At 44.9% G+C, this 91,448-nt stretch carries 89 protein-coding genes (1 of these 89 cut by a window edge); 46 read left to right on the top strand and 43 right to left on the bottom strand.

Features of this window, described 5'->3' with window-relative positions; all coding sequences use genetic code 11:
- Positions 1 to 66 precede the first annotated feature (66 nt).
- The 9 genes from ACQP6D_RS05205 to hrpA all read left to right on the top strand — a co-directional run bounded on the left by ACQP6D_RS05205 (position 67) and on the right by hrpA (position 12,176).
- Positions 67 to 1,677, top strand: a complete 1,611-nt coding sequence (locus ACQP6D_RS05205) for a FepA family TonB-dependent siderophore receptor (RefSeq protein WP_427857632.1) — start codon at positions 67 to 69, stop codon at positions 1,675 to 1,677.
- A 315-nt stretch (positions 1,678 to 1,992) separates the two neighbouring features.
- Positions 1,993 to 2,937 carry an alpha/beta hydrolase gene (locus tag ACQP6D_RS05200; RefSeq protein WP_370389249.1) on the top strand — a complete coding sequence of 315 codons (945 nt, stop codon included), beginning with the start codon at positions 1,993 to 1,995 and terminating at the stop codon, positions 2,935 to 2,937.
- On the top strand, positions 2,937 to 3,743 hold the full coding sequence (locus ACQP6D_RS05195; RefSeq protein ID WP_267390522.1) for a siderophore-interacting protein: 807 nt from the start codon (positions 2,937 to 2,939) through the stop codon (positions 3,741 to 3,743). The genes ACQP6D_RS05200 and ACQP6D_RS05195 overlap by 1 nt, the downstream gene beginning before the upstream one ends.
- Positions 3,744 to 3,822: 79 nt before the next feature.
- The gene (locus tag ACQP6D_RS05190) at positions 3,823 to 4,788 is read left to right on the top strand and encodes a siderophore ABC transporter substrate-binding protein (RefSeq protein WP_427857612.1); all 966 of its coding nucleotides are present in this window, start codon (positions 3,823 to 3,825) and stop codon (positions 4,786 to 4,788) included.
- Between the two features lie 96 nt (positions 4,789 to 4,884).
- Positions 4,885 to 5,853: an ABC transporter permease gene (locus ACQP6D_RS05185; RefSeq protein ID WP_427857611.1), complete on the top strand. Its 969-nt coding sequence runs from the start codon at positions 4,885 to 4,887 to the stop codon at positions 5,851 to 5,853.
- Between the two features lie 7 nt (positions 5,854 to 5,860).
- A complete protein-coding gene (locus ACQP6D_RS05180; RefSeq protein ID WP_370389345.1) occupies positions 5,861 to 6,817 on the top strand; it encodes an iron chelate uptake ABC transporter family permease subunit in 957 nt (318 codons plus the stop codon).
- 50 nt (positions 6,818 to 6,867) lie between these two features.
- Positions 6,868 to 7,626, top strand: a complete 759-nt coding sequence (locus tag ACQP6D_RS05175; RefSeq protein ID WP_367487299.1) for an ABC transporter ATP-binding protein — start codon at positions 6,868 to 6,870, stop codon at positions 7,624 to 7,626.
- A gap of 11 nt (positions 7,627 to 7,637) precedes the next feature.
- Entirely contained in the window at positions 7,638 to 7,877 is a 240-nt protein-coding gene (locus ACQP6D_RS05170; RefSeq protein WP_267390527.1) for a hypothetical protein, read from the top strand.
- Between the two features lie 276 nt (positions 7,878 to 8,153).
- Complete coding sequence (gene hrpA, locus ACQP6D_RS05165; RefSeq protein ID WP_427857610.1) at positions 8,154 to 12,176, top strand: ATP-dependent RNA helicase HrpA; 4,023 nt, start codon at positions 8,154 to 8,156, stop codon at positions 12,174 to 12,176.
- A 70-nt stretch (positions 12,177 to 12,246) separates the two neighbouring features.
- Here the strand turns inward: hrpA and ACQP6D_RS05160 are convergent, their stop codons facing one another.
- The 3 genes from ACQP6D_RS05160 to ACQP6D_RS05150 all read right to left on the bottom strand — a co-directional run bounded on the left by ACQP6D_RS05160 (position 12,247) and on the right by ACQP6D_RS05150 (position 17,946).
- Complete coding sequence (locus ACQP6D_RS05160) at positions 12,247 to 12,669, bottom strand: hypothetical protein (protein WP_427857609.1); 423 nt, start codon at positions 12,667 to 12,669, stop codon at positions 12,247 to 12,249.
- A complete protein-coding gene (locus ACQP6D_RS05155; protein WP_427857608.1) occupies positions 12,656 to 13,357 on the bottom strand; it encodes a phosphoadenosine phosphosulfate reductase in 702 nt (233 codons plus the stop codon). The genes ACQP6D_RS05160 and ACQP6D_RS05155 overlap by 14 nt, the downstream gene beginning before the upstream one ends.
- Positions 13,358 to 14,904: 1,547 nt before the next feature.
- Positions 14,905 to 17,946, bottom strand: coding sequence for a S8 family serine peptidase (locus ACQP6D_RS05150; RefSeq protein WP_427857607.1), 3,042 nt, complete (start codon positions 17,944 to 17,946; stop codon positions 14,905 to 14,907).
- A gap of 621 nt (positions 17,947 to 18,567) precedes the next feature.
- Between ACQP6D_RS05150 and ACQP6D_RS05145 the strand changes: the two genes are divergently transcribed.
- Positions 18,568 to 19,149, top strand: a complete 582-nt coding sequence (locus tag ACQP6D_RS05145) for a ferritin-like domain-containing protein (RefSeq protein ID WP_100140297.1) — start codon at positions 18,568 to 18,570, stop codon at positions 19,147 to 19,149.
- A 294-nt stretch (positions 19,150 to 19,443) separates the two neighbouring features.
- Positions 19,444 to 20,514, top strand: coding sequence for a zinc-dependent alcohol dehydrogenase family protein (locus ACQP6D_RS05140; protein ID WP_427857606.1), 1,071 nt, complete (start codon positions 19,444 to 19,446; stop codon positions 20,512 to 20,514).
- Positions 20,515 to 20,739: 225 nt separating this feature from the next.
- Here ACQP6D_RS05140 and purF read toward each other — a convergent pair whose 3' ends face one another.
- The 6 genes from purF to ACQP6D_RS05110 all read right to left on the bottom strand — a co-directional run bounded on the left by purF (position 20,740) and on the right by ACQP6D_RS05110 (position 26,265).
- Positions 20,740 to 22,275, bottom strand: coding sequence for an amidophosphoribosyltransferase (gene purF, locus ACQP6D_RS05135; RefSeq protein ID WP_100140299.1), 1,536 nt, complete (start codon positions 22,273 to 22,275; stop codon positions 20,740 to 20,742).
- Positions 22,276 to 22,358: 83 nt separating this feature from the next.
- The gene (locus ACQP6D_RS05130; RefSeq protein ID WP_427857605.1) at positions 22,359 to 22,856 is read right to left on the bottom strand and encodes a CvpA family protein; all 498 of its coding nucleotides are present in this window, start codon (positions 22,854 to 22,856) and stop codon (positions 22,359 to 22,361) included.
- Positions 22,857 to 22,871: 15 nt separating this feature from the next.
- Positions 22,872 to 24,065, bottom strand: a complete 1,194-nt coding sequence (locus tag ACQP6D_RS05125; protein ID WP_427857604.1) for an SPOR domain-containing protein — start codon at positions 24,063 to 24,065, stop codon at positions 22,872 to 22,874.
- 42 nt (positions 24,066 to 24,107) lie between these two features.
- A complete protein-coding gene (folC, locus tag ACQP6D_RS05120) occupies positions 24,108 to 25,412 on the bottom strand; it encodes a bifunctional tetrahydrofolate synthase/dihydrofolate synthase (protein ID WP_427857603.1) in 1,305 nt (434 codons plus the stop codon).
- A gap of 4 nt (positions 25,413 to 25,416) precedes the next feature.
- On the bottom strand, positions 25,417 to 25,899 hold the full coding sequence (locus ACQP6D_RS05115) for a protein YgfX (protein WP_370386916.1): 483 nt from the start codon (positions 25,897 to 25,899) through the stop codon (positions 25,417 to 25,419).
- 12 nt (positions 25,900 to 25,911) lie between these two features.
- The gene (locus ACQP6D_RS05110) at positions 25,912 to 26,265 is read right to left on the bottom strand and encodes a hypothetical protein (protein ID WP_100140304.1); all 354 of its coding nucleotides are present in this window, start codon (positions 26,263 to 26,265) and stop codon (positions 25,912 to 25,914) included.
- 123 nt (positions 26,266 to 26,388) lie between these two features.
- On the opposite strand from ACQP6D_RS05110, the gene ACQP6D_RS05105 reads away from it, so the two are divergent.
- A complete protein-coding gene (locus tag ACQP6D_RS05105; protein ID WP_427857602.1) occupies positions 26,389 to 27,795 on the top strand; it encodes an FAD-binding oxidoreductase in 1,407 nt (468 codons plus the stop codon).
- Positions 27,796 to 27,828: 33 nt separating this feature from the next.
- On the top strand, positions 27,829 to 28,263 hold the full coding sequence (gene rnhA / locus ACQP6D_RS05100) for a ribonuclease HI (protein ID WP_427857601.1): 435 nt from the start codon (positions 27,829 to 27,831) through the stop codon (positions 28,261 to 28,263).
- A 595-nt stretch (positions 28,264 to 28,858) separates the two neighbouring features.
- On the opposite strand, the gene groL is transcribed toward rnhA, so the two are convergent.
- The 5 genes from groL to ACQP6D_RS05075 all read right to left on the bottom strand — a co-directional run bounded on the left by groL (position 28,859) and on the right by ACQP6D_RS05075 (position 34,296).
- The gene (gene groL / locus ACQP6D_RS05095; protein WP_100140308.1) at positions 28,859 to 30,505 is read right to left on the bottom strand and encodes a chaperonin GroEL; all 1,647 of its coding nucleotides are present in this window, start codon (positions 30,503 to 30,505) and stop codon (positions 28,859 to 28,861) included.
- A gap of 67 nt (positions 30,506 to 30,572) precedes the next feature.
- Entirely contained in the window at positions 30,573 to 30,860 is a 288-nt protein-coding gene (gene groES, locus ACQP6D_RS05090) for a co-chaperone GroES (RefSeq protein ID WP_100140309.1), read from the bottom strand.
- Positions 30,861 to 31,359: 499 nt separating this feature from the next.
- Entirely contained in the window at positions 31,360 to 31,956 is a 597-nt protein-coding gene (locus ACQP6D_RS05085; protein ID WP_100140310.1) for a sigma-70 family RNA polymerase sigma factor, read from the bottom strand.
- A 77-nt stretch (positions 31,957 to 32,033) separates the two neighbouring features.
- Entirely contained in the window at positions 32,034 to 33,359 is a 1,326-nt protein-coding gene (tilS, locus tag ACQP6D_RS05080; RefSeq protein WP_427857600.1) for a tRNA lysidine(34) synthetase TilS, read from the bottom strand.
- Complete coding sequence (locus tag ACQP6D_RS05075; RefSeq protein ID WP_267408433.1) at positions 33,337 to 34,296, bottom strand: acetyl-CoA carboxylase carboxyltransferase subunit alpha; 960 nt, start codon at positions 34,294 to 34,296, stop codon at positions 33,337 to 33,339. The genes tilS and ACQP6D_RS05075 overlap by 23 nt, the downstream gene beginning before the upstream one ends.
- A 406-nt stretch (positions 34,297 to 34,702) precedes the next feature.
- Here ACQP6D_RS05075 and rpsP point away from each other — a divergent pair, with 406 nt between their 5' ends.
- The 7 genes from rpsP to ACQP6D_RS05040 all read left to right on the top strand — a co-directional run bounded on the left by rpsP (position 34,703) and on the right by ACQP6D_RS05040 (position 39,898).
- Positions 34,703 to 34,951 (top strand): 30S ribosomal protein S16, encoded by a 249-nt coding sequence (rpsP, locus tag ACQP6D_RS05070; protein WP_100140313.1) that lies wholly within the window; start codon positions 34,703 to 34,705, stop codon positions 34,949 to 34,951.
- A gap of 16 nt (positions 34,952 to 34,967) precedes the next feature.
- Complete coding sequence (gene rimM, locus ACQP6D_RS05065; RefSeq protein ID WP_100140314.1) at positions 34,968 to 35,480, top strand: ribosome maturation factor RimM; 513 nt, start codon at positions 34,968 to 34,970, stop codon at positions 35,478 to 35,480.
- Complete coding sequence (gene trmD, locus ACQP6D_RS05060) at positions 35,480 to 36,226, top strand: tRNA (guanosine(37)-N1)-methyltransferase TrmD (protein WP_427857599.1); 747 nt, start codon at positions 35,480 to 35,482, stop codon at positions 36,224 to 36,226. Before rimM ends, trmD begins: the two co-directional genes overlap by 1 nt.
- A gap of 14 nt (positions 36,227 to 36,240) precedes the next feature.
- On the top strand, positions 36,241 to 36,606 hold the full coding sequence (rplS, locus tag ACQP6D_RS05055; protein WP_025331156.1) for a 50S ribosomal protein L19: 366 nt from the start codon (positions 36,241 to 36,243) through the stop codon (positions 36,604 to 36,606).
- A gap of 365 nt (positions 36,607 to 36,971) precedes the next feature.
- A complete protein-coding gene (gene purM, locus ACQP6D_RS05050) occupies positions 36,972 to 38,006 on the top strand; it encodes a phosphoribosylformylglycinamidine cyclo-ligase (RefSeq protein WP_427857598.1) in 1,035 nt (344 codons plus the stop codon).
- Between the two features lie 119 nt (positions 38,007 to 38,125).
- Positions 38,126 to 39,124, top strand: coding sequence for an alpha/beta hydrolase family protein (locus ACQP6D_RS05045; RefSeq protein WP_427857597.1), 999 nt, complete (start codon positions 38,126 to 38,128; stop codon positions 39,122 to 39,124).
- Between the two features lie 591 nt (positions 39,125 to 39,715).
- Positions 39,716 to 39,898, top strand: coding sequence for a hypothetical protein (locus ACQP6D_RS05040; RefSeq protein WP_100151689.1), 183 nt, complete (start codon positions 39,716 to 39,718; stop codon positions 39,896 to 39,898).
- Positions 39,899 to 40,100: 202 nt separating this feature from the next.
- Here the strand turns inward: ACQP6D_RS05040 and ACQP6D_RS05035 are convergent, their stop codons facing one another.
- The 5 genes from ACQP6D_RS05035 to ACQP6D_RS05015 form a co-directional block, all read right to left on the bottom strand.
- Complete coding sequence (locus tag ACQP6D_RS05035) at positions 40,101 to 40,736, bottom strand: alpha/beta hydrolase (RefSeq protein ID WP_267390553.1); 636 nt, start codon at positions 40,734 to 40,736, stop codon at positions 40,101 to 40,103.
- A 5-nt stretch (positions 40,737 to 40,741) separates the two neighbouring features.
- A complete protein-coding gene (locus tag ACQP6D_RS05030; protein ID WP_427857596.1) occupies positions 40,742 to 41,077 on the bottom strand; it encodes a (2Fe-2S) ferredoxin domain-containing protein in 336 nt (111 codons plus the stop codon).
- 59 nt (positions 41,078 to 41,136) lie between these two features.
- On the bottom strand, positions 41,137 to 41,937 hold the full coding sequence (locus ACQP6D_RS05025) for a polyamine aminopropyltransferase (protein ID WP_267390555.1): 801 nt from the start codon (positions 41,935 to 41,937) through the stop codon (positions 41,137 to 41,139).
- Positions 41,938 to 42,556: 619 nt separating this feature from the next.
- The gene (locus ACQP6D_RS05020; protein ID WP_100140321.1) at positions 42,557 to 43,306 is read right to left on the bottom strand and encodes an NADPH-dependent oxidoreductase; all 750 of its coding nucleotides are present in this window, start codon (positions 43,304 to 43,306) and stop codon (positions 42,557 to 42,559) included.
- Between the two features lie 333 nt (positions 43,307 to 43,639).
- Complete coding sequence (locus ACQP6D_RS05015) at positions 43,640 to 44,503, bottom strand: phosphoribosylaminoimidazolesuccinocarboxamide synthase (protein WP_427857595.1); 864 nt, start codon at positions 44,501 to 44,503, stop codon at positions 43,640 to 43,642.
- Positions 44,504 to 44,727: 224 nt separating this feature from the next.
- Between ACQP6D_RS05015 and ACQP6D_RS05010 the strand changes: the two genes are divergently transcribed.
- From ACQP6D_RS05010 to ACQP6D_RS05000, 3 genes are all read left to right on the top strand, one after another.
- Positions 44,728 to 45,042 carry a DUF883 family protein gene (locus ACQP6D_RS05010; RefSeq protein WP_100140529.1) on the top strand — a complete coding sequence of 105 codons (315 nt, stop codon included), beginning with the start codon at positions 44,728 to 44,730 and terminating at the stop codon, positions 45,040 to 45,042.
- Between the two features lie 86 nt (positions 45,043 to 45,128).
- Positions 45,129 to 45,536: a phage holin family protein gene (locus tag ACQP6D_RS05005; protein WP_100151695.1), complete on the top strand. Its 408-nt coding sequence runs from the start codon at positions 45,129 to 45,131 to the stop codon at positions 45,534 to 45,536.
- Positions 45,537 to 45,830 carry a hypothetical protein gene (locus ACQP6D_RS05000; protein ID WP_100140324.1) on the top strand — a complete coding sequence of 98 codons (294 nt, stop codon included), beginning with the start codon at positions 45,537 to 45,539 and terminating at the stop codon, positions 45,828 to 45,830.
- A gap of 106 nt (positions 45,831 to 45,936) precedes the next feature.
- On the opposite strand, the gene dapD is transcribed toward ACQP6D_RS05000, so the two are convergent.
- From dapD to fur, 3 genes are read right to left on the bottom strand one after another with little or no spacing between them, the layout of a single operon-like run.
- A complete protein-coding gene (dapD, locus tag ACQP6D_RS04995; protein ID WP_267390556.1) occupies positions 45,937 to 46,755 on the bottom strand; it encodes a 2,3,4,5-tetrahydropyridine-2,6-dicarboxylate N-succinyltransferase in 819 nt (272 codons plus the stop codon).
- Positions 46,756 to 46,784: 29 nt separating this feature from the next.
- On the bottom strand, positions 46,785 to 47,549 hold the full coding sequence (gene aat / locus ACQP6D_RS04990) for a leucyl/phenylalanyl-tRNA--protein transferase (RefSeq protein WP_427857594.1): 765 nt from the start codon (positions 47,547 to 47,549) through the stop codon (positions 46,785 to 46,787).
- Between the two features lie 24 nt (positions 47,550 to 47,573).
- Positions 47,574 to 48,008: a ferric iron uptake transcriptional regulator gene (fur, locus tag ACQP6D_RS04985; RefSeq protein WP_100140327.1), complete on the bottom strand. Its 435-nt coding sequence runs from the start codon at positions 48,006 to 48,008 to the stop codon at positions 47,574 to 47,576.
- A gap of 129 nt (positions 48,009 to 48,137) precedes the next feature.
- Here fur and ACQP6D_RS04980 point away from each other — a divergent pair, with 129 nt between their 5' ends.
- Complete coding sequence (locus ACQP6D_RS04980; RefSeq protein WP_267404304.1) at positions 48,138 to 48,518, top strand: outer membrane protein assembly factor BamE; 381 nt, start codon at positions 48,138 to 48,140, stop codon at positions 48,516 to 48,518.
- 4 nt (positions 48,519 to 48,522) lie between these two features.
- On the top strand, positions 48,523 to 49,335 hold the full coding sequence (gene dapB, locus ACQP6D_RS04975) for a 4-hydroxy-tetrahydrodipicolinate reductase (protein WP_267390558.1): 813 nt from the start codon (positions 48,523 to 48,525) through the stop codon (positions 49,333 to 49,335).
- Between the two features lie 186 nt (positions 49,336 to 49,521).
- Here dapB and ACQP6D_RS04970 read toward each other — a convergent pair whose 3' ends face one another.
- Positions 49,522 to 49,851, bottom strand: coding sequence for a four-helix bundle copper-binding protein (locus tag ACQP6D_RS04970; protein ID WP_267390559.1), 330 nt, complete (start codon positions 49,849 to 49,851; stop codon positions 49,522 to 49,524).
- A gap of 689 nt (positions 49,852 to 50,540) precedes the next feature.
- On the opposite strand from ACQP6D_RS04970, the gene ACQP6D_RS04965 reads away from it, so the two are divergent.
- Positions 50,541 to 50,813 (top strand): DksA/TraR family C4-type zinc finger protein, encoded by a 273-nt coding sequence (locus ACQP6D_RS04965; protein WP_267408444.1) that lies wholly within the window; start codon positions 50,541 to 50,543, stop codon positions 50,811 to 50,813.
- Positions 50,814 to 51,397: 584 nt separating this feature from the next.
- On the opposite strand, the gene ACQP6D_RS04960 is transcribed toward ACQP6D_RS04965, so the two are convergent.
- Together ACQP6D_RS04960 and moaC are read right to left on the bottom strand one after the other, a co-directional pair.
- Entirely contained in the window at positions 51,398 to 52,153 is a 756-nt protein-coding gene (locus ACQP6D_RS04960) for an XRE family transcriptional regulator (protein WP_267390561.1), read from the bottom strand.
- Positions 52,154 to 53,387: 1,234 nt separating this feature from the next.
- On the bottom strand, positions 53,388 to 53,873 hold the full coding sequence (gene moaC, locus ACQP6D_RS04955) for a cyclic pyranopterin monophosphate synthase MoaC (protein ID WP_267390562.1): 486 nt from the start codon (positions 53,871 to 53,873) through the stop codon (positions 53,388 to 53,390).
- Positions 53,874 to 53,941: 68 nt separating this feature from the next.
- Here moaC and mog point away from each other — a divergent pair, with 68 nt between their 5' ends.
- The gene (mog, locus tag ACQP6D_RS04950; protein ID WP_427857593.1) at positions 53,942 to 54,517 is read left to right on the top strand and encodes a molybdopterin adenylyltransferase; all 576 of its coding nucleotides are present in this window, start codon (positions 53,942 to 53,944) and stop codon (positions 54,515 to 54,517) included.
- A gap of 164 nt (positions 54,518 to 54,681) precedes the next feature.
- Here the strand turns inward: mog and pntB are convergent, their stop codons facing one another.
- Together pntB and ACQP6D_RS04940 are read right to left on the bottom strand one after the other, a co-directional pair.
- The gene (gene pntB / locus ACQP6D_RS04945) at positions 54,682 to 56,061 is read right to left on the bottom strand and encodes a Re/Si-specific NAD(P)(+) transhydrogenase subunit beta (RefSeq protein ID WP_427857592.1); all 1,380 of its coding nucleotides are present in this window, start codon (positions 56,059 to 56,061) and stop codon (positions 54,682 to 54,684) included.
- A gap of 12 nt (positions 56,062 to 56,073) precedes the next feature.
- Positions 56,074 to 57,615: a Re/Si-specific NAD(P)(+) transhydrogenase subunit alpha gene (locus ACQP6D_RS04940; protein ID WP_427857591.1), complete on the bottom strand. Its 1,542-nt coding sequence runs from the start codon at positions 57,613 to 57,615 to the stop codon at positions 56,074 to 56,076.
- Between the two features lie 68 nt (positions 57,616 to 57,683).
- On the opposite strand from ACQP6D_RS04940, the gene ACQP6D_RS04935 reads away from it, so the two are divergent.
- Positions 57,684 to 57,830 (top strand): hypothetical protein, encoded by a 147-nt coding sequence (locus ACQP6D_RS04935; protein ID WP_367418842.1) that lies wholly within the window; start codon positions 57,684 to 57,686, stop codon positions 57,828 to 57,830.
- Positions 57,831 to 57,953: 123 nt separating this feature from the next.
- Here the strand turns inward: ACQP6D_RS04935 and ACQP6D_RS04930 are convergent, their stop codons facing one another.
- The 3 genes from ACQP6D_RS04930 to queA form a co-directional block, all read right to left on the bottom strand.
- Positions 57,954 to 58,895: an ABC transporter substrate-binding protein gene (locus ACQP6D_RS04930; RefSeq protein ID WP_427857590.1), complete on the bottom strand. Its 942-nt coding sequence runs from the start codon at positions 58,893 to 58,895 to the stop codon at positions 57,954 to 57,956.
- Between the two features lie 651 nt (positions 58,896 to 59,546).
- The gene (gene gloA / locus ACQP6D_RS04925) at positions 59,547 to 59,933 is read right to left on the bottom strand and encodes a lactoylglutathione lyase (RefSeq protein ID WP_267408450.1); all 387 of its coding nucleotides are present in this window, start codon (positions 59,931 to 59,933) and stop codon (positions 59,547 to 59,549) included.
- A 19-nt stretch (positions 59,934 to 59,952) separates the two neighbouring features.
- On the bottom strand, positions 59,953 to 60,996 hold the full coding sequence (queA, locus tag ACQP6D_RS04920; protein ID WP_427857589.1) for a tRNA preQ1(34) S-adenosylmethionine ribosyltransferase-isomerase QueA: 1,044 nt from the start codon (positions 60,994 to 60,996) through the stop codon (positions 59,953 to 59,955).
- A 251-nt stretch (positions 60,997 to 61,247) separates the two neighbouring features.
- Here queA and aroQ point away from each other — a divergent pair, with 251 nt between their 5' ends.
- The 9 genes from aroQ (at position 61,248) to ppk1 (ending at position 69,969) form a co-directional block, all read left to right on the top strand.
- Positions 61,248 to 61,706 (top strand): type II 3-dehydroquinate dehydratase, encoded by a 459-nt coding sequence (gene aroQ / locus ACQP6D_RS04915; protein ID WP_100157237.1) that lies wholly within the window; start codon positions 61,248 to 61,250, stop codon positions 61,704 to 61,706.
- 42 nt (positions 61,707 to 61,748) lie between these two features.
- On the top strand, positions 61,749 to 62,213 hold the full coding sequence (gene accB, locus ACQP6D_RS04910; protein WP_427857588.1) for an acetyl-CoA carboxylase biotin carboxyl carrier protein: 465 nt from the start codon (positions 61,749 to 61,751) through the stop codon (positions 62,211 to 62,213).
- A 45-nt stretch (positions 62,214 to 62,258) separates the two neighbouring features.
- On the top strand, positions 62,259 to 63,617 hold the full coding sequence (gene accC, locus ACQP6D_RS04905; protein WP_100140340.1) for an acetyl-CoA carboxylase biotin carboxylase subunit: 1,359 nt from the start codon (positions 62,259 to 62,261) through the stop codon (positions 63,615 to 63,617).
- A 93-nt stretch (positions 63,618 to 63,710) separates the two neighbouring features.
- Positions 63,711 to 64,607 (top strand): 50S ribosomal protein L11 methyltransferase, encoded by an 897-nt coding sequence (gene prmA, locus ACQP6D_RS04900; protein ID WP_267390578.1) that lies wholly within the window; start codon positions 63,711 to 63,713, stop codon positions 64,605 to 64,607.
- A gap of 121 nt (positions 64,608 to 64,728) precedes the next feature.
- Complete coding sequence (locus ACQP6D_RS04895; protein WP_267390580.1) at positions 64,729 to 65,526, top strand: hypothetical protein; 798 nt, start codon at positions 64,729 to 64,731, stop codon at positions 65,524 to 65,526.
- Positions 65,523 to 66,860 (top strand): amino-acid N-acetyltransferase, encoded by a 1,338-nt coding sequence (gene argA / locus ACQP6D_RS04890; protein WP_267390581.1) that lies wholly within the window; start codon positions 65,523 to 65,525, stop codon positions 66,858 to 66,860. Before ACQP6D_RS04895 ends, argA begins: the two co-directional genes overlap by 4 nt.
- A gap of 62 nt (positions 66,861 to 66,922) precedes the next feature.
- The gene (locus ACQP6D_RS04885; protein WP_100140344.1) at positions 66,923 to 67,195 is read left to right on the top strand and encodes an oxidative damage protection protein; all 273 of its coding nucleotides are present in this window, start codon (positions 66,923 to 66,925) and stop codon (positions 67,193 to 67,195) included.
- Positions 67,196 to 67,268: 73 nt separating this feature from the next.
- A complete protein-coding gene (locus ACQP6D_RS04880) occupies positions 67,269 to 67,820 on the top strand; it encodes a serine acetyltransferase (protein WP_427857587.1) in 552 nt (183 codons plus the stop codon).
- 85 nt (positions 67,821 to 67,905) lie between these two features.
- Positions 67,906 to 69,969: a polyphosphate kinase 1 gene (gene ppk1, locus ACQP6D_RS04875; RefSeq protein ID WP_370388230.1), complete on the top strand. Its 2,064-nt coding sequence runs from the start codon at positions 67,906 to 67,908 to the stop codon at positions 69,967 to 69,969.
- A gap of 126 nt (positions 69,970 to 70,095) precedes the next feature.
- Here the strand turns inward: ppk1 and dut are convergent, their stop codons facing one another.
- Together dut and coaBC are read right to left on the bottom strand one after the other, a co-directional pair.
- Positions 70,096 to 70,557, bottom strand: a complete 462-nt coding sequence (gene dut, locus ACQP6D_RS04870) for a dUTP diphosphatase (protein WP_100140347.1) — start codon at positions 70,555 to 70,557, stop codon at positions 70,096 to 70,098.
- A gap of 54 nt (positions 70,558 to 70,611) precedes the next feature.
- Positions 70,612 to 71,799: a bifunctional phosphopantothenoylcysteine decarboxylase/phosphopantothenate--cysteine ligase CoaBC gene (gene coaBC / locus ACQP6D_RS04865; RefSeq protein WP_427857586.1), complete on the bottom strand. Its 1,188-nt coding sequence runs from the start codon at positions 71,797 to 71,799 to the stop codon at positions 70,612 to 70,614.
- Between the two features lie 526 nt (positions 71,800 to 72,325).
- On the opposite strand from coaBC, the gene ACQP6D_RS04860 reads away from it, so the two are divergent.
- The 5 genes from ACQP6D_RS04860 to ACQP6D_RS04840 all read left to right on the top strand — a co-directional run bounded on the left by ACQP6D_RS04860 (position 72,326) and on the right by ACQP6D_RS04840 (position 77,559).
- Positions 72,326 to 73,456 (top strand): ABC transporter ATP-binding protein, encoded by a 1,131-nt coding sequence (locus ACQP6D_RS04860; RefSeq protein WP_100140349.1) that lies wholly within the window; start codon positions 72,326 to 72,328, stop codon positions 73,454 to 73,456.
- A 19-nt stretch (positions 73,457 to 73,475) separates the two neighbouring features.
- The gene (locus ACQP6D_RS04855) at positions 73,476 to 74,444 is read left to right on the top strand and encodes an ABC transporter permease subunit (protein WP_100140350.1); all 969 of its coding nucleotides are present in this window, start codon (positions 73,476 to 73,478) and stop codon (positions 74,442 to 74,444) included.
- Positions 74,437 to 75,321: an ABC transporter permease subunit gene (locus tag ACQP6D_RS04850; protein WP_267404269.1), complete on the top strand. Its 885-nt coding sequence runs from the start codon at positions 74,437 to 74,439 to the stop codon at positions 75,319 to 75,321. The genes ACQP6D_RS04855 and ACQP6D_RS04850 overlap by 8 nt, the downstream gene beginning before the upstream one ends.
- Positions 75,322 to 75,395: 74 nt before the next feature.
- A complete protein-coding gene (locus tag ACQP6D_RS04845; RefSeq protein ID WP_427857585.1) occupies positions 75,396 to 76,709 on the top strand; it encodes an NAD(P)/FAD-dependent oxidoreductase in 1,314 nt (437 codons plus the stop codon).
- Between the two features lie 67 nt (positions 76,710 to 76,776).
- Positions 76,777 to 77,559 carry a hypothetical protein gene (locus tag ACQP6D_RS04840; protein ID WP_267390588.1) on the top strand — a complete coding sequence of 261 codons (783 nt, stop codon included), beginning with the start codon at positions 76,777 to 76,779 and terminating at the stop codon, positions 77,557 to 77,559.
- 101 nt (positions 77,560 to 77,660) lie between these two features.
- Here the strand turns inward: ACQP6D_RS04840 and fnr are convergent, their stop codons facing one another.
- Complete coding sequence (gene fnr, locus ACQP6D_RS04835; protein WP_100140354.1) at positions 77,661 to 78,401, bottom strand: fumarate/nitrate reduction transcriptional regulator Fnr; 741 nt, start codon at positions 78,399 to 78,401, stop codon at positions 77,661 to 77,663.
- 264 nt (positions 78,402 to 78,665) lie between these two features.
- Here fnr and hemN point away from each other — a divergent pair, with 264 nt between their 5' ends.
- On the top strand, positions 78,666 to 80,051 hold the full coding sequence (hemN, locus tag ACQP6D_RS04830; protein ID WP_367645043.1) for an oxygen-independent coproporphyrinogen III oxidase: 1,386 nt from the start codon (positions 78,666 to 78,668) through the stop codon (positions 80,049 to 80,051).
- Positions 80,052 to 80,161: 110 nt separating this feature from the next.
- Here the strand turns inward: hemN and ACQP6D_RS04825 are convergent, their stop codons facing one another.
- On the bottom strand, positions 80,162 to 80,398 hold the full coding sequence (locus ACQP6D_RS04825; RefSeq protein ID WP_427857584.1) for a hypothetical protein: 237 nt from the start codon (positions 80,396 to 80,398) through the stop codon (positions 80,162 to 80,164).
- A 95-nt stretch (positions 80,399 to 80,493) separates the two neighbouring features.
- Between ACQP6D_RS04825 and ACQP6D_RS04820 the strand changes: the two genes are divergently transcribed.
- On the top strand, positions 80,494 to 81,129 hold the full coding sequence (locus ACQP6D_RS04820; protein WP_267404261.1) for a CoA pyrophosphatase: 636 nt from the start codon (positions 80,494 to 80,496) through the stop codon (positions 81,127 to 81,129).
- Here the strand turns inward: ACQP6D_RS04820 and ACQP6D_RS04815 are convergent.
- Both ACQP6D_RS04815 and folB read right to left on the bottom strand, forming a co-directional pair.
- Positions 81,118 to 81,738, bottom strand: coding sequence for an NAD(P)H-hydrate epimerase (locus ACQP6D_RS04815; protein ID WP_427857583.1), 621 nt, complete (start codon positions 81,736 to 81,738; stop codon positions 81,118 to 81,120). The genes ACQP6D_RS04820 and ACQP6D_RS04815 overlap by 12 nt on opposite strands.
- A gap of 40 nt (positions 81,739 to 81,778) precedes the next feature.
- On the bottom strand, positions 81,779 to 82,138 hold the full coding sequence (gene folB, locus ACQP6D_RS04810) for a dihydroneopterin aldolase (RefSeq protein WP_427857582.1): 360 nt from the start codon (positions 82,136 to 82,138) through the stop codon (positions 81,779 to 81,781).
- A gap of 58 nt (positions 82,139 to 82,196) precedes the next feature.
- Here folB and plsY point away from each other — a divergent pair, with 58 nt between their 5' ends.
- Positions 82,197 to 82,799 carry a glycerol-3-phosphate 1-O-acyltransferase PlsY gene (plsY, locus tag ACQP6D_RS04805; RefSeq protein ID WP_427857581.1) on the top strand — a complete coding sequence of 201 codons (603 nt, stop codon included), beginning with the start codon at positions 82,197 to 82,199 and terminating at the stop codon, positions 82,797 to 82,799.
- A gap of 62 nt (positions 82,800 to 82,861) precedes the next feature.
- On the opposite strand, the gene ACQP6D_RS04800 is transcribed toward plsY, so the two are convergent.
- The 5 genes from ACQP6D_RS04800 to ACQP6D_RS04780 all read right to left on the bottom strand — a co-directional run bounded on the left by ACQP6D_RS04800 (position 82,862) and on the right by ACQP6D_RS04780 (position 89,138).
- Complete coding sequence (locus ACQP6D_RS04800) at positions 82,862 to 83,536, bottom strand: DedA family protein (protein WP_100140361.1); 675 nt, start codon at positions 83,534 to 83,536, stop codon at positions 82,862 to 82,864.
- 19 nt (positions 83,537 to 83,555) lie between these two features.
- Positions 83,556 to 84,917 carry a phosphoglucosamine mutase gene (gene glmM, locus ACQP6D_RS04795; protein ID WP_427857580.1) on the bottom strand — a complete coding sequence of 454 codons (1,362 nt, stop codon included), beginning with the start codon at positions 84,915 to 84,917 and terminating at the stop codon, positions 83,556 to 83,558.
- A 298-nt stretch (positions 84,918 to 85,215) separates the two neighbouring features.
- Positions 85,216 to 86,076 (bottom strand): dihydropteroate synthase, encoded by an 861-nt coding sequence (gene folP / locus ACQP6D_RS04790; RefSeq protein ID WP_367578474.1) that lies wholly within the window; start codon positions 86,074 to 86,076, stop codon positions 85,216 to 85,218.
- 379 nt (positions 86,077 to 86,455) lie between these two features.
- A complete protein-coding gene (gene ftsH, locus ACQP6D_RS04785; protein WP_370389946.1) occupies positions 86,456 to 88,432 on the bottom strand; it encodes an ATP-dependent zinc metalloprotease FtsH in 1,977 nt (658 codons plus the stop codon).
- A gap of 79 nt (positions 88,433 to 88,511) precedes the next feature.
- Positions 88,512 to 89,138, bottom strand: a complete 627-nt coding sequence (locus tag ACQP6D_RS04780) for an RlmE family RNA methyltransferase (RefSeq protein ID WP_427857579.1) — start codon at positions 89,136 to 89,138, stop codon at positions 88,512 to 88,514.
- 341 nt (positions 89,139 to 89,479) lie between these two features.
- On the opposite strand from ACQP6D_RS04780, the gene yhbY reads away from it, so the two are divergent.
- Positions 89,480 to 89,770, top strand: coding sequence for a ribosome assembly RNA-binding protein YhbY (gene yhbY / locus ACQP6D_RS04775; protein WP_427857578.1), 291 nt, complete (start codon positions 89,480 to 89,482; stop codon positions 89,768 to 89,770).
- A gap of 86 nt (positions 89,771 to 89,856) precedes the next feature.
- On the opposite strand, the gene greA is transcribed toward yhbY, so the two are convergent.
- Both greA and ACQP6D_RS04765 read right to left on the bottom strand, forming a co-directional pair.
- On the bottom strand, positions 89,857 to 90,333 hold the full coding sequence (gene greA / locus ACQP6D_RS04770) for a transcription elongation factor GreA (protein WP_427857631.1): 477 nt from the start codon (positions 90,331 to 90,333) through the stop codon (positions 89,857 to 89,859).
- An 809-nt stretch (positions 90,334 to 91,142) separates the two neighbouring features.
- On the bottom strand, positions 91,143 to 91,448 hold the 3' portion of the coding sequence (locus ACQP6D_RS04765; RefSeq protein WP_427857577.1) for a single-stranded DNA-binding protein. It continues 225 nt past the right edge of the window; the window shows 306 of its 531 coding nt (coding positions 226-531); its start codon lies beyond the right edge, outside the window; it ends in the stop codon at positions 91,143 to 91,145.

Below are 91,448 nucleotides of genomic sequence, written 5' to 3'. Positions count from 1 at the left end.
CTGTCACGAACCCCTGCAATAACTGTCACGCCCCCCTGCAATAACTGTCACGAACCCCTGCAATAACTGTCACGCCCCCAAACCTGCAAACCCAGCAGGGGCGACAGTACTGATGCTGATTCTCCTTATATCAATCAACGTTCGGGAGACAAAGGCAGCAAATCTTTGGTAGCCGGTCAAGAGGGTCTACTGAATAAGGATGTGGGCGGCCGGCTGGCATGGCGTCTTTCTCCGGCACAAACTCTAACGCTCGATGCCACGTATAGTAGACAGGGTAACCGCTACAATGGCGATGGGCCAAATAATGTACAAACCGATTATACGCAAAGTTTATATGGTAAGGAAACGCGCCGTGTATATCGGCAAAGTTTTGCTCTCACCCATGAAGGCGCATGGGATTGGGGTGATAGCAAGCTGGTGGCGCAATATGATAAAACTACTAATAGTCATTGTTCTGAGGCGCTTGCGGGTGGACCGGAAGGTTTGTGTCAAGATTTAGGAACGAAAGATATCACCTATGCTGACAGTGTCCTGACTACCAAGCGGCTGGCCGGTGAAGTTCACATTCCTTTTTCTGTTTGGGTACCGCATGTTTTAACTATGGGAGCAGAATATCAGCACGATAAGCTGAATGATCCTGACGGTCTGCGCCGCATTCCTATGCCGAATGCTGTGTACCCAGCTGCGGCTAATCACACGCCATCGCTTAGTAGCTGGGCCGGCTACGTGGAAGACAATATCAGTCTTACCGAACAGTTGAAAGTGGTACCGATGCTGCGCTATGACCATAATAATAAAACTGGCGGTAATGTTAGCCCCGGAATCAATATGTCATGGCAGTTGCATCCAAACTGGCTGCTCAAAGGTGGTATCGCACGAGCATACAAAGTACCTAACCTGTATCAAAGTACAGACAGCTATATGCTGTACAGTAAAGGTAACGGCTGTGCTGTTTCTTCAGGCAGTGGCCGCGGTTGCTACTTGATTGGTAATAGTAAGCTAAAACCGGAAACCAGTGTGAATAAGGAAATTGGCTTTGAATTTAGCAAAAATGGCTATCTGGCTTCGCTGGCTTATTTCCGTAATGATTATAAAAATAAGATTGAAGCCGGACGGCAAATCATTTTCACCGGAAGTTCCGGAATCAGTGCCCGCCCCGGTGGCTATGATTACTTTGAATGGACCAATACACGTAAAGCGCTGGTAGAGGGACTGGAAGGCAACTTTACTTTGCCGTTTTCCAAACAGTGGAAATGGGTGAATAATTTTACTTATATGTTTAATTCCAAAAACAAGGAAACCGGTAATCCGTTGTCTATTATTCCCAAATATACAATTAACTCCTCTCTGGCCTGGGCACCTACGGAAAAATGGGATACGTTGCTGACTTATACCTATTACGGCCGACAGAAACCACGTACCGTGCCGGTCAATCCGGTAGAAGCAGGGATTGGCAATGGCGGACAAGGTACAGTTGGCCTGAGTGGCGAAGAAATGGGCAGCTATGGTATCTGGGGAATTTCAGCCGGATATGCGGTGAATAAAAACATCAATGTTCGCGCAGGGATGTCAAATATATTCAATAAGCGCATCTATGCTTCCACTTTACGCGGTACGGCCTACACTTATAACGAACGGGGACGTGCAGTGTGGGGCAATATGAAAGTTTCTTTCTGATTATGCCGAAGCATCAGGTTGTCACTGTGGCAGCCTGATAAAAAATATTTGGTTTTCACGTGACTTCGATGTTCAAATAAGTTATATTTATAAATAGTAATGATTATTATTTATAAATAATCAAGGATAGTCCTATCAGCAAAGGTAAACATAATTTATTGATTATCTGAAAGATTTAACCAAAATCCTGATCTGGTGTGTTAATTAAGTACTCTTTCATCTTTTTTTGCAATGCAGCAACCTAATCTTACTTCGCTACCGTCTTGTTGTCTCCATATGCTTACTAAAGTCAATCAACTGACGGAAAGATTAAATATGCGCCAGATTATCATTTTTTTATTAATGTTTTTTACGGCCTTAATCTTGCACAATACAGCTAAAGCCCAGCCTAATCTGAATGAAAGTGCTGATTTTGCTGTGCTGCAACAGCAAAATGGCGGTTATCATTTTACAACCCTGCCGCTAACATCTACAGACGGACAGCGCCAGTACCGCATTTACATCGGGATTCCTGCACAACAGCCTCCTGCTGGGGGTTATCCTGTTTTCTACGCGCTGGACGGAAATGCCATACTGACTTTTCTAACTCCTGAAAACATGCAGATACTGGCACGGCAGCCTCAGCCTCCAGTATTGGTATTGCTAGGTTATGCAACTGATAAACGTTTTGATGTGCGGGCACGCGCCTACGACTACACCATTGCGCCGGAAGACAACAATACCGACCCACTCGATGCCAGCAGAATCAACGGCGGTGCCGATATATTTCTGGATATGATACAGAATGAGGTTATGCCGGCTGTACAGATGAGAGTAGCAGTCAATCTGGATAATCAAACGCTGTGGGGCCATTCTTATGGCGGGTTGCTGGTACTGCATACTCTATTTACTCAGCCTAATCTGTTTCAACACTATATTGCAGCAGACCCGTCTGTGTGGCTGCATGGCGATTTACTTCAGCAGGAAGCAGCGGAAATGCTGAAGCGTAAGGTTGATTTTTCTGGCAGCAGCCTTTTGATACTCAATAGTAAGCTCAGACCCAAAAAAATTCCTAAAAATCCGCATGTTGCCGCCCGAATTCGGATGCGTAACGAACAAACGGCCAGACAAGGTAATTTGGGCAGAAAACTGGCCGATGAATTGCAGCATCATACTGATTTAAGCGTTAAATACGAAGTTTATCCGCAAGAAAACCATGGCAGCCTGTTTGGCAAAAGCCTGCAACTAACTCTTTTTCACCCCTCAATCAGGCCACAATAATGAATAAACGGTCACCTCATCAAGCTTATCTGGTTCGGGTACAAGATATTATCGATCTAAGCCCTAATCTGCGCCGGCTGGTTTTGCACAGTGATGAATTGGTTGATTATCCGCATCAGTTTAATGGTGCTCATATCAAGATTTTTCTGGCGTCGGCAGGTCAGACTTCGCCACAACTACCGCAATTTTCCGGTCATGGTTTTAAATGGGGTGATCCAGACAATAAGCCGATTGTGCGCACTTATACCATCCGAGATTATGATGCTCAGGCATGCACGGTAAGTATTGATTTTGTGAAACATGGTGACAATGGTCCGGCTTCGGCATTTGCAGAACACGCTCGTGCGGGAGACATCATCGGGATTTCATCACCGGGAGGCCCGAATCCGATGCTGAAAGCAGCTACACGTTATTTATTTGTTGGAGATATTACGGCTGTACCAGCGATTGCATCTTTGCTGTCTGATATTGAGCAGGAGGCCAGTGGAGATGTGGTTTTACTGTTGCCAGATGCCAGCGATTTACCAACCACTTTAAACCTGCCTACCAATATGCAGTTGCATATGTTTTATGGCACTTTAAGTCAGATTCCGGCACTAATAGAAAAAGTGTCCGGTTTTCCACCCCTGTGTGCAGATGATTTTGCCTGGGTTGCTGGTGAAGCTGAAATGGTCAGACCGCTGCGTGATTTATTGCGTAACCAATGGCAATTACCACCACAACGCCATTATGCAGTCCCTTACTGGCGCCATGGCGAAACAGAAGAAAGTTATCATGAGGCGCGGCACCGATTTATTGAAAAATAGGCGTTTACACCGAAATATGACCTGCCTCGGATTCAGGCAGTATAATTAATGCAAACAATAATGATAGGAAATTCAGACAATGTTTAAATCCTGCTGGAAACCACTTGCTCTATCTATGCTGGCATTATCGCTTCTCTCCGCATGCGGCGAAAAAAACACTCAGAACAGTTCTGCCAGTAATACAAGTGCTTCAGGAGCTGCTGTTAGTGGCCCCACTGTCTCTGTAAACACTGCACGCGGTGAAATGAAAGTACCAGAAAATCCTTCCAAAGTTGTGGTATTTGATATGGCCACCCTGGATGATTTGCAGGCTTTGAAAGTACCGGTAACCGGTGCACCGAAAAAAGTATTGGTACCTTACTTGCAGCAAACATTGGAAACCGTAAACAACACCGGTACCTTGTTTGAGCCCGATATGGAAGCACTCAATGCGCTGAAACCTCAGCTGATTATCATTGCCGGACGTACGGCACCTAAATATGATGAATTAGCGGCTCTAGCGCCAACCATGGATATGACAGACAGTGGACAGGATCTGATTGGTGATGGCATGAAAATGCTTGATACCTACGGTAAACTGTTTAAAAAAGAAGCTGAAGCCAAGAAACTGCATGATGACATTCAGAATCTGCTAGCTGAAACGCAGCAGGCGGCCAAAGGAAAGGGTACTGGCCTGATTCTGATGGTGAATGCCGGTAAACTTTCTGCTTTCGGTCCTTCTTCACGCTTTGGCTGGATACACACACAAGTCGGAGTACCGGCTGCCGATACCAATATTCCGGCCTCCCCGCACGGCCAGTCTGTTTCGTTTGAATATGTACAGAAAACCAATCCGGACTGGATATTTGTGATTGACCGCACCGCAGCCATAGGTGAGGAAGGCAAAACCGCACAGGCTGTACTCAACAATGATCTGGTACGACAGTCCAAAGCGTGGAAAGAAAATCATATTGTCTACTTAAGCAGTGCCTCTTATCTTGCCGCCGGTGGTGTGCAGCAGATGAAAACCGACTTAACCAATATCAAGGCTGCTTTCACACACTAAAACTAAGTATTATTCGTTCACAGCCTTCAGGTTTCGCTTTGCCGCATTTAATAGTGGCAATAGCGAAAACCTGTTGTCTGTATCTTTGTTTGCCCTATGTTTCGTTCTTCCCAGATAAACGCTATCAATATACTGTTGCTGCCACTATTACTGATTATCAGCATCAGTATCGGTGCAGCCGCTTTTCACTGGAGTGATGTATTTAGTAACAGCGATACCCGCTCTCTGCTGATATACAGCCGCCTGCCTCGCTCGCTGGCGATTATCCTTACCGGTGCTACTCTGGCTGTAGCCGGCATGGTGCTACAAATCGTTTTACGCAACCGTTTTCTTGAACCAAATATGGTTGGTGCCACCCAGAGTGCAGCACTGGGAATCTTATTGGTATCTATTTGGTTTCCTCAGGCTACTCAGCTGGCGAAAATGAGCTGTGCGAGCATCGTTGCCCTGTTGGGCATGACTTTGTTTTTATTTTTGTTTCGCAGATTACCGCCACATCGGCAGATGATGATACCGTTAATCGGCATCATCTACGGCAGTATTATCGAAGCGCTGGTTAACTTTATCGGTGTGGAAACCAATACTTTGCAATTATTGGCTGTGTGGTTTGCCGGTGATTTTTCGGCGGTATTGGCTGGACGCTATGAGCTGCTGTGGCTTACTGGTCTGATGGCATTGGTTATCTATTTTCTAGCTGACCGGCTCACTATCGCCGGATTGGGGCAGAATATCAGCACCAGTCTGGGCATAAACTATGCACAGATGATGTGGATTTCTCTAATCACAGTGGCCATGATTACAGCCATCGTTGTTGTTACAGTTGGCCAGATTCCGTTTATCGGGCTAGTAGTACCGAATATTGTTTCCCGTCTGGCGGGAGACCGCTTACGGCAGAATCTGCCGTCAGTAGCACTAATGGGCGCCAATGCACTGCTGGTATGCGACATTATCGGCCGCATCATTGATCCGCCATATGAAATACCGGTATCACTGATTTTTGGTATCGTAGGTACCGTGATTTTTCTGTATCTGCTGTTTAGAAAGCCTACCGTACATGCAACCTGACCATACCATGCCGTCGCCCCGTTCTGGTGCACGTTTTCTCGGCGTGCTCGGGATATTGTTGATAATTGCCAGCATTTTGTTTATGACTTACGGTGTAAAAGGGAGCTGGGATTTTGTTTTACAACTGCGTGGCAAGAAATTGCTGATGCTGCTGACTGTCGCTTATGCAGTCGGCGTTTCTACATTACTTTTCCAGACACTTACCCATAACCCCATTCTGACGCCGGGTCTGCTAGGGTACGATTCACTTTACCTGCTCCTACAGACACTGACACTCTTTATCTTTGGTGCAGTGGGATACGCCAGCATTGGTGCTTTCACTAAATTTACCATTGAAGCACCATTGATGATGGCTGCCTCCTTACTACTGTTTCGTACGCTAACTCGAAACAGCAATGGTGATCTGGCTCGGCTGATACTTACCGGCACAATATTCGGCGTGATGTTTCGCAGTTTCAACAGTCTGCTGCAACGATTGATAGACCCTACCCTATTTACCGTCGCTCAGACCAGCTATTTTGCCCAGTTTACTTCAGTAAATGTCAGTATGCTGATGATTGGCATCACAGTGATGCTAATCAGTACCATCTGGATCTGGCGCATGCGCTATCAGCTGGATGTCATGATGCTAGGACGCAACGCCTCTATTGCCCTTGGGATCAATTATCCGCGCCTAAGCCGCAATATTCTGTTGTGGATTGCGCTGCTGGTTTCCGTTTCCACAGCACTCGTAGGACCTGTGAGCTTTTTTGGGCTACTGATTTGTGCACTGGTCAATGCCTGTACTCCCAGCATGACACACCGGCTGCGGATTCCGGCTGCGTTTCTGATGGCTGCACTGATACTGGTCTGCGGGCAGCTGATATTCGAACACGTACTTGGCATGCAGGGCGTACTGAGTGTGGTTATAGAATTCTGTGGTGGTCTGGTGTTTCTATGGTTGGCATTAAAACGCCAATCCTGAACTTGCCACCTCAACAGCGTATTGCTTTACTGACTTAACCGGACAGCAAGATGATTTCCATAAAAAATGTTAACTATTGTATCAACGGCGCTACCATCCTGCGTGATATTAATCTTGATATACCGGATAAAAGCATCACTGCATTAATTGGACCTAACGGTGCCGGTAAGTCTACTTTATTTTCCCTGATAGCACGCTTGCAACCTTTACAGCAAGGCAGCATCCACATTGATGAGCTAGATGTAAGCAGTAGCAAATCCAATGCTATTGCGCAAAAGCTGGCAATATTGTCGCAAGAAAACAACATTCAAAGCCGAATTACCGTACGCGATTTACTGCTATTTGGCCGCTATCCGCACAATCAAGGGCGTATAACCAACACAGACCAGCAGATTGTCGATCAGGCATTACAACGCTTTGAGCTGCAAGAATTGCAACAACGTTATCTCAGTGCATTGTCCGGCGGGCAGCGTCAGCGGGCATTGGTGGCAATGACCTTCTGCCAGCAAACCAAACATGTTATTCTAGATGAACCGCTTAACAATTTGGATATGTATCATGCTCGCGAACTGATGCGGCTGCTACGTGAGCTCACCAGCGAACAGGGATTATCTACTGTTATGGTGGTGCATGATATTAATATGGCCGCCGCCTATGCTGACCATATTGTCGCCTTGAAAGAAGGACAGATTGTTATGCAGGGTCCACCGGATAAAATAATTACCGCCGATAATATTCAAACCATATTTAATCTGGATACCGAAGTTTTAAGCCACAAAGGCAAACCTCTGGTCATCCATCATCTGTAGCAGGTCTAATTATGCAAAACACCAAAACACCTCAGTCTCGCAAACAAACTTCTCTAATTATTAGCATGGTAGTCTTGTTTGTCATACTGGCTTCATGGTTTATCTGGCTGTTTATGGGAGACGATGCAGCGGTACGCATGTCCATGGCGCGTATTATGCTGATTTTTTTGGGTTTGGTGTGCACATTCCTATTTGGCGTATCTATTATGATTGGTGTAAAAATCCTACGACAACAACACAGCCGGCACTGATAATTGACTGCAATACCTAAGCAGCTGCCCTCTTCTACAAAAGATGTGCAGCCTCAGCCCTGTTTTTATCTTTGCTTCTGGCCGTTCACACTGTATACAGCCATCTAACTCAGCCTGTTTAATTTTTATAAAATCAATTTTTACAACTGTTAAACAGCTGCTTTTTTTTATCCTCCGCCCAGACCTCAATATATCCATAAGATCCCTGCAAACAAGCTTAATAGACAGATTTGCTATAATACGCATATCTAATTATATTCCGGCAGTATCTGTTCCATGCCTGTATACGAACTCAACCAAATCCTGAGCAAAGACCGCCACTTCCTACAACGTGCTAGTAAAAACCCTGCCCGATTCGGCGGAGAAGAAAAATTTAACCAGCGTTATCAGCGTTCACACCAGATGTACCTACAACGACAGGCACATCTGCCTGTTCCGGAATACGATAACACCCTGCCGGTACATGAAAGACGAGTAGAAATCAAACAAGCCATCAGCCAACATCAGGTGGTCATCGTCTGCGGCGAAACCGGCTCTGGTAAAACCACCCAGCTGCCGAAAATCTGCCTCGAGCTTGGCCGCGGCGTAGCCGGTCTCATCGGCCATACTCAGCCACGGCGGCTTGCTGCACGCTCCGTTGCCGAAAGAATCGCTGAGGAACTGCACAGCCAGATTGGCCACAGTGTCGGCTATAAAGTGCGCTTTAACGACAAAACCGCTCCCGAAAGCTACATTAAACTGATGACAGACGGTATTCTGCTCGCTGAAAGCCAGACCGACCGTTTCCTCTGTGCTTACGATACAATTATCATCGACGAAGCACATGAACGTAGTCTCAATATTGATTTTCTGCTGGGCTACTTGAAACAGCTATTGCCTCGTCGTCCCGACCTAAAAGTAATCATCACATCCGCCACCATCGATGCCGAGCGCTTCAGCCAGCACTTTACCATTCACGGCCAGCCAGCACCGGTGATCGAAGTATCCGGCCGCACCTATCCGGTTGAAATCCGTTATCGCCCATTGCACAGCACTGATGCCGATGATGCCGAAATGGAAATCAACGACGCCATCGTCGATGCAGCAGACGAGCTGGCACGCGAAGGTCAGGGTGATATATTGATATTTCTGCCCGGCGAACGCGAAATCCGCGAAGCTGCGCATGCATTACAACAATCACCACTGCGCCGCAATGATGAAATACTTCCCTTGTTTGCCCGCCTGTCTGCGGCCGAGCAACACAAAATTTTTCATCCCAGCGGCCGTCAGCGCCGCATCGTATTAGCCACCAACGTAGCCGAAACTTCTCTTACTGTACCCGGCATCCGCTATGTGATTGATACCGGTCTGGCGCGAGTAAAACGCTACTCTGCCCGTGCCAAAGTAGAACAACTACATATCGAACCCATCAGCCAAGCTGCTGCACGCCAGCGTGCCGGCCGCTGCGGCCGCATTGCGGCCGGTATCTGTATCAGACTGTACAGCGAAGAGGACTACAACCAGCGCCCCGCCTTTACCGATCCGGAAATTATCCGCAGCAACCTCGCCGCAGTTATTCTCCGTATGATTAGCCTTAAACTGGGTAATGTAAATGATTTTCCTTTTTTACAGGCACCGGACCAACGTTATATCAATGATGGCTATCAGGTACTGCTCGAACTGGGTGCAGTAGATGAACACTATCGCTTAAGCAAATTAGGCGAACAGATGGCGCATCTACCCATAGATCCGCGCATCAGCCGCATGCTGCTGGCCGCAAAACGTCTGCAATGTGTTGCCGAAATGCTGGTTATCGTGGCCGCACTATCTATTCAGGATCCGCGCGAACGGCCGCTGGAAGCGCGTGATGCCGCCGCTAAAGCACATGAACGCTTCACAGACAAACAATCCGACTTCCTTGCCTATCTAAATATCTGGGATTCATATCAGCGCGAGCGTGACAAAGGTTTGTCCAACCGGCAGATGGTACAATGGTGTCACCAATATTTCCTTTCGCATCTACGTATGCGCGAATGGCGCGAGCTGCACCATCAGCTGGCTCAGATTGCCATTGATATGGGGCTGACAGATAAAGCCACTGCCTACCGTCAGATACCTGAGCAAAATTCCACTCATTCTGCCCACAACCAAAACGGTGACCAGGATTTAGCTGCCAAACTCAGGCAGCAGCAAATTGTCCGTCGCCAACAGCGCCAGATTCGGCAAAAAGCAAAAGAGGCCAGTTATGAGCAGATTCACCGAGCCTTGCTCACCGGCCTGATAGCTAATATCGGCTTAAAAAGTCCCGAAGGACATGATTATACCGGTGCGCGCGGCATTCATTTCCATCTGTTTCCGGCTTCAGCTTTATTTAAAAGCAAGCCCAAATGGGTTATTGCTGCCGAATTAACCGAAACCACTCGTCTTTATGCACACGATGTCGCCAAAATTGAACCGGAATGGATTGAAACCGAAGTCCCGCATCTGCTGCGCCATCATTACTTCGAACCACACTGGGAACAGAAACGCGGCGAAGTCGTCGCCAGCGAACGCATTACTCTTTACGGTCTAACCGTCCTGCCGCGCCGACCAATATCCTATGGACGCATTAACCCTGCAGAAGCACGCGAAATTTTTATTCGCGGCGCGCTGGTGGCACAAGAATGCGACCTCAAAGCCGACTTTTTCCGCCACAACCGGCAACTGATAGAAGAAGTCACCGAGTTGGAACACAAATCAAGGCGACAGGATGTACTGGTAGACGCAGAAGCGCTGTTTAGTTTTTACGACCAGCGCCTGCCTGCTACTGTCGAACAACAAGGTCGGCAATTGCCTTTGGCTGACATCCGTACATTTGAACACTGGCGCAGACAAGCAGAAGTCGAAAACCCACACCTGCTGTATCTTGGCCGTGACGACCTCATGCAGCATGCTGCCAGTAATATTACCGAAAGCCAGTTCCCTGAATATCTCAACACCAAAGACGGCCGCTGTGCCCTAAGCTACCGCTTCGAACCACATCATCCATTCGACGGCGTCACCGTAGCCGTACCGCTGCCCCTTCTCAACCGCATCAGTGCGGCACGGTTGGAATGGTTAGTACCAGGCATGATCCGTGAAAAATTGCAATTACTCATTAAAGCCCTGCCCAAACAAATTCGCCGCATTTGCGTACCGGTGCCGGACTTCATTACCGCTTTTCTTTACAGCGAACCCGATACAAATGCTCCACTGTTGCCACAGCTGGCACATGCCATTGCTCGTCACGCCGGCGATATGCGCCTGCTCAACCAAATCGATATCGAACACTGGCGTAGCCAACAGCTACCCGCCCATTGCTATTTCAACATTCAGGTAATAGACGACAGCGGCACAGAACTGGCCAGCGGCCGTGACCTCAATGCATTACAGCAACAGCTCGGGCAGGCTGCTGCGGTCACTTTCCGCGATAACAGCAACGAATTCGAACGCGACAACATTACCAGCTGGGACATAGGCAAACTACCGGAAAGCATCAGATTTGCTCGCGCTCAGCAGCAACTTACCGGCTATCTCGGCTTACAGCAGCAAAAAGACGGGAGTATCTCCCTGCGTCTGTTTGATACCGCTGCTGCTGCCCAACAGGCTCATCGCAACGGCGTACTTGCACTGATGACCCTGCAATTAAAAGAACAGGTAAAAGACCTCAACAAAGGCTTGCCCGACTTTACTCAGATGGCCATGCTGCTCAAACACCTTGGTGCTGATACCCTGCGTGCAGACCTGACCCATGCCGTACTGGATCGCGCTTTGATTGGCGAAGATGAGCTGCCACGAGATGAAAAAGCCTTTAAAGAGCAGTTGAAACGAGCGCGCAGCCGCCTACCGGCCGTAAAAGAGGCACTTAATCAGTATGCGCTGCAAACAGCATTAGCCTATGGCGAAGTCAGTAGCCATCTGGGTAGACATCCTTTATCCTTGCTGCTGCGTCAGCATCTGGGCAGCCTGATTTATCCTGGTTTTGCCAGCGCCACACCATGGAAACAATGGCCACGATTGCCCATCTATCTGCAAGCCATGCTTAGACGTATGGATAAATATGGTAGTAACCCTGCCCGCGACAGTGCACGTGAGGCAGATATTCAGGCACTCACAGATATATGGCAGGAAAAGATTCGCCAGTATCAGCAACAAAATCAGCCAATTCCTCTAGCCATTGCTGATTTTCGTTGGATGCTGGAAGAACTGCGTGTTTCCCTCTTCGCACAGGAACTCAAAACCCCCTATCCAGTTTCAGCCAAACGGCTAAGCAAAGAATGGGAAAAACTTATTGCACTATAATAGTACTCAGACACAGCAGCCCTGCTCTAGCCAAGGGCTGCCGTAAAACCAGAATCATGTAGCTGTAGTCTCATTTCTCTGTTAGCTCCTGAAAATCCTTATCCACATGGTCAGACAATCGGAAGCGTACCTCTGCTGGCGGCAACGTTATACCGAGCTTTTGTGCCAGTACCAAACCGTCAACATATTTATTCTCCTTCGCCGGAATGTCCAGCACCTTCAGGAAAGCCATTAACTGCTCCCGCGACTGAAAACAAACTGCACACCAATATTCACTATCCGTCACTCGCTGACGTAACTGCTGCGGCATCTTGCCAACACGTTCAAATTCCTGCCGTAAATTTTCAAGCTGCCTCAGTGCCTCTTTGTCAGCACGATGGCCGGCTTGAAAGTTACGTGTTGGAAAAGTCGCCGTTTTATTTATATTTTCTCTGCCATCATCACCAGACAGCACAGATTGTTCTGCCTTGCCTGCATTCTTAATTTTTTCCAAAAGTGCACTCCCATCGAAAAATCTCCAGCTCACATAATGGAAAAAATTCTAGAATTTTCTGATAATCACGCGGATAGAATTTTTTTATTGGTAGAAGAAAGCGCAAATCTAAACTATCAAAAGAACAGCCGAAAATCTGATAATCGCTGCCTAGTCTTACATGATTGCGCTTGAAGCAGTGCAGCAAATCCTGCTTTTTCCAATCCCAAACTGGATAATACTGACATTGACTTTTTACTATCGACCCATGCCGCTGCATACTCAGCCGCTGCTTAGGCCTTTTCTCAACTCTGGTACCATTAGCAACTGGTGTATCCGGCGGTAAATCAAACATACCACACATCATCAGCCGAATATCGGCATAACCAAAATCTGCCAAGCCGGCTGCATCGATTACAGCAGTATGCTTCGGCGGCTGAAATACATGTGCCCGCAGCATCTGATACAGCGCAGGATGTGGCAAACGGGTAATTCTAAAACCAAATTGCCGTTCATATAATTCCAGCTGTTCTTCTACAAATTCCAACTCCGGCACCAGATAAAGATAATACGGATAAACAGCTGCAAAACGCTTCCTGATGGCCAGATACGCCGCTATCGAATCTTTCCCTGCACTGAAAGCCAGAATACTTTGCCTGTGTTCACTGGCAACTTTTTCAAGCGTCATTTTTCCGGACAAAATAGGCATATATTGACACTTTCAGCCTAGAAATCATTAATAATTTCAATCAGTATACCCACAATGAAAATAAATTGCCTAATTTGTCATATCCGCAGCCACTGCTTGACAAATTAACAAAATAGTTATCGATACTAAAAATTAACAACAAAATATCAATATAAATGCATATCCAAATAGTTTATTCTTAATAAATATAATTTTCAGGCAGAAAACAGCAATTCTCAGCCTAGGCTGAAAACTCTCATATACTTGGCTAGCCAACTGCATAAAAGCAACACTCTTACCTTAAATCAGAACAGATTAGGAATCCTCCAATATCGTCCGATTTGAAGAAAACATTTATCTTTCGGGCACACAGCTGCATTGAGCCTACTCCATTTTTAGCCAACAAAACAAAATTAAGCTCTATTCGTAAATATCAATTTCCACGTACCATTTATCATCACCACCCTAAGCTAAATTCATGTCCATATAAATTTATATAGATATCAGATATATAATTAATTTCGTTAAGATTAGAAAATTTTTGTAGACAAAAGATAGATATTTTGATAATCTAACACTTAATATCTAAGCTATTTATTTCCCTGTCCCGGCGATTTTATTTATAAGCTTTTCTCCTACATTCAGGTTTATAAATTTAAATGCTGGGTTCTTTTTTACTACGATACAAAACTGTATAGCGCACTTATTCGTGAATATTTATCCAGCCTCAAAGTCAGTAATAACCACGTGCTTTACTGATTATCATTACTAATTTCCCGTCATTATTCAATTATTATAATTTACGGGTCTATTCCACCGTGAGCGCTCAAAATAGATCAGGCAGATTTCAAAACAGGCATCAAACTCAGCCTTACTGGAAAAGTCTTTCCTCTGCAGATAAAAAAATTTACGCGGGTAATAAAATTTTTCCTTATTCAGAAACAAAAAAATAACATTATATTTTTTACTGACAGTATAAAATTGCTGCCATTTGTAACGAGTGTGATTAAATTCTGATTTTTCATCTACAAATTTCGCCGTAATTTCGAGAAAATGTTCGCAGAATGCCCCTTTTTTCATATCACGTATTATATAGTAAACAAAAATTAACAAAATAGATAAAAAATAAATCAGAGAATAGATGTAAATTATTGTTTCCTTTATAGGCTGCTTTAAAATAAAATACCAGATGAAAGGCCACCATACAAATATGAAACGGTTTAAAACCAAATAATCTATAGGCTTAGGGTTAACTCGAATAATCATTTTTCTTAATTTGTATATTCTATATTTATTTTATACAAATAACATAAAAACTGCATCCGTTCCACTTTTTTCTCCACTATTCGCACACGAATTCACCAATAAACAACATTGCGTCTATTTCGTTTCTTCAAGATTCACTCATCATTTTAATGTCTACTCAAATTCCAACAAGAATCACTCACACAACATCAATCTGTACACATCAACATAGCAAGTTTTTCTACAGCACCATTCAGACATAAAAAAGGATTTCAGCTTAACTGAAATCCTTTTTCTGGCCTACCGGACATCTAAATGATACATTAAAACGATATTTTTAGATTCGCTCGCCCTGAATTACTGTGCCAGTGACTGCCATTCTCGTACTGATACTGAATACCAGCACTCACATTACGGCTCACCTGTACATTGCTACCAATTGCTGCATTCCAGCGTGTTCTGGCTGACGACCATTTACCCGCTCTTGCATCACTATGAATTCCACTAAATCCTCCTCGTGTGGCATATTCTCGGTCTCTGAAATCATGCTCCACTCCCACTGCTCCAAAGATATTCGCCACTATATCCCTTATATCAAACAGATATTCAGCTACTAAGCCGGCACTGCCAGTTACTATGCCTTTGTTTAGCTTTCTGCCATATAAGCCATATCCTTCTGCTCCGGTTTCACTGAAACTGTTCTGTTGCAGATAGTCGTAGCGTAAACCTAGCTGCGGTGTCAGTGTCAGACCTTTCATAGCGAATGCTTTACCGCCGTTCAATGCCAGCTGCCACACATTACCTTTCGTTTTCGCTCCGCTATCCTCTCTGGTTGTGCCCAGCCATATGCCGCGGGTCACATCATTGGAATAGCGGTTATAACCTAAGCTACCGGATAGGTATGCACCCCGCCAGTTGGCCGGCGCATAGAAGGTGCCCAGTGTTAAGCCGTTGCTCTTGATATCGGCACTACCATCTCTTTCACTCCAGTCTGTATTCTGGAAACTGTATGCCGCTGCTCCTGACCATCCATTACCAAAATTCTTGCTCACGCCGAGCAGGCCGCTGTTGCTATTCTGCTTGCCGCGCACTTCGCTTGGATTCCACCGATTCTGTGAATGGTTAAATTCCATAATCAGTGCCGGTTCGGCGCTATCATTGCGGATAGATGACATAAAGTCTGTATTCAGCTTGCCCAGTGTCAGGGTATTCACTACATTGGCATTACTGTATACCGCACCTGATAATGAATACAGTGAACGCCGCAACGTTTCTGCTGTCTGGACATTCTGAATCCGGTTGGCACCAGCAAACAATTCTGCTGTTGGACCATCTGTGCCTGTTACTGACGACAGTTTGTCTAGCTGGCTGAAGCTGGTATCAATCGCTGCAGCTGCAGCCTCAATTGCCGGATCAGCTATGCTGCGCGTTAACAGACCGTTATTTTGTACCGCCTGCCGTGCTGATATCCGCGTTACATCAAAATTCACATTGTCACCATCATAACTGGCTTTCCCGTCCAGTAATATTCCTGAGGCTAATGCAGTTTGGCTGAATTCTCCTATGCGCTTCTGCGCATTGATAACGGCTACTTGAAGACCAGTCTGTGGCACAAAGCCAGATTTCAGGCCGTCGAAATACAACCGGCCAGCCAGACTGGCTGTACCATTTATAGCTGTTTTGCTGCCCAGACTGGTTTGAAAGGTTGCCTCTTCACTCTGGCTGTAGTCTCCATTAATCGTGGCATCGCGGCTGACAAACGTACCCTGATTATTCACCGCTCCAGTACTACCGTGCACCTGATAGGTACCGTCTTTGGAAATTTTCGCCGCAGACTGACTGCTGCCATCCAGTGACAGCATTCCAGAATTAATGATGGTATTACCTTGATAGCTGTGACTGCCCGTCAAAATCAGTGTACCGCTGCCATTCTTGATTAATCCGCCAGTTCCACTGATATCATTGCTGAAAATATACTGGCCACTGCTGACATTGGCATTAAAATCGCCAAAGGCAAACTGAGCCGGCCCGTTTACGGCTTTGCCGATATTCAGCAATCCCCAGCCATAAACTGAATCCACACCTTTAGCACCTAAATCTGTAGCTGTAGTCAGTAAAGTGGTGCGTAGATTATCATTGCTCATCCATGGATATTTCTGTTTCACCAGTACGGCTGCTGCTGTAACCTGCGGTGCGGAGAAAGAAGTACCTGAAGTAGTAGTAAGCGGTAATCCATTAATATCTTCACCAGGTTTGGCATTTAAATTGGCCGTTTGTGGCTGATAATAAGCCACCATACACCAATTTTTAGCGTCTCCGCACCGATTAGAGTAATCTTCAATTTTGTTATCAGCAGATACTCCGGCCACTGCAATCCAGCCCTTTTGCAGCTCTGGTTCCACTAATGGCAATAATGATTGAATACTAGGCTGATTTAGGCCGCCATTACCCGCTGCCCAGATAAACAGCATGTCATCTTCTACCAACGTAAGCAATTGTCCGATATAGCTATTTTGTTTAATTTTGGGGTTATCAGCGTTTAGATAATTTTTGGCATCATAGATATACCACGCTTTATTGGTCACATAATTAGTGCCATAACTATTATTGACGATTTTTACACCAGCTTTATCCAGTGCATAAAATCCCTTGATGGTAGCTTGTATATTGATTTGCCCTGCTCCGCGACTGTCTGAAGCACTGGCTGAATATATCTGCGCAGCGGGGGCAATGCCCAGTTTTTTTCCACGTACATCCTTGCCTGCTATATTCAGGGCAACTGCATCGCCATGAGGATAGGCTTCACCATTGTATACCGTACCAAATTGGCCTAAATCAACAATATTGTCTGGCAAAGCAGGATGATTCAGACTGACTGGCAAATCCACAATTCCTACTTTAACGCCTCTTCCGTCTAACTCCTGATCGCGAGCATCCTTAAGATTCAGACGATTGGCCTGTGTATTGTCTTCACCATTGTTGCTTCTGGTATATTGATTCTTACTTAAAGGAATGGCAATAGCCTGTTCACTGCTGTCTAGCCGGGACGGATTCACAGAAGGCATAGGAATATTATCAGGAACATCCGGCTGTTCTGTTGGCGGCGTTACCGGTGGTTTCTCTGGTGGTTTTACCGGTGATGTTGGCTTTTCAGATGGCGGATCATTCACTGGTGGTTTATCTGATGGTGGTTTCGGCGTGATTTCATCGCCGCCGGAATGGCCATTACCAGTATCCTCACCGCCAGAGCCACCGCCTGTTTCTGTAGAATTAGAATGAACCCCACCACTGCCACCACCGCAAGCCGTTAAGGCAAGAGAAACAGCTATGACTAGGGATTTAAGCATTAGTTTAGAATGTTTCATAACCGTCTCACTTCCTGTATTAAATGCATTAATAATCAAAACGCTCATGCAATTTTTTATTCTTATTTTTTAAAAATTTAATAAAATAAATGCAGTTAACCGTTATGAGATTTTTTCATTTCTGCATCATACAATGCCTAAAATATTGATTTACCTTATTAAATATTAATTAACCAAATAAGATATAATTTTATTTATTTAATATTCTACATATTTATGTTGTTATTTTATTTCATAAAAATGAGCAACTTATCTATCATAAAAGTACAATAATTTATATTCTGTACTGATCAAGCTATTCTGCTGTAATTAAATAATGGCAAGCTTTTGCTATTTTTTTCTACATAGAAAAATGCATAACAATATGTTAATACAATAAATTCAATTTTTATTGGATATTGATTAAGAATATTATTATGCAGAATAATTTATACAATTTTCACTTTATTTATTATTTATTTAAAATAAATCCAATTAAATATACGTTATGCAATCAGATTCACCTAACTATTACGTATATTAAAAATAGTTGCATAGACAAGCACTTATGTAATCAGCTACCTTACAAAAGGAGCACTAAGTACCAGAAACAAATTAATTAATATCAGCAAGGAGATAAAAATGAATAAACGCAAACCACTCAAACGCGATGTGAAATTCAGTACCACTGAAGAATTACGAACCAATGCTCGTAAAAATTATCAGGATGGAGCCGTAACCTCCACCTATGAACTTGACGTAGATAGAGTAATTGAACTGCTAAATATAGCGCTGGCTTCCGAATGGGTGTGTGTACTGCGCTATTTACGCCATTACTATATGGCCAGCGGCCTGTTTATGGATGCAGTTAAAGAAGAATTCATGGAACACGCTGAACAAGAACAAAAACACGCTGCCATGCTGGCTGAACGCATTACCCAGCTGGGTGGAGAGCCAGATTTGAATCCTGATGTTTTCATCCAGCGCTCACCCACCGAATATGTTGAAGGCGAAACTTTGCGCGAAATGGTGGAATCAGACTTGATTGCAGAACGTATTGTAATCGACCTATACCGCCAAACCATCATGTATGTTGGCGACTATGACACCACCACCAAACGTCTGCTCGAACACATTCTGGCTGAAGAAGAAGACCATGCCGATGAATTGTCCGACATGATGGAAGGTCTGGATGGTAAACCGCTTTCAGCCAAAATTATTTAAATGCTTGCATAAAAAATCCGTGCTCAGGCACGGATTTTTTGTGTCTATATGGCAACTACTTCACTTGTATGCTGCCCTACAAATATTCAAAGCAGAAACTGTATATCTTTTCATAAAATATAGATCACCCAAGCCTCTATAGCCGTTATTTGAGGCAGACTAATAATATGCCATACATAAACTTTCAGATGGCTAATAAATTGTGGTATAGAAATCATAGGAATACAATTTGTTATTACATGATTCATCCATACTAAAGGATGATTTTTTCAATGGTTTTATGGAGGATGCAGCATGAAAGCAATGGTCTACTACGGTGCCGGCGATATCCGCTTTGAAGAACGAGATAAACCGAAAATTATCGACCCCACCGATGCCGTTATCCGCTTAACCAAAACCACTATTTGCGGTACGGATTTGGGTATCTGGAAAGGCAAAAATCCTGAAATCGAACAAAAAGCAACTCAAAAAGAAGGAGCATTTAACGGCCGGATTTTGGGACATGAGGGTATTGGCATTGTTGAAGAAACCGGTAGCGCAGTGAAGCATTTCAAAAAGGGGGATAAAGTAATTATTTCCTGTGTTAGCCGCTGTGGAATTTGTGAAAACTGTCAGAAACAATTGTATGCACATTGTCAGAGCGGTGGCGGCTGGATTATGGGTTATATGATTGACGGTACACAGGCTGAATATGTACGCACTCCTTTTGCTGATAATTCACTATATCGATTACCACCGGACTTGAACGAAGATGTCGCCGTACTACTGTCAGACGCTCTCCCCACTGCCCATGAAATCGGGGTACAGTACGGCGATGTCAAACCCGGCGATACAGTGGCCATTGTTGGTGCCGGTCCAGTCGGTATGAGCTGTCTGTTAACGGCACAGCTATATACGCCAAGCCAAATTATCATGATTGATATGGACGATAACCGTTTACACATGGCTAAAGAACTGGGTGCTACACAGATTATCAATTCTGCCCGTGAAGATGCCGTTGCACGTGTACTCGAATATACTGGTGGACGAGGTGTAGATTGTGCCATGGAAGCAGTAGGACTTGGAGCCACATGGGATATCTGCCAGCGCATCGTAAAAGAAGGCGGTCATCTAGCCAATGTTGGGGTTCACGGACAGTCCGTTAATTTTGAGCTGGAAAAACTATGGATTAAAAACCTCACCATCACCACTGGTCTGGTTAACGCCAATACCACCGGCATGCTGCTGAAAACCTGCTGTTCAGGCAAACTACCGATGCAAAAACTGGCTACCCATCATTTCCAATTCAATGAACTGGAAAAAGCTTATGAAGTATTCAAGCATGCCGCAGATGAGAAAGCCATGAAAGTCATCATTAACTACTGATCGGCCAGCTAAACAACCACTCTAGTAAAATTTTATCGAAAAAGCAGCCATATGGCTGCTTTTCACTATCACATACATCACAGACAAATAACATAAATATTATTTTACGTATCGTGTCACTTAATGCAGCTATCACCACATTTTGCTGAGTACTACCGGCAAATACTTAAACGAGTCTAAATAGCAATATAAATACATACTGAGGAAAAGTACGCTAATGCTGAGCTATTCTTCGTCATCCTCATCTTCCTGTACACTAACACTGTGTTCAATAACACCAGGCACCACAAAAGAAGTGGCCAGAGTATTTTTACGCGTAGATAGCTGCTGCAGATAAGATTCATCCACATCTCCAGTAATATATCGACCATCAAAACACGAGCTGTCAAAACCCTCAATGTGCGGATTCAATTTCAAAACCACTGCTTGCAAATCAGCCAGATCCTGAAATACCACGCCATCGGCGCCAATCTCAGCCGCCACCTGCTCAGCATTGCGCCGGTAAGAAATTAACTCTTCTCTCGTCGGCATATCGATACCATAGACATTGGGATACAGCACCGCTGGTGCAGCAGAAGCAAAGTACACACGAGTAGCGCCAGCTTCCCGCACCATATCTACAATTTCGCGGCTTGTAGTACCGCGTACAATCGAATCATCAACCAGCAAAACTCGTTTACCACTGAATTCATAATTCATCGGATTGAGTTTCTGCCGTACCGATTTTTTACGTACCGACTGTCCGGGCATAATAAATGTCCGCCCAATATAACGGTTTTTAAATAAGCCTTCGCGATAAGGTTTATTTAGATGTTGAGCCAGCTCCATCGCACTAGGGCGGCTAGTGTCCGGTACCGGCATCACCACATCGATATCTTGCAAGTTCAGCGTACGTTTTACTTTTTCCGCTAGTGTGACACCCATATTTAATCGGGCCTGATATACCGATACTCCATCAATCACCGAATCAGGACGGGCAAAATACACATATTCAAACAGGCACGGCATCAGATGAGGTGTCTGCGCACACTGCTGCGAAAACAGTTGCCCTTCATTGCTGATGAAAATCGCCTCCCCGGGAGCCACATCCCGCAGCAGCTCAAAATCCAAACTAGGAAACACCACTGATTCCGAAGCCACCACATAATCAGTTTTTCCATCCTGTTCCCGCTGCCCCAAACACAACGGACGGATGCCGAACGGATCACGGAAAGCCAGCAAACCATAGCCTGCAATCAAAGCTACCACCCCATAGGCACCATGCACACGTTTGTGCAGTGCAGCCACTGCAGCAAATATGTCTGAAAGAGCCAAAGTAGTGCGATTACCCACCTGATTTTCCAGCTCCCGCGCCAACACATTCAACAATACTTCCGAATCCGAGCGCGTATTCACATGGCGCAGATCAGTAAAGCAGACATTCTTAAACAGCTCTTCTGTGTTGGTCAGATTACCATTGTGTGCCAGCACAATACCAAACGGCGAATTGACATAAAAAGGCTGCGCTTCGGCACTACAATTGGCATTACCGGCCGTCGGATAGCGTACATGAGCAATGCCAACATTACCTACCAATTCACGCATGTTGCGGGTACGGAATACATCACGCACCATACCGCGGCCTTTATGCATATGAAACATCGTACCTTCCGCTGTCACAATCCCAGCCGCATCCTGACCGCGATGCTGCAACATCTGTAAACCATCGTATAAAAGCTGATTCACCGGCTCATGCGCAACAATACCCAAAACACCACACATTATTCTCTCCATTTAAGACAAATAAATACGCGCGTTTTTGTAATTAAAAACGCGCGTTGTATTTAGTCAGATAATTCATACGTTTATACCGATGGCGAATTCAGCTTCTCAGCCACAAAAGACGGCAGGTACGGCACCGCAAGCATAGCCAATTGCTCAAAGATACCTGCTGTAGCCGAATCACGCCATGCTGGCGTTTTGGGTAAATCAGTAAAAGCACACAGCAATACCACCAGTGTTACAATAATCACGCCTTTCAACGCCCCAAAACAGGCACCGAAAATCCGGTTGACACCACCAAGGCCAATTGATTGCAAAGCGGAAGTAATCAGCGCACGAAATAGTCGCTGCACTATCCACATCACCCCAAACACCAGTACAAAAGACAAAGCAACAGCCAGCGCACGGGGCTGCATCGTAGGAAAAGCCATATCCGCTACCGGCGCGGCCAACATCTTGGCACCGAGAAAGGCTACCAGCCAGCATAATAAAGCGGCTATCTCACCCACCAGACCGCGCATCATCGCTACCAGTGTGGTCAGCAAAATCACGCCCAGAGCCAGAAAATCAAACAGCGTCATGCCCGTATAAATATCCTATAAACCGATTACCAAACCATCCAGCCCAACAGCATGTACTTTATCCAGATTCTGCATTGCCTGACTGCGGCTATTGTAAACACGGCTGCGTACCCGATACAGCGTACCCTTACTGGTCTGGCTAGTCGTAATACTCACTGGCACACCGGCCACTGCCAAACGCTGCTGAACCAGATTGGCCTGCGCTTCAGTGGTATAGGCACCAATCTGAATCACTGTACGCTCCACCGCATCCTTGCTGTTGTTCGTGGCGGCGACAGGCGCTTTATTATTACGGCTCTGCTCTGTCGTACTCTTTCTGCTCACAGCTGCAGCAGCTTTATTTTCCAATATCTGTTGCGGCGTCAGTCTGCCCGTAGTGTTGCTGTTCTTGCCACTTGCTGCATTACTATTTTGTTTAGGCATAGCAGCCGGTTTGACCGGAGCAGGATTTTTCACTGGTGTTTTGGCCACTGTCGAGGTTTTCTTTTCGCTTTCAACAACTGTTTTTGTTGAAGACACAGTGGTATTACCTACAGTTTGTTGTTTTCTGTTTTCCGCAGCAGCTGGCGCTTTACTGGCTGGTTTCTCAACAGTTTCCGTTGGAGTGCGAGGTTTGGTTACAGTTGTCACCCTCACTGGCGGATTTTTCTCGGCAGCTTCTACAGGTCTTGTAGCTGCCGGTTTTGTTCTAGGCGCAGCAACAGCTTCTTCATGATGCAACCGTTTTTGTTCCACAGGCTGTGATTTATGTTCAGTAAGGGTTTTGGCTGGTTGCACAACCGGCTTAACTGTAGCTTTCTCTGCCTCTACTTTCTGAGGCGCCGGACGTACGGGTTTCACTTGCGGTACAACTGGCACTACCGTTGCAACCCTTTTAGAAACATGGTTTTCAGCTGGCGGTACAGATGCTGCCGATGAAACTGGTATGCTAGCAACCTCAGATGCAGGCACCGTTACCGGCAAAGCAGGTGCACTGGCTGCTGGTTCCAGCACCACCGCAGAAGCAGATTGTGTATCCAAGGCCGCACTAGCCGGTCTGGCTGCGGAAGCTGCTTTGATATCCAGCTGTGGAGCTGGTACTGGCTGAGGAGTACGACGGCTCAGCATAACAAGCAGCAGAATAGCAGCAATCACCACCATAATCAGTGCACCGACCAAACGGCGACGATTTCGCCTTTTCAGCTGTTCGTAATTTTCCTGCGCATTCATGCGTTACCCACTCCTCTGACGTGCTCGTTTCGATTTTAAAATTTACAACGATGGCAAATCCATTATTTCTGCTACGGTATGAAACGAACCAAATACCACAATTCTATCATTCTCACCCGCTTGTGATAAAGCTGCACGATAAGCCTCTGCTACTGAAGCATAAGTTGTTATCGCCGAAATATGCTGGCGAGCAAATTTCTCTTCCAGCGCTGCTATTGTCAGACCTCGCGGTAAATGCAGCGGCGCGATATACCAGCTATCAAACTGGTCTTTCACAATTTCCAGCACTCCTTCAATATCCTTATCAGCGAGCATACTAAAAACAGCCAGACGTTTCTCTGCATACGGTAAAGTAATCAGGCTGTTGCGCAACGCGCGTGCCGCATGAGGATTATGCCCCACATCCAATATCGTCAGTGGCCGACCGGGTAATACCTGAAACCTGCCCGGATGATGTACTCGCAGCAAACCACGTTTAATCGCACCGATATCCAGCGGCAGACGATCTGACAAGCATTCCAATACTGTCAACGCACAGGCCGCATTACTCAGTTGAAAGTTCCCTCGCAAAGCCGGTATTGGCAGAGCATGGCGGGCATGTTCTCCAACAAACAATTGACTGTTTTGGGGATGAAAACGGTATGACCATTGCTGCATTTCCAACTTATGATAATCAAAATCCCGTCCAAGCAGCAGTAAATCTGCACCCACTGCCTCAGCATGTGCCGCTAAACTTTCCGGTACCGGCAGCTGAGCACAAATCACTGGCCGGCCACCACGCATAATACCGGCTTTTTCAAACGCCACTTTTTCTATCGTATTGCCAAGATAGGCCTCATGATCCAGATCGACACTGGTAATCACCGCCACATCCGCATCAAATACATTTACAGCATCCAGCCGGCCACCCAGTCCAACCTCCAGCACCATAATATCTACCTTCTGCTGGTCAAAGACTTCCACTGCAGCCAGTGTATTGAATTCAAAGTAAGTTAGTACAGTATTACCACGTTCCGCTTCTATACGTTCAAATGCCTGAACTATCAGCTCATCCGCAACAGGCTGCCCATTAATAGCGATTCGCTCATTAAAACGCAGCAAGTGTGGGCTGGTAAGTGTACCCACACGATAGCCAGCTTCGCGATAAATCTGCGTTAGATAGGCACAGACAGAACCTTTGCCATTTGTCCCACCCACAATAACCACTGGACAATGCGGCTGTAGTTCCATGCGTTCCCGCACCGTACCCACCCGAGTCAGTCCCATATCAATCTGCCCGCCCGTCACACCCTGTTCCAGATGCTGTAGCCAGCGTTTTAATTCAGTTGCATGAAATTTTTCTGACATTATTCTAATTATTCATCCTTAGCCGCAGCCAATGGATGACCTTATACAAAATTGATTGCGGCTCAGCAACCTGAGCCGTATGCGGCTGACACCAACGAGCCCATACCTGCAGCAGCCGCCATGACGGCGCATCTGTCATATCTGGCAACAATAATTGATACACGCTCCCTTTGGCGGTCTGCCATCGCAAAGCCATCAGTCTGGCTCTAATCACACTGTCAGTAGACAAGACAGCAGGAACTGCCCCTCTACTGGATGTCAGTATCAGACTGGCCTGCTCCTGACCATTGATTTCAATTCGTTTTATTCTGGTATGAAGCAAACCATAACCCGCCCACAAAACGGATAGTACCCAGACCAGCAAAAACAACGCCCGCTGCCAGCCTGTGCTATACAGCACAACAGCAGCGAGTGCTAGCCCATGCATAATCACAGCCAAAAACTGAGCCCTCAGAGACGGGCGCACACGCACAACACAGGCTTGCATCAGTCAGCGCCCTTATTCGTCACCATATACGGGCGATATCTCCAACTGTGCATCTACCAGATCCAGAACCATATCATGCACTTCAACAGTGAAAAAATTCCAGAACTGGTCAATATCCAGCGCCGGCCACAATTTTCGGTCTACTTCCCAAGCAGAAAGCTCAGCCTCAAAAATCAATTTAAATCGTTCACCTAAATAACCGATTATTTGCTCAGGCGTTTCAAATTCCGGTACCAGCAGCGTCGTACAATTACTTTGCAATTGCGCCAACGTCAATTCCGGCAAATCTTCACTGGTCTGGTGCAGCCAATCCAGAAACGCCTGAGCTGGTTTCAGCACCACCGCACTGCGATCAACAAAATACATACCTTTTCCTTACTTAAATTACCAATTCACGATATTGTAACATTGTCTAACAGCGTAGATTTCACCAAACAACCTCAGTATTTGCCGTACAATCTTCTTATTCTTCTCTTAAGGTGAACTGCCATGACAACCACCAGCCATCTAGCGCATCTGTCTCAGCTACTCAGTGCCAGAGAAATCATTACCGATTCCAGCCTTATTGAGCCTTACTGTACAGACCAGCGCGGCCGTTATCATGGACAGGTATTTGCCGTATTACAACCGCATTCAGTATCCGCTGTACAGAGCATTCTGCGTTACTGCCAGCAGCAACAAATACCGATTACGCCTCAGGGAGGCAATACCGGATTGTGCGGAGCAGCCACCCCTCATAGCTGCACTGCCGGTAAAGGTATCATCCTTTCACTCAGCAAACTCAACCGCGTCCGCAAGCTGAGTCTGGCCGATAACACCATTACCGTAGAAGCCGGCATGATACTGGCAGATGTACAGGCCGCAGCCAAACAGGCCAACCGTTATTTTCCCCTCAGCCTCGCCAGCGAAGGCTCCTGCCAGATAGGTGGTAATATCGCCTGCAATGCTGGTGGACTAAATGTTGTGCGTTACGGCACCATGCGCGATCTGGTACTTGGATTAGAATACGTACTGCCCGACGGTCAACTGGTGAGTCACCTCAATCCACTGCATAAAAATACCAGCGGCTACGAAATGAGCCAGCAAATCATCGGCAGCGAAGGCACACTGGCCATCATTACCGCCGCCACTCTTAAACTCTTTGCACCACCGCAAAGCATACTCACCGCATGGGTCGGATTAGATAACATACATGCAGCCACCAGCCTACTCTCTGCCCTTAAAAACCATTTCGCCGAACGCTTGTCCAGCTTTGAATTAATCAGTCAGGCTGCCCTGAATCTGTCAGCCAGATACAGCCAGCTGCAAGAACCAGTCAATGCTAAATGGCATATTCTGTTTGAGCTTACCGATAGCTTGCCCACTCAAGATCTGACCGAGCCATTAATCAACGTACTCGAACAAGGCAACTGGCTCAATGCCATCATTGCCGATTCAGAAACCAAACGTCAGCACCTGTGGACATTGCGCGAAAACATATCTGCAGCTCAGCGCAGTCTGGGCGCCAGTATCAAACACGATATCGTAGTACCAATAGAAAGAGTAGCCGATTTTATCGAAAGCTGCCAGCAGAGCCTCTTCACAGCCTTTCCACAAACCAAAACCATTCTCTTCGGACATCTGGGCGACGGCAGCCTGCATTACAACGTTTTCATTGCCGACATCCGCAGCAACGACGTATACCACTATGAAAAAGAAATTAACCAAGTGGTCTACGAACAAGTTTTACAACATCAAGGTAGCATTGCTGCCGAGCACGGCATCGGCCAACTGAAAAACCAATGGCTATCACAAGTACGAACATCAGCAGAAATCAACTGGATGTGGGCGCAGAAACACTATTTTGACCCAAAAAACATTCTCAATCCCGGCAAGGTTCTGCCACCCCAGCCATGATATAGTAAGCCTTTTGCCAGACAGCCTAGAAACATGAGCGAAGTAACCCTGTATACAGATGGCGCCTGCAAAGGTAATCCCGGCTTAGGTGGCTGGGGTGCATACCTGCAATCCGGTAACCATAGCAAAGAACTTTTTGGCGGCGAAGCCAACACCACCAACAACCGTATGGAACTAACCGCTGTCATACAAGGACTGGCAGCCCTAAAGCGTCCCTGCATTGTTCATATCTATACTGATTCCCAGTACGTTAAAAAAGGCATGCAGGAATGGATACACAACTGGAAAGCACGCGGCTGGAAAACCGCCTCAAAACAACCAGTAAAAAACGCTGAGTTATGGCAGCTACTGGATGTCGAAGTAAACAAACATCAGGTGCACTGGCACTGGGTCAAAGGCCATAATGGACATCCAGGAAACGAAAAAGCCGATGAATTGGCTAATCGCGGCGTGGATCTGGTGAAATAATGACAATACAACTTCTTATACGCATATATAATTAATAGAATTATTCATAAGAACAATAAATTATCAATTAATTTAAACAATATTTATTCATCATGATAAAATTTCTAAAATTTAGATGATTCATCTCCAAATGATAAATTTCAAACAATATTGAGACAAAATCAAACCGCAAATTTTACGATATCCGTTTCTATATCTTTAAATTTAAAGTATAGAAATCATCAACTAAAAGTAATTTTTATGAGGAAAAAATAAGCAAGCGTTCGATATTATTTTTATCATCATAATTTCAAAAATAGTTTATTAATAAAACGTACTCATTTTCTATATATCCACATTTACCACACAATCAGCTCGATTAATACAAAGTTGTAAATATATACCCTACAACGCAACTACCTAAAGTAATGCGACGATGCTAAATTTTTAGTAGCATCTTTTTAAAATTGCCAGATATCGCCCATAGAAACTAATTGTTAAATAACTAAATTTCTGAACAAACAATTTATTAAAATTTGTCTTCTTATACAAAAGAAAAGCCGGATATTTTAATATCCGGCTTTTTCATTTACTAAGCTGAGTGCCTAAGGCTGCATTACATCATGCCGCCCATGCCACCCATACCGCCCATGCCACCCATATCTGGAGCTGCAGGTTTGTCTTCCGGTAATTCGGTGATCATGCAATCAGTAGTCAGCATCAGGCCAGCAATGGAAGCAGCATGCTGCAAGGCAGTGCGGGTTACTTTAGCAGGATCCAACACACCCATTTCCAGCATATCGCCGTATTCACCGGTACCAGCGTTGTAACCATAGTTACCAGAACCATTCAATACATTGTTCACCACAACGCTTGGTTCATCACCAGCATTGGCCACAATCTGACGCAACGGCGCTTCAACTGCTTTCAGCACGATTTTCACACCAGCTTCCTGATCAGCATTGGCACCTTTCAGGTCTTTAATGGCTGCACGGGCGCGTAGTAGAGCTACACCACCACCGGCTACCACACCTTCTTCCACAGCAGCACGAGTAGCATGCAGAGCATCATCTACGCGGTCTTTTTTCTCTTTCATTTCTACTTCTGTGGCAGCGCCTACTTTAATTACAGCCACACCGCCGGCCAGTTTAGCCACACGTTCCTGTAATTTTTCTTTATCGTAGTCGCTGGTTGCAGTTTCAATCTGTTTGCGGATTTCAGCAACACGGGCTTCAACAGCAGCCTTGTCACCCAAACCATCAATCACAGTGGTGTTTTCTTTACCCACTTCTACACGTTTAGCCTGACCCAAATCTTCCAGAGTGGCTTTTTCCAAAGACAGACCCACTTCTTCAGCAATCACGGTACCACCGGTCAGGATAGCAATATCCTGCAACATGGCTTTGCGGCGGTCACCGAAGCCCGGCGCTTTAACAGCAACGGTTTTCAGAATACCACGAATGTTGTTCACCACCAGTGTAGCCAGAGCTTCACCTTCAACATCTTCAGCAATAATCAGCAACGGACGGCTGGTTTTAGCAACCTGTTCCAGCACTGGCAACAAATCACGGATATTGGAGATTTTTTTATCAAACAACAGAATGTATGGGCTATCCAGACCGGCAATCTGTTTTTCTACATCAGTTACGAAGTAAGGAGACAAGTAGCCACGGTCAAACTGCATACCTTTAACCACTTCAACTTCATTTTCCAGAGATTTACCGTCTTCAACAGTAATCACGCCTTCTTTGCCTACTTCATTCATAGCTTTAGCAATGATTTCACCAATGGATTCATCAGCATTAGCAGAAATAGAAGCTACCTGAGAAATCTCTTTAGATTTTTCCGGTACAGGTTTGGAAATAGTTTTCAGCTCAGCAATTACTGCTTCAACCGCTTTATCAATACCGCGTTTCAGATCCATCGGATTCATGCCGGCAGTCACGTATTTCATACCTTCAGTGACAATCGCCTGAGCCAGCACAGTAGCAGTAGTGGTACCATCACCGGCTACATCGTTGGTTTTAGAAGCTACTTCCTTAACCAGCTGCGCACCCATGTTTTCGAATTTGTCTTTCAGTTCCACTTCTTTAGCAACAGACACACCATCTTTGGTGATGTGCGGGCCGCCAAAAGCACGGTCCAGCAATACATTGCGGCCTTTAGGGCCAAGAGTTACTTTTACTGCTTCAGCCAGAACATTGACACCAGCAACCATTTTCTGACGAGCTTCGTCAGAGAATTTCACATCTTTTGCTGCCATTTGAAACTCCTAATCTTTAATAATCAATTACGCAAATACAAATAAAATAGAATTTCTGGATAAACAATTATTCAACAATACCGAAAATATCTTCTTCGCGCATTACCAGCAATTCTTCACCGTCAACTTTAACAGTTTGACCGCTGTATTTACCGAAAATCACTTTATCGCCAACTTTAACATCCACTTTCAGACGGTCGCCGTTTTTCAGCAGTTTGCCGTTACCAACTGCAATCACTTCACCCATATCAGGTTTTTCAGCAGCAGAACCTGGCAATACAATACCAGAAGCTGTTTTTTCTTCAGCTTCCAAACGCTTTACCACAACACGGTCATTCAAAGGACGAATAGTCATATTATCTTCTCCACATCTTTGGTGCGCAAAGCACCTCAAAGTTGGTTAATACAAACCCGCATATATAGCGGGACGTAAAATTCATTTCGATAAATAAAGTAAGGCTAGGCGGCCACAATTCAAGAGTAAGTGAAGTAATTATTTTCCTAATTCTTACAAATACTTAGTAAAATTGACAGAATATTCCTGCACTTACCAGAGTCAGACACCCTACAGCAGACAAAATATTACCGGCCGGAATATCATAAGATATTCAGAAAATATTTCTGGCGCCACAAGATTAAAATTGATTTAGCAGACCCATACCATACGCGCATACTAGAATTAAGAAGGCATTTCTCCATCCAACAACAACCTTATTTTCTGTAAATAATCTGCTTGTTGTTTCTATACATTATTAACTCGAGTATCCCCAGCAGAATTTTACCAACCAATTGATGGATACAAGATACTGCAAACAGATTACCTTACACATTGCCACAAATATTCTGTGTCCCTGTCAATCATGTTCAAATCTGCTTTCAACTTCAGCAGATAATAGTTCCCGAGCCCTTGCAATTCGTGAGCGCACAGTACCAATCGGACAGCCCATTATCTGAGCAATTTCTTCATATGACAAATCATTGATTTCGAAAAGAATAATTGGTTGACGCAAATTAGGTGGCAACTGATCAATTGCTTCGCCCAGCACATCAATCAACTCACGATTTAATAATTGTTTTTCAGGTGTCTGATAGTCGGACAAATGTTCCAGAACATCAACTTCTTCGCCATTCTCATCCACTATTTCAGTAATCATTTGCGGTTCGCGTCCATATACAGCAATCATAGATTTAGCCGTATTCATACCAATACAGCATAACCAAGTATAAAACTGACTACTAGCCCGAAACTGAGGTAACGCTTTGTAGGCTTTGAGAAAGGTTTCCTGTACCACATCCAACGTAATCTGATCGTCATGAGTAAAACGACGCAGAAAATGCTTTAATCGACGCTGATATTTGCTCACCAGCAAACTGAAAATCTGCGCATCACCCTGCTGAGCCTTACGCACCAACACTTGTTCTTCCACCTGTGGGGTACGGTTTTCATGCATATAGTTATCCTCTAATTTTATTGTTATTGCATCAATCGACAGCTGAGTCTGCGTAGCTGAATTATTAATTTTCCAACTTATAGCCTAATAGGCAAATCCTGCATCAAAGGCATCCAGCCATCAGCAACACCTACATTAGCGGCAACAGCCACATTAATCACAGCAATACAATGATTATCGGCATCACACAATACTGGCCAGACAGCACGCATAAAAGGAGGAATTTTCCGTTCCTGTAATAATTTTTTAACCTTTTTTCTACCTCCTTTTAAAACAATTGTATCCTGAACATCGACCTGACGAACTATCCATTCGTCAGCAATTTCCACCAAACCAAAATTATGACATGTCCATTCTAAATAACCAGCCTTCATCAGTTGCATGCTGCTTACCGGCAGCAAATCAAACCAAGGCCATTGAGCTGATGCATGCTTTTTATCTATCCACAGCCTGAAATCATAATAGATTACACAAGCGTATGGTAAAGACCATTGTGCACCATTTTTGCTTTCCATCAACTGTCTTGCAAATTCTGTCAGTGAAGCTGAAGTAGACATGCCCAGACCATTTTTCTGAGCAAAAAGACGCAACTGCTGCCGGCGCCGTGCTGCGCTGAGTGTTTGCCACAACGAAATATCAAAACCCTGTTGCTGTGCATGCAACAGTGCCCAATCAGTTTCAGCCACCTCATCCAGCAACGCCAGCTCATCTTGCAAACGACTAACAGCAGCTTCAACTTGATTATCCATATATGGCAAATGGGCACGCCAGTATGGCAAACCATCCAGACGTAGCCAGTTGCGCAAATAGATGCAGTTGCGGTTACTGTCGTCTTCTATATGCTCAAGCTGCATCGCTTCAGCATAATTCTTCAGCTGCTCGCGCGAAAAAGGCAACAGTGGCCGCCATAGAATAGTGTGCTCTGTTAATGCCCGCACGTCCGGCATCGCAGCCAGAGAGCGCAGACCGCCGCCACGTAGTGCGCCTAGAAAAAAAGTTTCAATCTGGTCATCACGATGATGTGCCAGCACCACCACTTCCGCTCCACTTTCTGCATAGGCCTGATAACGCGCCTTACGAGCCGCAGCTTCCACACCTTCTCCGCTGGCACTGACCGTTACCTTAACCAGCTTTAGTGGAACAGACCAAGTTGCGCAGACCTTCTGACAAAAAGCAGCCCACTCATCAGCATGGCTACTTAAGCCATGATGCACATGAATGGCAGACAACTGCAATGGCAGCACATTACGCAACTGAGTCAGCGCATGCAGCAATACCACAGAATCCAGACCACCACTAAGGCCAACAGTCAAAATACAACGGTCAGCCACAGAGGCTGACCATTGTTGTGCAATATTGTCACATAAGCGGACACATAAATTATTTAGCGTTGAACTGACCATAATGCATCAGGCGGTCAAAGCGACGGGTAAGTAAACTCGACAACTGCTTGCCTTTGGCCTCTTCTAACTGGCTAGTCAGTACCGCTTTCACCCGTTGCATAATTTCCGGATAATTGCGATGCGCCCCACCCAAAGGCTCTTCAATCACCTTATCAATCAATTTCAGCTCTAGCAGGCGTTTGGCAGTAATGCCAAGTGCCTGTGCTGCCTCCGGTGCTTTTTCCGCAGTTTTCCACAGAATTGAAGCACAGCCTTCCGGTGAGATCACAGAATAGGTAGAAAATTGAAGCATATTTACATAATCGCCTACAGCTATAGCCAGCGCACCACCAGAGCCACCCTCGCCAATAATCGTACAAATTACCGGCACCTTTAGTCGTGCCAGCTCATATAGATTGCGTCCGATTGCTTCAGATTGGCCACGTTCTTCTGCACCAATACCCGGATAAGCACCAGGGGTATCGATAAATGTCAGCAAGGGGATCTGGAATTTTTCCGCCAGCTTCATTAACCGCAATGCCTTACGATAACCTTCCGGTTTAGGCATGCCGAAATTGCGGCGAATTTTTTCCTTAGTATCACGGCCTTTCTGATGGCCGATTACCATAACACTTTCTCCATTGAAGCGCGCCAGACCGCCCACTATTGCAGCATCATCAGCAAAAGCACGGTCACCGTGCAGCTCTTCAAAGTCAGTACACAGCGCCTCAATATAATCTAAAGTATAAGGACGCTGCGCATGGCGTGATACCTGCGAAATCTGTACCGGCGACAGCTTGGCAAAAAGATTCTTGGTTAAATCATCGCTTTTCTTTTTTAGGCGCGCGATTTCTTCGGAAATATCCACAGCCGATTCATCCTGCACGAAGCGAAGCTCATCAATTTTCTGTACCAATTCGGCTATAGGTTGTTCAAAATCCAAAAAAATCTGTTTCATTGTTAAGATATCCGCAAAAACACGTGGCAGCTATGATACGCGAAGAAATGAAGCAATGCAGCCCTAAAAATTAAAAAGCTGTAAACACAGCCACAAAAATCACACATAAATATATGATTTTATAAATTATTATCAAAAATACAAAACCATATCTCAAGCTTTACCATAGACCACAAACATCGCATTTAGAAAAAATTTAACCATAAACAGCAATAGCTTAATCAAATAATACCAATCAGAATGCCAAAAAAATAAATCTCCTGCAATACACAAATCCACAACGGTATATCTACAACAAATATACATTAACAGCTTGCCAAGATTGGGTTTTACCTACTAAAATTAGCGATTTTCTGTTGTATTGGCAGAATAAAATTACTTCGATTTTTTCACTAAGGAATACACTATGGTAGTTATCCGTTTGGCCCGCGGTGGTTCTAAACACCGTCCTTTCTATAACATCGTCGTAGCTGACTCTCACAACCGTCGTGATGGCCGCTTTATCGAGCGCGTTGGTTTTTACAACCCTGTTGCCAATGAAAAACAGGAACGTGTACGTCTAAGTACAGACCGTCTGAACCACTGGATTGGTCAAGGCGCGCAGCTGAGCGAAGCTGTAGCCAAACTGGTTAAAGAACAGAAGGCTGCGGCCTAATTCAGCAGTAAAGCAAATGAACAGTACACAGCCACAATGGGTAGCAATGGGCTATATTAAAGGTGTATTTGGCGTAAAGGGCTGGGTAAAAGTCCATTCCGATACCGAATATACCGACAGCCTGCTTGACTATCCGCAATGGCAGCTGAGCAAAGATGGCCAAACCAAAACCGTAAGCATTGCCGAAAGCAAAATCAGCGGTGATGAATTACAAGTACGGTTTGACGGTATCAACGATCGTGACAGCGCAGCCTTACTGCGCGGCTTCACCATTGAAATAGACCGTGCCAGCTTTGCAGAAACCGAAGAAGATGAGTATTACTGGACAGACCTAATAGGCCTAACCGTATTTAACCGTACACAGGAAAACCTTGGTACTGTCAGTTCATTAATGCAAACCGGTGCACATGACGTACTGGTAGTAGACGGCGATTTCGGCCGTAAACTGATTCCTTTTGTCGCACAATACATCGATGAAGTAAACCTGCCACAACAGCAGATTTGCGTAGACTGGGGCAGCGACTACTGATGTACATTCAGGCCATTACCCTGTTTCCGGAAATGTTTACTGCTCTTACAGACAGCGGCGTTACCGGACGTGCATTACAGCAAGGTATCTGGCAGTTTGCTGCAATCAATCCGCGGCAGTTTGCAGATAATCCACTGGGCTATATTGATGACCGCCCTTACGGCGGTGGCCCGGGCATGATTATGATGGCGCCGCCTTTACAGGCCGCCATTGATATGGCTCGAAAGACCAGCCCTGAAGGACGGCTGATTTATATGAGCCCACAGGGCAAACCTCTGAGTCACACACAAGCAGCCAGTCTGGCCGATGAATCGGCACTGATTGTGCTGTGTGGCCGATACGAAGGCATTGATGAACGTATTCTCACCAGCAACGATGTGACCGAAATCAGCATTGGCGACTTTGTGGTATCCGGTGGAGAATTACCAGCCATGATGTTAATGGACGCTGTTATCCGACTACTACCGGGCACATTAGGTGATGCACGCTCAGCAGCAGAAGATTCATTTGCCACTGGTTTACTTGATTGTCCGCACTACACGCGTCCGGTTGAATTTCGTCAACAGACCGTTCCCGACGTATTACGCAGTGGCAATCATGCATTAATCGCCCAATGGCGATTAACACAGGCGCTTAGGCGCACTTGGACACGTCGACCAGATTTACTGGCCGGCCGTGTATTAACCCCAGAGGAATCCAGACTCTTGCAAAATATCAGACAAGAGGAACGGGACATCCCATTATAATTAGGAAGCTTAATATGAACTTGATTCAACAATTAGAGCAGGAAGAAATCGCTCGTTTGAATAAAGAAATCCCGGCCTTCGCGCCAGGTGATACCGTGGTTGTTTCTGTACGCGTTACCGAAGGTAGCCGTACCCGTCTGCAAGCCTATGAAGGCATTGTGATTGCTCGTCGCAACCGTGGCCTGAACAGCAACTTCATCGTACGTAAAATCTCCAGCGGTGAAGGTGTGGAACGTACATTCCAGTTATACTCTCCAGCCGTTGAAAAAATCGAAGTTAAACGCCGTGGTGATGTACGCCGTGCCAAACTGTATTACCTGCGTGGCTTAACCGGTAAAGCTGCCCGCATTCGTGAAAAACTGCCGGCTCGCAAAGCCTAAGCAGTATACACAACACATTAGCTGCCTGAAGCAGACTAATACTAAGGCCGAATCTATTGATTCGGCCTTTTTCTTAGCTCATTCAGTACCTCTTCATATTTATCATGCCGACCGTGGAAAATACATAAAAATCATATACATCTGCCATCAAAAAACATACTCAGATTTAGCCTATTATTGCCATCCGCCCTACAGCAAAAATAACACTCAGTAAAAATTAAAAATATCAAACCTTATTGCAGACTCAGTCTATTATTCAGTCGGCTAATTTAAACAGCGGCAAAAGTTGAAAAATGTTAAAATTACACGATTTTTGTCTGTTTCATCTTAATCAGCTTTGTACTTTGCCCTAAGGAAGCGCACTAATGAGCCAGTCCCTGAGTTATCGCGATGCCGGTGTTGATATTGATGCTGGCGATTCGCTGGTCGAAAAAATTAAACCTTTTGCCAAACGCACCATGCGTCCTGAAGTATTGGGTGATTTGGGCGGCTTTGGCGCATTGGTGGAAATCAGCAAGAAATACCGTCAGCCAGTACTGGTTTCTGGAACTGATGGCGTCGGTACTAAGCTAAAACTGGCTTTTGAATGGGATCAGCACGACACTGTCGGCATCGATCTTGTTGCAATGAGCGTGAACGATATTTTGGTACAGGGTGCAGAACCTCTGTTTTTTCTGGATTATTTCGCTTGCGGCAAACTGGATGTAGAACGAGCAGCCGCAGTAATTAAAGGTATTGCTTCTGGTTGTGAACAATCTGGCTGTGCCTTGATTGGTGGAGAAACTGCCGAAATGCCGGGTATGTATCCCGATGGTGAGTATGATCTAGCAGGATTTGCGGTAGGAGTGGTGGAAAAAGAACAGGTTATCAATGGACGCAGTATTGCTGCTGGTGATATTGTGCTGGGGCTGGCCTCCAATGGCATCCATTCCAATGGTTACTCGCTGGTACGCAAAATCATTGAACGTGCTCGTCCAGAGCTGGACGCCCCGTTTGCAGACGGCCAAACCCTGAGGCAAGCGATCATTGCACCTACCCGCTTATACGTCAAACCTATTCTTGCAGCGTTGAAACAGTTTACCATCAAAGGTATGGCACACATTACCGGCGGTGGTATAAGCGAAAACGTGCCTCGCATTCTGCCTGAAAACACCGTAGCAGCAATAGATGCCCAGTCGTGGCCACTGCCCAAACTATTTCAATGGTTACAACAGGCCGGACAAGTGGACAGCCAGGAAATGTACCGTACATTCAACTGCGGCATCGGCATGGTATTGGTAGTGAATGCTGCTGATGCTACTGCGGTGCAACAATTTTTACAGCAGCAAGGCGAAACGGTTTACGAGATAGGTGTGATACGTAGTCGTCAAAGCGATGAACATCAGACACAGATAAGCTAAAAGTTTATATCAGACATATTCTTAAAAAATTAAATTATTTTTAATTGAGCTAAAGCTATTTACTACATAAATGTAGTTGATGGCTTTTTATTTTAAGTCTATTAAATAGATTTACTATTATGTTTAGAGTAATAGCATTAATCATATTATTGTTACTATCATCTCTGAGCAATGCCAATAATCTAGGATTTAAAACTTCAACTTTATCAGATATCAATAAAAGAAGAGAAATAAGCATCTTTGTAATCTATCCTACCAATTCTGATTCAAAGCCAATTTTATTTGCTGATAGTTCGGTATTTTCAGGTTTTTATGCAATAGAAAATGCCAAACCTATAAAAATTTCATATCCTTTATTAGTGATATCCCATGGATATGGTGGTAATTGGCGCAACTTAAGCTGGATAGCTTCAAATCTTGCCAAACTAGGATATATTGTTGCTTTAATTGATCATCCAGACATATCTAAATATAGTAAAACCCCGACACAAGCTGCACAATTATGGCAAAGACCAATCGATTTACAACGTACTATTACCTTTTTGCAAGAAAATCCTGATTTTGCCGGAAAAGTAGACAACAATAATATCTCATTACTGGGACATTCTTTAGGTGGTTGGACAGTGATGGTCGCTGGCGGTGCTAATTTTAACGTTGCACAGTTTCTCGAGGACTGTCGTATAACTAAGGCTCAGCACGAATGTGAACTAAGTGAAGCGTTAGGGATAAGATCAGATAAGCAATCAGCGTTCAACCATCTGTATGACCCAAGAGTGAAAAAGATTATTGCACTAGATACAGGATTTGCTCGGGGGCTGACTAAATCAAGTCTGAAGAAATTAACCATCCCTACATTAATTATCGGCGCTGAAATCAATATTGGTGACCTACCCGTTGAAATGGAATCAGGTTATCTGGCTGAAAATTTGCCAGTAACCAAATATATTCTGCTTAAAGATGCCATGCATTTCAGTTTCATACAAGAATGTAAAAAAGATGCTTTCAGTATTTTGCCTGAAAAGAATAAAATTATTTGCAAAGATGGATATGGCGTTAGCAGAAAAAATATTCACACCATTATTCTAAAATATATAAAAGAATTTTTAGATGTTAACTAAAATGGTTTCTTATTTAATAACATATTTTCATCAATCTGATTCAGAAATTTGCTAATTGGTTTAATCTTTTTTGTACATTTCTCTATACTCTAAATAAGTAAAGCCAGATATATCCAATATTGAGGCATGAAATACTTTCTATATTATCTGACATTAATTTTATCGTTCTATCCGATACCCAAACCACATCATACTAAGCAAAATTAATATTAAAGAGTTTAGATAAATGTTTTATATTATTCTTCAAGTTTGAATATCTCAAATTTCTCAAACTGAACCCTCTCAATTCTATTTGGCAAATTAACAATTGGCCGTGCAAATTTGCTGAATCTTTTTAATGGAATATTTAAACAATCATTTATTTATTTTAGATAATTATCATTGATGACAAACACTGCTTTATTTATTCTCTTCTACTTTAAGCATGTTTACTTGTACTTCTCTGCTTGAAAGCGGTCAACATATAAAATCTGTGTCGTATATACTACTAAAAATTAAATATTTATATCGTTTACTATAAGAATATTGTGTATAGATATTATTTATACATATAATAAATTTACATTTTTACTAATAATATAAGGAGAAATAATGAAAAAATGGCTAGCTATACTTTCGATTTCTGCATTTATGATAGGTACGTTCAGTAGTGCAGAAGCGGCAAGAGGTCGCCAACCCTGCTCTGGGAAAAAGGGCGGTATCTCGCATTGTTCAAAAGGCAAATTTGTTTGCAAAGATGGCAGTTTAAGTGCTTCTAAAAAGATTTGCAGATAAAAGTATAAAAGGCATAAATTTGATTATGCCTTTTTTATGCGTACTATCAAAACTGATTAATTTATATTTTAATTTATTTTAAAAGAAAGCATTATCCGCCTGAGCTGAATTTATAATTATAAAAAAATTTTATTTCCTATTAGCATTGCATAAATTAGGACGTAATAGTATACATTACACCTTTAATAGCAATTAGAAATAATTATTCAGCTAAAACGGCTGGAAACAACCGTTCAATCCATTGGCGCAGTACAATCAGCTTACCGTGAAAAAAGTGGCCGGAACCGGGTATGACCACTACCGGTAAATTCTGGGCTTCAGCCCAGTTCATACTGTTCTGCAACGGCACCACTTCGTCTTTCTCACCATGAATCAGCAAGGTTGTGGCCGAATTATAAGCATCTGGTACATCAACTGTATACATCCCGATTGCAGGCCCCATCAGCAGTAAGGCATCTGGGCGGGCAGTCAGAGCACTGAATAAGGCCACATAGCCACCAAAAGAGAAACCTGATAATACCAGTTTAGTCACCTCGGGATGCTGTGTACGTGCAAAATCCACTACGGCTAAACAGTCTGCTACTTCGCCACGGCCATAATCGTGCTCGCCATCGCTATTGCCTACGCCGCGCAGATTGGGCAGATAACAATGAAAACCCAGTGTGGTTAGTGCTTTGGCAGCAGTTTGCACAACTTTGTTGGTATTTAATCCGCCCTGCAACGGATTGGGATGATTAATTACCGCTACACCCCGTGCTGTACCTTGTGCCGGCAAATAAATGGTTTCCAGTCTGCCAACCGGCCCATTAATCCAAATATTGGGTTGTTGCTTCAGCATATACTTTACTCACTACTTTCGGGTTTATCTAATAATAAACGGGTAACGACACGGTCATTGGCCAGTTCTTCATCCAGAATTTCCTGTAAATCAGTTTCATCCACATAGGTATACCACCGCTCTTGTGGATACAATACCATGACTGGCCCTTCATCACAGCGGCCAAGACATCCAGCACTACTGATGCGCAGTTTGCCCACACCCATCAGTCCCATGGCTTTGGCGTGGCCTTTCAGGTAATCTACTGCATCAGCACCAACGTTATCATCGCCACAGCTTTGGCGACAAGGATTGTCGCGCCGGTTGGTGCAGACAAACAAATGTTTGGCATAAAAACTCACATCTTTTCCTTTAATCTACCTGTTCACGCTGGCTATTTGTATAAGTGTGCCAGTGTGGGTTATTCATCATTAAATGTTAGTGGCCGGCTGGGGTTTTCCTGTTGTGCTTTAATCGCTGCCAGCATGGCGGGTAACGCAAGATTAAAACGGTCTGCCCGCTGTTGAGCACGTTTTTTTAATTTGCTCCACTCACGCATGGAAGGTGGCTGCTGAAAAGCAAGTACAGCAATATTGCCATGGGTTTCTGCCGGTACCATTAGCACTCGGTTTTCGAACACTTCACGTAAGCGACGCACGAAAGTATGAAAACGCTTGTCCCCCTGCCACCAGTTGGTGACAAATATACCGTTTTCACTCAGTGCCTGCCGACAATCTGCGAAAAATGGTTCGGCAACCAAACTATCGATAATCTGCTCACCATCGAAGCCATCTACTAGGATAATATCAGTATTGCCGCGCAATACTTTGACGTATTCCGCACCATCATCCTCAATAATCTCAAAATGATCGCCTTCATACGGCAGCTCAAACATGCTGCGAGCAATGCTGATTACTTGTGGATTAATGTCTACTGCTGTCTGTCGAGTTTCAGGCAAATACGCATCTATCCAACGTGCAAACGAACCCCCACCAAGACCAATCTGAGTAATATGCTGTGGCAATTCATCTACAAACAATAGCCACGCCATCATGGCACGGCTATAAGACAATACGAGCTCAGCAGGATAATCCACATTCATTGAACTTTGTATGGTGGGTGTCCCTAAATGCAGAGAGCGTATATTACCTGATTCGGATATACCCACTTCCGGTAATTCATGGCGTGCGGGACGTAAACGGCGATAAGGATGTTGTGGCATGGCGTTTTCCATCATCAGACAACAAATAGGAGGCTTGTTGATACAAGATCAATAATGGTTTGCTGAAACATAAACAGATTAAATAGAATAGAACATTATGCTACCCACTTCATTCTGTGGACGCTGAACTAGCATTAAGCTGACAGCAAAGCTGAATAAATCCATAATCACAGCCTCATTAATCAGACTGGAATGCGCAGTGTTATGGTGAGTCCGTTCTAGCAGGTATTATATAGGGATGGCGGATTTTGTGTTTTATAATATGGTATTTATTTCATGTCGTTGCTTGAGCATTGAATAAGATTTGTTAAAACCCTAATTAATCAATCCTATGCTAGCATATTCAGCGTATCACTTTGGGTTCAAGGTTAAAGTTTTTTCCGTTGCTACTGTAGTGAATCAAGCAAGAAACGCGTGCATTAGCTTATCAGGGTTTTATCACTTTATTATTTTAAACAGAAATGCTAATGAATTTTCTGTTGATTTCACCTGCATTTGCTAAATATCAGAGATAATAAACTTCTTCAAACGCTTTCAGCTATTCTCAATCCAAATTAAAACCATAGAAAAAACCTGCTACATCTAAATTGCAACAGGTTTTTTAATGTTGTTATCGGTTTTAGTACTGGCAAAAGCCCTGTTCATGTATCACAGCCAGAATATCATCACGTTTAAAGCGTTTACGTGATATTTTATCGGCTATCTGCTTAGTAAATGAATCAATGCGCTGGTTACTATCGCGTTGGCCATAATAGGTTTCGACAATGGCATCATATTCTGCGAAATTCTGGAGATTGAATTCATCCTGATATTGATTTTCAAAAGAACGCAGTGGCAGTGGCATCCGCGGTTTGACCTGTGTCCGTTTCTCAGGCACACCAACTTGCAGCCCAACTAGAGGAAAAGTCAGCTTCGGCAGCTTCAACATCTGGATAATGGGACGAATATCGTTTTGAATGCTACCCAAATAGACGCTGCCCAGCCCCATACTTTCAGCAGCAATAACCACGTTCTGAGCCGCAATCAGCGTATCTTCCATGCCCTGAATAAATAGATCAGTACTACTTAAGCCATCGTCAGCTAGGCCAAGCTGAGCTCGAATGCGATGATTACGATACATATCCACTACGAAAACCAGTAAGTCCCCGTTTGCGCCCACATAATCCAGATGGCAAATAGTACGAATCTGTTCACGCAAATGGCTATCGGTAACCCGGATAATGGAGCATTGCTGTAAAAATTCCGATGTAGGCGCAAAGCGTGCTGCCTCCATCAGACGGGTATATTGTTCATCAGTCAGTGTTTGATCTTTGAAACTGCGTACAGTATGCCGTTGTAACAATAATTCTTCTGTGGCAGAAATATTCATTAGTTCCCCTTAGCATGATTGGTAGTTAAGTACAGAATGAAGGACAATCTGTCTGGACTCTGAAAAGAGAAAACCGATACTAAAGTATTACTGGCACACTGTTAATATCAATCCTGTTAAAATATTATTTCCTATTAAGAAACTCAGAACGGTTTTTTACACTCAAAAAGAGAATTTAGTTAACAAAGAGAAGCACTTTCTGCTTTCTACCAACTTTGTAGACATATAAGCTGCAATGAAAAATAGGTTTCAGCCAATGTGACAAAAACTAACCTATACATCCAAACTGGATATTATTGCAAAAGGGCAGCTTTTGGCTGCCCTTTAATTTGTTTATTGTCCAGCAAGTAAATGCAGTGCTTCCTGATATTTAGCCAATGTTTTAGCGATAATCTCTGGCGGTATGTGCGGAGCAGGAGGCTGCTTGTTCCACCCAGATGCGACCAGCCAATCACGAATAAACTGTTTATCAAAAGAAGGCGGATTGGTGCCTACCTGATAATTTTCTACCGACCAGAAACGGCTGGAATCTGGTGTGAGCACTTCATCCATCAAAGTTAAAGTACCATTTTCATCTACACCAAACTCAAATTTAGTATCTGCAATGATAATGCCTTTGCTTCTGGCATAAGCTGCAGCTTCAGTATACAGCTCAATCGCTTTAGTGCTGACCTGCTTAGTGAGCTCTTCGCCCAGTAGTGAAATACATTCTGCCAGAGTGATGTTCTCATCATGGTCTCCAACAGCCGCCTTGCTGGACGGAGTAAAAATCACTTGCGGCAACGCTTCAGCCTCAAGCAGACCAGCAGGTAGTTTAATACCACATACGGCACCTGTTCGCTGGTAATCACGCCAACCGCTACCAGAGAGATAGCCTCTGACAATCGCTTCAATTTTCAATGGTGTTAGTTTTTTTACCACCACTGCCCTTTTGGCCAATTTTTCTGCTTCTTGGTGTGGCAATACATCATTAACCGTCTCACCGGTAAAGTGATTGGGCATGATATGCTTCAGTTTATTAAACCAAAAATTTGAAATCTGAGTAAGAATTTCACCTTTTCCTGTTATAGGTTCAGGTAAAATTACATCAAAAGCAGATAAGCGATCTGTCGCCACCATCAGCATACGCTGCGCGTCAATCTCATATAAATCGCGTACTTTACCCGAATATATTTTTTTCAGTCCCAGCTCAGTCATCTTTCATTCCCATGCAGCAGTTTATTGCTAATATATTAATATCTGTGCAAATGCATATCCTTGTGCTAAGGTAGACATTGTGAAACAGATGTTAGCAGCCAAATTTATTTTAACCGATATTGCCCCCAAGCAGGCACTCTGTATGCAGTAATCGGTCTTTAAAAATTGGCTGCAAATTTTAAACTTTCTGATATTTTTTCATGCCCACTGGAAGGAGAATGACCATGGCTGATTTTGATGCACAGAAAAAAGATCTAATGAGAGAAGTACGTTCAGTACTGGATGAAGTAGAAGATTTATATGAAAAAGCTGGCGACAACGGTTCAGATCAGGCCAAAGCACTGAAAGACCAGTTGCGCAAAAAACTGGGTAATACCAAATCCAAACTAAGTGAGCTGGAAAGCACCATTGCCGACAAAGCCCGTGCCACAGCTGAACGCACAGATGAGCTGGTACGTGAACAGCCGTATTATGCAATGGGTATCGCTGCTGCTGCAGGCTTTATTGCCGGCATTTTGCTCGGACGCTGTCGCGGCTAATCATTACCAGCATAGTCTCCATTCAGGCAATCCGGTAATTTCACCGCTTGCCTGAATATTATTCACTTTTTAACGGATACCATTGCATGAGTATTGGCAATATTGGCCGCGATTTGCGTCAGCTAAAAATCTGGCTTGCTTATGGCAGTGAACTGCTGTGGATTCGTCTGCGCATGCTGCGTCTGGATGCCATTGCCCAACTACAAAGCATCATTGTACTGCTGATACTGGCAGTATTGGTTGGGGCAATGTTTTTTCTCGGCTTTATCAGCCTGTTATTTGGTCTGAATGCAGTATTGGAGCCGGAAACTAAGGTTTGGGTGTTTTTTGGTCTGGCCATATTGTTTTTATTGTTAATCTTATTGCTGACTATCGTTATAGTAAAACTTATACGCAAACAAAGTCAGTTTATGACGCAGACCCTGTCAGCTATTACAGAAGACATCAGCTACCTGAAAGGTGGCAGCCATAGCAGAATTGACGGAGAGCAATAAATGAGTAAATCCGACAAACTGAATCTTGCCCAGCAGCGTGAACTGCTGAATCTTCAGGCACAGAGTGCACGGTTGAAATTAATGGCAGAACAATTGAAAAACGGCCACTCCACTAGCAAATCAAACTTGTGGCAGCGCTCACTGAATATAGTAGACAAAATTCCGGCTGGCAGTCTGGCATTGAAATTGGCCAACAAACCCAGACGCTGGCGAAACAAAATTCTGGTCGGTGCCTTATTAACAACTGCTACCCTTATCGCTAGTAAAATCAGTCAGTCTCTTCGTCAGCAATAAATACACAGATTCTTTACGACTGAATTTTGATGGTATGCTCGCTGCCACCATCCAAAACAAATCCTCTTACGGTGCGTAAGAGGATTTGTTATTGCAAAAGAAAAAATTAAATTCCGCGTAAAAGTTCATTCACACTGGTTTTAGCACGAGTTTTTGCATCTACTTTCTTTACAATCACAGCACAATACAGGCTATGGCTGCCATCTTTTGCCGGCAGACTGCCGGACACCACCACCGAACCAGCAGGTACACGGCCATAGGTAATTTCACCGCTTTCACGGTCGTAGATTTTAGTAGATTGTCCAATGAATACACCCATGGAAATGACACTGCCTTCTTCGACAATCACGCCTTCAACAATCTCACTACGCGCACCGATAAAGCAATTATCTTCAATAATAGTAGGTGCCGCTTGCAATGGCTCAAGCACCCCACCGATACCAACACCACCACTCAAATGAACATGCTTACCAATCTGAGCACAAGAGCCTACCGTAGCCCAAGTGTCTACCATCGTACCTTCATCAACAAACGCACCGATGTTCACAAATGAAGGCATCAGTACCACATTTTTACCGATATGGCTGCCGGCACGCACTACCGCACCCGGTACCGCACGAAAACCTGCCTGCTGAAAGTCAGCCTCACCCCACTGAGCAAATTTGGTTGGCACTTTATCAAAATAGCGACCCACCCCATCATCGGTAACCACATTGTCACTGATACGGAAAGACAGCAACACAGCCTTTTTAGCCCATTCATTTACCTGCCACTGATTCCCCTGCTTCTCAGCCACACGCAGGTGGCCACTATCCAATTGCTGCAAGGTTTCATTTACTGCTTCTTTCACTTCGGCTGATACCGATGCCGGCGTGATTTCAGCACGATTATCAAACGCAGTTTCTATCACTTGTTGTAAAGACATAAAACAATTCCTATCATCAATGATTCAGTTCAGGTAATGGGCAACGGAACAACACCATTGCCGGCCAGCAAACGCGGTTCAGGCGGCTGTGGCAAAGATTGGGGATTATATTGACGCAGACAAGCCAAAAAATCGGCAAACGGAATTTCGCGTCCGCCAAAGCTGGCCAGATAGCTGGTATACACCTGACAATCAATCAAGGGTACACCTTGCTGCTGTAGATAGTGCACTGCATGCACAAAGGCAATTTTGGAAGCATCCGACACATGGGCAAACATGGATTCGCCATAAAAAACACGCCCAATCAAAACACCATACAATCCACCGGCTAGATAAGGCTGCCCGTCGGCATGCTGATACCAGCATTCAAATGAACATGCATGCTGCATCTCATACAACGCACGATAAGCATATTGCATTTCGGGTACCAGCCATGTACCGTTCTGTCCGGGACGCGGTGTCTGAGCACAGTTGCTCAGCACCTGCCGGAAAGCATAATTCATGGTTACAGCATAAGACTTATTGCGCAGATTTTTAGCCAGTGAGCGGCTAATTTTCAGCTCATCCGGAAACAGTACCATTCGCTGCGCGAAGGACCACCACATGATAGGCTCATCCAAGCCATACCACGGAAAAATACCTTGCCGGTATGCAGCCAGTATCCTTGCCGGCTGTAAATCGCCGCCAATCGCTACCAGACCATCACGCTCGCGCTGAGCGTTTTCTAAATCGGGAAAATCCAGATTGCTGCTACTCAGTTGCGGAATAATCGGCCGATAAGCAGTCTGACTCATACTAGACAGTCCTGCCAGAATTATTTACAGATATTTAGTGTCAAATTGCTGACACTCACTGCATACCCCATACATATATAAGGCATGGTCAACAATACGATAGCCATTATCGTCGGCAATTTTCTTTTGTAGCTTTTCAATTTCTTCACTACAAAATTCAGTAACTTTGCCACATTTAATACACACCAGATGATCATGGTGGCCGCCACGGTTTAGTTCATAAACTGCCTTGCCGGTTTCAAAATGATGGCGCAGCAGGATATTGGCCTGTTCAAACTGTGTCAGAACACGATAGATAGTAGCCACACCAATTTCCACACCTTCATCCAGCAGACGACGATATACATCTTCCGCACTTAGGTGTTGTTCGGGCTGCGATTCAAATAGCTCCAGAATCTTCAGTCTGGGGCCTGTCACCTTTAAACCGTTATCTTTCAGTTGAGCTACATTGTTATTCATGATGCTTATTTCACCACTAGCTGATAATACTCGCTATAATACGCACTTTTAAGGCAATTGCCCACTCGGTGTCATACAATGTCGCCACCGCCATTGCTAACTGTTTCGTCCCAGCTCCGAGGTATCAGCATGAAAAAAATCTACTGCCTGCTGGCCGTGGCCATACTGGGCCTAAGTGCCTGCACCACAGCCAAACTTGCACAAATTCCTTCCTACAAACTGAAAATTGTACAAGGTAATGAGCTTGACCAAAACGTAGTGAATTCATTACAACCCGGCATGAGCCGCGAACAGGTACAGATGCTGCTGGGTACACCGTTGCTGCGTGACCCCTTTCATGCCAATCGCTGGGATTACGTGTTTGTAGTTACCCGTGCCAGCCAAGTGGAAGAAGAAAAGAAACTCACCCTTTATTTTGATGCCAATGGCAACTTGATTCATGCTGAAGGAGACGCGCTGACCGCACAACCACAGCCAGTGCCCACAACACTCTTCACCCCATCGGAGTAAATGTATGTCTACATCCCGCCTGAGAATTGCCGTAGCCGGCGCCAACGGCCGTATGGGTCGAGCCCTTATTCAGAGTATCAGCCAGCGTCACGATTGCGTATTAAGTGGAGCACTGGAACACAATGGCTCACCAGCCATCGGGCTGGATGCCGGATTTGCCATTGGGCTGGAACTGGGTGTCAGCATTTGTCACGACCCTGAAAAAGTGCTGGACAATACCGATGTACTGATAGATTTCAGCAAACCCGAATCCACGCTTAGTAATCTCGCCATCTGCGAACGGCTTGGCGTAAAGGATGTTATCGGCACTACCGGATTCGACGAAGCCGGCAAACAGCGCATCAGTGACGCAGCGCAAACAATTGGCATTGTCTTTGCGCCCAATTTCAGCGTTGGCGTCAACCTTACCTTTGCTTTATTAAATACAGCCGCTCGAGTTTTAAACGAGGGCTATGATATCGAAATCATTGAAGCGCATCATCGTCATAAAGTAGATGCACCGTCCGGGACAGCACTGCGTATGGGCGAGGTCATAGCCGATGCACTGGGTCGAGACCTAAAAACTTGTGCTATCTATGGCCGCGAAGGCCATACCGGTCCACGTGACCCGCAGACCATTGGTTTTTCCACCATCCGTGCCGGCGACATTGTTGGCGACCACACTGCCTTATTTGCTACAGATGGTGAACGCGTAGAAATTAGCCACAAAGCTTCCAGCCGTGCTACTTTTGCCAACGGAGCTGTCCGAGCTGCCGTCTGGCTGCGCCAGCATGAGCAGGGACTTTTTGATATGCAAGATGTGCTGGGACTGAAATAATCTAGCTGATGAATATGTAATCTCGGGGTTAGCTTTAATCAGGCTAACTCCGTTTGTTTATCTTCTGCCATTCTATTAAGTCAAATAAAACGCTTTATTTCACCCTAGCCTCACAAACAGATTTTTTATTAATAATCAAAAAAAAACCATTGTCAGCGACAATGGTAAAATGGATTTTTTATATATTCAGGCAGCCATAGCCATACATTTGTCGGCACAATTTGTGCAGGCTTCAGCGCAGCGCTGGCAATGATCCATTTTAAAACGGCCACATTCCTGCGCACAGGCGCGGCAAACCTCAGCACATAACTGACACACCTGCACGACGAATGGACTGTTCATGCACATAAAATTTACCGCCAGAGAACACATAGCCGCACACTGCATATCTAAATGAATACATTTCGCCATCATTTTGACATCATCTTCTTGCAAGCAAGCGGTGGAACAATACTGACACAGAGCAATACAACGGTTACATGCTTCTACGCATTCTTTAAACTGACGGGCATCCATAATTATTATCCTTTTTTAACAATAGATTGATTTAACAGGGAAAATCAAAATCAGTCTATAAAATCATCGCGCATATTGCAATGCGGTTCGATGTAAATATAATCATGAATTAGCTAGAATAAATTAAGTTTTAACAGCAATTAATCAATCTCTGCCAAATTTTTCCCCCGCTTCCGGTTAGCTTAAATAAATAAAAAATAAAATTATTATCTATCTATTAGTCAAGCAAACAATGATGATGAGCAATTTTTACTAGTTACCATTTCCCTAGCTTTTCATGGCAGACCCAAACGCCATGAGCATCGAATCCAGAGCGTACTTACCAAAAAAATTATTATCATACTGAAAATTTAACGCATTAGAATTTATATTTTTTACACTGCTCATCTGGTTTCGCAATTACGTTGCATTTTTAAGTTTGGTGCAGATCATGTATCTAGTTTAAATGAATATGTAATTTAAATACGTTTTCTTATAACAAAACCATTTGCAATTAATATTTACTATTGCTTAAAAAATCTGATGGAAACAAGCATTCACATAATTGAGAATGGCTGCCAATCTTCAACTATGCAACCTGAAAATGATATCTATCATTATCTTTAAAAAATATCTATATTAATCAGCATTATATTGAAAAACAGATGCATAACCCTATATTTATATCCTGTAATTTATAGGAGTTTATTATGGCAAGTGGCTGGGCTTCAGATGATGCAGTCAATCAGCAAATTGAAAGTACCATCGCAGACGCTATCAATCATGTTCGGCAGCAAATAGATCAGGCGGCAGAAAGTGCAGAATTTTGTGAAGAATGCGGTGAAGCTATTCCGCTAGCTCGCCGTCAGGTTCTAAAAGGTGTGCGTTTTTGTGTGGAATGTCAGGCAGAACGAGATAAGGAAATGCAAAAAACGTTCAGTTTGTATAACCGACGTGGCAGTAAAGACAGTCAGTTGCGCTGAGTGGCAATGAAGTAGCGTACTGCAAAAGCGTACTGCAAAATAGAACGTCTTTCGATTTAGATAATTATTCTGAAATTTAGCAGCATTTGTTTTAGTAAGCTGAAGCGGTAATAAAAATTCGGAGTAGCAGTTAATTTTGTCTCATTTTGCAAATACATTTGAGCGTATTTTCAGTTGTTCAGTAGGTATTAAAATGGAATTGTGCTTAGTATTTTGCCTCACACAATCAGCAATGTGAACGTGCTCAAGGCACTTGTGCTGACTGTGTGGCTAATTGTCTATGCTTCGATTTATTTGTTTACACGAACAGGCCGAATCAGGATTTATTTTTCATTTTACCTGTCTGAAAAAATCCATAAACAAAGATGACCGATATTATTTGCCGTCTCTACTACGCTATATTTTTTATCAGTAGCTTTCTGTTTCTCTGGCAGTACAGTATACAGTAACGACAGCTAGCTAATTTCTTGGTGAAAAGAAATACAAAACAAACTTAGCACATTTGCAACGGTTTTTATCGTATCACCATATTTACTATTGGTACCTGATTGCAGGCAGATATCAGATTTAGATTACGGTATGGTTTAGATTTTGCGGCCAAACCATTCTACTTTACCGATAATTTCAAAATCCTGTTCACTATCTGTTAAATCAATATTGAATGGCTCATAGGCACTGTTTGCTGACGTAACTAATAACTGGTTGTTTGGCTTGAGCTGGGTGCGTTTCACCAAAATATTTTTGCCTATGCGCAAAACATACAAGCCATCACCACCGGCTTTTTTACTATGATTAATTAATACATGATCGCCATCATTAAGCACACCAGCCATGCTGTCATCTTTAACAACCATCGTGCTGAGTTTCTGTGGATCGATATTCAGGGTGTTTTCCAACCAGTTACGGTTAAAAGCAATAGTACATGCTATTTTGCTCTCTTTGCTTTCAACATCATCTGCATTCTGAATGGAGCAAACCGGTATAAAAGCAAAATCACGAGCATGTACTTCATTAACTGGTAGGATATACTCACAGCCAGCTTCACTGATGGTGGCATTCATAGCCAGCGGATTGGACAGTTTTGCGCAAAAATCAGCTTGTTCGCTATAACCATCCAGTTCGATTTTGCTGCCTTTGCCGGTTGCCAGCCATTCAAGCTTTACTTGCGCAACGCGCGCTATTTTAATCAGATTGGTTGTACTAGGCTCGGCACCTTCTTTCACCCATTTTGAGGCAGTTGGATAGGCCACCTCTACTCGTCTGGATAACTCTGAAACGCTCCCAAGAATATCCACTACTTCTTGCATTCTTGAGGCAAAGCCGACGTTAAAATTTTCCATATTGGAATTACCTTCAAATAAAAATCGTGCAAAGTTAAATTTAAAATATATTGCTAAACAATCGTTTACAATTCAAAGCTTAATCAAATACAACAATTATCTATACCAATTTAAATTAAACCTTGCTAAAAATAACTTTTGCTATATAATTTAGCATGCCAATATATTAGGAGTTGCATCTCAACACATTAAATATATTTCAAGCTAACATTAAAAATAAGCTAAAGTTGCTATTTAAGCTTACAGATATAGCATTTAATACTATAAATAGCACGAGTGCAGCACAATATTAGTGTCTTTATCGGGTATGGGCTGATGATACCATGTTGTCATGTGTAAGGAAATGCTCTGACATAAGTAAATTTGCGCCTAACCACAGGTTAAAATGGTAAGGTATTTATTGCCTCAGTTGTATTTTCACTATCGCAGGGCAATATTCCTGAATTCAATTGCCTCTTGACAAGTCTCTGCATGTGAATCTATGTTAAATTTAAAACTAATTTTCTAATCCAGTAATATAACTGCTTTTAATACTATTTTGGTAATAAACATTGATTTTTTCCATTTTAATTAAAATTTATAAATCTAAAACTGCTCTTTTGTATATTTTTCTGCCAATAATTTCTGACAAAGTTTACGGCCATTTAAATATAACTTCAATTCTATAATAAAAAACTTGAAACTATTTCTTAATTTTAATTTGTAAATAAAACGCTTTTTATCATTAATAATATTATCAATTTTTTATGCTAAATTAATTTATATAGCATATTTCAATTTTCATCATTAATTTTAATATTATAAATTTAAACTTCATTATTTCATGTAAAAATATAAAATATTAAATTTTATTTAAATCATCAAAAGAATTATGATAGACATATTTTTGCGCTTGAATTCTGAATTGAATCTGCTATCAGGCGATTAAACTTATAATTGCACTTAAAATACGGACTTAATCCACCTTAGTGTGAAATGATAAAGGTAATTAATTTAAAGTTAAAAACGACTAAAGCTTTAGAAAATGAAAATTGTTAACTTTTCTTACTGGCGAATTCTGTACCTATTTTTTAGATTACGAGCTCTATACAGAGTTGTTTTTGCTTTAGCCAACTAGTGAACGCATGGTTTTCTCTGTGACAAAATGAAACAGATTAAGTCGTATTTTTGAGACTACAACACTGGCGCTGGCATATTTAGCCTAAAAAATCCCGAAAATAAATAGAAACACGTTTTAAGAGTGGCGCTGCCAGAGTCCAGACTGCCCGCCTTCTTTGTGTTGTAGGCAAATATGACTAATTTCCATACTGCGGTCGACAGCCTTAAGCATGTCGTAAATGGTTAACAAACCAACGCTGGCAGCGGTTAAAGCTTCCATTTCCACGCCCGTTTGACCAGTATTTTCGGTTTGCACACAGATGGTGATGCTGCGCTCGATGTTGTTAAGGGAGAAATCTACGTTAACTTTAGTCAACGCTATGGGATGGCATAGCGGAATCAGGCTACTGGTCTGCTTGGCACCCTGTATAGCGGCAATTCGGGCAATACCCAATACATCGCCTTTTTTGCTGTCGCCAGCCAATATTTTATTATATGCAGTTTCATTCACCGTGATTTTACCGCTGGCAATGGCCATGCGTTTGCTATGAGGTTTGCCACCAACATCGACCATATGCGCTTCACCACGATTATTGAAATGAGTTAATTCGTCTGAAATCATCTTGCTTCACTGACATGCTAAAAGGTCTATATTACAATATTTGCCTTTTGGATGCTGTGGATCTAACTATGGATGCGTTGCCTTTATTGAAAATTGGATTGGTCTCGATAAGTGACCGTGCTTCCCGAGGTGTGTATGTGGATCAAGGTTTGCCAGAGTTAAAAAAATGGTTGCAACGAGCTGTACTGAATCCATTGGAGCTAGTAGAGCATCTGATACCAGATGAGCAGCCTTTGATTGAAGCAAAATTAATTCAGCTAGCCGATAAGGAAATCTGCCCACTAATACTCACTACCGGCGGTACCGGTCCGTATTTACGCGATGTTACGCCGGAAGCTACGCTGGCCATAGCTGATCGTGTGATCCCGGGTTTTGGAGAACTGATGCGGCAGATTAGCCTACACTTCACACCCACTGCTATTTTATCGCGTCAGGTAGGGGTATTACGTGGTAGCAGTCTTATACTGAATCTTCCGGGTAAACCTTCTGCCATTGCGGAAACACTGGGCGGTGTTAAGGATGAAAGTGGTAAAACGCTGATTCCGGGTATTTTTGCTTCAGTTCCGATTGCAGTGGACGCTATGGGCGGCCCATTGATTCACACCGATGCCGATTTTTGTCCGGTAGTGATGCCTAAGCGCTGATCAGCATACATGATTATGTCTGCTTGCTTTATGTGAGCAGATTGTATTTTTTCATGAATAAGCCACTATTTTGGAAAGTAAAGATTCACCCCTCTAACCTGTTAGAAAAGGCGGTGCTTGAATAAGAAAAAACAGTCCGGAAAAATCCGGACTGTTTTTTTTGATTAGATGTTTTTATCCACTTCATCCAGTGTCGCCTTGGCATCACCAAAGCACATGCGAACATTTTCTTCATAAAACAGTGGATTATCTACGCCCGCATAGCCTGACTGCATCGAACGCTTAAACACAATTACGTTTTTCGCTTCCCATACGTGCAACACCGGCATACCGGCAATCGGGCTGTTTGGGTCGGTGACCGCGGCCGGATTAACAGTATCATTGGCACCAATAACCAGTATCACATCGGTATCGCTGAAATCATCATTGATTTCATCCATTTCCAGTACGATATCATACGGTACTTTGGCTTCAGCCAGCAGCACATTCATGTGTCCAGGCAGACGACCAGCTACGGGATGGATGCCAAAACGAACATTTACCCCCTGCTGGCGCAGTTTAGCAGTAATACTTGCCACAGCATTTTGAGCATGAGCCACCGCCATGCCATAGCCCGGTGTGATGATAACACTATGAGCGTTTTTAAGAGTTTCAGCTACTTGTTCCGGCCTGACTTCCTGAACTTCACCAGCAGGGGTTTGTTCGGTACCAGCAGCCACTGGAGCCGAACCAAATCCTCCGCCTATTACTGCCAGAAACTTACGATTCATCGCCTGACACATAATATACGACAGGATGGCACCGGAAGAACCTACCAGAGCACCGGTTACAATCAGTAAATCATTGTTAAGCATAAAACCAGCAGCAGCTGCAGCCCAACCGGAGTACGAATTGAGCATGGAAATCACTACCGGCATATCGGCACCGCCGATTGAAGCCACCAGATGATAACCAAAAGCAAGCGCAATCAGTGTCATGACAATCAATGCAAACCCAGAACCTCCGGCACCGACAAACCACAGCAACAACAGAAACGACAACACCAGTGCCCCCAGATTGAGCAGATGGCGGTGCGGCAGTTGCAAAGGTTTACTTGCCATTTTTCCATTCAGCTTGGCCCACGCCACTAATGAGCCGCTGAAAGTGACAGCACCGATAAATACACCAAGAAACACTTCTATCAAGTGAATGGTGAACATATCTGTATCAACATCGTGCGGGTCGATATAGCTGTTAAAACCAACCAGTACAGCAGCCAGACCCACAAAGCTGTGCAGCATGGCTATCAGCTCCGGCATTTGGGTCATTTCTACTTTTCTGGCCTGTTGCAGGCCAACTGCTGCGCCAATTACCATGGCAATGATAACCCAACCCAGCCCGTGCGCATCCTGACTGAATGCAGTAGCCAGCAGGGCAATGGCCATGCCCGCAATACCCATATAGCAGCCACGTTTAGCACTTTCCTGCTGCGATAATCCAGCCAGACTCAGAATAAACAATACGGCGGCAACGATGTAGGCAGCAGTTACAATACCTTGAGACATCCTGTTTCTCCCTTACTTACGAAACATATTAAGCATACGACGGGTAACAGCAAAGCCGCCGAAAATATTTACGCTGACTATCGCCACTGCAATAAAGGCAAGCAGGGATACAAAACCGTGCCCCTGACCGATTTGCAGCAATGCCCCGACCACAATAATGCCGGAGATCGCATTGGTTACCGACATCAACGGCGTGTGCAAGGCATGATTCACATTCCACACCACAAAGTAGCCCACTACACAGGAAAGGACAAACACCATAAAGTGGTTAAGAAACGCTACCGGTGCAACAGCACCAATCCATAACATCAATATCACGGCAATAGCCGCCCAGATAATTTTTTTATTGCTCTTATCAGGGGCAACACTTGGTGCAGCCGCAGAAACCGGTGCAGCGGCTGTAGCCGCTGCTTTGGGCGCAGCAGATACCTGTATCGGTGGAGGCGGATACATGCTGTTGCCAGCGTGGGTAACCGTCATGTTGCGAATAATGACATCTTCAAAGTTAAGTGCCAGCTCACCGTCCTTATTAGGGGTGAGCAAACGCGCCAGATTTACTAGATTGGTACCATACAGCTGAGATGACTGGCCGGCCAAGCGGTTGGCCATATCGGTATATCCGATTATTTTTACGCCATTGGCAGTGGTAACAATTTTACCGGGCTCAGTATATTCACAGTTGCCACCTGTAGCGGCTGCCAAATCCACGATTACCGAGCCTTCACGCATACTGTCCACCATTTCACGGGTAATCAGCTTAGGTGCTGGCTTACCCGGAATGGCTGCTGTAGTAATAATAATATCAACTTGTTTTGCCTGAGCTGCAAATAATTCCATTTCAGCTGCAATGTAGGCAGCACTCATGGTTTTAGCGTAACCGTCTCCACTGCTGCTTTCTTCTTCCTGATAATCTAGACGCAAGAAATTTCCGCCCATGGATTCGATTTGGTCGGCCACTTCGGGGCGGGTATCAAATGCATTTACTACGGCTCCAAGCTGGCGAGCAGTACCAATCGCCGCTAGACCAGCCACTCCAGCACCAATCACCAGCACTTCGGCAGGGGGTACTTTACCGGCTGCGGTAATCTGACCAGTAAAAAAGCGGCCGAAGTTTTCTGCAGCTTCAATAACAGCACGGTAGCCGCTAATATTGGCCATTGAAGACAAAGCATCCATAGCCTGTGCACGTGAAATACGCGGCACCATATCCATCGCCAGCACGGTAATTTTTTTCGCCTGTAGCTTTCCTAGCAGCTCAGGCTGCTGAGCCGGCATAATAAAGCTAACCAAAATCGTGCCTTCATTCATGGCTGTAATTTCGTCAGCATTAGGCGCATTTACTTTAAATATAAGCGGACACTGCCATACCGTAGCCGTATCAGTAATTGTGGCACCGGCTTCGCTATACAATCCGTCTGACAGACTGGCGGCTTTGCCGGCATCATGCTCAACTACAACTTCATGCCCCAGTTTAATCAGTTGTGTAACGGTTTTCGGCGTGGCCGCTACTCTGGTTTCACCGGCAAGTGATTCGCGTGGAATACCTATCTTCATTATTATTCCTTTCCGAGGAAGGTGCCGTTAAATAAACTATTTGTTAACACAGCGTAACAGGCTCATGAATGTTTCAAAGTGGTCTCCAGCCCCTATTTAAAACCCCCACTGGCTATCAACCAGCTTTGCCTGATTCGCTACAACAATACAGTCGCTATATTATCGAAAAATACACTGCCACAACTGTAACCTTGTCGTTATTTCCGCTGATTTAAAAAATTTAACAAAACATTCACTTAGCATATATATTTAACATAAAACTTCCAGCAGACATGAATACATAAAAAAACCAGCCGTGTGTGTATAAAGGCTGATTTTTATGTAACACATACTGAAATCTAGTTAATATCATTCAAAGGTTTGACAACTTCGTCAATCTGTTGATTCAAACTTTCCAGCCCATTACCTGATAGATACCATAAATCTGCACTCAGATAGACCACTCTGGTACCGGCACGTTGCAACACGCTGCTGTCAAAATAATCATTACGCATAGGGGTATTTCCAATGGCTTTGCTGCGGTCAACAACGTACACTATATCTGGATGATATTGGGTAATAAAGCTGTTATCCACCATTAAACGTGTTGGTTTGCCATCCTTACTGCTTTGCTGTACCGGCAATTCATCTATCTTCAGTGCACGTTTAATCTTCAGCTCATCAAAAATTAATGCTGGATAACTACCCTGATTCATCAGCATTACCTTGCCATCATTATGCAGCACTATAATGGCTTTCTGCGTGCTGTGCTCTGCCAACTCACGTGCTGCATTCATTTTTAGGGCTAACGCTTGTAATTGCTGCTGCGCCAAAGCTTCCTGACCTGCCAGCTTACCTAGCAGAAGAATTTGTTTTTGTACATTAGCAAAATAATTGCTATCAGTCTTTACCGAGTAATTCAACGTTGGTGCAATGGATTCTAACTCTTTTGCAAAAGCATTTTGCCGCCCACTCATAATAATCAAGTCTGGTTTGGCTGCCCGAATAGCAGCAATGTCTGGTTCTTTCATTTTGCCAGAATCTTGTAACTGTCGATTCTGATACTGGTGCAAATAGGTAGGCAAATTACTAATTGGTGCAGCAATTATTCGCCTACCAGCACCCAGTGCATCCAGCGTATCCATTGCGCCAAAATCCATCACCACAATTTTTTGTGGCGAAGCCGGCCGTTTTGCCTCATCCGTAGCCTGAATAACAGATACTGAAGCACTAGTCTGACAGGCACTCAGCCCCAAAGCCAACGCCGACAATACCACCACAGCCAAGAATTTTTTCATCATCACATCCCCTTAAATACAAAATAATGATAATTATTATCATTTATATACAAACAAAAGTCCAGTCTGCAATGGTTACAAACACGAAATCTTAACTATAGGAGTTTGACAAAGATAGCAGAGCTTGTTCAAGTATCCGAATGTACGCAGTTTAAAGCCAATGAAGCGGGCAATAATCAGACCAAGGCAAAACACTCACAATCTGCCAGCCTGTTCTTTCATTCAAAGATGCAAACAATATTGGCACTACACTCTCCGCAACCGACACAAACAACGTAATCTAATCAGCAGAATACACATCAACTCATGCCAGCAGCAGAAAACTACCTGCCAAAACCAGCAATATCAAAATACACGAAATTTGTTTATTAAAACTTAGCAAATATTTCAGACCAATGGCTCACACTCCTTCTAGTAGTGCCAGCCAATATCTGAGACAGCCACACCTTCACTATTCCTATAAAAACTTTGCAGGCTGCCGTGTTTAAGAATGTATTTCAGTGTAGATACCTAAGCAGATGAATTAAAAAGTAAAGTAAACCGGCAAAGACAGCATTCAACACCCGTTTAATCTATAAGTATGTACGCTAACCATTTGCCGGAGAAAAAGTATTGGTAGAAAAAGCTCAAAACCAGCTTTTACCAGAAGAGAAATTAGTTCTTTTTTTGAATAAATTCTATTTTATATCCATCCGGATCCTCTACAAACGCAATCACTGTCGTGCCGTGCTGCATCGGGCCTGCCTCGCGAGTCACCTTACAGCCTTTGGCACGTACGGCATCACAGGCAGCATAGGCATCGTCTACTTCAATAGCAATATGGCCGTAACCACTTCCTAAATCATACGCGTGCGTATCCCAGTTATAGGTCAGTTCCAACACCGTGGTGTCAGATTCCTCACCATAACCAACAAATGCCAGCGTAAAACGGCCACCAGGAAAATCTTCACGGCGCAACAGCTTCATGCCCAGCACATCCTGATAAAACGCCAATGATTTATCCAAATCACCCACACGCAGCATAGTATGTAACATTCTCATAATTGTTTCCTTTTCTATTTTAATTATTCTGTCCAATTCGGCTTAGATTACCGAGCAGCATAGCATCGCCATAACTGAAAAAACGATAATGCTCAGCAATCGCATGCTGGTATACAGCACGGATTTCATCATAACCACTAAACGCACTAACTAACATTAACAGCGTGGATTTAGGCAGGTGAAAATTAGTAATCATACGGTCAATCACCTTAAACTGGTATCCGGGTGTAATAAAAATATTGGTGTCACCCTGACCAGCCTGCAACTTGCCACTGCGTGCGGCAGATTCCAATGCCCGCACCGCTGTGGTGCCCACTGCCCAAACTTTATTGCCCCGTGCATGGGCTGCCTCAATTTCAGCTACCACAGTTTCACTCACGTCATACCATTCACTGTGCATGTGATGCTCAGCAATATTTTCCACCCGTACCGGCTGAAAAGTACCGGCACCAACATGCAAGGTGACTTCCGTCAGATGCACCCCTTTATCTCGCAGCTGTTGCAAAATAGTATCGGTGAAATGTAGACCAGCAGTGGGCGCAGCCACTGCCCCCTCATATTTGGCATACACCGTCTGGTAGCGCTCATCATCGTCATCATCCGCTGAGCGGGTAATATAAGGTGGCAATGGCAAATGGCCGTGAGCAGCCAGCAATTCCCATACTGTCTGCGTACCGGCAAAATGCAGTACAAACAGTTCACCTTGCCGTGCCTGCATCTGTGCATGCAAACCTCCTTCGAAAATCAGCTCCGTACCGGGCTTTGGCGATTTAGAGGAGCGCACATGCGCCAGCGCCGTATGTGCGTCCAGCACTCGTTCAATCAGCGCCTCAATCTGGCCGCCGCTGGCCTTATGGCCAAACAGACGCGCCTTCATTACCCGCGTATTATTAAACACCAGCACATCACCGGCAGCCACATAATCGGCCAAACAGGTAAACTTACTGTCAACAGGTGACTGTCCCGGCAAAGCCACCAATAAACGGCTACTGCCACGTACAGCCGGCGGATGCTGTGCAATCAGGTGAGGCGGTAAATCAAAATCAAAATCATTTATATGCATGTATACGTGCTTGAACAAGGCAAAAGTCGTATTATATGCCTACCGGCTCATACTGAAAAACAGCCAACCACATCACAAGCCCGCTACAGAGTCCGCACCAGCTGGTGCCGGCAGGAGCAAGCAAAATAAGGCCGCAAGCACACCACGGCAGACAAAACCATGGTTTAAATAATCAAAAAAATACAAAAATACTGGACATTTGCGCTCATTTTCGGCAAAAATGGCGCAATTTTGCAAAAACCAAACATTTTATGAGTGCCTCAATTCTGGTTTTAAACGGCCCCAATCTCAATCTATTAGGGGTGCGCGAACCGCATATATATGGTCAGACCACACTGGCAGACATTAATCAGAAGCTGCAACAACAGGCACAGGCAGCCGGTATGACATTGGAAACATTACAAAGCAATGCCGAACACATCTTGATTGAGCGGATTCAGGCGGCTTTATCCGACGATACCCGCTTCATAATCATCAATCCGGGCGCGTTCACACATACCAGTGTAGCCATCCGCGACGCTTTTGCCGCTGCCGGCAAACCATTTATCGAAGTACATATATCCAATGTACATGCACGCGAAGCATTTCGGCGCCATTCCTATCTCTCTGATATTGCCCTAGGGGTAATCTGCGGTCTGGGCGTGTACGGCTATGAAGCAGCATTACATCGGGCAATTGAATACATTCAAGAGACCGGCCGCCAACACTAATACCTATTGCGGCCAGCTCCAATCACACAAGGGTTCATCATTATGGATTTACGTAAACTTAAAAAACTCATTGATTTGGTAGAAGAGTCCGGCATTGCCGAAATCGAAGTAACCGAAGGTGAGGAAAAAGTACGCATTACCCGTACCACTGCCGCCAACCAGCAGCAGATGTATGCTGCACCAATGCAGCAGCCTGCCATCATGGCCGCACCAGCAGCTGCAACGACAGAGAATGCAGCCGCTGGTGCGCCTGAAACAACCGGCCCCGACTTAAGCAAGGCCGTTAAATCCCCTATGGTCGGCACTTTTTACCGTGCCGCCAGTCCGACTTCTGCCCCGTTTGTAGAGGTAGGTCAGACTGTTAATGCTGGCGATACCCTATGTATCATCGAAGCAATGAAACTAATGAATGAAATCGAAGCTGACCACAGCGGCGTAGTAAAAGAAATTCTCGTATCCAATGCGCAGCCTGTAGAGTTCGGTGAACCACTGTTTATTATTGAGTAATCCTCAATTCAGTAATCTTTCCCGTTTCTTACAAGGTACTGCCTTATGTTAAAAAAAGTTCTTATTGCCAATCGCGGCGAAATTGCGCTGCGCATTCTGCGCGCCTGCCATGAAATGGGCATTGCAACTGTGGCTGTACATTCAGAAGCCGACCGTGATGCCCTGCATGTAAAATTGGCCGATGAATCCGTATGTATCGGCCCTGCCAGCTCTGCCCAAAGTTATCTGAACATTCCTGCCCTGATTTCTGCAGCTGAGGTAACCGATGCCGATGCCATCCATCCGGGCTATGGATTTCTGGCGGAAAACGACGGTTTTGCCGAGCAGGTAGAACAATCCGGGTTTGTATTTATCGGCCCGCGGCCGGAAACCATTCGCCAGATGGGTGACAAAGTTTCCGCAAAAAAAGCCATGCAGGCTGCTGGCGTGCCATGCGTACCCGGCTCCGACGGCGCCCTACCGGAAGACCCGCACGAAATTGAAAAAATTGGCGCTGAAGTCGGCTATCCGGTAATAATCAAAGCTTCTGGCGGCGGCGGTGGCCGTGGCATGCGCGTAGTAGAAAAAGCCGAAGACCTTCTTTCTTCGGTAGAAATGACACGTACCGAAGCCGGTGCTGCCTTCGGCAATCCGGCCGTGTATATGGAGCGCTATTTACAAAAACCGCGCCATATTGAAATTCAGGTATTATGCGACGAACATGGCCACGCCATTTATCTAGGCGAGCGAGACTGCTCCATGCAACGGCGCCACCAAAAAGTTATTGAAGAAGCGCCGGCACCATTTATTACCCCTGAAGAACGAGAGCGTATCGGCAATGCCTGTGTAGCAGCCTGCCAGCGCATCGGCTATCGTGGTGCAGGTACATTTGAATTTCTGTATGAAGATGGCGAATTTTTCTTCATTGAAATGAATACACGTGTACAAGTTGAGCATGCTATTACTGAGCTGATTACTGGCGTGGATATAGTACAGGAGCAAATCCGCGTAGCTTCCGGCCTGCCGTTATCCTATACACAGGATGATATTTGCTTACGGGGACATGCGTTCGAATGCCGCATCAATGCCGAAGATCCCTACACCTTTGTACCCAGTCCCGGCCTAATTACCAGTTGTCACCAACCTGGTGGCAATGGCGTACGCATCGATAGCCACATTTATCAGGGCTACACCGTCCCACCCTACTACGACAGTATGATCGGGAAGGTATGTACCCATGGTCGTGACCGCGACGAAGCTATTGCCAAAATGAGCGTTGCATTACAGGAACTAGCAATTACCGGTATTAAAACCAATACCAACCTGCACCGCGACATTTTTGCCGATCCCGGCTTCATTCAAGGTGGTGAAAGTATTCACTATCTTGAACAATGGTTACAAAAACACAAAGAAGCACAAAAATAATTTACAATACGCATACATTGCGCTTTTGTTTGCAGGCAGCCGCAGTGGCTGCCTGAAGTTTTATAAAACATCCAATTACGGTAATAAAAAGCCATGCACTACCAACAAGTTGTCATCACAGTTTCTCAGGAGCAGGTAGACAGACTCTCCGACGCGCTGATAGAAAACGGTGCCCTAAGTACAGCCATTGAAGACGCCAATGCCGGCAACGAGAATGAGCAGCCAATTTTTGGCGAGCCGAATATGCCTGCCGAACAAGTGTGGCAACAAAGCAATATCGTGGCACTGTTTGATGAAAATGCCGATATCGAAGCGATTGTTTCTGCTGCTGCATGCGATTGTGCCTTTCCAATGCCCCAGTATTATCTAGAGACTATTCCGGAGCAGGACTGGGTAAGACTGACACAGTCGCAGTTTGACCCGATTCAGATTTCATCTCGCCTGTGGATTACGCCATCTTGGCACCAGCAGCCAGCCGATACAGACATAATCAATCTGCAACTCGACCCTGGTTTGGCCTTTGGTACCGGTAGTCATCCAACAACTCATTTGTGTCTGCAATGGCTGGATAAAAATATACGTGGTGGCGAAACCCTGCTTGATTATGGCTGCGGCTCCGGCATTCTCACCATAGCAGCTCTGAAACTGGGCTGTGGCCGTGCTTGTGGCGTTGACATTGACTCGCAGGCGCTTCGTGCCAGCGAAGACAATGCACTTCAGAACCATGTCCATGCCGAGTTTTACCTGCCGGACGACCTTCCGCCCGAACAGCAGTTTGATATTGTCGTTGCCAATATTCTGGCCAATCCGTTGCGGTTATTGGCGCAGATGCTGGCTGAACGCACCCGTACGGGCGGCCAGATCGTGCTTTCGGGTATTCTGGCTGAACAGACAGAAGAGCTCAGTGAAATCTATCAGCAATGGTTTGATCTGAATTCGCCCAGAACACTAGAAGGCTGGGTATGCATTACTGGCCGCAAAAGAGCATAATAAAACTGCTTAGTCATTTGCCTTATGGCACTGGTATGGCATACTGACACAGAATAATGGCTCCTTACGTTTGACAGAACAGAATTACTCCTTTTAATTATATTGGTTTGCTGAAATAATCATGTCTAAAACAATTACTGTTATTTGTCCCAAATGCCATACAGAAAATACCGTTGCAACACCACCGCGCGACGGGGGACGTGTTGTGTGTCAGCAGTGTCAGCATCAATTTACGGTGGTCTCAAAAATCCGCACCAATAAAAACGTCACCCCGCCAGCGTCAGCCGGTAAAAAACAGAACTCTGCTGCCGAGAAACAAGTATCAAATGCTGATGAGGTCATGGATATGCTTTCCAGCGCACTGAATCTCAATCAGCCCAGTAGCAGACGGGCACAGATATTTACCAGTGCACCTACCCCTAAAAACACGGCTGTCATCGACAAACGGCCGAATTTGAATACCCTGCTGAATCAGGTATCCAACAAAATAGAAATCCGTTTGCCTACAGTAACCGAACCGGAACCAGAGCAGCTGCATAAGCCTCAGCCGCAGCTAGCCAGCAGCGAACTGCTGCTCAATCCGGCACCGATACCACAACCGGAAAAAGAAACACCGGCCACAAGCAACACTCCGATACCGGTTGCCGAAGAAAACACTACTAATATTGCCATGAACAGCAATGTGAATAACCTGAATAATCTTGTTTTTACCTTATTGCCTAATGACAATCCAAATCAGGCGGATGTACCATTATTGCTCAATGATGCTATCGAAAAAACCGATGCCATCCACGCCAAAACCGAATTCTTGCATCACCAGCAGGACAAATTATCCAAAGAATTTAACTGGACACTGGCCACCATTGTTGCACTTACTGTGCTAATGATGCAGTTATTTTATTTAATGGCAGTAAAATGAGCACCTCAACAGGTAATCAGGACAATTTTCACAATCACCGTTTTGTTCACGACTTTCGCCAAGCCTCACCGTATATTCATCATCTAAACGGTAAAACAGTGGTACTGGCCATCAGCAGCCACGTACTGGTCAGCAACAAACTACCTGCACTAGCCGCCGATATTCTGCTACTGACCAGTTTGGGTATGCGCTTGGTTATCATTCACGGTTGCAGCCAGTTTATACAGGCTATAGCCGGTCAGAACACAGCCAACAGCATCGACGAAAATCCCATTACCGATGAACGCGCTCTGGAATTAGTCAAACAAGCCAGCGGCATTGCCCGTTTTAATCTGGAAGCTTCCTTGTCGATGATACCGACACAAGTTATGGAGCACAGTGCACCCAATGTACGTCTTGCTGGCGGAAATTTTCTGCGCGCCAAACCATTAGGCGTGATTAACGGTGTCGATATGAGTTACAGCGGCTGTGTTCGTAAAGTTGATGCAGCTGCCATTGAAGAACGGCTGGCTCATAATCAGCTAGTATTAATCAGCCCGATAGGCCACTCGCTTAGTGGCCAGTGCTACCGTTTGCAGGTCAATGAAGTTGCTCAGGCTGTGGCAGAAGCCATTCATGCAGAAAAACTGATTTTTTTGGGTACACAACCGGGTTTGCTCGATGAACAGCAGCAAACCATCAGTGAACTCAATTGCATTGAAATCAGCCAATTGCTGGCCAAGAGCGTAATGAATAAACGCCAGACCGAACTTTTGCAGACAGCAGCACACGTACTGGAGCATGGCGTACAACGCGTCCATGTCGTATCCGGTCTACAGGACGGCAGCTTGCTACAGGAGCTTTTCACGCGTGAAGGTAGCGGTACGGCAATGGCTAAAGCGCCGTTTATGCGTGTGCGGCCGGCTGAAAACAAAGACATCGGTGATATCCTGCAACTCATTGCCCCGCTGGAGGCAAGCGGTATACTGTTGCCGCGCGACAGTGAATATATGGAAAACCACATTCAAGAGTTTTTCGTGCTCGAGCAAGATTGCTACGTATATGGCTGTGTGGCACTGCATGTTTACCCTGAGGCACAAGCCGGCGAGCTGGCATGCCTGATTGTTTCTCCGTCTGCTCGCGCACGCGGATACGGTGAACTATTACTGGCACATGTTATTAAACAGGCACGGCAATTGCAGCTTCAAACACTGTTTGCGTTAAGTACCCACACCGGTGACTGGTTCGTCGAGCGCGGCTTTACCCCAGCCACACTGACGCAATTACCTATAGAGCGGCAGCAGCAATACACCAGCAATAAACGCCAGTCTAAAATATTTAGCCGTCAGCTTTAAACGCAACCAGCCCAAAATCTTTTACAATCTACCTTTTCCCCGATTGCCATAAAGGAAGACACATGAGTCATATGGTGCATTGCGTCAAACTGGGCAAAGAAGCACCCGGATTGAAATTTCCGCCTTTCCCCAATGAACTAGGTAAACGCATTTACGATAATGTATCGCAGGAAGCCTGGGACGGCTGGTTACGTTATCAAACCATGATTATTAACGAAAACCGGCTTAGTCTGGCAGATCCACGTGCGCGTCAATATATCACCCAGCAAATGGAAAATTACTTCTTCGGAGATGGCGCCGACCACATCAGCGGTTACACTCCACCAGAAGAATAATCAGTAAAGGCTGTCAGCCTGCTTAGCAGGTACACAGCCTTTTCTTTTGCCAGATTAAGGTAATATAGTTTTTATGGTGATACAGCTTATTAAAAGTGATTTATATCGTTACAGTGGCCGAACAGATTGGCGTGCTTTCCTACGTCATTATCTATGTAATCGTGGCTTTCGATTTACCTGCTGGCTGCGGCTGGCTTCAGCCACAAGCACATGGCGCAAATTGGCTTACCCGATGTATGTCTGGCAGAAGCACCGCAGCGGTATCATCATTAGCCCGCGTACGCCCATCGGCTATGGACTCTATATCGGTCATGGTGGTCCATTAATCATTAATAGCAGCGCACGGCTGGGTGAGAATGTCAACCTGTCCCCCTATACTGTTATCGGTGCCAACATCGGACCGGCAGCCAGAATAGGCAACAATGTCTACATTGGTCCCAACTGTAACCTAATTGAAAATGTTTACATCGGCGACAACGCCACCATTGGTGCGGGCAGTGTCGTTACCAAAAACATACCAGCCAACGCCACCGCTGCCGGAAATTATGCCAAAGTTCTGAATTATCATCACCCCGCACAGTTTATCCACAACCGCTGGCCACCAATGGCAGCAGACAAAACTTGACCTACAGCCAAAACAGTGCGAATGTTAACTAATTAAAACCAAACTGACACTCTCTTACTCTAAATGACAGTAACAGGTATGCTCCATGTCCGAAACTAAGCCGCATCTACTCTGTCGTGAACTCAGCCTGCTCGCATTCAACCGTCGCGTTCTGGCACAGGCACAGGATACACAGGTTCCACTGCTCGAACGTTTACGCTTTTTGTGCATTGTTTCCTCCAATCTGGATGAATTTTTCGAAGTACGCATGGCTTGGCTGCGCCGTACCCGTGCTTTGTCACCACATACCCCTCTGGCCAACGGCGAACTGCCGGACACCGTTATTGCCCATGTCACCAAAGAAGCACATGCCATCATTGCTGAGCAATATCGCCTATTTAACGACGAATTGATTCCAGCTTTACGTAATGAAGGCATATCTTTTTATCCACGCAGTGCATGGAGCGAAGCTCAGCGGCAGTGGGTAGCCGATTACTTCCGTCATGAGCTGTTGCCCATTCTGACACCTATTGGACTGGATCCGTCGCATCCATTTCCGCGCTTACTCAATAAATCACTGAATTTCGCCGTCGAGCTGGAAGGAAAAGATGCTTTCGGACGCACAGGCGGAATGGCCATCGTACAGGCACCGCGCATTCTGCCGCGGGTACTGAAAATGCCTAGAGAATTATGCAATGGCCACGATGGTTTCGTATTCCTGTCTTCCATTTTGCATGCTCATGTACATACCCTCTTTACCGGCATGACCGTCAAAGGCTGCTACCAATTTCGCATCACCCGCGATAGCGACTTAAGCGTGGACGAAGAAGATTTGGAAAATTTGCGTACTGCGATAGCGGGTGAACTACAGGGACGCCAGTACGGTGAGGGCGTGCGGCTTGAAGTAGCCGACAACTGTCCGGCACATGTATACGATTTTCTACTCAGCCACTTTCATCTCGGACGAGATGAACTGTATCGAGTGAATGGGCCGGTGAATCTGGTACGTCTGATGGCGGTACCCGATATGGTAGAACGTAACGATTTAAAATTTACTCCCTTTATTCCTGGCACACCAGCCTTACTGAGTAAAAACCGCGATCTATTCAGCATCATTAGCCAGCGGGATGTTCTGCTGTATCACCCTTATCAGTCTTTTGAGCCAACGGTGCGTCTGATTCAAGAAGCAGCGGATGACCCACAGGTTGTCGCCATTAAAATGACCATCTACCGTACCGGCAGTAACTCCGATTTAGTCAAAGCACTGATGAAAGCAGCAGTAAGTGGCAAACAAGTTACTGTCGTTGTCGAACTGATGGCACGATTTGATGAAGAAACCAACCTAAACTGGGCTGGCCAGCTAGAAGCAGCCGGCGCCCACGTTGTCTATGGTGTCTTCGGCTACAAAGTGCATGCCAAAATGGCACTGATTGTACGCCGTGAAGAAGGTATCCTGAAACGTTATGCTCATGTCAGCACTGGCAATTACCATCAAGGTACCAGCCGCATCTATACAGATCTCGGCCTGATGACCTGCAACCGCGATATCAGTGTCGATGTCAACACCGTATTCATGGAAATCACCGGACTGGGGCAACCGAATCATCTGAATAAAATCGCCCAGAGCCCGTTTACGCTGCACAAAATGCTGCTTAACAGCATCAACGGCGAAATCGAACAAGCAAAAGCCGGCAAAACCGCACGCATCATAGCCAAAATGAATGCACTGGTCGAACCCACCATAGTCGAAGCATTATATGCAGCCAGTCAGGCTGGGGTGCAGATTGAATTGATTGTGCGTGGGATGTGTGTGCTGCGCCCTGGCGTAAAAGGGCTGTCGGAAAATATTCGCGTGCGTTCCATTGTCGGCCGTCTGCTCGAACATGCACGGGTATTCTATTTTGAAAATGGTGGTGATACCAAAGTCTGGATATCCAGCGCCGACTGGATGGGAAGAAATCTCTTTCGCCGCGTGGAAATCTGCACACCAATCGAAACACCAGAGCTGAAACAACGTATAATTAAGGAAACACTGATGCTCGCTTTGGCCGATAATCAGTGTGCGTGGCAAATGCAGCCGGATGGTCAGTATCAGCGTATTAAACCAGCCACCAACGAACAGCCAACCAATATGCAGAATTTGCTGATTGAACGCTATCGGCAGCAATAAAGCGGTGAAACACTCTAAGAGCCATAGAGCTGAAATAATATTGCAGCAAGCAGTTTAGCCAGTGCCATGGCAAAAAAGCAAGGTTATCCGTTTGGATACCTTGCTTTTCTTTTACTTAATCGTTAATTATTGATGACCGGTACTGCCAAAACCGCCTTCACCTCGATTACTGCGAGCAAATTCATCAACCACAGTGAACGCGGCCTGCATCACCGGCACAATCATCATTTGTGCAATTCGTGCCAAAGGCTCAATCACGTAAGCCTCCTGACTGCGATTCCACAATGATACTTTCAGTTCTCCCTGATAATCTGAATCTATCAGCCCCACCAAATTACCAAGCACAATACCATGCTTATGTCCCAAACCAGAGCGCGGTAGTATTAGGGCTGCGTAGCCTGGGTCAGCCAGATAAATTGCCAGACCAGTAGGCAGAAGACAACTTTCTCCCGGTTGTAAAGTAAGCGGAGCATCAATACAGGCACGTAAATCCAGACCTGCTGAACCAATAGTAGCATATTGGGGTAACTGCTCCGCCATCAGCGGATTCAATATCTTAACTTGTACAGATAACTCAGAAGCACTCATAATTCGTCTTTAATTTAATCAAAATAAGCTTATGTAACTACTACCAAAACTCAATTAGCGCAGAGCCAAAAGCTGAGCCAGCCGCTCAATAATAGCAATTGCCGTATCGTCTTTACTCATTTGCGGCAAAACGGTTTCTTGTTCATCATCCAATAGTATCACCTGATTTGTGGCTTTACCCATGGCCTGACTAACCTCATTCGCAACCAACAGAGATACACCTTTCTTCACTCGCTTAGCACGTGCATGTTCCAGCACATGCTCACTTTCAGCAGCAAATCCAACACAGAAAGGTGCATCCGGCCGGCCGGCCACCGTAGCGAGAATGTCAGGATTCTCCGTAAGCTCAATTACCGGCGCCTTTTGTCCAGCCTGTTTTTTTAGTTTATGTTCACTACGGTTGCTAACCTTGTAATCGGCTACCGCTGCCACCGCAATAAAAACATCCTGCTGTGGCAGTAATCGCTGTACTGCCGCCAGCATCTCGTCAGCACTGCTTACCTGTTCAGCAAAAGCCATCCCAGCTGCCAGCGGCGTCTGAATCTGTCCGTACACCAGAGAAACACTCGCACCAGCAGCGCGGCAAGCCCGCGCTAGAGCCATACCCATCTGTCCGCTTGATATATTGGTAATCCCGCGCACTGGATCAATAGCCTCAAATGTTGCTCCGGCTGTAATCAAGACACGCTTTCCAGCCAGCAGCGGCACTGTCCATACATCAGCCAGCAATTCAGCCAATTCGGCCGCTTCCAGCATACGCCCGCTTCCCACCTCACCGCAGGCCTGCTCTCCATCAGCCGGTCCTAGTATCTGTATCCTATCCTGTCGCAACAAAGCTAAATTGCGTTGATTGGCCGGATTATTCCACATTTGTACATTCATAGCTGGCGCCACTGCCAGCGGGCAACTGCGTGCCGAAGCCAACGTGGTAAGCAAATTATCCGCCATTCCATGGGCAATTTTAGCCAGAGTATTTGCAGAAGCCGGCGCAATCAGCATCACATCAGCCTGACGGCTCAGATTAATATGTGCCATACCATTACCGGATAAACCATCATGCGTATCCAGCAACACCGGTTCTCCGCTCAGAGCCTGAAAAGTAGTCGGGCTGACAAAATCAGTGGCTGCCTTTGTCATCACCACATTCACCTGATGTCCTGCCTTTTTCAGCAGCCGAACCAGCTCACAGCATTTGTATGCAGCAATCCCACCACAAATACCTAACAATACCTTCTTCTTCATTACCATACCCTGAACTAGCCTGCAGCAAAAGCAACAGACAACTTAGCTGACCAGACAGAAAAATAAAACAAACTAATTGATTAATAGAAAAAACTTTTGCATAATCAATCAACACCGCCCACAGGCCCGACAGCTGAAAACGACACACGTTGAGTATAGCCGTGCAACAAACTGGCTACCCCAGCCTAAACGAAAATATAACAGACAATTATTACATGGTACACTAAGCAGCACAGCGGCTGCCAGCCACATCACAGCCAATCATCACAGCCATACCAAATCCTAACAAAAATTAATTCAGGTTAGTAAATTACCACTAAATACCTGATTTCATGCTAAGTTATACCCTGAGTGGAGAATTTAATTGTATTAACACTTAAATTTCATTGCCCCACACAAAATGCTTGCATACAATGCCTCCCCTAAAGCAGGAGCAGAATCGTTTTTGCACCGTTCTTTACACATTACTGTAAACATCCCTATGCCGAGCATTGGCTGGAACGATTTTTCTGGAGTAACACATATCATGAGCGAAAACGCAACCACCAAGCCAGGTGCCGATCCCGCACATTACTTACAGATTAAAGACATTGTCAAAACCTATGGCGACAACTACGCTGTAGACCATGTCAACCTTACCATCAAAAAAAATGAAATCTTCGCCTTGCTTGGCAGCTCCGGCAGTGGGAAATCAACGTTGTTACGCATGCTGGCAGGCATGGAAACGCCCACACAGGGACAGATTATCCTAGATGGTGAAGACATCACCAAATTGCAGCCCTACGACCGCCCCATCAACATGATGTTCCAGAGCTATGCTCTGTTTCCTCACATGAGCGTTGAACAAAACATCGCCTTCGGTTTGAAACAGGACAAGCTACCTAAAGATGAAATCAGTGCACGGGTAGAAGAAATGCTGCGTCTAGTGCAAATGACAAAATACGCCAAACGCAAACCGCATCAGCTTTCCGGCGGCCAGCAGCAGCGTGTTGCACTGGCGCGCAGTCTGGCCAAACGCCCTAAACTACTGCTTCTGGACGAACCGCTGGGTGCTCTCGATAAAAAACTGCGTCAGCAAACTCAGCTCGAACTAGTAAACACTTTGGAAAAAGTGGGCGCCACCTGCATTATGGTTACCCATGATCAGGAAGAAGCCATGACTATGGCCTCACGCATCGCCATCATGTCCGACGGACAATTGCAGCAAGTCGGCACGCCTTCCGATATTTACGACTACCCCAACAGCCGTTTTACTGCTGAATTCATGGGTGAAACCAACATCCTTGCCGGCAAAGTGACTGAAGACGGTGCCGACCACACCATTATTCATTGCCCCGACCTGCAACAGCTGGTTTACCTCGGACACGGCATTAGTGGCCCAGAAGATCAAAACATCTGGTTATCCATTCGCCCAGAAGATATCAACATTTATCGCGAACAACCGCAGCAGGAATACAATTGGACAGCCGGCATTGTGAAAGAAATTGCCTATCTCGGCAGCTTCGGTATTTTCCATATCCAATTACCATCCGGCAAAATTATCAAAAGCCAAGTTTTATCCTCCTACTGGGAACAATACAGCATTCCCATGCCCACATGGGAAGAAAAAGTTTACATTAGCTGGCCGGACAATCAGGCAAGCCCGCTGACCCACTAACAGCCGCAGGAGCTTAAACATGAACTGGTTTAACCGTCTCAAAGGCCTGCGTCCTTCACAGGGTCTCGTTATAGGCATTCCTTACATCTGGCTGCTGGTACTATTTCTGGTACCATTTTTCATCGTACTCAAAATCAGCTTTGCCGAACAGGATATTGCCATTCCACCGTATACCCCGCTGTATCACATCGACGGCGAACTGGGTCGGGTAAACATATTGGTCAGCTATCAGAATTACGCCGATATCTTCAACGATTTTTGGCATTCACTCGGACAAATGCTGCTCGGTAATCGCGGCGACAACATTTACCTGCTGACATACTGGTTATCCATTAAAACCGCCCTTACTACCACTGTAATCTGCCTGCTTGCCGGCTATCCGATTGCTTACGCCATCGCGCGCGCACCTGAAAAAATCCGCAACGGTCTGTTACTGACTATCATGCTGCCATTCTGGACCTCATTTCTGCTGCGAGTTTATGCGTGGATGAGTCTGCTTGGCCATAACGGCATCATCAATACCTATTTAATAAAATGGGGACTGATCAGCCATCCGATAGACATGTTTTACAACTCATTTTCCCTGAATCTCGTCATGGTATACGCTTACCTGCCATTTATGATTCTGCCTTTGTACACCCAGTTGGTAAAACTGGATAACCGCCTGCTCGAAGCAGCCGCAGACTTAGGTGCCGGCCCGATTAAAGCCTTCGTATCCATCACCCTGCCCTTATCCAAAGCCGGCATCATTTCCGGCTCCATGCTGGTATTTATACCCGCCGTAGGTGAATTTGTGATTCCTGAGTTGGTAGGCGGTCCTGAAAATCTGATGATTGGTAAAGTTTTATGGCAGGCATTCTTCGACCAAAACAACTGGCCGCTAGCCTCTGCCGTAGCCGTCATCATGGTAATGCTGCTGGTTATCCCAATTGCTTTATTCCACCGTTACGAAAATCGTGAAATTGAAGAAGGAGCCAACCATGCATAAGCACACTTCGTCTTGGTTTCTAAGAGGCATGCTGTTTTTGGGATTGGCTTTTCTGTACATGCCACTGGTTATTCTGATTATCTACTCCTTCAACAACTCAAGGCTAGTCACCGTATGGGGCGGCTTTTCTACCCAGTGGTACGGCAAGCTATTACAAAATGAGCAGATACTGGATGCCGCATGGTTGTCAGTACGTATAGCCCTGTGTTCGGCCGCAGCAGCCGTTATTCTGGGCACACTCGCTGGCTACGCCCTCTCACGCATCAAGCGTTTCCGAGGCAATACCCTGTTTGCGGGTATGGTATCTGCACCAATGGTGATGCCTGACATCATCACTGGCCTGTCTATGCTGTTGCTGATTATTCAGGTACAGATGCTGTTACAAAACAGCGCTTTCAGCTTTTTGTATTTCGAACGCGGCTTTTTTACTATCTGGCTAGGTCACACCACCCTGTGCATGGCTTATGTAACAGTGATTATCCGCTCACGTTTATCGGAGCTGAATCAGTCACTGGAAGAAGCAGCCAAAGATCTCGGCGCAAGGCCATTAAAAGTATTTTTCTTGATTACCCTGCCATCCATCGCACCAGCCATCGCTTCAGGTTTTCTGTTATCCATCACCCTGTCACTGGACGATTTGGTTATAACTTCCTTCCTATCCGGCCCCGGCTCCTCCACCTTGCCCATGATAATTTTCTCCAAAATCAAACTGGGTCTGGATCCACAAATGAACGTACTGGCCACCATCATCATTGCATTGGTCGGCACACTGGTTATCGGCATCAACTACTTCATGATGAGGCAAAATACCCGGCGCGAACGCGAAATGGCCGAGGCCTATCGCCAGAGTCAACTACTTGAAGCCAGTAAATCATAATATCCCAGCACAGCAGTTATCCAGACAAACGATAACTGCTTTTTTATTTCTGCACTCAGATTCCCACCATACTCATGTCTGACACATTCCTTTCAGCCGAACCAGTACACAGCTACTATCAGGCCAGCCAGCACCAACACACACAATATCCGAGCTTACAAGGTCTTTTAGAAGTAGAAACATGCATCATCGGTGGAGGTCTCAGCGGTATTGGCACTGCCTTACCACTGGCTCAGCAGAATCGCAGCGTTGCCCTTATAGAAGCAGCACAGATTGGCTACGGAGCTTCCGGTCGCAATGGGGGTCAGGTAATTTATGGCTATGCAGCTGAAATGAGCAAGATAGCCAGTATGATTGGCCAGCAAAATGCACAGACCTTATGGAAGTGGAGCTGCGAAGCCGTCAATCTAGTAGAACAGCAAATACGGGAATACAACATAGATTGCGACTGGCAACGCGGCTATGCTCATGTTGCCATTCGCCCGCACCATATGCATGCTTTAACAGCATGGGTAAAGGAAGCAGCCATAAACTACCAGTTTCACGATTATCAAATCTGGAATCAGACTCAGTTGCAACAGCAATTGGCCAGTGAGCGCTACTGTGGAGCAATTTTTGATTGGCAGGCTGGGCATCTACATCCGCTTAATTACACCCATGGGCTGGCAAAAGCTGCCGCCAGCGCAGGGGCATTATTATTCGAACATTCACCCATGCTCAATCTTGAACCATGGCAACACGGCTATCGTATTACCACACCGAATGGCTCTATAGTTTCCAAAAGCGTGGTACTAGCCGTTAACGCCTTTACCCGTAGCCTGCACCACCCTCTTACTCAAACACTGGAAAGCAAAATTCTGCCGGTAGGCACCTACATGATTGCCACTGAACCACTAGGTGAACAAGCGACGCAGCTTATCCGCAACAACATGGCCGTATGTGATACCCGCTTTGTACTGGATTATTTCCGCCTTAGTGCTGACAACCGACTACTTTTCGGTGGCAAAGTCAATTATTCCGGCCAAGAACCTGCTCAGCAACAACTTATACGCAGCATGCGCAGCGATATGCTAAAAGTGTTTCCACAGCTGAATGACGTACGAATAGAATATACTTGGGGCGGACGGATAGACATTAGCATGAATCGAGCTCCTCATTTCGGCCGTCTCAATCCACAACTTTATTTTTTACAAGGATTTTCCGGTCACGGCATGGCTGCTACCGGGCTGGGTGGGCAGATAATTGCCGAAGCCATCAGCGGAGATGACAGCCGCCTGCGTTTATTTGAAACCATCCCGCATCGAAACTTTCCGGGTGGTAAGCTGCTGCGCCTACCGTCACAATGGCTGGGCGTTGCTTATTACCGTCTAAAAGATTTATTACCTTAAATTAAAGAGTAACCAACCCAACTATAGTACAATCAATTCCCAGTTTTAAAATTCAGCAGTAAATTACATGTCCGTTTCCGATACTCATGCTTTTTATCAACACGCTCTAGAACAATGCCTGCGCATACAAACCGGCCTGATGCAAAGCCATACACTGGCAAACGGAGAAAAAGTTTGGGTTCGGCAGGCAGGGGCACGCAACAGTATATGGCGCTATCGCTTATTAAAAATTGTTCAGAAAATCAGTGGAATAGACATTCTACTACCCGTACCCAATCTGGGTGGTATATCCTCATTGCAAACCGAAGCAACCCGCCTGCAAACACTTAGCACAGCTGGTGTACAGGTACCGGCTATTCTGGCTCAGCAGCCTGATGCTTTGATGATTAGCCACATGGGCGAACACAATCTGGAAAAAGAGTGGAAAAAGCAAAAATCCGAGCCTGAAATCCTGCTGCAACGCTGGCAACTTGGCCTTAACGCGATAGAAGATGTTCACAGGCGCAACCAATATCTAAGTGAAACCTTTGCCCGCAACATGATTTATATCAACCATAACAGCATTGGCTTTATAGATTTTGAAGACGATCCATTGTCTGTAATGACTTTGCCACACTGCCATGCACGGGATTGGTTATGCTATCTACATTCCGGAGCTCGTTTAATGCAGGATTTTGGCGTTGCCGAACAGGCTAAAGCATTGTGGGACAGTATTCTACAACAACAGCCACAAGAGGTGTTTCAGACAGTAGCCAAAAGCCTGCGTAAGATTCGTTGGATGCGTCATTTCAACGCCAACATTTATGGTAAGGACACAATCAAACTGGCCGCCATGGCTACTTTTGCATAAGCCCAGATTTTCACGTTCTTCCTGCACAGATTAAGCATCCAAAGCAAAAGGCTGTAGCCATCTTAAGAGCTACAGCCTTGTTTTTTACTCAGCTTGAAAATTTATCCAACTGCCTTCTGACAATGCATAACCATCTCCTGCAACATCCACGGCTGCAACAGCTGAATATGTTTATGCTCCACTTTAATCCAGCCTTCTTGCTGGAATTTCGACAAAGTACGACTTACCGTTTCCAGCTTTAGTCCCAAATAGCTGCCAATTTCTTCACGTGACATCCGCAAAATAAAATCATTGGCGGCAAATCCACGGAAACTCAAGCGATGCGACAAATTAACCAAAAAGCCGGCCAAACGTTCTTCTGCACGCATATTGCCCAGCATTAGCATCAGTTCCTGTGTGCGGAGAATTTCCTGACTCATCAACCGATAAAAATGTATCTGCAATGAAGGCAACAAACTACCGGCATCCTCCATATTATTAAACGGCAGCTCACACACCTCACTATCTTCCAGCGCCACCGCATCACAGCCATGATTGTTGTTACAAATACCATCCAGACCCAGCAGTTCACCAGACATAAAAAAACCAGTTACCTGATCCCGCCCATCCTGACTATTGACTATCGTTTTAAAAAAGCCAGTACGCACAGCAAAAATTGCTGTGAAAGGTTCACCGGCACGAAACAGATATTCACCTTTTTTCAGGCGACGGCTCTGGCGAATAATTGCCCCAAGATCAGTGAGTTCACGTTCTTTCAGCATCACCGGCATACAAAGAATATGCAAAGAACATTTCTCACACAGTTTTTGAACTATTTCGCCCTGTTTATGCAATCTGATCATAATTAATTTATTAAATACCGGTTATTTTCTGAGAAAGAACATCTATAACAACACATTGACACAAATCAAAATTCTTTAAAACAATCATTCACTATAATGACATAATCAATTGAAATTTGCATCAGACCCTGTTCTAATGCAGAATAGACCTGATATGTAGCCAATGCTTTACTTTACTCGCGCATGTGCTTATTCTACCACAAATAATTATCACTCTTATCTATTTCCACCGAGCTTGCAAGCCAGAATAATCACTACCAACATATGAACACACGACGCTTCAACATCGAATTTGACCGCAACCTCATCGCATCCCTACCCTCATCAGGCCCACGCTACACATCCTACCCCACAGCAGACCGCTTCAACACCAGCTTTACCGCAGCACAATTGAAGTCTACCTTACAACAAAACATCGGCATACAGCCTGTATCACTGTACGTACACGTTCCGTTCTGCAATACCATATGCTATTACTGCGGCTGCAATAAAATCATCACCAAAGACACCAGCCGTGCTGATCTCTATATTCAGTATCTAGACAAAGAGCTGGCTTTACTGGCTCAGAACTGGCCGGGTAAGCCTTTACTGGCACAGCTGCATTTCGGCGGAGGTACGCCCACCTTCCTCAATAACGAGCAGCTAAGCCACATCTTTGCCAGCATCAGCCGCTACTTCACGCTCACAACAGACGGCGAATATTCAATCGAGATAGACCCACGTAAAGTTACCGCTGATACCGTTGCCCATCTGGGCAAACTTGGTTTTAACCGCATGAGCGTCGGTATTCAGGATTTCAATCCAGCCGTACAGCAAGCGGTTAACCGCATTCAGAGCGAAGCCGAAACTCGGGACGTCATCGAAGCAGCGCGCTGTAATGGCTTTCACTCAGTCAGCGTGGACTTAATCTACGGCCTACCGCATCAGACAGAAGCATCTATGCACTGCACACTCAGACACGTGCTGGAACTAATGCCGGATCGTATTGCCATGTATCACTATGCCCACCTGCCACATCTGTTTAAACCACAACGGCGCATAGATACCAACGCTGTACCAGACAGCAGAGTCAAACTGGATATTCTGCAAAACACCGTTCAGTACCTGCTGGAACAAGGCTACATTTTTATCGGTATGGATCATTTTGCCAGACCAACCGACGAACTAGCTATCGCTCTGTCAGAGGGTCGTCTACAACGCAATTTTCAAGGGTATTCTACGCACGCTGATTGCGATTTAATTGCTATAGGGGTGTCCAGCATTAGCAAAATTGCTAACACTTATAGCCAGAATGAAAAAGAACTCACAGCCTACTATCAAGCACTAGATGAAAACCGCCTACCGGTAATGCGTGGATACCAGCTCAACGCTGATGATATTCTGCGCCGGCAAGTCATACAGGATTTAATGTGTCGCTTCCAGCTCAGTTTTCAAGATTACCGCGAAGCCATGCAGCAGCCTTTTCAAACCTATTTCGCAGCTGAACAGACTGATTTACAGCAACTTTCGCAATTAGGACTGCTCAACCTCACGGATGATCAACTTCAAGTTACCCCCAAAGGACGTCTGCTGATACGCAACATCGCCATGATATTTGACTACTACCTGCGACAAAAACGCACCGAAGCCCAATATTCGCGTACATTATAGCGAGTTAAAGCCATCAGCAAGCACTCGTTTACCCGTAGCAAAGCTAATGTTGCCAGAATTAATAAAAGCAACTGCAGCTAAGGTTTGCTTTTACTGAATAATAAATAATTTTAACTGTTAAATTCATTCAGTTCCCAGGGCAAATCACGACGCTTGTAAACAGGTTTTAACTTTTTTTCATTGCGTAGTTCCTGAGCTGCCCAACGTACATCATACTGCCACGTGTAAAGCAAACTTCCTGATGCTTTTAATTCATGCTCATATTTATCCCATATATATTTACTAACATCTTTAGGCCATCCGGTTCCACCAAAACTATTCAGAGCTTCGATCACCCATAATTTCATTTTTTCTCTTTTAACCATCTCGAACATTCATCGCTTCTGGCTATTTACACACAAAAAATATATATATTATATAAATGCATATACTAGTCAATATCATGTTTCCCACAACAGACAGCCTCAACCAATTCTTGCATTACGCCAGTAATCATACATCTGCGCATACTCTATTAAACCAACCCCAGCAATCCTTGCGTCAGTTATCTGTTACCTATCGACAAGCTGCAGTGCTCATGCCCTTCGACTGGAACCAAGGCACGCCACAAATCTGGCTCAGTCAGCGCAGTCAGCAGTTGCGGCAGCACAGCGGACAAATTGCTTTTCCTGGTGGACAACTGGAAGCTAATGAAACCCCAATCTGTGCCGCACTGCGCGAAAGTAAAGAAGAAATCGGATTGAATTCCAGCCAGTGGCATCTGGCGGGCACACTACCACCTTGTTATCTACCCAGCGGATTCAAAGTCGTGCCAGTACTGGCCTGGAGTAAAGCACAATTACATTGGCAAGCCAATCAGGCTGAAGTTAGTGACATATTTGCTGTGCCCCTGTCCATTGTTCTGGATAGTAGTCTGTATCAGCAAAGCACTTTTCAATACCAACAACTTTGGTTTCCAGTTTATCATTTACACCATCAGCAACGGCATATATGGGGAGCCACCGCAGCTATGTTACTGCACATGGCGCAATGTTATCAGGCATGGTGCAGCAGCAGGCCAGTGGCATCAGTCAGATAAGTCAATGCACTGTATCTCACCACATAAAGGCACTGCCTGTGCCAAGCAGTGAGCCGGTTTTAATGCCTGAAAAGCATAAGTCAGCTGTGCCTGAAAACTGCCAGCAGCTACTTTATCCCCATCTCCGGCCACACCACTGGGTATATCCAGTGTCACCCTGAATACACTGGCTTGCGCCACAGTAGCAAAACACTGCCTTACCACCTCAGGCAGCTCACCTCTGAATCCAGTTCCATACACCGCGTCCACTATCAGCTGCATTTCTGGCAACACTTTGTTTAACTGCATAAGCTCGGCATAAACCACCGCTGCAGGCAATCGAGTCCTATTTACCTCTGCCAGAGGTGACAATTGCTGCCCTTGCAACCACATAATTGTCACCGGCCAGTGGTGTTCGGACAATATACGAGCCAGCACCAGACCATCACCAGCATTATTACCTCTACCACAAAGTACCAGCGTATGCTGAGGATAAGAAAAACGGTTTATCAAATCAGCAGCAGCGCGACTGCCAGCATGTTCCATCATTCGGGCATAGCTCAGACCAGTTCGGTTTTGTTCATCTTCCCATGCCTTCATCTTTGCTACAGTCCATATCAGAGCAGACATATCTTTTCCTCTACAACATCTACCACTGGGTTCTGCCCGTTCAGACTGCCAGACGCGAGCGCTCAATCAACACACCAACCTCTTTAACATCAGCCAAAATCCCCGGTTTTATCACTTTAACTCGTACCCACAAGGCACCAAAACGCGTCAGTATAAATTGCGCTACATATTCAGCCAGCGCTTCCAGCAATAGAAACTCCTCTTCAGCCAGTGCTTCGCGCAAATTTTCTACCACTTTGGCGTAATGAATTGTATCGTCAATATTATCGCTTTGTGCAGCCTGACGGAAATCAGTACCGATATCCAGATCCAACAGCAACGTCTGTCGCTGCTGGCGCTCCCACTGATAAACCCCAATCAGCGTCTGCGCAGTCATGCCATGTAAAAAGATAGTATCCATGTACAACCCTCTGAGCTAAAATGCAAACCCTCAGATTGTAGACTAAAGAAACCATTTTATGGCCAATTACTTTGCGATTATCGGAGCTTATTTGCTCGGTTCCCTGTCTTTTGCCGTGATTGTGTCGCGTTGCATGGGCATGCCTGACCCGCACAGCTACGGTTCCGGCAACCCCGGAGCCACCAATGTCTTGCGCAGTGGCAGAAAAAGTGCCGCTGCCCTGACCTTGCTTGGAGATGCACTGAAAGGCTGGCTGGCTGTGTGGCTGGCCATCCATTTTCAGACAGCATGGCAATTAAGTAACGATACAATCGCTATCACAGCTGTTGCTGTTTTACTCGGCCATATGTGGCCAGTATTTTTCAAATTCAAAGGTGGCAAGGGCGTAGCCACAGCATTGGGAATACTACTTGCTCTATCTTGGCCTACTGCCTTAATCTGTGCCGGTGTATGGCTAATTATGGCCTTTGGTTTCAAAGTTTCCTCATTAGCTGCGCTAATCGCTACCCTGATTAGCCCTTTTATCGCTTGGTGGCTGATGCCGCACACCAGCTGGGTATATGCAGTAGTAGTAATTGATTTACTTGTTCTTTATCGCCACAAAAGCAACATTAAAAACCTGTTTAGCGGCCGTGAAAGCAAAATCGGTCAAAACAAATAAATCATTCAGCCGCAACCAATAAAAAAGACAGTTCGCAAACTGTCTTTTTTATACTACCAAACTTATTTCAAGTCTTGACGCTGCTGTTTACGCGTACGCCTACGTTCACGAATTTCAGCAATCTTACGTTTAAAAAATTGTATACGCTGTCGTTTTTTCCACCAGTAATACACCAAAGCCAGCACACCTACAGCAATAAGCAAATATACCACAGCCTGAAACTGATGCACTTTATGCATCAACCAATCAATATTCTCCGCACCATATTCACCCAGGTAAACCCACACCGGTACTGAAATCATTGCAGCCAGACCATCCATCAGCAAGAATTTCAGAATCGACACCTTACCACTGACACCTGCCGTAATATAAATCGGCGTGCGCAATCCGGGCAGAAAACGGGCAATAAACAACACTCGACTACCATATTTATCAAACTTATCCTGTACCTGAGCATAACGTTTAGGCGTCATCACCCGCTGTACGAAACGGAACTTCAGAATACGATGGCCAAACACCCGTCCGGCAGTAAACATCAAGCCGTCGCCCACCAGCACTCCAGCCATACCCACCAAAAACATTGTGTGGACATGTGCATGACCCAGTCCGGCGATTACCCCTCCGGCAACCAGAGTTAGATCTTCCGGTACCGGCACACCGAATCCACAGGCTACCAGCACCAGAAAGACCGCAGCATAGCCATACTCAGTAAAAAAAGCTTCCAGCAAAGCAAACATAAAATGTCCGTTCTTCCCTCTATCCGGCCGGACAGATTCTGTCAGCCGTACCTGCTTCAATCGCAGCCGCAATTTTTTCTGCAGCCTGCCGCGCAATGTCATTCTGGCGTGCTTCAACCATTACCCGCACCACTGGTTCTGTACCTGAAGGACGCAGAACTACCCGGCCATCTTCACCCAATTCTACTGATACCTCATCTGCCACGGGATTAGCCACACTCTGCCAGTCCTGCCCAGGCTCAATATGCACATTAATCATCGTTTGCGGAAAAGGTTGCCAATCCGTCAGTATACTGGCCAAATCCAGCTGCAATTCCTGCATGGCTGCAAAGACCTGTAAAGCTGCAATAATGCCATCACCAGTATTATGCTTATCCAGACAAACGATATGGCCTGAAGCTTCTCCACCTAGCGACCATTGATGCTGATGCAACTGTTCCAGAACATATCGATCACCCACTTTAGCACGGACAAAATCTATTCCTTGCTTACTAAATGCCTGCTCCATCGCCAGATTCGTCATTGCGGTACCCACCACACCACCATGAAGACAGCCGGATGCTGCACGTGCCTTGGCAATAACATAGATTAGCGCATCACCATCGTAGACTTTGCCGGTTTTATCCACCATCATCAGACGGTCACCATCTCCATCCAGCGCAACACCATAATCTGCTTCGTTTTGCAATACAGCTGCCTGAAGTGATTTTGTATAAGTAGCGCCGATTTTCTGATTAATATTATAACCATCCGGTTTATCACCGATGCATACCACATCGGCACCCAATTCATGGAAAACCTTCGGCGCCACATCATAAGCAGCACCATTGGCAGTATCAATCACCAACTTCATGCCGCGCAGATTAAGATGGCTCGGAAAAGTGGACTTACAAAATTCAATATACCGATCAACAGCGCCATTAATACGCCGCGCACGGCCAAGCTGGCTGGAGGGCACTGTCTGCATTGGTTTTTCCAACTCAGCTTCAATCTCCAGCTCCAGATGATCGCTCAGCTTTATTCCGCCCTCTGCAAAAAATTTAATTCCATTATCATGGTAAGGATTGTGCGAAGCCGAAATCATCACACCACAATCCAGACGTAAAGCACGAGTCAGATATGCGACACCTGGGGTAGGCAAAGGTCCGGTAAGCAGTACATTAACACCAGCTGCAGTAAAACCAGCCTCCATCGCAGCCTCGAGCATATAGCCAGAGATACGGGTATCCTTACCAATCAGTACAGTGGGTTGATGATCCGTTCCATGCTGCACCAGCACATGACCTGCCGCATAAGCCAATTTCAGTACAAATTCAGGCGTAATCGGAAACTTACCAACCTCACCTCGCACCCCGTCCGTACCGAAATATTTCTTTGCCATTACCTGCTCCGACCAAATAAAACAAAATTGTTATTGTAGAACAGGCACGCCTGTTCAGTCAGTAAATAAAATGGTATTTGAAGACTTCACAAACAAGCCATTTTATCTACAGCATACTATTTACCCAATCAATATTAGCCTAACAAATGTGCAGAATACTTATTCTGTAGATTGGCTCAGGAAATCTTGCGTACTAAATGCCAGCATAAAACCGTTTTCTGCCAAACCTACACTTATTCATTACTCAAATATTTTATCAAAACAAAAAAGTGGAACCATATTGATTAAAGCGGCTAAATTAAACACCAAAGCCCAAGGCAGACCATATCTGTAAACCCTGCCTTGTTTCGCGCACATCATGGACTCGCACAATAGCTGCTCCGCGTGCCACTGCGGCTACCGCAGCCACCACACTGCCTGCCACTCGCTGTTGCGGCTCGCTTTCGGCCGTCAGCAGACCAATCATTGTTTTACGCGATACCCCTATCAAAGCCGGACAGCCACTCATTTCCTGCCATGTAGCAAAATGCTGCATCAAAGCAATATTATGCTCCAGCGTTTTACCAAAACCAAAGCCAGGGTCTATTGTCAGGCGCTCACGGCTAATTCCGGCCTGTTCACATACCTGTACTCGTCGGTGTAGATAACTTCCCACTTCGGCCACTACATCTTCATATACCGGATTATGCTGCATATTTTCCGGTTTTCCCTGCATATGCATCAAACACACACCCACATCTGGCTGCTGAGACAGCACCGTCACCGCATCAGCATCTTCAAGTGCCTGAATATCATTGATACCATCAGCCAGTTGTGCTTCGAGCAATCGGCGCATCACCCATGCCCGCCGTGTATCCACCGTTACCGGCACATTCCATCTTCTTAATTCACGCAATAGTGGTTCAATCCGAGCCCATTCTTCCTCCGGGGAAACATAATCAGAACCCGGACGCGAGCTTTCGCCGCCAACATCTAAAATATCTGCCCCGTCTTTCAGTAATTGTTCCGCATGATTCAGAGCCACGGTCAGTGAAGTATTGTAACGACCACCATCAGAAAAAGAGTCCGGCGTTAAATTAACAATCCCCATGATTTTTGGCTGCTTCAAATCTATTTGAAATCGGCCACACTGCCAGTAAGCATGCTTCAAATTATTCATAACTAATTACTATCTTTCTGCACTAATTAATAACACTACACCTTAATTACTTTCTTACTAATACAGCTAAGCATCATTGCCGGCACATCAAACTTTTGTACTTAGTGTCCTTCTCATACTGAAAAAAGGCAATTCATTCTTACCCAAAGACCAGAAGCCTATCAATAGCCTGTGAATATAAATTAAATTACATATACTTATCACCTAGACGAATTTTCGCATTTCGCTCAATTAGCTTTTATTACCAGCTCATAACATCATCATTCACAAGGCTAAATATCGGAAAAATAACCAAATCTCATACTATGAAAAATGGTAAACAATACTACTTACAGATGTAAAAAACGGCAGCTTTGGCTGCCGTTGAAAAACAAATATATTATTGCTCTGACTTCTGCTCTGGTTCAGGCGCTTTCGAGCCAGCATCAGCTGTGTCCGCCGGTACATGCGTATTTTCACTAGCTGAAGCTTCTGCTACAGGCTGCTCGGTTTCAGCTTCTTTTACAACATTATCGCTGTAGTCCTTTGGTGGACTGGGCTGCTTACCGGCCATAATCTCCAGTACCTGATCACGATCAATGGTTTCCCACTCAATCAGTGCTTTAGCCATGGTATGCATCTTGTCACGGTTTTCATCCAGAATCTTATAAGCAACTTCATATTGCTCATCAAGAATACGCCGCACTTCAGCATCCACTTCCTGCATGGTTTTTTCAGAAATATTTTTCGACTGCGTTACGGAACGGCCAAGAAATACTTCATTCTCATTTTCACCATAAACCACCGGCCCCATCTTCTTCGACATCCCATAACGCGTCACCATTTCTCGCGCAATCTGAGTCGCCCGTTCAAAGTCGTTAGAAGCACCGGTAGACACGCGACCAATAAACAGCTGCTCCGCGATACGACCACCAAACAGAATGGAAATCTGATTCAACATCTGGTCTTCATACATACTGATACGGTCACGTTCCGGCAACTGCCAAGTCAGACCTAATGCACGACCGCGCGGCATAATCGTTACTTTATGCACAGGGTCAGTATAGTCCAGCGTTTCTGCAACCACTGCATGACCGGATTCATGGTAAGCAGTAGCTTTTTTCTCGTCCTCATGCATCACCATAGAGCGACGTTCCGGTCCCATATAAATTTTATCTTTAGCATCCTCAAAGTCGCTCATGTCTACTTTAGTTTTGTTGCGACGACCAGCAAACAGCGCAGCCTCATTCACCAAATTGGCCAGATCAGCACCGGAAAATCCAGGCGTACCACGTGCCAGAACCGGTAGATCCACTGATTGATCCAGCGGTACTTTATTAGCATGCACTTTTAGAATCTGTTCACGGCCACGAATATCAGGCAAAGGAACCACAACCTGACGGTCAAAGCGACCAGGACGCATCAGTGCCGGATCCAGCACATCCGGACGGTTAGTAGCAGCAATCACAATAACTGTTGTATTGCTTTCAAAACCATCCATTTCTACTAGCAGCTGATTTAGTGTCTGCTCACGTTCATCATTACCACCACCTAGACCAGCACCGCGCTGGCGGCCGACTGCATCAATTTCATCGATGAAAATAATACATGGAGCATTTTTCTTTGCCTGCTCGAACATATCGCGCACACGTGAAGCACCCACACCAACAAACATTTCTACAAAATCAGAACCGGAAATACTGAAAAAAGGTACCTGAGCCTCTCCGGCAATTGCCTTAGCCAGCAAAGTTTTACCAGTACCAGGACTACCACACATCAGAATACCACGGGGCACACGGCCACCCAGCGTCTGATAGCGTTGCGGTGCACGCAGATAATCCACAATTTCCTGAACTTCTTCTTTGGCCTCATCACACCCGGCCACATCGGCAAAGGTAATTTTATTGGCTTCTTTATCCAGTAAACGGGCACGGCTTTTACCGAAAGAAAAGGCACCGCCTTTTCCGCCGCCGCCACCCTGCATAGAGCGCATAAAATAGAACCATACCCCGATCAGCAGCAATACTGGCAAAAGACTGAAAAATAGATTAGTCAGAAATCCCGGTTTTTCTTCCGGAATCACATTGACACGAATATTCTTCGCCATCAGATTACTAACAAAATTAGTTTCCAGCGGAGTCGGCGCATTAGTCGTAAAGGCTGATTTATCATTGCGCAAGCCTTTAACTTGGAAGCCATTAATCACCGAACCTTCAATATTTACGCTAGCAATCTCACCCTTGTTAACCTGCTGAATAAATTGAGAGTATTCAATCTGCTGTTTACTCTCTTTTTTCTCAGTGATGGCATTGAATGCGGCCATAAGCACAAGCGCCAGCACCAGCCAGACCAAAAGATTCTTTACGGTATTCCGCACTGTCACAAACTCCTAAGGAGGTTAAATAATTGTTGTTTAGAATAGTGAATTTGACCCAAACCTACACAGGCACAGGCCGTCACAACTGTTTTTTACCGCGACCAAGCAGATAAACCTCACTAGAGCGATCACGTGAAGCTTTAGGCTTACGAATCATAACCTGAGCAAAGCTATTTTTCATTAGCTGCTGAAACTCTTGCAAACCACTGCCCTGAAACACCTTCACCAGAAAATCTCCATTTTGTTTCAGATGTGCCTGCGCAAACTCCAGACCCAGCTCAGCAAGATACAAACTGCGTGCCTGATCAGTAATGTTATTGCCTGACATATTGGGTGCCATATCACAAATTACAAGATCTAACGCACAGCCGGCTAGCAAACTTTCAAACTGCTGCAGAACATCATTATCTCGGAAATCACCTTGAATAAACTCCACTCCAGCCACTGGTTCCATAGGCAGAATATCCAACGCAAAAACCTTGCCCTGCTTACCAGCCAGCTTCACGGCAACCTGCGACCAGCTACCTGGCGCACTGCCAAGGTCAGCCACTACCGCACCAGGCTTTATCAGATGATCTTTTTCATTGATTTCCAGCAACTTATAGGCTGCACGAGCTCGATAGCCCTCTTTTTGTGCCAGATGAACATAATGATCATTTACATGCTCATTGAGCCATGCACTGGAAGATTTAGAACGAACACCCATGATACAAATTCTTGAAAAAACTCCATCATTGTATCGTGAAATCGCAACAGAATACAGAGCTTAGCCCGTGTAAAACCGCGAAATTAAGCACAATTAAAAACATGTAGGCTACATCACCCAGCTTTAAATTTTATAAATAACAAATTCTTTAATCTGCTAAAAAACCGATGTTTTATCAATTATCCATTGCAAATCAGGACAGACCTACATTATCCTTTTTTCATAGAAAGAGATAGATATTAACTATAAAAATTTGTCCGCCTCAATTAAAATAGCTCAATCTGAACTTAAACTGTGTATCTGCTCAACCAATTAGCCGATACAGCTATATGGAAACTTAAATGGCAACTGACAAATTAAACAGCAAAGATAAAATGGCATTGAAAGCACGTGCACATCAGCTGCATGCAGTGGTACTGATTGGACAGAACGGATTAACACAAGAAGTCATCACAGAAACCAACCGTAATCTGGATGCACACGAACTGATTAAAGTACAAGTGGCAAGGGACGACCGCACTGCACGCGTATCCATTGCCGAAGCTTTGTGCTCTGCAACAGGTGCTGAACTGATACAACATATAGGCAAACAGCTGGTGTTATATCGCCGCAAAACCGAAAAAACTGAATAAATAAAAAGCGATTCATTCTATGAATCGCTTAGTTATTTGAGCGGCGGCATTTAACCGGAAGAAAAAATCAGCGCTCAGCAGGCTGATTAGATATAGAAAACCTCTAGAATTTCGTATTCGCGCACCCCACCCGGTGCCTGAACTTCAGCCACATCGCCTTCTTCCTTACCAATGAGTGCACGTGCTATCGGCGAACCAACAAAAATCTTAGCCTGTTTGATATCGGCTTCATCTTCTCCAACAATCTGGTAACTCACCACTTCCTCAGTATCCAGATCCTGCATTTTCACAGTAGCGCCGAATACCACCTTACCATCGGCATTGGTTTCTTTCGGGTCGATAATGTGTGCTAGAGACAATTTGTGCTCAATTTCTGCAATGCGACCTTCAATAAAACCCTGTTTTTCCTTGGCCGCTTCATATTCTGCATTTTCGGACAAATCCCCATGCGAACGAGCTTCAGCAATCGCTTCAATTACCGCCGGACGAGCCACGCTCTTCAGTTCTTGTAATTCCTGTTTCAGCAAATCAGCGCCCAATATGGTCAACGGAATTTTTTGCATCATATTTCTCCAAGATACCACAGCTAAATACACTTGCGGTATTTCGTATTAATAACAAAAAGCAAGCCGCCCGATTCCGGCGGCTTGCGCTGTTCCATGTATGCTATTTTAGCAGACCAGTATAAAAAATAGCAATGGTTATAACCAAGGCAGCCTGCACATCATAGTCAGCAAACTCACATTAGTATTTAAACTTAATTTAGTTATTCCTGACACATATTTAAGCAAAAATTCAACCCAGATAGGCAAAATTCAACTTAATTATCTTTGACTACTACTCTCTAATACTAATACTTTTACTCATTTTCTTGCTCTTTGAATTTGTTGGCTGAAGCAAATCAGTACAATATACAGCTAGTTAAACGAATTGACACATATGGCAAAATTTACATTAACAAGCATGAATAAAATGATTGAGAAAATAAAAATTTTTATATAGAAATTTGCATTATTCAATACAAAATCCCAAAAATTCACACCTATAATACTCGCTATATTTTTTGAATAATTTAACGTCAATTTGGTTTGATAGTAAAAAATATTCATTTATTATAATATTTTATAATTGTTAGGATAATTTCTCTATTATTAGCTAATATCGAATAGTGCAAAATTTTTATTTACGATAAAAATATCAGTAATTTATAGCTTAAATATACTATTTATCAACCATATTGAATTTATAAATATCATTTTCAGCTGTGGTTAAACGAAATGCCTTTTGGACAATTCATCCAAAAGGCAAAATCTTCATAGAATTGAAATTTCAAATTGCTGATTCAGATAAGAGACAACAAAAAAAATCAATATTAAAATGGGATATCATCATCAATATCATCTATTGGTGCTGGTGCCGGTGCTGGACGTGGAGCCTGACGACGTGGAGCAGCCGGTGGTGGGCTAGAGGCGGCAGGTGCAGCATCATAGCCACCCTGACTAAAATTACCACCCTGAGCATAATCAGCTCCGCCTCCCATCTGATCATAGCTGCCACCTGCTGTGCCTGTATCATTGCGGCTACCCAGCATTTTCATTTCACTTCCGATGATGTCATAAGCCGTTCGTTCAATTCCATCCTTACCACTATATTTACGGCTCTGGATACGGCCTTCGAT

The organism is Snodgrassella sp. CS2 (assembly GCF_050310315.1).
GTDB lineage: Bacteria > Pseudomonadota > Gammaproteobacteria > Burkholderiales > Neisseriaceae > Snodgrassella > Snodgrassella alvi_E.
The sequence above is the reverse complement of the archived record's forward strand: the minus strand, read 5'-3'. Positions and strand labels throughout refer to the sequence as shown.

Excerpts from the sequence above, each read along its gene's own strand:
- rnhA (WP_427857601.1), top strand. The coding sequence starts at position 27,829 with ATGAGCGAAGTAACCCTGTATACAGATGGCGCCTGCAAAGGTAATCCC.
- coaBC (WP_427857586.1), bottom strand. The coding sequence starts at position 71,799 with ATGAAGAAGAAGGTATTGTTAGGTATTTGTGGTGGGATTGCTGCATAC.
- fnr (WP_100140354.1), bottom strand. The coding sequence starts at position 78,401 with ATGATCAGATTGCATAAACAGGGCGAAATAGTTCAAAAACTGTGTGAG.
- ACQP6D_RS04860 (WP_100140349.1), top strand. The coding sequence starts at position 72,326 with ATGAGCGAAAACGCAACCACCAAGCCAGGTGCCGATCCCGCACATTAC.
- pntB (WP_427857592.1), bottom strand. The coding sequence starts at position 56,061 with ATGTCTCAAGGTATTGTAACTGCTGCCTACATCGTTGCCGCCGTATTG.
- fur (WP_100140327.1), bottom strand. The coding sequence starts at position 48,008 with ATGAATAACAATGTAGCTCAACTGAAAGATAACGGTTTAAAGGTGACA.
- dapD (WP_267390556.1), bottom strand. The coding sequence starts at position 46,755 with ATGTCTTTACAACAAGTGATAGAAACTGCGTTTGATAATCGTGCTGAA.
- ACQP6D_RS05155 (WP_427857608.1), bottom strand. The coding sequence starts at position 13,357 with ATGCCTATTTTGTCCGGAAAAATGACGCTTGAAAAAGTTGCCAGTGAA.
- ACQP6D_RS05025 (WP_267390555.1), bottom strand. The coding sequence starts at position 41,937 with ATGCCACAACATCCTTATCGCCGTTTACGTCCCGCACGCCATGAATTA.
- rimM (WP_100140314.1), top strand. The coding sequence starts at position 34,968 with ATGAACAGTACACAGCCACAATGGGTAGCAATGGGCTATATTAAAGGT.
- greA (WP_427857631.1), bottom strand. The coding sequence starts at position 90,333 with ATGCAAAAAATTCCGTTGACCATATTGGGCGCTGATTTGCTGAAACAG.
- argA (WP_267390581.1), top strand. The coding sequence starts at position 65,523 with ATGAGCACCTCAACAGGTAATCAGGACAATTTTCACAATCACCGTTTT.
- ACQP6D_RS04825 (WP_427857584.1), bottom strand. The coding sequence starts at position 80,398 with ATGAAATTATGGGTGATCGAAGCTCTGAATAGTTTTGGTGGAACCGGA.
- ACQP6D_RS04895 (WP_267390580.1), top strand. The coding sequence starts at position 64,729 with ATGTCTAAAACAATTACTGTTATTTGTCCCAAATGCCATACAGAAAAT.
- ACQP6D_RS05185 (WP_427857611.1), top strand. The coding sequence starts at position 4,885 with ATGTTTCGTTCTTCCCAGATAAACGCTATCAATATACTGTTGCTGCCA.
- mog (WP_427857593.1), top strand. The coding sequence starts at position 53,942 with ATGGATGCGTTGCCTTTATTGAAAATTGGATTGGTCTCGATAAGTGAC.
- accC (WP_100140340.1), top strand. The coding sequence starts at position 62,259 with ATGTTAAAAAAAGTTCTTATTGCCAATCGCGGCGAAATTGCGCTGCGC.
- aroQ (WP_100157237.1), top strand. The coding sequence starts at position 61,248 with ATGAGTGCCTCAATTCTGGTTTTAAACGGCCCCAATCTCAATCTATTA.
- groL (WP_100140308.1), bottom strand. The coding sequence starts at position 30,505 with ATGGCAGCAAAAGATGTGAAATTCTCTGACGAAGCTCGTCAGAAAATG.
- ACQP6D_RS04930 (WP_427857590.1), bottom strand. The coding sequence starts at position 58,895 with ATGATGAAAAAATTCTTGGCTGTGGTGGTATTGTCGGCGTTGGCTTTG.
- ACQP6D_RS04885 (WP_100140344.1), top strand. The coding sequence starts at position 66,923 with ATGAGTCATATGGTGCATTGCGTCAAACTGGGCAAAGAAGCACCCGGA.
- ACQP6D_RS04935 (WP_367418842.1), top strand. The coding sequence starts at position 57,684 with ATGTTTCAAAGTGGTCTCCAGCCCCTATTTAAAACCCCCACTGGCTAT.
- ACQP6D_RS05190 (WP_427857612.1), top strand. The coding sequence starts at position 3,823 with ATGTTTAAATCCTGCTGGAAACCACTTGCTCTATCTATGCTGGCATTA.
- ACQP6D_RS04780 (WP_427857579.1), bottom strand. The coding sequence starts at position 89,138 with ATGGGTGTTCGTTCTAAATCTTCCAGTGCATGGCTCAATGAGCATGTA.
- ACQP6D_RS04965 (WP_267408444.1), top strand. The coding sequence starts at position 50,541 with ATGGCAAGTGGCTGGGCTTCAGATGATGCAGTCAATCAGCAAATTGAA.
- moaC (WP_267390562.1), bottom strand. The coding sequence starts at position 53,873 with ATGATTTCAGACGAATTAACTCATTTCAATAATCGTGGTGAAGCGCAT.
- ACQP6D_RS05075 (WP_267408433.1), bottom strand. The coding sequence starts at position 34,296 with ATGAAACAGATTTTTTTGGATTTTGAACAACCTATAGCCGAATTGGTA.
- folB (WP_427857582.1), bottom strand. The coding sequence starts at position 82,138 with ATGGATACTATCTTTTTACATGGCATGACTGCGCAGACGCTGATTGGG.
- ACQP6D_RS05130 (WP_427857605.1), bottom strand. The coding sequence starts at position 22,856 with ATGACGCTGTTTGATTTTCTGGCTCTGGGCGTGATTTTGCTGACCACA.
- ACQP6D_RS04855 (WP_100140350.1), top strand. The coding sequence starts at position 73,476 with ATGAACTGGTTTAACCGTCTCAAAGGCCTGCGTCCTTCACAGGGTCTC.
- ACQP6D_RS05170 (WP_267390527.1), top strand. The coding sequence starts at position 7,638 with ATGCAAAACACCAAAACACCTCAGTCTCGCAAACAAACTTCTCTAATT.
- ACQP6D_RS05180 (WP_370389345.1), top strand. The coding sequence starts at position 5,861 with ATGCCGTCGCCCCGTTCTGGTGCACGTTTTCTCGGCGTGCTCGGGATA.
- hrpA (WP_427857610.1), top strand. The coding sequence starts at position 8,154 with ATGCCTGTATACGAACTCAACCAAATCCTGAGCAAAGACCGCCACTTC.
- yhbY (WP_427857578.1), top strand. The coding sequence starts at position 89,480 with ATGGCAACTGACAAATTAAACAGCAAAGATAAAATGGCATTGAAAGCA.
- purF (WP_100140299.1), bottom strand. The coding sequence starts at position 22,275 with ATGTGTGGTGTTTTGGGTATTGTTGCGCATGAGCCGGTGAATCAGCTT.
- dapB (WP_267390558.1), top strand. The coding sequence starts at position 48,523 with ATGTCTACATCCCGCCTGAGAATTGCCGTAGCCGGCGCCAACGGCCGT.
- rplS (WP_025331156.1), top strand. The coding sequence starts at position 36,241 with ATGAACTTGATTCAACAATTAGAGCAGGAAGAAATCGCTCGTTTGAAT.
- rpsP (WP_100140313.1), top strand. The coding sequence starts at position 34,703 with ATGGTAGTTATCCGTTTGGCCCGCGGTGGTTCTAAACACCGTCCTTTC.
- ACQP6D_RS05150 (WP_427857607.1), bottom strand. The coding sequence starts at position 17,946 with ATGAAACATTCTAAACTAATGCTTAAATCCCTAGTCATAGCTGTTTCT.
- ACQP6D_RS05175 (WP_367487299.1), top strand. The coding sequence starts at position 6,868 with ATGATTTCCATAAAAAATGTTAACTATTGTATCAACGGCGCTACCATC.
- ACQP6D_RS04970 (WP_267390559.1), bottom strand. The coding sequence starts at position 49,851 with ATGGATGCCCGTCAGTTTAAAGAATGCGTAGAAGCATGTAACCGTTGT.
- ACQP6D_RS05015 (WP_427857595.1), bottom strand. The coding sequence starts at position 44,503 with ATGACTGAGCTGGGACTGAAAAAAATATATTCGGGTAAAGTACGCGAT.
- accB (WP_427857588.1), top strand. The coding sequence starts at position 61,749 with ATGGATTTACGTAAACTTAAAAAACTCATTGATTTGGTAGAAGAGTCC.
- ACQP6D_RS05040 (WP_100151689.1), top strand. The coding sequence starts at position 39,716 with ATGAAAAAATGGCTAGCTATACTTTCGATTTCTGCATTTATGATAGGT.
- ACQP6D_RS05105 (WP_427857602.1), top strand. The coding sequence starts at position 26,389 with ATGACAACCACCAGCCATCTAGCGCATCTGTCTCAGCTACTCAGTGCC.
- ACQP6D_RS05045 (WP_427857597.1), top strand. The coding sequence starts at position 38,126 with ATGTTTAGAGTAATAGCATTAATCATATTATTGTTACTATCATCTCTG.
- gloA (WP_267408450.1), bottom strand. The coding sequence starts at position 59,933 with ATGAGAATGTTACATACTATGCTGCGTGTGGGTGATTTGGATAAATCA.
- ACQP6D_RS05145 (WP_100140297.1), top strand. The coding sequence starts at position 18,568 with ATGAATAAACGCAAACCACTCAAACGCGATGTGAAATTCAGTACCACT.
- ACQP6D_RS05005 (WP_100151695.1), top strand. The coding sequence starts at position 45,129 with ATGAGTATTGGCAATATTGGCCGCGATTTGCGTCAGCTAAAAATCTGG.
- ACQP6D_RS05115 (WP_370386916.1), bottom strand. The coding sequence starts at position 25,899 with ATGCAAGCCTGTGTTGTGCGTGTGCGCCCGTCTCTGAGGGCTCAGTTT.
- dut (WP_100140347.1), bottom strand. The coding sequence starts at position 70,557 with ATGAGTGCTTCTGAGTTATCTGTACAAGTTAAGATATTGAATCCGCTG.
- ACQP6D_RS04980 (WP_267404304.1), top strand. The coding sequence starts at position 48,138 with ATGAAAAAAATCTACTGCCTGCTGGCCGTGGCCATACTGGGCCTAAGT.
- ACQP6D_RS04940 (WP_427857591.1), bottom strand. The coding sequence starts at position 57,615 with ATGAAGATAGGTATTCCACGCGAATCACTTGCCGGTGAAACCAGAGTA.
- folC (WP_427857603.1), bottom strand. The coding sequence starts at position 25,412 with ATGTCAGAAAAATTTCATGCAACTGAATTAAAACGCTGGCTACAGCAT.
- ACQP6D_RS04820 (WP_267404261.1), top strand. The coding sequence starts at position 80,494 with ATGTTTCCCACAACAGACAGCCTCAACCAATTCTTGCATTACGCCAGT.
- ACQP6D_RS04845 (WP_427857585.1), top strand. The coding sequence starts at position 75,396 with ATGTCTGACACATTCCTTTCAGCCGAACCAGTACACAGCTACTATCAG.
- ACQP6D_RS05110 (WP_100140304.1), bottom strand. The coding sequence starts at position 26,265 with ATGTATTTTGTTGATCGCAGTGCGGTGGTGCTGAAACCAGCTCAGGCG.
- ACQP6D_RS04800 (WP_100140361.1), bottom strand. The coding sequence starts at position 83,536 with ATGTTTGCTTTGCTGGAAGCTTTTTTTACTGAGTATGGCTATGCTGCG.
- hemN (WP_367645043.1), top strand. The coding sequence starts at position 78,666 with ATGAACACACGACGCTTCAACATCGAATTTGACCGCAACCTCATCGCA.
- glmM (WP_427857580.1), bottom strand. The coding sequence starts at position 84,917 with ATGGCAAAGAAATATTTCGGTACGGACGGGGTGCGAGGTGAGGTTGGT.
- ACQP6D_RS05010 (WP_100140529.1), top strand. The coding sequence starts at position 44,728 with ATGGCTGATTTTGATGCACAGAAAAAAGATCTAATGAGAGAAGTACGT.
- purM (WP_427857598.1), top strand. The coding sequence starts at position 36,972 with ATGAGCCAGTCCCTGAGTTATCGCGATGCCGGTGTTGATATTGATGCT.
- aat (WP_427857594.1), bottom strand. The coding sequence starts at position 47,549 with ATGAGTCAGACTGCTTATCGGCCGATTATTCCGCAACTGAGTAGCAGC.
- ACQP6D_RS05125 (WP_427857604.1), bottom strand. The coding sequence starts at position 24,065 with ATGAATGCGCAGGAAAATTACGAACAGCTGAAAAGGCGAAATCGTCGC.
- ACQP6D_RS05140 (WP_427857606.1), top strand. The coding sequence starts at position 19,444 with ATGAAAGCAATGGTCTACTACGGTGCCGGCGATATCCGCTTTGAAGAA.
- groES (WP_100140309.1), bottom strand. The coding sequence starts at position 30,860 with ATGACTATTCGTCCTTTGAATGACCGTGTTGTGGTAAAGCGTTTGGAA.
- ACQP6D_RS04850 (WP_267404269.1), top strand. The coding sequence starts at position 74,437 with ATGCATAAGCACACTTCGTCTTGGTTTCTAAGAGGCATGCTGTTTTTG.
- prmA (WP_267390578.1), top strand. The coding sequence starts at position 63,711 with ATGCACTACCAACAAGTTGTCATCACAGTTTCTCAGGAGCAGGTAGAC.
- queA (WP_427857589.1), bottom strand. The coding sequence starts at position 60,996 with ATGCATATAAATGATTTTGATTTTGATTTACCGCCTCACCTGATTGCA.
- ACQP6D_RS05200 (WP_370389249.1), top strand. The coding sequence starts at position 1,993 with ATGCGCCAGATTATCATTTTTTTATTAATGTTTTTTACGGCCTTAATC.
- folP (WP_367578474.1), bottom strand. The coding sequence starts at position 86,076 with ATGAATAATTTGAAGCATGCTTACTGGCAGTGTGGCCGATTTCAAATA.
- ACQP6D_RS04840 (WP_267390588.1), top strand. The coding sequence starts at position 76,777 with ATGTCCGTTTCCGATACTCATGCTTTTTATCAACACGCTCTAGAACAA.
- ACQP6D_RS04880 (WP_427857587.1), top strand. The coding sequence starts at position 67,269 with ATGGTGATACAGCTTATTAAAAGTGATTTATATCGTTACAGTGGCCGA.
- plsY (WP_427857581.1), top strand. The coding sequence starts at position 82,197 with ATGGCCAATTACTTTGCGATTATCGGAGCTTATTTGCTCGGTTCCCTG.
- ACQP6D_RS05035 (WP_267390553.1), bottom strand. The coding sequence starts at position 40,736 with ATGCTGAAGCAACAACCCAATATTTGGATTAATGGGCCGGTTGGCAGA.
- ACQP6D_RS04815 (WP_427857583.1), bottom strand. The coding sequence starts at position 81,738 with ATGTCTGCTCTGATATGGACTGTAGCAAAGATGAAGGCATGGGAAGAT.
- tilS (WP_427857600.1), bottom strand. The coding sequence starts at position 33,359 with ATGGTCAGTTCAACGCTAAATAATTTATGTGTCCGCTTATGTGACAAT.
- ACQP6D_RS05020 (WP_100140321.1), bottom strand. The coding sequence starts at position 43,306 with ATGAATATTTCTGCCACAGAAGAATTATTGTTACAACGGCATACTGTA.
- trmD (WP_427857599.1), top strand. The coding sequence starts at position 35,480 with ATGTACATTCAGGCCATTACCCTGTTTCCGGAAATGTTTACTGCTCTT.
- ACQP6D_RS05085 (WP_100140310.1), bottom strand. The coding sequence starts at position 31,956 with ATGCATGAAAACCGTACCCCACAGGTGGAAGAACAAGTGTTGGTGCGT.
- ACQP6D_RS05000 (WP_100140324.1), top strand. The coding sequence starts at position 45,537 with ATGAGTAAATCCGACAAACTGAATCTTGCCCAGCAGCGTGAACTGCTG.
- ACQP6D_RS04960 (WP_267390561.1), bottom strand. The coding sequence starts at position 52,153 with ATGGAAAATTTTAACGTCGGCTTTGCCTCAAGAATGCAAGAAGTAGTG.
- ppk1 (WP_370388230.1), top strand. The coding sequence starts at position 67,906 with ATGTCCGAAACTAAGCCGCATCTACTCTGTCGTGAACTCAGCCTGCTC.
- ACQP6D_RS05195 (WP_267390522.1), top strand. The coding sequence starts at position 2,937 with ATGAATAAACGGTCACCTCATCAAGCTTATCTGGTTCGGGTACAAGAT.